This window comes from Enterococcus sp. DIV0840, assembly GCF_050527835.1.
In the GTDB taxonomy this organism is placed as follows: domain Bacteria; phylum Bacillota; class Bacilli; order Lactobacillales; family Enterococcaceae; genus Enterococcus_L; species Enterococcus_L ureasiticus.
The window spans coordinates 865,073-980,415 of sequence record NZ_CP172876.1 but is presented as its reverse complement, the minus strand read 5'-3'; the positions used below and the strand labels follow the sequence as shown (position 1 = coordinate 980,415).

Sequence of the window (115,343 nt, the reverse complement as noted above, 5' to 3'; positions counted from 1 at the left end):
TACAGAGTCTACTTCTACCGAATCTAGCTCTTCTGAAGAAGCTACACCATCTATTGAAGTAACGGATCAAACTGTTTATGTTGGGCAAACATTAACAGAAGATATCGTTTTAAGTTGGGCTACATTTAAAAATGCTGATGGCTTAACGGTAGGATTTGAAGTTGTTGGTGAGCCAATCCAAGTTACTGCTCTCGGAAATACGCTAGTAGAACCCGGAACTCACAAAATCAGATTTTATGTAAGTAAACCCGCTCAGCAACGTAGTTCAGAAACTGTTGTTGCTGAAAAAGTAATTACTTTAAACGTTCTTCCAGAAAGTGCTAACCCACTGAACCAAACTTTACCTGAGGAAGAAACTAATGAGAAAGAAACTAAAGCTCCTAATAAGGATCTTATTTCTCAAGTAGCATCTCCAATTTCTAATACAGCTAAAAAAACGATTGATTCAGCTAAAACAACAGCTAAGCAATTACCTTCAACAGGTGAAACAAACAATGGTATGATGATTGCATCTGCTGGCGTTGTATTAATCGCAGGTGCTTATATCTTTAGAAAAAAACAATTAGACAAATAATACTTCTTCGTTAACTATCGTTACTGAAGAAAATGCCAAGAATCAAAATTGCTTTATTTAACCTAGAGGGAACTCCTTCTAGGTTTTCCTATTTGTAATAAAAAAATACATGTAGCTATGATAACTGCTACATGCATTTTTTGTACCTTTTAAAATTATTACTGATCATTACGTAACGTATCATGATTCAATAATTTTAATTGGTTGATAATTTGGATTACAATAATAATCGTTAATGTGGTCAAAATAGCTGAGACAATCGCAATTCCATTAAGTTCAAACTCATTTATTGGTGAATTCCATAAGAAATGCAATACGATCGGAGAAATAAACCAAAGATATCCGTCTCGTCTGCTTATATTTTTATTTTTAGTTACTAGACAGATAATCCCTAATGAAAGGATTCCGGTATAAGACCAATGAGAACTGATTGAACCTGATATTCTGATGATCACTTGTGGAACAACCTCTTGGATCGATTCACTCGCCGCATTTACTACATATGAAATATCTTCCATGATCTGAAAACCTAGCCCCACACTTACACCTACTCCAAAAACTTCAGGCAATTTCTTGATTTTTAATAAATAGATGATCAACAACACACATAAAAATTTAGTTGATTCCTCCACGACAGGAGCAGTCAAGGAATCCATCCAGCTCCTGATAGACGTAGAATTTCCGAATAGGTTACTGATCAGACTTGCCCCAATCTCATTACCAAAAGCAGATAACCACCCAGGAATAAAAGCCCCACCAAAAATCGCAAGTACGATTATATAGCTCGGAATAGTAAAATAACTAGAAAATTTCTTTAATAACAAGGTACCCGGCACAATATACAAACATAATAGCAATAACGTTAAAAACAATACTAGGTAGGCACCATTATTTAAATTTGATAAACCAATACTATCTAATTCATAACTAATACCAATAGAAGCCAGCAAAATAAATACAAATAAACTAATTTTCTTTAACATTTTTTTCCTCCCCTTATTTATATAATCATTAGTTTCTTAAATCCCATTAAAAAAGAATGGACCCAAAAATATATCATTGAGTCCATCCTATTTTAAACACTATCTTCTATACTAAAATCCAGGCATGCCTTTAGCATATTTCCCCATTGTTGCTTCTGTTTCTTTTTCAACTTTAGTTAAGGCATCATTCACAGCCATAATCACTAAATCTTGTAGCATTTCTACATCTTCTGGATCCACAATATCTTCTTTGATCGAGATATCTTTCATTTTACGGTCACCAGTAAATGTAGCTGTCACTAAATCATTACTTGAAGCACCTACAAACTCTCTTACATTTAATTCTGCTTGTGCTTTTTCCATATCCTTTTGCATTTTTTGGACCTGTTTCATCATTCCTTGCATATTTCCCATGCCTCGCATCATAACTATCGTCTCCTCTTAATCGTTTATTACTTCAACAAGCGCCTCACCAAACATGGCAATCGCTTCGTCTACTACTTGATTGTTCACTTCTTCTGCTGGTTCATCCTCTGTTAGTAAATGGTTTTCTTCATTCATAACAGGTCGATCTTCATTCGTTTGATCTCCTGGTGTTTCTTTATTTTGGCTGATAAATGACTGACGCAGTTTCGGCCAACTTTCTTTGGTAATACAAATCATATCAGGTGCATAATTATTTATCAAACGGCTTAAATTATTATGAACAGCTAACTGCATTTCCTCATCTTCCATGGCTCGACCACAGACGATCTCATACTCAAAGGCAATCACTAAACCATTTGGACCAGCTGCAACTGGCTCACTGGCTTTCAGCATCGCTCTTTGCGTCACGGACATCATTTGCAATAAGTCATCCCAGACATTTTTGACGTTCAATAAATGATCTTTGGTCGCTTCATTCAGCACTTTATACACAAGCTCTGTTGGGATCCGCAACGTATTTTTGCTGCTCGTTGCCCGTGTTGCTTTAACAGGTTCAGCTTCTTTAGCTGTCACACCATTTTTCTTCAACTCAGTTAATTCTTTTTGTAGGTGTTCGATTTGTTGCTGTAACGTAGCAATCTCTTCTGTCGGAACCGGTTGAGTTTCATTCGAAATTTCTACTGATTTTCTAACAGATTTTGCAAGCTTAACCGTTGCAACCTCAAGATAAATATTCGCATTGTTGGTAAAACGGATATCATTTTGAGTATCGCTTAAAATTTGGATCATCTGATAAATTTTCTCAGCAGCAGTTTGTTCTGCTAGTTCTTTGAAATTCTGGGTCAGATTTCCAACTTTTTCAGCTAACAAATTAGGCGCTTGTTGAAACATCAGTAAGTCGCGGCAATATAATAAGAGATCTTCTAAAAAACGTCTTGCTTCTTTACCAGAACTAAGAATACTCTCTAATACTTCTAACGCTTGCTCAACATCACCTGTTACACAATTGGAGATGTATTGATCCATCATTTCATAGGTCAAACTACCTGTTACCTGCATCGCATCTGTCAGCGTAACTTTTTCATCACTAAATGAAATCGTCTGATCTAAAATACTCAAGGCATCTCGCATCCCACCTTCTGCTGCTCGGCCGATTACGTATAGAGCTTGTTCTTCAAAATCAACATCGATTTGTTTTAAAATGTAGCCTAGATGATCAACGATATCTTGTGTACCGATTCGTTTAAAATCAAAACGCTGCGTTCTTGAAATGATTGTTAACGGAATCTTATGAGGTTCTGTTGTCGCTAAAATAAAAATCACATTTTGCGGTGGTTCTTCTAAGGTTTTTAGTAATGCATTAAAAGCACCTGTAGACAACATATGTACTTCATCGATGATATACACTTTATATTCAGCTTGCGTTGGGGCGTATTTTGCTTTATCGCGGATATCACGAATCTCTTCTACCCCATTATTGCTCGCCGCATCAATTTCGATCACGTCGTTCAAACGACCTTCAGTAATCGCAATACAAGTTTCGCATTCATTACACGGTTCCCCGTCTATACTATGTTTACAGTTGATTGCTTTAGCAAAAATTTTCGCCGCACTTGTCTTCCCTGTTCCTCTTGGGCCGGTAAACAAATAGGCATGCGAGGTTTTCTTTTGTATGATCGCATTTTTTAATGTCTGCGTAATTGCTTTTTGACCAACAACGTCATCAAAACGCTGCGAACGCCAGACACGATACAAAGCTTGATAAGCCATAATTTACCCCTCCCTCGAAATTTCACTATCTTCTATTATACGTGATTTTTATGGATAAGGCATTAAAAAAAGCTAACTGATTAAAAAATCTTTCAAAAAAAAGCCCTGACTCTCGTCAAGACTCAAACTGTAGACGAAAAGGTATTGGCAAACACATCAGCATTTTTTTATCTATAGTCTAAAGTTGAAACCTTACTTTCTCATCCTTTTGATTCAGTATTTTTTAATTTTCACTTGATCTCTTCTACATCTAAACACTTAGTTTCACAATAATAGCCTTTGCCGCCAACATAAACTTTTTCTATTTCATTTTTACTATTGGTTGCTAATTTAACCAATATTTCGGAAGGTGAATCTAAAGAATAACCTTGCTCAAATACATAGATTTCTTTTTGCAATGAGTGCTTTTCATGAAGGTAGCACGCTAATGCGCCGTTCGAAGTTCCAGTCGCTGCTTCTTCATTGATGTCGTATAGTGGCGCAAAATTTCTACATATAATTCGATCGTCTTTAAACGCATATAGATGCATCCCAACAACAGTATAATACTTGCTAATTTCTTTGATTTTTTCAAAATTAGGTTGGAGTTCATCTAATCGTATTTCGTTTTTTATAGGAATTAGAATATCTTTCAGCCCTGTGGAGACTATTTGAATCGGGTATTGGTTGTTTATATCTTTAATATCAAAACAATCGCTGAACTCGTTGGAAGACAAAATATCATAGAATATCGGTTTCTTTTGTTCCATGAATATGATGTCATCTTTTATGGTAATAGTCAGAACACCGCTGTTTGTTTCAATCGTATAACGATTCCTGAATAGTTTCTTTAGATGCTTCAGTATCGTGAAAGAGCCAATTGTAGCATGACCACATAAATCCACTTCTTCTTTTGGTGTAAAATACTCAAATTTATAATCAGCGTTGTCAGATTCTGATATAAATGCGGTTTCCGCGTAGCCCAGTTGTTTGGCTATTGCCATTTTTTGAGTAGTGGTCAATGGATTTTCCATCAATACTACTCCTGCTTTATTTCCGCCTGTCTGACCCTTGCTAAATGCACTTGCTACATAAACTGATATTGTCATAAGACACCAACCTTTCTCACTTAATAGTAAATTGTATCATAAAAATCACTATGTATAAATGTCGTTGGAGACATGGGGCATAACGCAAAAGACAAACTATTTTTAGTATTTGATTTCTCAAAAAATAGTTTGTGTATAATAAAAGCCCTGACTCTCGTCAGGGCTTTTATTATTCATTATATGTGTGTATCTGTTTCTTCTTTTTTAGATGGTCCATCCATCGCACGAAACATTTGATTGTAGCGTTCTTCATCTTCTTGATTGTCTCTGATCACTTTTGAAAGTGTAAACGATGAAGAAATCAATCCAACTGAACCCATCAAATAGTACCCTTTAACCATCAACGGTTCTTTTAGTGTGTACAAACCAATCAACATCAATGCCACGAAAAAGGCAAATGATCCCCAACTTAGAAAGACAAATGCAGGTGTGTTTCTGTAAGCTTTCTTTTTCATAATTCTCTCCTTTAATAAATAATAATACTCTTTCAGTATATCATTACTATTTATTAAATGACACTTATTATTTTAATTTCAAAAAATAATTAGCTTAAAAGACCGAATAACATAACAATTCAGACATTTAAATAAGCAATATCTTTTGGTAAAACCAAGCGTCTTTTATCAATATATTTCCGTAAATCAGTGATATTTTTGAATGACGGAATATCTTCTACTATCATATTGATCTCCTCATCTATCGTTTCAACAGCGTAATTCGAAACATATAGGTCATAATTTAGATCAGCTTTACTCACCATTCGATCATAAAAATGATTCTCTTGAACAGAAAGACTAACTTTATTTCGGAAGTTTTCCTTTAAGACCGAACTAAGTAGTTGAGCATGTTCCTTCCCTAAATCACTTAAAACTAGAACCGACAATTGATGTCGCATTTCATCCGTAAGCCTGCTAAGATCTTGCCAGCGAATCGCCATTTCATGAAGAATACCATCTAAATACATCGATTTCCATGGGAACTTCATTTTAGCTTCCAACACCCCCAAAGCCTTATTGACTACCGCTGTAAATACAATAAAGTTTTGTTTGATTGCCCGGCTAGAATACAAGTAGCGATCATAGACCATAAATTTTTTATAGGGAAACATTTTGTGTTTGGCATAAATATATTCGATCAAGCGAACGATACTTATCTTACTTTGTTCTGAAATAGAAATAGACAGCGCATCTTTGATCGTATTCACCAAATTTTCTGCTTGTTTTATAACATTCACTTTTTCTTGTGCGTTATCCCAACCAAAATCCCACCAAAAAATAGAATAACAGAAGTCCTCATACCAATTATCAGGAAGAAGCACATTTAATGGTTCTGCGATTTCTTCCACTTCTGCTTGATATTTTCTAACATCGATCGTGGTTTTTACAAAACTATTGATTGGGTCTTTTCTATTTTGAATTAAAAAACCTTGTCGTTCTCTAATAATAGTCACTGCGATTGAATAGGCTAAGTGAACGATTTGACTATCATTCAATTCTAAATCAAATTTCTTATTGATCTTGTTCGACAAGCGAAAGACCTTTTCTTTCTCTAAATGAAATGGCCATTCACGAATACCGTAAACTTCAATAAAATAGCAAGTAAAAAAATAACGAATTTGCCGTTCATCTTTACCATGCACAAAATACGGCGAACGACTCATTTGAATATTACGATCTTTTAAAGCTGAACTGATCAAATTAGACAACCGATACAAACTAGAGTTACTTAAAAATAATTTCTTTTCCCAAAAGGCAGCTGGCTGCATAGGTTCAAAAAAAATAGATTCCAATAAAGAAAAGGCATTTGATTCTTGAATGATCTCAATATAAATTTCATGGATCGAGCGGTGCGGTGAAGCAATAAGCCGAATCCCATGTTTTCTGGATGTCTCTATCGTCAGATAATCTGACCACCGATCTTCTATGTACTGACAATCCAACATGATCGTTTTCTTTGAGCATTCAATACTCTCAGCGAGATAATCTGAGGTGACCCAGCTATTTGGCCCATTCAATAAGTTCAACAACAATACCCTTCGATGCATAGATGGTGATAACAATCTCTCCATTTTCTCTCCTCTTTTCACTTTTTTTATATTTTCTTCAAATTTTTCCTTTAGTTAAGATTTTTTTGAAGAAATCCCTATTTAACAGTAATTATAGCATCTTCTAACCCATTTTTGAATTAATCTAAAGCGCAACTCAATTGGTTTATTTAAAAACGGGTCTTATTATAAAAATATAAAAACGCGGATTTAAAATTTATCGATAAATGGAAAATCTCACCACTATTTTTGGAGGGATTCTACATGAAAAAAAACACAATTAAACACACTATTATTGTTGGTTTCATCAGTATTTTAGGTATTGCTTTATTTATTGGCGGATACATTTTTACCGACACAGTTAGTAGAGCAAATAGCTTGGCCAGCGAACCTAAAAAAGCAAAGATTACCTTAATAAAAAATGTTCCGACAGGTAAAGAGTTAGTAAATTTAGCAACTGCTCCTAAGAAAAAACAAAGCAAAGAAAAAATTGTTGCCGTAAATATTGCTAAAGATACGACTGCACCAACAATCAATGTACCTGAAGAAACTGTTGAACAAAATACTAAAGTCAATATCTATGAAGAAGTCACTGCTTCTGACAATAAAGATGGAGACATCACAGCAAAAGTAACTGCCGATGAAGCCTTAGACACATCTGTTGTAGGCACACAAACGATTCATTTTACTGCCACTGATACTAGCGGAAATACTGGTACTGCTGATAGAACATTTCACATTGTTCCAAAGAGTGAACCTGCAGCAACTCCTACAACAGAAACTGCACCCGTAGAACAAACACCTGTGGAACCAGCCCAAGCTGCACCTACAAGTGCACCTGAAGCCCCAGCTGAACCTTCATATGGAGCAATGACTATCACAATGAACGGACAAACGATTCCTTACCAAAATGGTGGACAAGGCAGTGGCCAAAGTATCATCGATTCCAATCCTAGTGGTGTTGCTTCTACATGGGGAGGCGCTGCAGTTCAATCAGGAGATGACGGCCAAAACACTCATTTTATTGGTCATAATCCTGGTGCCTTCTCAACTGTTTTCTCATTAAGTGCAGGTAGCCAAATTGTCGTAACCGATGCAAATGGGACTCCTATTACCTACACAGTACGCACATTACTTCAATTGGATGATTACGGAACTGAGGTAGGGACTGGAACAAACTATTGGGATCTTACAGTCGGCACAGGTGGCGGAGAACGGATTACGTTACAAAGCTGTGTTAATGATGACATCAACTTGTTTGCGATCGCTTATAAATAGTAAAAAAGAGCATCAACGTTGAATTACTTCGTTGATGCTCTTTCTATCAATTCGGTGGCGATCGTTATTTTTCTTGCCACAGGTGCTTGTTCATGAATAATTGAAAGAACTGTTTCAATCGCTAATTCTCCCATCCATTCTGTATGGACTTTTATTGTGGTTAAAGGTGGGCTGACATATTTTGCCACACTTATATCATTAAAACCAATCACTGAAATATCGTCAGGCACCTTAAGACCAACTTCTTGGATTGCTTTTAAAGCACCCACGGCCAAAGCATCACTAGAAGCAAAAAAAGCACTTGGAAAATGGTCTGGATGCTGACTTAAAAAGTCTTTCATCACTTCATAACCACTAGCAACAGTAAATGGTGCTTTCAAGATGAATGCTTCATTAAGCAACTTTTTTTGTGCTAAGATCTCTTTGAAAATAAGCAATCGTTTATCTTCAAGCAGGCGGCTACTTCCTCGAGTATATTCTTCCCCGGCGATGATTCCGATTTCTTGATGGTTATGTTTTATAAGGTAGGTCAAAACGCTAGACATACTTTGCTGAAAATCGATGACTAAGGAGTTATAGCCTAAATCCAACGCATCAAAGTCCACAAATAAAAGATTGGCGTTCACTTCAAATAAAGAATCAGCTTGCTCTTTGGCAAACTTCCCTAAAGCAAGAATGCCGTCTACCGACTCATGATCTAGCTCCTCTAATGAACGTTTGATCAGCTCAAGACCAAGCTCTTCAGCCTTCTTCTCGATTCCTAAACGAATAGAAAGATAATAAATATCTTCTAGCTCCTCTACTTCGTCATACCATTGAACCAACACGATTTTTGCCTTAGCTGTTTTTGTATTTTTTTTGTGTTTCGTGTAATTTAATTCTTCTGCTGCTTCAAATACTTTTTGCTTAGTCTCGATCCCAACTGAAAGATCTGGATCATAATTCAATACTCTTGAAACAGTCGCTGGCGAAACTCCTGCTAATTTTGCGATATCTTTGATCGTCGCCATCTGCTCACCTGCCTTCTTTTATAAACTATCAATAAATCGTTTAAAGGCTGCTTGTCCTTCTGGCGTTCGCTTATACACGCCAGCATCTGCTAAAACATGGGCAAAAATTTGTCCTACTTCTTTTTGAATAATTTCTTTTGCGTTTTTTTCATTAAAAGAATAGGTTTCTTTCATTTGATCCGCCCACTCTTTATGGTAACCTGCAAGCTGATTTTCCTTCTCTAAAACATAATTTTCCACTTCTTGCAGTTCATCATTTAAACGTGGCGGCAATACCGCTAAGCCCATCACTTCGATCAAGCCAATATTTTCCTTTTTGATATGCTGCACTTCTTTATGGGGATGAAAAATTCCATCTGGGTATTCAGCAGAAATATTGTTATCACGCAAAACTAAATCCAATTCAAACAGTTGACCTTTACGGCGAGCGATTGGCGTTATGGTGTGATGAGACGTCCCATCTGCTGAAAAAGCTCGAATTGAAACATTCTCAGCAGAATAATTACGCCATTTTTCTAAAATCAATGAGGCCGCTTCAACTAAATCTTCTGAATTTGGACTCTGCAATCGAATAACAGACATCGGCCATTTGACAATTCCCGCATTCATTAAAGGAAAATCACTCAACTCAAAATATTGTTCAATCTCTGCTTTCTCCATCGGAAAAACATGCCGGCCAGCTTGATAATGATCATGCGTTAAAATCGAACCGCCTACGATTGGTAAGTCCGCATTAGACCCCACAAAATAATGGGGCAACACTTCAATGATTCTAGTCAATCGGCGAAATGTTTCTTTTGAAATAACCATCGGACGGTGTTCTTCAGACAAAATAATCGAGTGCTCATTGTAGTATGCGTAGGGTGAATACTGAAAACCCCAGCTCTCTCCATCTAAGTTCATCCGAATGATTCGGTGATTCGTTCTAGCTGGATAATTAGTCCGGCCTTTGTAGCCTTCGTTTTCCATACATAGGACACATTTAGGATAATCCACTTGAGTTACTTGACGTTCAGCAGCAATTTGTTTGGGATCTTTCTCAGGTCTTGATAAATTGATCGTGATCTCAAGTTGACCGTATTCTGTTTCTACTGGAAAAACAACATTTTTAGCAATAGCTCGAGTTTTGATATAATCATTTTCTTGACTTAATTTAAAGAAGTAATCGGTTGCGCCAGCTGGATTTTTTTCATAATGTTGCGCAAAAAGAGCATTCACCACTGAAGGTGGCGGTGTGAGAAAATCCATTAATTGCGCTTCAAAAATTTCTAAATCCGCTGTTTTCTCTTTGACTGCATCGTTTTCTACAGCTCGAGTCACTAATTCATCCAACAATTCTAAGGATGTCTTAGTCACTACGGTTGGAGAAATGGACTCTAATGATTCTTCACCGATCATTGCAAGTACACGATTTTGTAAATAAAGACGATCCAGTTCCATCCAACCACCAGCTTGAATCGCTAATGTCACAAAATCGGTAATAGTTTGACTAATTGACACAATGTTTCCTCCTAATTTAAAAGCTGAGCAGGCTCGTTCAGTCTCGACAGAATTATTCATACCCTTTTGGATGACTCAGATGCCAATCCCATGCCGTTTTGATAATCTGATTGATATCTGTGACTTGAGGCTGCCAGCCTAAAATCGTTTTAGCTTTTTCACTTGATGCAACTAGTTTACTAGGATCACCTAACCGGCGCGGCAATACTTTAGCTGGAATTTCTCTGCCAGTAACTTCTCTAGCTGCTTCGAGCATTTCTTTGACCGAATAGCCAGTGTTGCTGCCTAGATTGAAAATATTACTTTCATTCCTTTTTTGTAAATAATCTAACGCCGCAATATGAGCCGCAATCAAATCTTCGATATAAACATAGTCACGAATACATGTACCATCCGGTGTATCATAATCGTCGCCATAAATGCCTAAATGTTCTCTTTGACCTAAAGCGGTTTGCAAAATAATTGGGATCAAATGCGTTTCTGGATCGTGATCTTCACCAATAGAAGCATCTGATTTAGCACCAGCAACATTGAAATAACGAAGGGCAACATAACGTATACCATAGGCTTTGTCACACCATTTCATCATTTTTTCCATCATTAATTTACTTTCACCATATGGGTTTTCCGGATTTGTTGGCATCGTTTCTACTATCGGCATTTCTTTAGGTTCCCCGTAAGTAGCAGCTGTAGAAGAAAATACGATGTGTTTAACGCCGAATTCTTCCATTACTTCTAATACTATTTGAGTTCCATGAACGTTGTTATTAAAGTATACTAATGGTTTTTCTACTGACTCACCGACAAGTGAACTTGCAGCAAAATGAATCACACCATCAATCGATTCTTTTTTGAACACATCTTGCATAAAACCTTTATCTCTAATATTCCCTAGATAAAATGTCGCTTTTTCATGAACTGATTGTTTGTGACCCGTTTGAAGATTATCAACAACGACCACCTCATACCCTTTGTTGATTAATTGATCAACAGCATGAGAACCAATGTAGCCCGCTCCGCCTAAAACTAAAATTGACATATCATTGCCTCCTTGTTAAATATATAAGAAATTAAAATCGTTTTTTTAACGTATTCTTTATTCTACAGCTTTCTAGCTCCATCATCAACTTTTGCAATATAAAAACCTGCCGGATAGCCGATTTTTTTTAGATAGGCTTGCCCAACTTGCTTAATAAAATGATCCATCTCTGTTTCTTTGACTAAAGCAATTGCACAGCCGCCAAAACCCGCTCCTGTCATTCGGGCGCCTAACACACCTGGGAATCGCTGAGCTTCCTCTACTAATGTATCTAGTTCAATACCAGTCACTTCGTAATCCTCTTTCAAAGAAGCATGGGACGCATTCAGCAACTGACCAAAACTGGTGAGATCATTTTCAGCGAGAAATTTTTTTGCTTTGATTGTTCGTTGATTTTCAGTTACAGCGTGCTTTGCTCGTTTAATCAAGCGTTCATCAGCAATCACTTTTTTATTTTGATCAAAACATTCTTCTGTTAACTCGCCCAAAGTTTCGATCGGTAGAACGGTTTGCAAACGACTTAAAGCCAGCTCGCATTCTGCCCGACGTTCATTATATTTTGAATCAGCCAGTTCTCTGCGTTTATTTGTATTCATAATCGCGATCGCATACTCGCCAAATTTTGCTGGCACCCATTCAAAATCAAGCGTATTTGTGTCCAATAAAATAGCATGTTCTCGCTTGCCCATTCCAATAGCAAACTGATCCATGATACCTGAATTTACCCCGATAAAATGATTTTCCACACGCTTACCTGTAATCACTAAATCTAACATTTTAATTTTCAAATCAAACTGATCCGTTAAAATGACCCCGGTTAGTAATTCAATCGACGCTGAGGAAGAAAGTCCAGCTCCATTTGGAATCGTGCCATAAAAGAGAATATCCATCCCTCGATCAATTGCATAGCCCTGTTCAATCAAATAATGAATCATGCCTTTAGGATAATTCGTCCAATCATCTTCTTTTTTATACGTTAAATCTGTTAAAGAAAGTTCAATAATTCCTAATTCTGAAAAATTTTCTGAATAAAAACGAATCGTTTGATCTTCGCGTTTTCTAGCAACACCATATGTTCCGATCGTAATAGCTGCTGGGAAAACATGACCGCCATTATAATCTGTGTGTTCACCAATCAAATTGATTCTTCCAGGAGCAAAATAAATTTCTTTTGATTCCATTCCAAATACAGAATGAAATAGTTCTTTTAACTCATTTTCCACAGCAGTCACCTCTTGATTTTATTTTAGTAAATTAATTATAAAACATTTACTAAACTTTTACAACTTTTATATAAAACGGTTACATTTATTTCGTAAAACAATATCCGCTAACTACTTAGAAAAAGATTAAATCTATTTTTTAATCATAACTGAACGAGATTAAGATGCTTTTACTAAAATCTATTGGCTTTTTTTCTTACTTTAGTTCATAATAGAGGTGTCTAAATAACCGAGAGGAGAATGTATATGAAAAAATTTATTTCAGGAATGCTTGTGGGAACAGCCGTAACTTGTGCAGCTGTTGTCGGTTTTGCAGCTACTATCAAAAAAACTGTTCTTGATCCAATCGAAGAAAAAGAAGATATGATCGAGGAAAATCGTAAAAAAGCAATGCGTAAACGCATTTCTCGATAAACAGAAAAGCGGAACACGTTCGCTCAGATCATGAGCGATATAAGAAAAATAATTTTAGCAGGGTGTTCTTCCCTGTGAATTGGTTTTCGTTATCGCCGAATGATCTAACGTGTGCAGTTAGATTACGAAAAGCAGAATGAGCTGTTTAGCTCTGACTAAAAAATAGGAAATCTTGTTCGTGACGTCTTTTGTCACGAACAAAATTTCTCTTTTTTTTTGCAAATTTCAAACTAAAAAAAGAAAACAACACTTATTATTAGTTGTTCTCTTTCAAATCTCTTTTTCCTTCAAATATATTTCTAGCAATCAAATCTGCTTCCCTCAGGTTCCATGGATCTGTTCCAGGTCGTGCCGTGGCCGCTGTCAGCCAATGAATTCCTTCAGTTGGAATACCATAACAAAATAATCCACTGACAACTTCGCCGTTTTTCGACTGTATTTGATTCGTTTCTCGCTCCACAAAAAGTGCCCCCGTCCGATAAATTTCGCCAGAAGCTAACTCCAATTGATGCAGACTCGCTATTTCATCTCTTAAAAGCTGTTGCACTAAGGGATTTAAACTAAACTGATTTGCTGTTTTCGGCAATCTTGCTTCAATTAAAAAATGGGTTTTATACTTTTGAATCGGCTCTTTTCGAGAAGAACCAATAAACCAACCTGCTTCTGTTGCTATCTCCATTTCCGGGCTAAGAAGCGTCACAATCCCAGCTTTGATCAACGCCTTCAACTCAGCAGTTCTTTCTAAAGGAGGTCCGATCGATAAAAAAGCATTCAACGGGGTAAACCAATCCCACAACCATTTTTTATACTCATCGCTGGTAAATAACTTATGATCCATCATAAAACGAACTTCATCTCGCAAGTCTTTCAAACTATCCAAAGCTGCTGCAAAAGGTCCTGAGATCGTACCTTTTTTTGCCTGTTCAAAATCCCAATGTAAATAAGTAAGGATGAACTCCTGAAAAGAATCTACTGCTCCCACGCTTTGATCTGGATGCTGAAGAGCTGACCAGTCCCAAAAATCTTTTTTATGGATACCATATTTTTCCAAAACCGATTCGGCACCTCTTGTTCGGATAAATTCTTCATTGAAACGACTCTGATTTACTTTAGGGTAATTAGCCTCCACCAATGCCGAATAATAGGCAAATTCCACTTCTTTTTTTAAAAGCTCAAAAAATTGCTCAGCAGAAAAGCTTCCTTTTCTTTTAAACTTATTCAAACTCTTTTCTTTTAGAAAACGTGGCTGATATTCTTCTCCATACCCTTTTTGATTAGTCCCTCTAGCATGATAAGGAATGCCCCGACCAGAACCAGCAATGATTTTAGGTTCTTTTCCAGAAGGCTGATAAATCAGTTCTCCATTTTGCTCTTTAAATACACCACCGCGTTCACTCGTCAGCAAGGCAAGATAATCGAAAAAGACCAATCCTAAACCTCTGATCAAAACTGGGGTATTTTCTGTGATTGCTTCAAGATAAGCATCTGCCGCATTTTTAGGTGAGGAATAAAATAAACGATGTTCGCTAGCATAAGCAGCTAGCTCTTTTTCGTTTCCAATTAGTTCATTTTCTTGATGTCCTAAAGCTAAAATAACCGTATCCACTGTTGTTTCTACAGCTTTGGTATATACTAGAAAATTATCCTCTTGCATTTTTACAGCACGAACAGTATCTTTAAAAAACTTTACCGAGGTTTGTTCTGTCATTCGTGTTTGCACATATTCATAAAACCATTTTTGATACAAACCATAAAAAACTCGGGAACAGTGATCATTCGGACCTAGACGTTCGCACTCTTCTAATAGTGTTGCTCTATTTTCAAAATTGTGTTTCTTGATAAAAGCTGTAGCTTCTCCTTGTGCCCACTCATATAGATTTGGTCCTTTTGCTACAGGACCTTTTGTACTTAATGTTTCATCTGTAAATAAAGTGACATGAGAGGCAACAGAATTCATCAACAAAGATAATGGCTGATCTTCACGCCAGACTTTACCTCCTGGACCGAAAGAATCAAACATTGTAATTTGTATCACCTGTTCTTCCCTTGACCATTCAACAATTCGCTCTAATACGGAAAGGCCTCGAGGTCCGCCACCAACAATCGCGATTTTCATTATTTTCCCCCTTTCAATTTATTTTCTCGGATTAATTCGACTTATTTTTATCTAAAACTTCTTTTAATACCACCGCATTATTATGCACTTCATCCTTTGCACTATAAATCAGTGTGATCACAGGATACTCTTTTATGATGTTCAAAAGTTCTTGAAATGCGGCATGTGTTTCACCCGATTTTATTTCAGTTAGGTATTTTTCTTTGAATACAGAAAATTTAACGGGTTCATGATTAAACCATTTTCTAAGTTCATTACTTGGCGCTATTTCTTTCAACCATAAATCTAAGTGTTCTTTTTCCTTTGACATTCCTCTAGGCCATAAACGATCGACTAATATTCGGTAACCATCATCAGATCGTGCTTCTTCGTATGCTCTTTTGATTTGAATCATGTTTGTCACCTCATCTTTATTTTATCCTAATTAATAAAAAAAGAAACGATTTACAATTTAGGTTAACAAGAAAAAGCACAGAGAAGTAAACGTTGTCCAATTTCGAACCGTCGTTTTTCTCTGTGCTTTATTGATTAAGCATTTTTCTTTTTCGTCTTGCCAGTCCAGCCTTCATAGCCACCTTTTAAAATATAAAGATCTTTATAGCCATTTTTACGCAATTGGTTTGCTGTACGAATACTTAATGATTTTTTTTGATCATAAATATAGACAGGTTGATCTTTACGAATTGAATTCAACGTTGTTTTGATCGTTGTATATGGCATGCTGCGCGCACCAAGAATATGACCTGCATCAAATGAGTCTTTTTCACGGACATCAATGATTTGAGCTTTTCTCATGCCTTCTTTAAATTCTTCTTCTGTGATCGTTTTGGCAGAACGTTTTGCCATGATTCTAAGATATAACTCATTGATCCCCATTGCTAATAAGATTGTTAATAAAACACCGTTGATAATCCATAAAACATTCATTCTAAAATCCCTTTCTTACTCTTTCTCCATAAAGTGTAATGCAAGTGAGGCTGCACCGATAACTCCGGCTTCATTACCTAACTCAGCAAGCTTAACTTGCGTACTGTTACGAACTTCTGGGAAAGTAAATTCTTCAAAATAAGTTTGAACACGACTACGTAAAAATTCACCAGCTGCAGAAACCCCGCCGCCAATGACCACACTAGATGGGTTCAAGGTATTTCCTACATTACCGATTGCAAGTCCTAAGAAATAACACACACGATCTACCACCATCAAAGCAAATGGATCCTCTGCTTTGGCATAATCAAAGACATCTTTACTTGAAACATCTTGACCATCATCGATCGCTTGTTTTAACTGAGAATCACCCGCATATTCTTCTGACATATGGCGAGCAACCCGAACGACACCCGTTGCACTAGAAACTGTTTCTAAACAACCGCGTTTACCACAAGTACATTCAAAACCGCCAGGATCAACAGTGAAATGACCAATTTCGCCAGCACAGCCGTTAATACCATGTAATAGATTGCCTTCAGCAATAATACCGCCGCCAACGCCTGTACCAAGTGTAATGAAAACAACATCTGGATTGTTTTCCCCAGCACCTTTCCAACGTTCACCTAAAGCCGCCACATTGGCATCGTTATCTAAAACAAAAGGAATGCCTGTTGCTTCTTCGATTTGTGCTTTTACATTTTGTTTTTTCGTCCAGTTAAGATTGTAAGCTCCAACTACTGTCCCTTTTTTAATATCAACACTACCTGGAGTACCCATACCGATCCCAATAAAATCTTCATGTTTCATCTCATAAAGAGAGATTCGGTGATTGATTGATTCGATGATATCCGGCACGATATGACGGCCTTCATCTAGAATATTGGTTTCAATACTCCATTTTTGCTGAACATCTCCATCCGTTGTTAAAATTGCAAACTTAATCGTTGTTCCGCCTAAATCAATCCCAATCAATTTCTTATCCATTTACTCGGTTCCTTTCTCAGTTGCTCTACTTTCTTCAATTTGATGTTCTCCTTGCAAAACACTTCTCGCATGGAGGTATGTGTCTCTATCAATCAAGTGACCTTCGTAAATATTTTTCAATTCAATCATCATCAACTCGATATCATAAATTCTAGCACCTACATAAATGTAAATACCGAACTGTTTAAATAACTGCTGCACATCATATAGCGTTTCCATTAAATGCACTTCCTTATTATACAAGTAAACCGAATTTTTTAAAACCCAAGACTAGACAAACACCTAATAAAAATACGAAAATGATACCAGATATGATTCGTTCATGGATATTGAACTCATCAGAACGATCTGGAACAGCTAAAGCAGAGGCTACTAAAAGTCCACCGATCAAGCCACCGATATGTCCCATGATATCCACAGAACTGCTAAATAAATTAAAAATCAAGTTGATTCCGATAAAGGTCGCATAACGCTGAACCATAAATGAGATTGCTGGATTATTTCTAAAATGACGGCCTAGAATAACAAAGGCACCAAATAATCCAAATAATGCTGTACTAGCACCCGCCGAAATACTGTTTGGCGAACCAAACGTAAAACTAATGATATTTCCAGACACGCCACTCAATAGATAAATAAGGAGATAACGCCAGTGACCATAAATACTCTCAACTTGTGAGCCGACATAATATAACGTCACCATATTTACCACAAAATGCAGCCAACCGATATGCAGAAACATTGGTGTGAATAAGCGCCAATATTGGTGTAAATAAAGAATCTCTCCTCGAGACATTGCGCCCCAATTAATCAAAACCTGACTATTCTCCGAGCCACCTGACAGTTCCATCCCTAGAAAAACGATCGTCGTGATCCCAAGTAAAAAATATGTCACTAGCGGCTGTTTTAATAGTCTTTTTATTTTCATTTGCGTTTGATAATCCATGCGTTCCTCCTAGCTGATAAATAATCGCTTTACAGGTAAATCAAAAGACTCCACCTGCCAATTTTCTTGAATCTGCTCACTAAATACCAAACTGCATGTCTCGCCTTGATAATGTTGAAGGAAACGATCGTAAAACCCTCCGCCAAAGCCAATTCGAAACCCCTCATGTGTAAACACGATTCCTGGTACAACCAATAAATCGATTTTTTCAGCAGATACAACAGGTGCCCCCACTGGTTCAGCCACACCAAATGCTGTTTTTTCGAATTTAGTTTCAGTCGTCACAGAGTGAAACGTCAATTTCCGCTCACTGCTAGCTATCGGCATCAACATTTGTTTCCCTTCCAGCCAGCCTTTTTCAAGCAAAATATGCGTATTAAATTCAAAGTCTAACGGTTTAGTGATTGCGACTGTTTTAGCCTGCTTCCAATAAGGATCATTGAATAATGCTTGGCTGATTTCTAGTTCTTTTTGCTCTTTTAATACTGGATGCTCGTGAAGCCATTTTAAGTTTGCCAAACCTAATTTTCTTAATCGCGCTTTTTCCACATGCATCCCTCCACACAATAAATCGCTTTGATTTTTAAGTTCTATACCTTTTTAACCATACATTGTAGTTTATAGAAAAAACGACTAAATAGCAAACAGATTCCTAGTCTTTTATATTAGAATCAAGTCTTTTTTGCAGCCAGTTGCTGATTGCTTTATAGACCTCATTTTTTTCATTTTCCAATAAAATTTCGTGGCGTAATTCCGCAAATAAAACAAGTGAGACATCTTTGATTCCAGCCTCATCCAATTCTTTTGCAACTTTTCTGGGACCTTTACCAAAATCTCCTACTGGATCTTGTTCCCCGCTGATCACTAAAATCGGTAAATCCTGATCGATATTCTGTGCCCATCCCTCACGATTCGCTCCGTCAACTAAACGGAATAACGTATAAAAACCATTATTCGTAAAAGTAAAACCAGTTAGTGGGTCATTTTCATATCGTTTCACATTATCTTGATTTTTACTCAACCAATTAAAACTTCCCGCCTCTGGAAATTGCTTACTAAAAGAACCGAATGCCATTTGATCCAGCCATTTATTTGGTTTTTCTGGAGCCGTTAAATTCAATCCTTTCGTTAAAGACAGAGCTAAAGGCAACATTGAAGCATTTTTACCGGTTCCCATAAAAATAGCTCCGCTTATTTCAGATTTATATAATTGTAAATAATTACGTAGCGCAAACGAGCCCATACTATGCCCCAGCATAAAATGCGGCAGATCTGGATAATTTTCTCCAATCCATTCTTTGATCTGATGAATATCTTCCAACACAAACGTTACAGGCTCTCCTTTTCCAAAGTATCCATGTTTTGGCTGATTAGTTGCAACAGACTCACCATGACCTAAATGATCATGACCGACTACAACAAAGCCCAAATTATTTAGATACTTAGCAAAATCATGGTAACGTTCGATATACTCCGCCATCCCATGAATAATTTGAATCGTTCCGATTGCCTCACGTTCAGGCTCCCAGCAGATAAAATGGCTCGTTGTTTTTTGATCGGCTGACAAAAAAGTATTGTGTTTCATCTTCTTACCTCTTCTCAATTGATACTATTTATTATAAAGTATTCTTAGTAAATGAAATAGTCAAATGTGCATTTTCTTTAATATTATTGTTTCTTTTGTGATTATTGAAAGGAGAAGAAAATGAAAATTCAACTTATTGGAGCTTCTGGTACAGGAAAAAGTACCCTGGGACATTATATCGCTGAAAAAGAACAAATTAAGTGGATCGATACTGACCGTTATATTTGGAAAGACGAGACCTTTTCAGAAAATTATCCAATCGATCAACGACTAAAAATGTACGAAAATGATCGTGAAAAATTCGATCAATTTATTGTATCTGGCTCTGTATTCGCATGGAATCCTACTGGTTTTGATGACCGGGATTTATTGGTTTTTCTCACAATAGATGACAAACAACGATTCCAACGCCTAATAAAAAGAGAAGTGGAGAGAGGTGGGGAATCTTCTTTATGGTTAGACGAACATGGAAATCAAACCAATGACTTTTTAGATTGGTGTAAAACTTATTATACCGCCAAAGTCCCTTCTGATATAGGGACCCTTGCTGAACATAATTATCAAATCACTCATTCTAAATGTCCTATTTTAAAACTAGACAGCAATCAGTCACTAGATGTTTTATATCAATTGATCATGCAGAACCTCAATAAATAATCAATATAAAAAGCCCTTTATGATCATCAAAAATAGATCATAAAGGGTTCTTTTACTCTTGTGGCTGCAATGTAATCACCGGATTCACCGATTGATCTACAGCAATTTCCTCTGTCCCATAACGTTCACCTAAAACATATTTAGCCATATGAATCGTTCGATCGCTCATTCGTTCTATGTTAGACGCAATATCAATAAACAAAACACCATCAGCCACGCGTCCTTTACCGCTATTCATGATCAAAATATATTTTTTCCGAAGCATTTTGACCATTTGATCGATTTGTTTCTCTCGACTTAACATATGAGCTGCCATCTCTTTGTCGTCATTTTCAAATACAATCAAAGAATCTCTGATATTTTTAAGAACTTTTTCAAACAAATTTACCACATCTTCATCATATAAAATCAATGTATCACGATCAGAAACTTTTCCGGCTTTTTTCTCTTTGGCTTTTTGTTTCTTTTCAAGATGAATCGCTTCATTAAGATTTTGAATAATATTTCGACAATGATCTCCAATACGTTCCAGATCCTTCGTTAACTCAAGCATCATTGTTTGTTCATGGCTTTCTGAAATCGTTAATTCAGTTGCTGAAAGCTGCACCAAGTATTCCGTCAGGCGATTATCCGTATCATTAATTGCCGTTTCATACTGACTTGCATTTTCCTTATCGATGCTGTCTTGTTTTTCATAATAAGATTTCGTTGCTTCAAAGGCACCTAAGACATACTCGCCCATTTGCAACAACTCGATTTTTGCCTGATTCAAAGCCAAAGTGGCTGAGTTTTGGATAATCGATTCATTTAAGTTAGATGGTTTAAATTCAATACTTTTATCTTTGCCTGGGATGATTTTCCGTACAAGCAACTCAATTTTATCGATAAACCAAAACTGGATCAGCAAATTTGAGACATTAAACAAACCATGAGCTACAGCAATCTGCATTGCTGGTTTTAAGTTCAGGACATCAGAAATACGTACAACAACAGCTGTAAAAGGTGTCAGTAGTGTTGTAAAAATAATGGCACCAACTAGATTAAAAATCACATGTGAAGCTGCAGTCCTCTTAGCAGCTACACTGACCCCTAATGCCGCAATCACAGCTGTAATCGTCGTTCCTATATTATCCCCAAACAAAATTGGCAATACCGATTCGATTGCCAGACTCCCTTGACTATACAACTGTTGTAAAATTCCGATCGTTGCACTGGAACTTTGTAAAACCATCGTGAGTAAGGTTCCAATTCCCACTCCGAGAACAGGATGATGTGATACATCTACCATCAATTCAGCAAACTGCGGTAGCTTACTCAATGGCGCCATTCCTTCACCCATTAATTTTAGACCATAAAACAAGCAACCGAAACCAAATAAAATTTGCCCAATATTATTGATTCGCTCTCTTTTAAAGAAGAAAAGCAAAATCGACCCGACACCAATGATGGGCAACGAATACGAGCTTAAGTTAAATCCGATTATAAAAGCGGTTACCGTCGTTCCAACATTTGCCCCCATGATCACGCCGATCGCCTGTCGTAGAGACATAAAACCCACACTGACCAAACCGACAGTCAGTACTGTGGTACCAGAACTACTTTGAATGATTGCTGTAACGATCAATCCCGCTAAGACAGATCTCAATGGTGTAGATGTAAAGGTATTCAAAATCTCTCGTAACGAATCCCCTGCTGATTTTTGCAGACCATCCCCCATATACTTCATACCGAATAGAAAAATACCTAATCCTCCGAGAAAAGGAAATAATATTTCCTGATAAGACACACTTGCTCCTCCTTTATTAAAAGGTGAACAGGCTCGTTCAACTCCGACTGAAAAATTGGAAAATCTGAGGGTGGCGCTCTTCGCCACAATCACATTTTATCTTTTTTCCAAGGAGTTAGCCTGTGAAGCTAAACATCATAAATAATAACTCTCTTTCAAGAGTACAGAAAAAAAATCCTCTTGTAAATAAAATATTGGATTTTTTTATGCTAAACTTACTTCAAAATAAATTATCGACTCTTTTTTATGAAAAAAAAGAGTCGAAAGATCTCCGTCTTTCAACTCTTAACCCGTCCATAAAAAATCAAACCATCCTCATATACACACCAGAAGCTACTACCGCACCGATTACAGGTCCAACAATAGGAACCCATGAATAGCTCCAATCAGAATCACCTTTAGTTGAAATCGGCAATAATTGATGTGCTAAACGAGGCCCAAAATCACGTGCTGGATTGATCGCATAACCTGTAGGTCCGCCTAAAGACAAGCCAATCGATAAGATCAATGCCCCCACAACTAATGGATTCAATCCATCTGTAAAGTTATGTTGTGAAAATGAAAGTAAACCTAAAACTAAAACAAATGTTCCAATAACTTCTGTAATCATATTCGCTGGATAATTACGAATCGCAGGACCTGTAGCAAACGTCCCTAAAATCGCGCCCTGATCTTCTGTTACTTGCCAATGAGGCAAATAGGCTAGCCAAACTAAAACCGCTCCTACAATCGCTCCTAGCACTTGCGCTACGATAAACGGTATAACCAAACTCCATTCAAAACTTCCAGTCATCGCCATCGCGATCGTTACCGCTGGATTTAAATGAGCAGGGCCCATATATCCTGCAACATAGACCGCAATGGTAACAGCCATTGCCCAACCAAATGCAATCACGATCCAACCCGATGCCGCAGACTTACTTTTCTTTAAATTAACTCCTGCACATACGCCGTCTCCTAAAAGAATCAAAATCATTGTCCCTAAAAACTCACTGAAAATCTGTGTCATATTTGAAGTATCCATTTTACTTCTTCCCTTCTTTCAATATACTCAAGTCAGATTCTGCGATCAATTGATTTAGCTCGTTTGTATAACGTTCTACTTGGTTTTCAGACCAATTATAATAATGACTCATTTCAGAAATCACACCTTGTTTCACTTCATCTAGTGTATCTCTCATGAAAAGTAAGTGGTTTGTTCTACGTACAAGATAGTCGGCTGGTGTTAGGACCATCTCATTATCTAAAGCATAGTGAAGTGCCAATGTTTCAGCCAAACTTAACCCCATTACCGGTTCAGTTGTAGCGATTTTTTCAAAAAGTTCTGTTACATTTGAACCATATAAATGAGCTAGATATTCTGCCTCTTCTTGGGGCAGCCCTTTTTCCACACCACGTTTTGCAAGAGCATTTAGTCCTTCTTCAACTTCCGCTGCATTGAGATCCCCCCCTGATACAGGATAAGTTTTAGAGTCGATCAATTGAAACTCGCAACTAAATTCTTCTTTCAAAATACGCTGAATCTCTTTCAAGGCACCTTCCGCCATTTTACGATAATCTGTGATTTTACCACCTGATAATGTCAATAAGCCATCATCTGAACGTTCCAACAGACTGCCACGAGAAACAGCAGATGGATTCTCCTTACTTTCAGCCAGTGAATCTTCTAAATGATTCAAGACATTTTCTACATCAAAACGTGTTGCTTTTTGGTTCCGGTATTGATCAACGATATCGATTACTTGATCGAAACTTTCATCGGATACTTTGCCATTATTACCACCATTATAATCAGAACCGCCATTTTCTGAAATCAACGGTCTAAGACCAGCCCAACTTGCTTCGATGTCATCAATCGTCACATTTGCTTTAGGGTAATGACTATTCACGATTTCTAACAGATAATCGACATCTTCTTGTGTAACAGTCGGATGTTCATAATCGCCAGTATAATCCGTATCTGTCGTTCCAAAATACGTTTTTTTCTCTCTTGGAACCACGAATACCATCCGTCCATCATGTTTTCCTGTATCAAAATAAGTAGGTTGCGGTACATATAATTTACTGCTGTCCACAACTAAATGGACCCCTTTTGTCGGACGCATTTGCGGCACTAAATTTTCTTTTGAATCTAACCCTCGAACCTTATCTGACCAAGGCCCAGTCGTGTTGATGACGATTTTAGCTTGGATGTCAAACTGTTCACCCGTCAATAAATCTTCTGCTTTTACACCAATGATTTTACCTTGATCATTTTGAATAAAACCAACCGCTTTGACCTTGCTGACCATCAGACCACCGTCAGATGCGGCACGCTTGATATTTTCAATTACGAGGCGAGCATCATTATTTCTAAAATCTAGATAAACGCCACCCCCTTGTAATCCTTCACTTTTTAATTGTGGTTCTCTTTCCAATACTTCCTCTTTTGTCAATGTATAATTTTCGTATTTTGTACCGATCACATTCGCCAAACGATCATACAAATCCATCGCTATTTTGACCGAAAACATATTAAACGTTGCTTTTGGTTCATCATAAATCGGTAAAAGCATTGGGTCTGGTTTGGGAATGTGAGGCGCAATTGCTTGAACAACGGCGCGCTCTTGAACTGTATCGGCAACCACTTCTACATCAAAATTTTTCAAATAACGAATCCCGCCATGAACTAACTTGGTCGAACGAGAAGACGTGCCTTCTGCAAAATCCTGCATTTCAATCAGACCGGTTTTCATACCAGATGCACTTGCTTGTAAGGCAACACCTGCGCCTGTAATTCCGCCACCAATGATCAATAAATCTAATTCTTCAGCCTTCATCTTTTCAATAGATGCTTGTCTGGTTTTAATTGAAAATGTCATACCACTCACTTCTTCCTTTATTTTGATTTATGTTTGAACATTTGTGTAGCAGCGACCGCTTGTTGCCAGCCTTCATATAAATCGTCTCGTTCTTCAGCAGACATTTTCGCATCAAACATTTGTCCCTCTTCATAGAATTCTTTTAACTCATCCAAATCTTTCCAAAAACCAACTGCTAATCCTGCTAAAAAGGCTGCGCCTAAAGCTGTGGTTTCTAAATTTTGCGCTTTTTGAACAGAAGTATTTAAAATATCTGCTTGGAATTGCATCAATAAATCATTATTCGCGGCTCCTCCATCTACTATTAAGATAGGAATATCAATACCAGTATCTTTTTGCATTGTATCGATAATGTCTCGCACTTGATAAGCAACTGATTGCAATGTAGCTTTTACAAAATCCTCTCTCGTGGTTCCTCTCGTTAAACCAAAAACAGCTCCTCTTGCATCAGAATCCCAATACGGTGCACCAAGTCCTGTAAAAGCTGGCACAACATAGACTTCATTTTTATTATGTGATTCATTGGCTACAGCTTCAGATTCTGCAGCGGTTTGAATCATCTTCAATCCATCACGCAACCATTGAATGGCTGAACCTGCTACAAAAATACTTCCCTCTAATGCATAATAAACTTTACCATTGATTCCATAACCGATTGTTGTTAGTAAATTATTATCAGAAAGCTGCGGTTTTTCACCTGTGTTCATCACAATAAATGAACCTGTTCCATACGTATTTTTAACCATTCCTCGTTCAAAAGCCATTTGTCCAAACAACGCTGCTTGTTGGTCACCCGCCATACCAGAGATCGGAATTTCGCTGCCATAGAAATGATAGTTCTTCGTCAACCCATAAACTTCTGAATTTGATGTTGCTTTCGGCAGCATTACGCGTGGGATATTTAAAATATCTAAAATATCTTGATCCCAGTCTAAATCATGAATATTAAAGAGCATCGTACGACTTGCATTGGAATAATCCGTTACATGGGTTTCTCCACCAGTTAATTTCCAAACTAGCCAAGAATCGATCGTTCCAAATAATAACTCTCCTTTTTCAGCTCGCTCTTGTGCTCCTTCAACATGATCTAAAATCCAACGAATCTTTGTTGCTGAAAAATAAGCATCTACGATCAATCCTGTTTTTTCATGAATCATCTCGCCATGCCCATCTTCTTTTAATCGATCGGCGATTGGTGAAGATTGACGAGATTGCCAAACAATCGCATTATAGATTGGCAATCCTGTTTGCTTGTCCCAAACAACTGTTGTTTCACGTTGGTTGGTGATACCGATCCCAGCAATATCTGAAGGTTTCACACTTGACTCGATCAAAGCACCTGCGATGACAGATTGAACAGAGTTCCAAATTTCATTCGCATTATGCTCTACCCAACCTGCCTTAGGAAAAATTTGTGTAAACTCTTTTTGTGAACTACCGATGTTATTGCCTTTTTTATCAAAAATAATTGCTCTTGAACTGGTTGTTCCTTGGTCGATCGCCATGATGTATTTTTGTTCTGTCATTAGAATTTACTCCCTTTCTTGAAAACGCTTTATATTTGATGGATTTATCATAATCGGAAACTGTTTTATAAAAACGTCAACTTTTTTTTAATTTCAAAAATAAATGAAAGTTTTTCAACAAAGCCTTGTCCTATCAATAAAAAAGACCAAAAAAAAAATAGCAAATCATTTTACCTTTGGCCTTTTTATTCAATTCATCTTTTCGTATGCAGCGCTCGGATTTTCATCCTGATTTGATTGATATCATAAGTTGATCCAAGTTCCGATAATACATAAACCTCTTTTGCAGAACGATAGGTATTCGGCTTCATAACGTTTGTGATCAGCAAATCATACGTTCTTTTTGAATCAAATGGTTCGATCGTTAACCCATTCAAATTTTTTAAGCTCAAGACTAAAACCTGAGTCATTACTTCCTTATACAAATGATCCATCTTTAAATCAATCCCAATCCGAGTCTCACCAACGATTTCAAAATCAATGATCGCCAGCACACTAAGATATTTCACCAATGACCATTCATACAAACTATTGCCTGTCTCATAACTTTTCCCAAAGCATTCTAAACTTTTATCTAAAAGAATCCGAGAAAAATCAGCCAGCTGATGACTGGAAAGAGTCTGTTCTTTTTGCCAAATATTCTCCCGATCAAACAATTCCAGCTCTCCTTTAAAAAAATACAGCCGATTATGAATCTGAGAAAAATAATAAAAGATCTTTTTTTCTAATTCTGGGAAAAATTTTTGCGGACGATAATATAAAATCACATGCTCTAAAACAAACGTGTCTGCAAGTGATGTTGGCGTCCTTCTACCACGAATCAAACTATACTCAGCAAAATCTGATTCCGCTAAAACAGACATACTCGTTAGAAAAATAAAATGTAGCAGACTCTCTTCTTCATCGATTTCAAGTGGATATCGACTAAAAAAACGTAAAACAAAGGAACGTAATGTTTTAAAAAAAGGATCTTGTTCATACACCAGACTTTTACTGTATAATTCTTTAAACATTTTTGGTTGAACCACGATTCTTTTCTTACTGATCGTCAGCCATAAACTGATTTTCAACCTGCTATGTTCCTCAAATGAAAGGGACAGTGCTTTTTCCAAAGCCTCAATGATCCTAGAATTTTGAACCGTTAATGTTTTTTCTTGATGTTTCTCATACGGAGTTAAAAACCAATAAATTTGAAAATAAAAATAACGAATTTGGAGCTCTTCACCTTTTAATTGACCGTTGCCAATTTTAAGATCAAACTCTTTTAATAACAGATTTAGCTCTTTGATTTTCCGAAACAAAGACGACTCACTGATCATAAATTTAGTGGTCAGCTGAGCAATGCTAAATTCTCGATACTGAAATAAGTAATCTATCAACTGAAACTTGATTGACCCTCGAACATACTCTTCCAAAACTTTACTGATCGAAAACTGGTCTGACATATGAATTGCCACCCATTGTCCATCATAAAATAACGTACAATCTTTTTCATAAGGCTTCAAGTAATACCCTAATTCCTTTAAATCACTTTCAAAAGAAGCCTTTGAAACGCCTAAATAATCAAGTAACTCTTGGTCTGCGATACGACCACCTGCCAAAATCACCTTCTTTAAAATACCAATCTCTCTCGCTTCTTTTTTATCCAATAATTCTTCAATTTTCATCCGCTTCACTCCACAAACCTTCAAAACCTAGCTGGTTCGTGATATCAATCACGTTTGAATAATAAGGATGATACAAAAAATCTTTTTGGTAAAGCTCTTCAAGTGTTTGACCCATTTGAATCCCAAGCGCTAGTGTATTGATTTTCTCTAGGATATCTGCTTTTGAAACTAATTGTGCACCTAAAATCTTATGACTATCTTTTTCGAAAATAATTTTTCCACAAATTTTTTCACATCCTGAAAATAAGGAACTCTTCTGTTGAACGTGGGAAACCGCAATCGGCTGCCCATGAAATAATCCTTCTGCTTCTGTCAGTCCAGTACTGGCTACATAATAATCGACAAGTTTAGTCCCAATCGTGCGAATCGAGCCGACAAATGGTGTGGTTGCTTCTACAAGATTTTGAGCCACAACTAACCCCGTTCTAACCGCATTATTCACTAATGGGATATAAAATAATTCCTGAGACAAGCTATAAGGCACTTGAATGCAGTCACCAATCGCAAAAACGTCCGCTTGAGATGTTTGCAAATACTCATTCACAAATACGGTCTGATCCGTATGAGTCCGGATATGTTCATCCAAATAACCAAGATCTGGACGGACATTCATCCCAAAAATAGCACTATCACATACTAATTCGGATTTCTTCGTTTCGATCAGTAGGCCTTCATCTGTATCGGTTACTTTTTCAACGGTTTCATCGAAATGAAACACAGCACCTCGAGACACCATTTCAGCTTGCACTGGACGAATCATCTCTTCATCGAAATACTTGAATAACAAATAATCCATACGTTCAAAGAGGTGTACTTCTTTGCCTTTTTTTAACAACGTATCTGCTGCTTCTCCGCCGATTTGACCGCCGCCGATCACTGCTACTTTATCACTATTTTCCAAACGCTCAATAGCTTTTAGAACTCCGGGCAAAAATTTATATTTTAAAACCTTTTCCGAATCACTACCAAGAATTTTGTTGGACCATTGACTAGAGCCAGTTGCTAAAATCAATTTATCAAATGACATAAAAAACTCAGTTGCTTGCTTTTCATATTTGATGATATGCTGTGTTGAATCCATACTGACTACTCTTGCATTTAACAACAAAGAGATATCGTTATCTATTAATTGTTCTTCTGAAATAAACTGAGCGGTTTCGATAGGATCGATCGTTTTATTAAAATACAGATTGATTCCGCCAGGCAAATAACCAATCGTTTGTTGCTTCTCGATTAAATGAATTTCAGCTTTGGGATGTTTTTTTCTGATAGCCAAAGCAGCTGATACTCCAGCAAAAGAAGCGCCAATAATCACAACTTTCAAAATAAACCCTTCCTTCTAAATAAAAAAAACGCTTTCTTAAAGAATAGCATATGCTTGCTCCTAACGCATAGAAATACGCTAGTTTGTTTTCATTTTTCACTAAAAAATCCGTTTACTCTCATATAAGAGAGTAAACGGATAAATGACGTTATTCCTTATCTTTCATAAAATTCTGAATCGCTTCAGCATTCTTTTGTTCATCAAGTTCGATCACACTTCCAGATTCGGTATAATCATTAAAGTTCCATGTGCCTTCCACTGGAACAGACAGTGATTTTAAAGGCTTCACTTTTCCAGTAAGAAAATCTTTTGCTAAATCGATCAATAAACTCGTAGGCACATTTGTATCGATTTTTCCGACCATTTTTCCTGCAACTTGTGGTAATTCCCAAATTGGAATCAAATCTTTAGACTGCTCTACTAAAGCATCCATCACTTGCTGCTGACGTCTGATCCGTCCAAAATCGCCTTCTTCATCCATTCTAAAGCGGGCATACTGCAATAAACTATTCCCATGCAATGTTTGCTTACCTTTGAGGATATCCACACCGTCTAAATTAATATCTTTTTCAGCATCGATCGTAACTCCTTTTGGATAAAGTTCATCAATAATGTCACTAAATTCTTTAAAATCCATAACAACATAATAATTGATTGGTAAATCAAAATTCGTTTTCAACACATCTTTTGTCATTTGTGCGCCGCCATATGCATATGCTGCATTTATTTTATCTTGGCCGCCATCAGGAAATGTTACGTAGCTATCCCGCATGATCGAAATCAATTTAGGCTGTTTCGTTTTCCCATCATAATGAGCCACCATAAGCGTATCTGAACGCCCTTGATCCTCATCGTCGTCTCTGGAGTCATTTCCAACAACCATGACCGTTAATTCCTTGTCACTTGTTTGTTCATCACCAGTAAAATTTTGGTTTTTATTAGAAAGTTTTGATTCGCTCTTTTCCTTTGCCGTTTGGAATGAAACCGCCGCATAGCAGCCTACACTCACGACTACAAGGAGAATCGATAACAAGGTAATCGTCACTATTTTTACAGATTTTTTCATTGTTTATTCCTTTCTAAACATAAAAGTTAAATGAGTTTGTTTAGCCTTAAAGCAAACCATAGTGTAGCACATGAAACCTGATAGCTCTAATTTTTGCTCGACTAAAAGAAAAATCCCTCACCAAGAATACTCAGCGAAGGGATTAGATTATAGGGGTTTAAATGTATGACACTCGCCATTTATTTACAACTTACCTTACTCTTCTCTTCGTTGAGTTTTAGCACTATATAACGTAAAAAGCATTGCTTTTAGCTACTTTGAAAAACGCCTTAATTCGACGAAATTTGTCCTACCCGTACCTGTCTTTCGACATTTCTGAGCAGCAGCTTGTGTTTATATAGGAGCCTCACCTAACAAGTATTTAATTCATTTTAAACTATAAGCGTATCGAATCACAAAGTCAAATTAAATTTTATCTAAACTGTTCAACCCCAGAACTATCTTACTAAAATAAACCGACTCTTCACTTGTTCTTACAATAAAAGTCCTCTTATAGTAACAAACTATTCCAATAAAAAAATCTTTATATTTTCTTAAAAAATTGCTATTCCACATAAAAAAAAAACTTTAGATAGACATTCCTTCTTTTATCTGTTTCAATGTTTAAAAGACAGAACACTTGGAGGATATGAATGGAACACTTTTTAGAAAAACAACAAGAGTACTTTTTCAATTTTTTAACTGATAGCATCGATAACTTTTTATTAGATCACTCTGATGAAACATTTTACGCCTTTGCTTTAGACTGCAATATTCATGAAGAAGGTGAAATCAACCTGTGCTTTAATACAGTAGAACTATGGCAGGAAACAACAAGTTATTATGCGAATAAAGGCTACACTAAAACACAATTAGACGAGATGAAATACACTTCTCGTGATTGGGATGAAAATCAGCAAGTTGCCTCTATCCATTTATTTGATGATTGGGTGGAAGATGAACAAGATATTGAGATGGTTCTAGAATGGCTTTGCCAACAAATGATCCTCTTAACTGACAGTGAAACATTCGAACGAATTCCAAAAACAGAAGATTTCAAGCTATTGGTTTACGATCATGACGAAAGTCCTTCTGATTCACAAGAAAGATTTGAAAAAATAGGAATGTCAGAAATTTTTCAAATAGAATAACATAACAATGAGGCCGAGACAAAAGTGTTTAGCTCCGAGAAATAAGAGGGAATTCACGGAAATTGCTCTTCAAATTTTTGTGAATTTCAGCTTTTTTCTCAGAGCTGCTTTTTTCTCGCCGCTTATTCAGTTTTAGAGCGCACATCAAAACTGATTTTTAGTTTTGTCCCACCCTCATTTTTTATATAATCGACTATAAACTAAATGCTAATTCTTCCACTTTAAAAAGAGTGACTAAGATCTGATTGACAGTTTCCACTAATTTTTTCTCATCCATCATTTGATCCCTTGTTTCAATTTTTGCAGTCTCAGTTGAATAAGTCAGAAAATCATATTCTTCTTTAAGCGTAACTTGATGATCATCTTTTTTATATAAAGTAAAATCATCAATAACATCCATCTGATATTCTCGTTTATATCCATTTTTTAAAGCAATCGCTGTGACCAAAGAATTGACTGTCAAATTTTCTAAAGGAATAACTTGTTCGTCTATCATCAATGTATAGTTTTCATCTTCAATAATTCCGCAAGCATTACAGCCTCCATCTAATAAATTCACCGTTTTACTAATTATCGCTTTTTTCATTATTACAGATCCTTTCTTACGCTTTAATCTATTTCTTCACATATTATATCAAAAACGAAGACCCAATGAAGGAACTAATTTATTTCCAACATTATGAGAAATCACTCATATATATTTACTTTATATTTCTTTTAGATAATAATATAGACATCTACTATTCATAAAATAGTAGTAAAAAAGAGGAGGTATTTTTTATGAAATTTTTTAAAGGTATGATGGTTGCAGGATTAGCAATCAGTTTCTGTTCTACTAGTTTGGCAGTGGTATCAAACTCAGCAGATGCAGCAACAGTGGTGGAGTCAAATTACAATAAGACAGTCACTTTATTCAATAAAGCGGATATCTTAGCGTACACAGGTCTATCATTAACAAGTTCAACTGTATCATCTGTTTACAACGAACTAGTTAAAGCAAGCACATGGGAAGTTGCTGGTTATTCTTCATCAGAAGCCGCTGTGATTGCAAGAGATTTCAGCAAAAATTATTACAAATCAGTAAGTTTGTTACAAAAAATGACGTACCAAAATGATTTACATCTTAAAGTTATCTTGATTACTAAAGGGTATGTAAAAGCAGAATTTGGCTTACAATCTTACTATGTTTCAGAAACACCTGTTAATCCAGAAAAACCGCAAGAGCCTGAAACAACTGTTGCTCCTGAGACACCTGAAGTTCCAGAAACACCAGAAACACCCGTTGCCCCTGAACAATCTGATTTAAAAAAATTAGAAGTTCAAGTGACTTACACTACTGGGCAACAAATTCAGTTGCAATACCAAGTAAATACTAATGGCACAATCAAAGCACAATACCAAGATAAATCTAATAAAGTTCAATTACAAGGCAGTGCAGCTGAAGAAAAAATCGAAGGCATCATTGCTGGCTTGGACCTTAAAAATGCCAGTGAAACAAAAATCACTTCACACATTTTGACTAAACTTGGTAAGGGTACAAGCTACAAACAATTCCAATATCAAGGTCAATTTAATGATAATACACAAGTTAAATTTAAACTAAAATAAGCAATCTTAAAAAAATCTCCACTTTCTACTCATGTAGAAAGCGGAGATTTTTATTTATTCAACTCTTTTTTTCCTTCGCCACAAAATATACGTCTGAATCAACACCAATAAAACCAACAAAATAAGCACTAAAATCAACCACATCGGAACTTTAGTTACAACCTTCGTTTCTTTATTTTCTTCATTGATTACCTTCGCTTGTTCCCTAGTAATCTCAAACTCATTCTCAAATTCCCATTTCTTCCCCTCTTGATTGATCAATGTTTTACTGATATATTTCCCAGGCAGCAATTGTCTTTTGATCGGCACGGGAAAATCCATCACAGAATCTGGGGCCATTTCAAGCGCTTCTTTTTCCAACTTGATCAAAGGAGTCTCTTCCCCTTTTTTTCGAATCGCAAACTTTAGATCCATTTTCTTTGAAATTGCTGCATTTTTATTGCGAATCGAATGAATCACAGACATTTTTTTCCCTTGTTTAGATTTCGCTACTTTTACAGCTTCCATTTCATAATCAGGTAGAACCGATGCATCCGTCTCATTCAAGACAACACCTACCACATAATGAAATCGCTGCTGTATGGTCACATCTTTACTTTTGGTTTCACTTTCAGGTGAATTTTTAGTAAAACGCAGTCCACCAACAATAACACCGCCATATCTTTCCTTTGGCATCTTCAAATGAAAACGAGCAATTTTAGTTTCATATGGTTGCAAGGAAATAGTCGTTTCTAGAACCTTGATCAGAGATTCAAAAGGATAAGCCAATGCTTTGTCTTTGATACCTTTTACTGTATAGTCAATCATTCCCTCTTCCGTTGTCGTTGCATTTATCGCATTGACTGAAAAGGAAATAGGTGCGTCTTCTGGATTCACTAATTTAACTTGTAATTCTTGCTCCTCTTCCGGCAGCATTTTTAAATCAAAATAGGATTTATTGATATCGACTTGATTCTGCGGGATAACTGCTTGTACATAAAAACTATTTGTTTCTTTACTTTTTTCTTGCGCCAAAACAGCTTTTGTATTCAATAAACTAACTAAAAAAATAAGTCCGATAGAAAATAATATATGAATCATTTTTGACCTAGAACAACCGCTCATCTAAATCACTCCTTTAATTTAATCAGAAAAAAAGAGTGGAATAAAATGATGCTCATCCCACTCTTTTAGATCACACTTTGATTCTATGGTGCATCTGCCAAGGTCCAGTCGATCGTAGAGGTATGTTTACCCAACGTTGCCATTGCAGCTGGCACATCAAGTGTCACGCCCGTGTTTTCAGCATCTGGCCAAGTGAATGTCCATGTTCCAGCACCGGCTCCTGCTGCGGCCGTTGCAAATGGTGTCGCAGTTGCAGCTCCGCTCGTTAATTTGACTGTATTAACAGGTGTTGGTGCCTCTGCATCACTATTTGTTCCCGCTTGTGTGTTTTTAAAATTCAAGCTGGCATTCGTTCCTCTTGCATCTGAAACAACAACATTGATCGCGCTAGGATTGGTTGGAATGTATGAAGCATCATTCACTGAAATCGTTTGTGACGCATAGCTGATCGTAGAAACAGCTTCTAATGTTAAAGAGCCTGGTGTAAAAGTGACATCCAAATCAGTCGCCTTATTAATATCAGCAGCTGAAGCAGATTGCCCTAAAAATAATGTACCAAAAACAACCGATAATAATAAAACTTTGGAACTAGTAATAAATAACGTTGAACTCTTCATTTTATACACCCTTTCTTTTTTGGTAATACTTATATTTATTTGGCACCGACAGAAACAATGATTCTACCGCTTGCGGCTGTTTCAGTACCAAGTGTTGCCGCTGTATTAAAGGTAATCGACGTACCTGCTGCTAATTGACGACCAGAAATATCTAGTGAAAATGTGCCATCTGCATTAACTGCTGCTTCTTCATAAACATTTCCTGGGAACCTCACTCTAACTTTAAATTGAGTTCCTTCTGGAGGATTCGTGATTTTAACCGATCCTTTGATCATTGTATCGCCAACAAAAATTGGTGCTACAACTGGTGTAGGAACAACATAACCTTCTAAAGACGGGATCTTACCCACTGCGAAAACCACACTGTCACTTTCTTTTCCTCTCAACGATTGAGCATGTTCAGCAATGGTTACTAATCTTAGTGGATTGCCTTCTTTTAAGTTTTTATCAGCTATAGGAATCAAAAAAGTGCCATCATTTTCAATCGCTACTTTTCTAACAGAACCATCAGAAAATTGAACTTGCATAAATAATTTAGTTCCTACTGGAACATTCGTTAACGCAATTGAACCTGTAATAACCTTGCTTCCTTCATTTACAGTTTTGAACTGAGGTTTTGGAACTTGATAGTTTTTTAATGGATCAACAATCACTTGTTTGACTTCAGGTTCACTGGCATTTGTTCTCGTACCATCACTCGCTTCAACGATTACGTTCAATAAATCATTGCCTTGAGGTTGATACTTACCAAATGGAATCGTAAAGCTGCCATCTTCATTGATTGAAGCCGTTAAATAAGTACCATCAGGTAAAGCCACTTTAGCTTTAAAACTCACACCTTCTGGAATAGGCTGAGTTAGCTCAACACTACCACTAAGGCTAGCTGCACCTTCTAAAACATCATTAATCACTGGTTTTGTAACTACATAGTGTAAAAAGGGATCGGCTATCACTTGTTTTATTTGCGGTTCGCTGACTTTGGTCTGTTTTCCATTACTTGCTTCTATCACGACTTTTAATTGATCATTACTTTGTGGTTGATAATTACTAAATGGTATCGTAAAATGACCTTTTTCATCAACAGAACCTATCAGACTTGTTCCATCAGGCAACTCAACTTTTGCTTTAAATGTTACGCTGTCTGGTACTGGCTGAACGATTGCTACATTTCCAGTAAGTCTAGTTGCACCTTCGATGATATCCTCAACAACTGGTTTTGCAATTGGATATTGAACAAAGGGATCGGCTATTACTTGTTTGATTGTTGCCTCACTAACTTTCGTGTACTTATCTACATTGGCTTCGATCACTATTTTTAACTGGTCATTGCCTTGAGGCTTGTACTCACCAAATGGAATTGCAAACGTTCCGTCTTCATTGACCGTTTCAGATAACATTGTTCCATTAGGCAATTCGACTTTCGCTTTAAATGTCACACCTTCTGGCACTGGCTGTGTAATCACTACGCTTCCATCAAGATGCGTCACACCTTCTAAAATATCCTCAACAACAGGTTTTGCAACTGAATAATTCACTAGAGGATCTTCTTCTACTTTATCGAAATATAGATTGATTGCATCCCCGTTTGCATGAATCGTATTCAGTAATTCTAAATCAATGACCGGTTTATTGACCGCCATTGCAGTCACTTTTGCTTTTTCGGCGGTTATATCAGAAACCTTCGTCGAAAAATTAAAATCAACATCGCCAAGTACATTAGCCTGCAATGCTTGAGTTAACACATCAGATGTTCCATTAGCAATTTTCCCTACAAGATCCAGCAAACCATTAACAGCTGGTTTTAATAGATCAAGAACAGGATTCAATATAGCCAGAAGCCCCGTAAATTTTAGTCCCGCAACTGCTTCTTTTAGTGGATTAAACAATTTTGCATAAGTTGTGCGAACGTATTGTCCTAATCCATCCGTGAAATCGACCATCACATACTTACCGTCTGGTGATAATTTCCCTTCAACAGTGGCTTGATAACTGCCTAAATCTTGAAGAGAATTAAGCCCTTCAAAAGCCTTTTCCAGCGAATCAAGTTGTAATCCTAATGGTTTCGCTAATCCAAGTAGTCTTGTTACAAGCCCGCCTACTTTTAAAACCAAATCCTTGACCACCGGAACATCTCCCGGCACGATTGGAAGTAATTTAGCACTGGCATTGATCAAAATAGGTCCATCAATTTTCCCACGTAATTCTTCAGGAATCGCAAAAACAATAACCTTTGGTGATACTAAACCGACATCTGCAACGGCGGTTCCTTTAAATGAAAGATCTAAATCATATGTAGAATCTGCATTTTTTTCCAACTTAACGCCATCATTGATGACGGTTCCATTGTTGGAAGACAACTGTGTCCCTTTTAAAATACTGACATCTGCTAAATCCGCAGCATTTGCCGACTCAGCAGCATTCACTTCATACTGACTATTGTCCCCAAACAGTACCAGCGAACTTGGGATGACAGCAGCTGATAATAACACTGTAGTCCCCACTAACGTAATGATAGAACGATAACTCTTTTTCATGATTGCCTCCTTTTGTTTCTAGATCCACCTGCATAGCTAAATACATAATGCATGATTTCATTGTCAAGAATAATATCTATATAATTTTATTTCAAATAATTAGATTGTAATTCATGTTTAAAAATATATGTAAATGGTTAAAATTACACGACGTTTTCATACGCCGAAAATATTATGAAAAACGTTTGTTTTTTATTCCAAAATTTCAGTATCATACTACTGATTTTTATTTGGAAATCCCTGTATTTTTTTCAGATAGACAAACTATATACAACTATTTCAACTTTATTTATAGGCTAGAAACGTAACTTTTCAAACGAATAAAATAACAATGATTTTCTATATAAAAATTTCATTATTTTAGATTATTTATAGAAAAGATATCTCCAGCTTAGCTTGTCTATCCTATGTTAAAATAGAAATAAGATAAATTACTTAAAAACTGGAGGTCACACTATGGACTATCAAGAAATACTTACGTTTTGGTTTAAGGAATGCCAACCTAGCCAGTGGTTCAAAAAGGATCTTGCCTTTGATGCTCTTATTAAAGAAAGATTCTCAACGATCCATGCCCAAGTAGCTCAAGGTGAAAAATCCATTTGGCGGAAAAACCTTGAAGGTCGTTTAGCTGAAATTATTGTATTGGATCAATTTTCTCGGAACTTATTTAGAGACGATGCGCAATCTTTGTCATATGACGGCATGGCATTGGTACTAACACAAGAAGCGATGGCTACTGGGGATTTGGACCAATTGACCACTCAACAAAGGGCATTTTTATTTATGCCATTGATGCATTCTGAGTCTTTAATTATTCATGAAGATGCATTAAAATGTTTTGCTGAAAAAGGGATGGAGCACAATCTTGAGTTTGAACTTAAACACTATGATATTTTAGTTCGATTTGGTCGTTATCCACATCGTAACAAGCTATTAGGTAGACGCTCAACAGCTGAAGAAATAGCCTTTTTAAAAGAGCCAGGTTCTTCATTTTAAGAATCAAAAAAAGGTCTGAGACATAACTCTTCGAGTTATATCTCAGACCTTTAAAATCCAAATAGACATTTTTCCAAACTTCATTTTTAATAGCTTTATTTAACCAATTCTTTCTCAAAAAACTCTGCCACAACATCCATCATTGCACCTTTGACTAAGTGCCCTTCACTCTCGCCTGTCATAAACATGCTATTCTCAGCATACGGTTTCCCCTCGATCATTTGATAAAAATTCGCCATATCTTCATAAGGAATTTTAGGATCTTGTGTCCCATGCCAAAATAAAACCGGACGCTGGGCCAACTTTTCAGGCACTTTCGAGAGATCATAATTGGCTACCCAGCTAAGTAATAAGGGTAAATCATTCGGGACAAAAAAGTCCATTTCAGATGATCGTTCCATCACTCGTTCAATATATCGCTGTGGTGCTGGTGTTCCCATCATGCAAGCTGCCGTTTGGATTTCTGGGTGTTGAGTCAGTAATGCACATGTCGTGATGCCTCCCATTGAAACACCGCCAACCCCAATTTTTCCATCTTCAATCAACTCTTGCTTCTCAAAATGACGCACCAACTGAGCAAATTCAATGATATTATATTGAATACTCGACCAAAATGTCACTGAAGGAATCGGTGATATCGGTCCCGTTTTCCGTTCCCCATGGTTCATTGCATCAGGCAAAATCACCCGTATTCCTTTTTCCGCTAATTTCCTAGCTTGCGTCAGTGATAATTCCTTTGCTGACTGCCAGCCATGATAATAAATAACTAAGGGCAGCGTGCTATTTTTAGCTTCTTCTGAAACAACTTCCAGAACTGGAATTTTTTTTATATACCGATGTCTAATACTGATCTTCATGTTATTCACTCCTAAAAAGCAGTTCTTCTTTATTTAAGTATACACCTTAAACTCAAATCCACTGCGGTTTTAGCTTTAGCCATTAGAATTGATTAAAAAAACAAAATGTGTGGTTATCTATTTCTTTTCAACCTTCTTCTCCTTTTTCGTCTTTTTAAAAGAACTCTTAGACGTAGTAAGGTTAGCAGTATTACGATTACACCTAAAATTCGTATAAAAATAATTAAAAGTACTCCTAAAAGATTCTTCTCATTTTTGACCACTTTATAGCTTTCTTCAATTGCCTTCAAATCGTCTGGTTTAATAGGATAAATTGTGCTCCCTTGTTTTACAATATCAGTTGCATCTGCATAATTTCCTAATCCATCACTTGCTCTAAGGTACATTTTTCCTTCGGTACCGTCTCGATTTAAATCAATACTAAATGAACCTTTTTTATCCGCAGAAACTTCTTGATAATGGTACTCATTATTATCAATATAGAAAAGCTCGATTTGAAAAGTGTTTTTTGATGCGGGCATTTTTATTTCACCAGATATCGTTTTATTTTCTTTATTAAAATTCACCTCTGAAAAGAACGTCGTTGGCTTATCACTACTAACCAAATATGGAACATCTTTATAATGATAGATGACTCCTTCTTCAGAAGTAAAACATAAATCCGTTGAATAGATGCCTATTTTATCTGTTTTGACTGGATTCTTTTCATAGTACATATCTTTTATCTTGATCTTGTCACGGTAAAAAATTGTTTCTATAAATCCACCATACTCATTCGTTGGGCCATTCAACACAAAATTTGCAAACCTTATGTAAGGTCTATTTTTAAAAGGAATCGCCAAATAGACCCCTTCTTTTTTCTTTTCTGTTCTAGTTGTTTTCCCATTTAAAATTTGCTTACGAGCATATTGATACGACAATTCATTTGAAGCATCAAAACTTGACTCAACAGTAGATTCCCCAAGATCTTCTCCATAGCAAATAATAGGTAAAAATAAAAACAACAAGCTAACCACCAACATCACTTTTTTCATAAAAAAACTCCTTCAACAACCTTGTAACGTAATCATACCCAAAAGATATCTTATAGACATCATTTTTTAATTTTTCTTAACCATTAGCTATTAAATAACCATAGTCATCTTTTATAAAGTATAAAGAAAGTTTGCTAGAAAGAAAAGTTTATTTTTCATTTTTATATCAATTTTACTATAAAGTAACAAAAAAAACTCTGAATCCATGTAAGACATAGGGCTCAGAGTTTCGAATTAAAACATTATTTTGTTTCGCGGTGTAAAGTAACTTTTCTTTCACGTGGGCAATATTTTTGCTTTTCCAAACGATCAGGATTGTTACGTTTATTTTTGCTTGTTAGGTAGTTACGTTCTTTACAAGAAGTACATTCTAAAGTAATGTTTACGCGCATGTGTTTTCCCTCCTATATCTAATTTCGAATTTCTAAGATATTTCTTAGCCTCAAATATCATACCATGTTTGTCCATGAATTTCTACCCTTTTTATGAAATTTGTAAAGGAAAACTACTTTACAAATCTTATTGAGCTTTGTATTCAGCATAGGCATTAACGATTGCTGTAACCATTGATTGGTTTGGTCTAGTACTTTCACTGGTTAAGTGAGGCAACACAACACTCACCGCGATCTCAGGGTCATTATAAGGTGCATAAGCTACTACGTTACTGTTGACCGTAACATGCTCCCCTACATTAGTTTCGGCTGTACCCGTTTTAGCGGCAATCTCAAGTGCTGCGCCTTGCATATATTTTCCTGTCGTAAAGACGCCATTTCCGTGTACAACATCATAAAACCCATTTTGAATGATTTGCATTTGTTCTGTACTGATATCCACTTTATTCAATTCTTTCGGTTTTAATTCCTCTTTTAAATCACCAAGTGAACCATCTGACTTGTTATCATAAATTCCTTCAACCACATGTGGCGCAAAACGAGTACCACCATTTGCTACAGTTGAAGCATATTGTGCCAGCTGCATTGCTGTATAGGTATCATACTGACCGAAAGATAAATCGAGTAAATGTCCTGGCATTGGCGCTTCATCTGAGTCAAAAGCTTTATTTGAAAGTCCAGTTTCCTCACCAGGTAAATCGATTCCTGTTGAAACACCCATACCATACTCACCAAATGTTTTACGTAAAACATTAAACAAGGTTGGATCTCCCGTTTCGTATGGCAACTGCATATTGTATTGATAGTCAGTCTTCATCATTTTTAATACTAACTTCATCATGTAGGCATTGGACGAATACTCTAATGCTTGTTCAGCACTAAGCGGAATTTGATTTCCTGCAATCGTATTATTAAAGACGGAAGCTTTCTGCTTACTTCCAAAAATTTGGATTGGCTCATCAATCAACACATCGTTCCCCGTAATCACGCCTTGTTCATACCCTGCTGATATCGTGGCTCCTTTTACTACCGAACCAGGTTCAAAAGCTTTATTGATTGTAGCCAATGGATTAGATGTCAACTCATTTGTAGCTGGATCACGATCTAACGCAACCATTGCCATCACCGCACCTGTTTTAGGATTCATGACAACAACGTAGGCACCATCTGAATAAGCAGCATTTCCTGTTGCCAATAATTGTTGGTACTGTGCTCGAACAACTTCTTCGATTTTCGCTTGAAAAGCCATATCGATCGTTAATTTTAGATTCTCACCTTTTTTACCTTCTGATACAGGTGTTTGGGTGACGATTTTTCCTTTGCTGTCTAACGTTACTTCTGAGATTGCTTTATGTCCTTGAAGAATGTCTTCGTATTGTTTCTCTAAGTAACTAGTCCCAACACGATCATTTAGTTCATAGCCTTTAGCGATATATTCATCGGCTTCTTCTGCTGGTAAACCAGCTTTTTGAGAAGATACCTTTCCTAAGAGACTCTTAAGATCTGTATCATTTGGATAATCTCGATCCCAATCCATCCCTGTTGAAACCCCAGCGATTTCTGAAGTATTCTCACCGATTATTGCGATTTCATCCTGAGTAACGCCTTCATTTTTAATAAAGGCTGTGTTAAGCTCGCCCACAGAGTTCATTCGTTTAAAAATTGTAGCAGCTTGTAGCGTATGCTCATCAAAATTGATTTCTTCTGGTGTTACTTTTTCTACGGTTTTAACATACAGCGTTCCTTCATCTGTGATCTTATTGCCTTTTTCGTCAACTTTGTCTGCATCAGTCAAACGTTTTTGAGCAGCTTTTAGATTTTCAGGGGTAGCTAACCAAAAATCTTTTTTATCTCGCTCTGTCAATTCATCTGCCGGTACATGGATCAAGTCATTGACTTTGTTTGCGATCGGTACAAGGTCTTTTGTCTGAACCTTTTTACCACGTGTATAAGTAATGGCTAGATTAGCTTTGTTTCCAGCAAGTAAATTGCCTTTTGCATCATAAATCTGTCCCCTTGGTGCACTGCTTTTGATTTTTAAAGTTGAGTTCTCTTCAGCTTTTTTTGCAAATTGCTGTCCTTCAGCGATTTGTAAATAACCTAAGCGAACAATCAATGCAACAAACAAACCAAAAATCACAAAAAACAATAAGTTCAATCGGAACGGAATATGTGATTTTTTACTTTTTTGTGTCATTGGTTCTTCATTCTCTTTTTTTAATTTATCTAAAAAGCTCATTTTTTTCATTTATCGTTAATCCTCCATTGAGAAAAGTCTCGCTTCTCTATTGTAACGAAAAAATGCAAAAAAAAATAGAGGGAATCCTCTTACTAAGAAAATATTTAATTTTTACTGAATAAAAATGGACAAAGCATGATCGCCTTGTCCATTTTTTTTAATTATCTTCTACTATAATTCGCTACATCAGCGACCATACTGTCGACAAAGATATTTAAATCGATGACTTCTGTTTCTTTGCTACCATAACGGCGGATATTAACAGTTGCATCATCCATCTCTTTATCCCCAACCACGATTTGATAAGGAATTTTTTGTGTTTGAGAGGCACGGATCTTGTAGCCCATTTTCTCATTGCGGTCGTCTACTTCAATACGTAAACCTTGTTCTTGCAGACGTTTTTTCACTTCATATGCATAATCTGAATGAGCTTCAACAGATACTGGAATAATTGTCGCTTGGATCGGTGCCAACCAAGTTGGGAAAGCGCCTTTGTACACTTCAGTTAAGTATGCAACAAAGCGTTCCATAGTCGAAACGATTCCTCTGTGGATAACCAATGGACGGTGTGTATTTTCACCATCTTCACCAACATAAGTCAAATCAAAACGTTCTGGTAATAGTGCATCGATTTGAATTGTAGAGAGTGTTTCTTCCATTCCTAAAGCTGTTTTTACTTGGACATCAAGCTTAGGACCGTAAAAGGCTGCTTCACCTTCTGCTTCAAAATAATCAATACCTGCTTCATCTGCTGCTTCTTTGATCATTGTTTGAGATCTTTCCCACATTGCATCATCATCAAAGTATTTTTCTTTATTGTTAGGATCTCTTAAGCTTAAACGGAAACGATAATCTGTCACATCAAAATCAGCGTAAACTTCAACCATTAATTTCAAAGTACGTAAGAATTCTTCTTTGATTTGATCAGGACGGACGAATGTATGCCCATCGTTCAATGTCATTTCACGCACGCGTTGTAAACCAGATAGCGCACCTGATTTTTCATACCGGTGCATCATACCAAGTTCTGCAATTCTGATCGGTAATTCACGATAGCTGTGGATATCATTTTTATAAACCATCATATGATGTGGACAGTTCATTGGACGAAGAACTAACATTTCACCATCTCCCATATCCATTGGTGGGAACATGTCTTCATGATAGTGATCCCAGTGTCCAGATCTCTTATAAAACTCAACGTTGGCCATGATTGGTGTATACACATGTTGATACCCTAAGCTGATTTCTTTATCTGTGATATAACGTTCGATCGTACGGCGAATTGTCGCACCTTTAGGTAGCCAGAATGGTAATCCTGAGCCAACATCTGGATTAAGCATAAATAAATCAAGCTCTTTCCCTAATTTACGATGGTCTCGTTCTTTCGCTTCTTCACGCATTTTGATGAACTCTTTTAAATCCTTTTTATCGAAAAAGGCTGTTCCGTAAATACGTTGCATCATTTGATTATTGGAATTGCCTCTCCAATACGCACCCGCTACTGATAATAATTGGAATACTTGAATACGACCAGTTGAAGGAACATGGACACCACGACATAAATCAACGAAATCGCCTTGATCATACACGGTGATAACTTCATCTTCTGGAAGTTCTGAAATTAATTCCACTTTGTAAGGATCATCTGCAAATAATTCTAGTGCTTCACTCTTAGAAACAACTTTACGAACGATTGGATTATTTTCTTTTACGATCTTCATCATTTCAGCTTCAATGGCTGGTAAATCTTCTGCTGTTATTGGATTTTCACCATTATCAGTATCGTAGTAAAAACCAGAGTCAATTGCTGGACCTACACCGAATTTGATTTTTGGAAATAAACGACGTAATGCATTAGCCATTAAGTGAGCGGATGAATGACGTAAAATACCTAGTGCATCCTCATGATCTGGTGTCACAATCTCGATATTTCCATCTTCTTCGATTGGACGATCTAAATCTATTAACGTGCCATTGAATTTCCCTGCTAATGCTTTTTTAGCTAAACTGTTACTGATACTTTTAGCGATGTCTAATGTTGACGAACCAGCCTCAAATTCTTTGACTGCGCCATCTGGAAAAGTAATATTGATTGACATTTTTTGTTTCCTCCTTTAGTAAATTATGATTGAAAAAAACTTCTACTTGCTTGTAGGTGGTGATTCACTAGTATGGTAACTTCTCTCCCGTTGCACGCCTTGTATTGTTCATCATCTACTCTGGCGAATCCAGTCGTAGTCCTTCAATTCTTAGAGTTTGATGCGATCGAAGCGTAGCATAGTGATTCACAACAAAAAGTCCTAGTATCCGATATTAAATCAGATACTAGGACGAAAAGTTCGTGGTTCCACCTATTTTTAAACACAGCAAACAGCTATGTTCCTCAAGCGTGTTAACGGTACGGCCGCCTTTGTTTCAACAAAGGTTGGAAAAAGTGGTCATTCCTTGTGCAGGTCTGGAAAATTTTCAGCCAAGATTTTCCTCTCTAAAAGACTGCTTGCAAGTTCAGTTGTCTTTCTCATCAATCATTTATGAGTTAATTTAAACACTTCTTCAAATAAAAAGCAAGCATTTCTTATAAATAATTACTTTTTCCATTGACCGCCTTGTGCATAACGATCTTTTTTCATCTCATTTACGATAACATGGATATTCTCTTGAGGAGCTCCTGTATTCCTAGATACAACTTCTGTGATTTCTTTGACCATGTTTGTCAGTTGCTCTTCACTTCGTCCTTCAATTAATTCAACATGAATAAATGGCATACTTTTTTCTCCCTTCATTTTTTGTTTTTTTATACTTCAATGATACCACTTTTTAAACAATCTATTTATTTTTCAGCATTCAAAATAAACATAGATGCATCTTGATTCATAAATATATTCTGACCGTGATAAAAAGTTCGGCTAGAGACCGATTTAAATCCGATTTTTTCAAGTTGTGTTTTTAACTCAAGCTGAGAAAAACCATTATGAACTTTCCCATGATTGATGTTTTCATTTTTATCAAAATCGACAACTAAAATATGTCCTTTTGGATTTAATGCTTGATATAATGACTTCAAAATATCCAGTGTATCAGGAACATGTAAGAGAACTAAAGAGACAATGATCAGGTCAACTTTTATATTTAGTGTATCTTCGTTAGAAAAACTCCCCACTACCGTTTTTACATTTATTCGATTCATTTGCGCGATTTTTTGGTCAACTACGTGGATCATTTCTTTAGATGGATCGACAAATAGCATTTCCTCAAATTCGTCTGAAATTTGTAAACCAATCAATCCTGTACCACAGCCATAATCTAGTGCAGTTTTACCTGTTGTATCTCCTAATTTTGTCTGGATTTCTTTTGTGATAATACTTGCTAGCTCTAATTGTTTTGGTGAATCGTAGCGTTGTGCGAGTTGATCAAAAACATTCATCATTTGTTTCCTCCTTGTAGCATTGTTTCATTCTGATTATTGATTTTTCATTATTAAAAAAGAAGCCCAATTGGACTTCTTTTAATTATTCTTAAGCTGGTTCACCATAATCAACTGGTTTATCGAATTCTCCTGGTGCATCATCATAGATATGTCCATAGACAATTACCGGCATTCCTGCATAAGCTCCATTGAAGATTTGAGCAACTGCTGCTCCTGGTGTATTGATACAACCATTACTACCAAAGTTTGTTTTGTAGGCTTCTTTGTTTCCGAAATATTCTGCTTTATAATCTGCATCATGAATTCCAATTTGTGTCACTACACCGCCGAAGCTTTTCAATGGCATCCAATATTTTACTGGTACGCTGTATTTTGATCCATCAAGCATTTCACCTTCTAATTTTGTATCTGTATCTTTATACAAAATGGTGTGGAAGCCAGGAACTGTTGCAGTTCCTTTATTATAGCGGCCAGTGATTACATCTGTTTCAACGACCTTTACGCCACCTTTAAAGAAATACATTTTTTGATCGTTTAGATCGATTTCTACATAATCCTTATCAACTGTCGATGATTGATTTACATCCCCATCAATTGGCACTGTAATAGCTTCAGTATCTTTGTCGCTATTGATTGCTTGAACGATCAAATCTCTTGTTTGCGGCATGTTGATATCCCAACCGTAACTGCCATTATTTTTATATTTTGTTGTTACACCATGAACATTTTTAAAAATGATTGGTTTGAAAATAGAACCATATTTTTGATTTGTTTGTTCTACCCAAGCGTAGACTTTATTTGGATCAACATTTCCACTTTCATCCATAAATGATTGGATTTCTTCCTTAGTAAGAGGTAACTTTTCGCCATTGATGTCAAGCGTGATCGCTTTATTTTCTTTTTTTGATAATACCGTTAGTTTTTCTTGCAGACCTTTGTCATCTTTGGTAACTGCTGGTTTTTGGTAAAACTCTTTTACATCATATACATAGTTGCCCTTATTCGCATCAACATCTTTTAATACTTGATTCATCAAAGCTTCTTTATCGACAGCCGTCCCAACTTGTTCTGGTACGATTTGATAATTACCATCAACTATTTCGATTCGAGCATCTTGACTTGGTGTTCCTTGTTCAAAAGTGAGCTCGTTTAATTTATTTTTCAATTCTGTTTTGTAATCTTCATTGATTGGTAATTTGATTGAACGATCCCCAATATTTTGTTTTAAATACTCTTCTGTGATTTCATATTTTTCAGGTAATTCAATTTTTTCTTCTTTGTCATTCACTTTGATCACAACAGATTCTGCTTTATTCAGTTCTTCTAGTTTCTTTTTGGCATCTTTTGCGTTCAATAAACTGATATCAACACCATTTGCTTTCGCAGTGATAAAGAAGTGTGATTGGAAATAGGTGAGCCCGCCAGTAAATACTAATGCTAAACAAATCAACAAACCGACTACTGGGACTAACCATTTCTTCTTTTTATTATTTGAGTGATTATTATTTTGGGGTGCCCTTGTGTTTTTTTCTGAGCGGCTAACTGCTTCTTCGTTTTCCATTGAGCTATCTTCCTTTTTTTATGATTTATATGCTTACTTTGATTCAATGCTTTTCCTGTTTCAGAAATAAAATAAAAGGAAGTACATCTCCCTCTGATTGTTTTAAAATTTTTCTATTCATTCTTATTGATAATTTTATTTTAAAGCTAGTTTAGTTAACTTTCCCTCAATCTTCAATTAATTTGCTTACATATGAGAAAAAATTCATGTTTTTTATGTATAAATGCTAAATTCTACTTTTTTCTGATAAACAGGAAATAACACCCATCAAAATTCGATACAGTGCACTTATCATTCTACCACACATAAGGGAGAGGAAAAAAGACTATTTGACAATATCTTTGCTGAAATTCTAATTTATTTACAATAAACTTAAAATTCTAACCCAATCCTCGCTTGTTTTATCTAAAAGATCTACTCAAATTAATGACCATCATTAAAATCCATCGTATACTTCATGACTTTTTCAGCCGTTTTTCGATCATAAACCAAACCATTTTTTTGTGAAAAGTTCCAAGCATAATCATCAAACTGCTTTTGTAATGCGATTAATGCGGACCAAGCCAAAGAAATACTAGACACATCCATCGTTTTTAAGACAGCTTCATATTGTTCATTTGTCAAATAATCTGGCAAGTATTTGTAATTTTTCCCTACACTGAAATGGTAGTCGTGATCTGCTCCAACTTGCCAAGAAAGTAAGCGTAAAAGTTCTTTTCGACAGTTTTCATTTAAATGATCTGCCGCATAAAACAGTTCATTCCGACATAATCCTTTGACAACATACGTGCTGACCCACCAAAATTCATTACAACAATCCAAGAATTCTGACTGACTAGGACGTTTCACCCAATAATCTTGATCTGTAGCTTCCGTTAATTTAGGTAACAATTGCTCTTTATCCAATAAAATCTCAGCTAAACGATCCCCTTCATTCCAAGTATTCGCCTGCTCTTTTGGGCAAAGAGTCAAATCGATTCGATTGCCATCTTCAAATAACATTAAATAAGTAAATCTTCCGTTTCTTGTTGGCGGAAACAACACCATATCTTCTGGTGTCTGCATAATTAAACGCGGTCCAAATCGATTGATCCACGACTGGTCTTTGACAAATGCGTCTACAGATTCCACAATATAGACAATATCATAATCCTGAAACGAATCTTTTGGTACTTGTTTATTTGTCCGTGAACCGTTCATCCCGACAGCTAGCACCGTAGGATCATTTTTGGCAGTATCTAAAATCAAGCGAAACATCTCTTCTTCGGTCCTCATAGTTATACCTCCACTTTTTCATCTTATCTAGAGTATAAGACAAGTTCGTCTGCTATGTTATACTTTCTCTTAAAAACGTTAAAAAAACTTTAAAAAAGAAACCACAAGTACTATTCAATTTGTTTATCTACTACACTAGATAAGAAAGGTTGTGGTGTTATGAAATGGGTGAAACGAATTATGCTGATTATTATAGGGGTAGGAATTATTTATGCAGGTCTCGTTCTTTTTCTAATCTTAAGCGGAACAAAAGATCAGCCAACAGCAACACCTGATACTGTACTAATTTTAGGGGCACAAGTAAAAGGCACTTCAAAAGATAATGCCTATCCAAGCACAGTTTTAAAAGAAAGACTAGATGCAGCAATTCCATATTTAAAAGAGCATCCAACTGCAACAGCAATCGTTTGCGGGGGAAAAGGATCTGATGAACCTGATAGCGAAGCCAATGTGATGGCGGAATATTTAAGAGTTAATGGAATTTCACAAAAGCAAATCTTGACTGAAGACACCTCTACCCGCACCAAAGAAAATATTCAAAATGCCAAAGAAAAACAAGCGCTAGGAAATACGGTGATTGTTACAAGCGACTTTCATATGTACCGTTCAAAATTATTGGCAAAACGGCTGGGGATTTCTGAAATCAGCGGACTTCCAGCAGTTTCTAAGTCTTCTGCTAGATTTAAAACATATGTTAGAGAGATCGTTGCTCTAGGGTATGGTTTGCTTTTTGATCATTGAGTTTAAATAAGTTTTTTGTTCAAATTTGTTGCCCCCTAGATAAATCTTCCTTATTCAGGTTTATCTAGGGTCTTTTTTAGATCTTCATATTTTTTCTGCTCTTTTTTCATTTTTTGGTTAAAATAATAAGTGATCCCTAAAATTACTACTAGAATCACTGCTCCTATCCCAACAACAATCGTCCACGGAAATTGATTTTTCTGATCAGGAGGTAAATTGGTAGCAGTCGCATTGTATTTTTTTGCCTCTTTTTCTTTTATTTCGAATTTTCTTTCCCAAGTCCAATCTTTATACCCATCATTGGCTTTGATCTTAACGGTGTAATTTCCCGCAACAAATGGTTGGTTATTTAAGTCGATTTTGTAATTAAAATTCGTGTTTGGCTCCATCGTTAAGGATTCTTGATGGTTTTCATAACGAGGTTTTGTCTCATCTTCATAGTAAAGTTTAGCATCCACTTGTAGTTTTTTGATCATTGCAGCTTTTTTATCTTGAATATTCATTATAACTGCATTATTACCATTTAATTGTGTCGCTTTGACTTCATTTAACACTAATTCCGGCTTGACTTCCTTGTCTGTCTCGCTTAGCAAAACTCCCACAACATAAGAAAAACGATTACCAACTGCCAAAGCCCCTTCACTTTTTGATTCTTTCGCTTCTTTTTGCTCAAAATAAAGACCTCCTAAAACATAGCCATCAAAAGAATCTTTTGGAAGATTTATAACACATTCAACGATTTTATTTGATTTTTTTGGCAGAATGATCTCTTTAGGGATCGAGGCAATTTCACTAAATGTAAATGTTGCTGACGAATCCTTTTTTGTATCATTATAAGAATAATCAACAACACCGTTATCATTTGTGATCGCGGCATTTGCTGAAGCATAAACGGTAATATCCTCATCTGTATCATTTGTTAGCTCTACGTTAATTGTCTGAGTCTCACCTGGCACAACTCTTAAATCAAAATAACTGATTTCCTTACTACGCTGGTTCTCTGGTAAAATTGCTTTAACACTAAAATCGATTTCACTAGCATGGCCGACTGATCCGATAGTGAATGAGAACAATAAAAAAATAATAGCTAATAAAAACATCGATAACTTCTTATTCATAGTTGAAGCTCCTTTATAACAACTTATAATATACTGAAAAGAACACTATTCATAAAAACAGGTTCTTTTCAGTATATTAACTATATGATCACGTTATGCTAAATCCTAAAATCAGATAACTTATCTATTACAGTGGACTATCATTCAATGTCCACGTCAGGGTCGTCTTATATTGATCATTTGCAACTTTTGTTGTTGCATTAGGCACGGTCAATTTGACCCCTTGTGCTGCTCCGGCTCCTGATCCAAATGCTAGTGTCCAAGTTCCAATTCCTGTAGAAAGTGCTGCCGTAGCCACGGGAGAAGAAGCTGCACCGGTAGGATCTAGTGCTACAGGAACCGTTATCGGTGCTAGTGCGATCAATTCAGTAGAGTTTGGAGTTGCAGCCACTAAACTCATTTGAGCATTCGTTAACACAGCAGGTGTGCTATCAGCTGTTTGAAATTGACCATTTTGCTTAACAGTAAGTTTCCAGCCAAGATTTAAGCCGCGTTTATCCGTTACTTGAACATAGTTAGGAACACTGATCAAAGTAGAAAGTGAATTTTGAACTTGATCCGGCTGAGCATAATACGTTGCATCTGCGGTTTGAATCACTTTAGTACCAAAATGAAAATTAGATACATAATCCAAACTCAATGGTCCACCAGTTCCTGGTTGATGAGGGTCCCCTGGGTTAGGAGTAACGGGCGAAGTAGGATCTGTTGGATTGACGGGTGGTGTTATAGTTGTATCTTGAGAGAAACTAATATCTGCATTTGACGTTAAAGCCCCCACATTAACTGCTTCTCCAACTGCTCCTCCAAAATAACCAAACGAAATAAGTACAGCAACTGCAGACAAAGAACCAATGATCTTTTTCATGTTTACTTCCTTCTTTCCATTTTTATTTTAACTTCTTATTTTTTTTAAGAAGCAAAACCCAGATTATAAAGGAGCGTCTGATAATATCCATTGTAGTTGTGCGGTATACGATTCATTTACATTAATATTTACACTAGGAGTAAGATTTAAAAACACACCATTTTGCTGATTCCAAGAAATAACGACATTATTATTATTGGGAGAAGTGTACGCATACACTTCTGAAGCAATGGCCGTTATTGGCTTATCTTGACCATTTTTTCGATAAACAAACGCTTGATGGATTGTTTTGTTTGTTGTTGTGGATTTCATTGGCAAATTTTCTCTAACAAGCAAGTGCCATTGACTTTTTGCTACTCGACCGTCAGCTACAATCAAAGAAGTATCTACTATAATTGGACTATACGTCGTTATTTTGGTCGGTACAGGTATACTTTTAAACGAAATTTGTTGGGGTGATTGAACAAAGCGTAACGTGCCGTCTCCTACTGAGATCGAATTTGCATTATTTTGCGGTGGAATTGCTGTGTTGCCACCATCTGCTCCGCCAACACTTGAAAAAGGCAACGATTGTCCAGTCATATTTTGAGCGACCACTCCTGTATACTGCAGTTTAAAACTCGTATTTGGTTGCGTAAAATTATTTATAGGAAGAGTATTTTGATAATACCAATATTGCATATTTAAATTAGAGTCTGTTAAAAGCTGCGTTCCTAAGACTGGTGTCTGTACACCTGTATTTGAGGTTCTAGTCAACGTTACTGGACTTAGTTGTGTTATTCCATTTGGAACATACGCTTTTAGCAGCTGCTGACTCCAAGTTGAGGGCTGATTAGTCAACGTTGTTGTTAGCGTATAACGAATTGTTTGTCCTGTAACAACAGAAGAAGCTGCTTCCCAATTACCTTGTGCATTCAGTCTTTCAATCGTCTGTACAATTGAAATTGCTGGCGATAAATAGGGAATCGTTTGATTGTAACTTGTGCTCGTCACTAAAACCAAACCAGTTCGGTTACTTAACCCTTGAACCGATAAACTGACCGTTTCTCCACCACTAAACATCGGCAAATTGGAAAATTGAAAACTGCCATTTGCATTTAGTGGCGTAGTATATATCGTTCCTGCATTTATTTGTAGGGCTACTTGGTAAGTTCCTGCAATTGTTTGTACGGCAGTCCCCGAAAGTTGAGTAGATCCAGGCGTTGCTAGGCTAGATGTTACTGGTTGGATTGGCCAACTCACAGTTTGTGTGGCAAAAGCTGGGCTTTGGATATAATTACTTGTTGTCTTTGATTGCGCAATAATAAGTCCTGAAACACTATCCCCATATTGCAAAGGTGAAGCTAAAACTGTGCTGAAATTTCCAGATGCATCCACCGGTATACTACTAATTATTATCGGAGCAGATGTTCCATCAGAACGCGTAATAGTCAATTGAACAGTATAAGTATAAGCACTATTTTGAGTTTGTAGGATTTTACCGCTCACAGTCGATTGTAAATTTAGCAGTGGGCTATTTAAAATAGGCGCTGTGACATTAGGAACACCTGTCCCTATCGACATTGAGGGCAATGCAATAACACCTGACTGTGAAACATTTCCTAAAACTAAATTTATAATATTCAAGCCATCCGTTGATGAACCAAAAACCCCTTTGATAGGGTAGTTTACACCATTGCTTGCAGGGGGAATCGTGATACCGTTTTGATACAAAGCTGCTACGTCAAAACTAAAACTAACTGCCCAGCGGCTAAGACCTAATAGACTTACAGCGTTAGTAGGAAATGTGACATATACTGAATTATAAGTACTACTATACGCCAAAGAAAATCCATGTGTAGTATCGTGAATATCATAAGATCTACTTCCAACGAGTGCAGCAGGAAGCGTAGCTGTTCCTGTAAGTATTGATAAAAAAACTCTGTTGCTTTGCTGTATTGCCATTGATCTGATTCGCTATTTCAGCGGGTAACTGAAGCATGATTATAGGTTGTCCACCTAAGGATAGATCTAGTGTAGGTGTATAAGTATACGTCATTGTGATAATTGATTGTCCAGTACTGCCAGTTGCGTAAGTTCCACTAAGGGCCCCTGACCCCACAGTAACCAAACGTTCTTGGATATCCCTTATCATCTCAGGTTGCTCATCATCCATCACAACTTGTTCATTCACTATTTCATCTTCTGCAAAAACGTGATACCCATCGATCTGTAACACGCACAACATCAATCCTACTAAAAATAGAAATAACCATTTACGTTTCACACTGACGCCCCCCCCCCATTGACTAGCTAATATTTAGTAGATTCAGCATTCGATACTATCAAATAATAAAAAAATATAATTTCAAAATTATTTTTGTGTAAAAAAAGGAACAACAATTCTTTCGTTACATTGATTCTATACTGCGGCTATAATAAAGTAAAATATTTACGATTGTTGTTTTATAGTGATTCGTTTAAAACTAGTGAACAATAAAACATAAATCACTTATCTGTTGAAAGTTTAATATAAAATTGATTTATTTTCTTGTTGATAACTAAATTCTCAAAAATTTCGTTATAATTCGAAATATTTGAGAATTTAAAACAAAAATGCTATTATATTATTGTTCTTAGTTTTTTCATATTGTGTTTCCCTTCATATAGTGTGTGTATGAAGGGTTTTTTGTATTCATAGATAAGAAGAAGAGCAAGTTCTAACTCAAAAAAGTTAGAACTTGCTCTTCAAAATAAGGGTCAAGCGATTCATTCCTATTTTTTATAAAAAGATGCTAAATGTTCAGGTATTATTTTAGAAACCTTCAACGATTTTAATTATCTCTTTTGAATGATTTGTAATATCAATTGGGCTGTTTATTTCAAAAATGGACCTACTTGAATTATTTAGCTCAATTTTCATTCCTGAACCAGACGTAAAGAATCTTAATACCCATTTTCTAATATTGTCGTCAATTAATACATTAAAATAACTTTTATTGTCCCTATAAAAAATTCTATCTAAAACTACTGTATCTTTGAGGATAAGCTTAACTATAGTATAAGCCTCCAACTCCTCTGGTGTAGTAACTATATCATCGGAAACATCTTCCTGAATTACCTCTTCTTCTTTAACCAAAACAGAAGTATTAAGAGCTGCACTCAATTTATCATTAACTTTCTCATTAATAAATTGATTTAACCCTTTTTTTATTAGAGGTTTAAACTTATCTAGAGTTGCCTTTGTTTTTACTCCGCCATAAATTTCACCAACAAAGTATTTTACAAATTCTTCAGAAGGTTCATTTAATTGAGCATTTAAAAATGACTTCAATTTATTTAAATATTTTAATTCAGAGGCACTATTAGTTATTTTATCAATATCAAAATTGTCTTTATGAAATTTAGCAATTTCAGGTATCTGACTATCTTTTAAATTCGTAATATCAATTGTCAAAAATGGTGAAGAATCCATCTTATTTGGTTCTTCTAAATCAGTAAAGAACTTATATATTTCTCCATTTGTGAGTATACCAAATTTGGATGTTGTTGTTCCAAAATATCTAAATAATTGTGAGTCATGTTTCGTTAGTGGTTCAGTGATAGATTTAGCTTCAATCAACATAGTCGGCACACTATCTATTACAATCGCATAGTCAACCTTCTCACCTTTTTTTATGCCTACATCAGCTGTAAATTCTGGTACAAATTCAATTGGATTGAAAATATCATAACCTAAGATTTGAAAAAAAGGCATTATAAGTGAAGTCTTTGTAGCTTCTTCAGTTCCTATATTATCCTTTAACTTTACAACTCTTTTGCCGATAGCTTTTAGGTCATCTTTGAATTTTTCTAATTCCACTTCTCATTACCCCACTTCTTGATATAGTATTTTTACAATAATATTATATCATATCGGTATCTCCTAATCTATGAAACTTTCATTTGAAATGGTTACACTCGTTTTTTGAAAATCAAAAAAGAACCCTTAATAAAATAAGGATTCTCTCTTTCTTATTCTCCTAAATCAACGTTATGATAAACCTTTTGAACATCATCAAGGTCTTCTAAAACATCGATCATTCGTTCGAATTGTTCTAAATCTTCTCCAGTTAATTCTACATCATTTTGTGCAATCATTTCTAGTTCTGCTACTGAAAATTCTTCGATACCTTTTTCTTTTAGCACTTCTTGCACTGCATGTAAATCTTCTGGCTCTGTATAGACAATGATTTGCCCTTCTTCTTCTGTAACATCACGAACATCGATGTCTTTTTCCATCAAATATTCAAGAATTTCATCAGCATCATCACCTGCAAATCCAATCACACCTGTATGATCGAACATATAAGCTACAGCTCCGCTGACACCCATATTTCCACCATTTTTACCAAATGCCGCACGAACATCTGAAGCTGTACGGTTTACGTTATTTGTCAAAGCATCAACGATGACCATTGAACCATTTGGCCCAAATCCTTCATAACGTAATTCAGAATACTGCTCATCGCCAGATCCTTTAGCTTTTTCGATTGCTCGATCGATGATATGTTTTGGAACATTATATGTTTTTGCGCGCTCGATAACAAACCGTAATTTCTGATTTGCTTGAGGGTCAGGATCACCCGATTTCGCTGCTACGTAAATCTCAATTCCGAATTTTGCATAAACTCGGCTGTTATTTGCGTCTTTGGCAGCTTTTTTCTCTTTAATATTTGCCCACTTACGACCCATATTCTCACTTCGCTTTCATTCATTATTATTTTCGATTGTAGTGCCTTTCTTATTATACTTGGCAAACGGACTTTTGTTAAGTGTTTTTTGCTTTTAAGAGATACGAATTGGAAAACGACCGAAACTTTGTTCTGAAACACGGTGATTACCTAATTGATAAAGCTGATTGCTACGGATATCTAATGCTAATTGAGACTTTAAACTCTTGGACATTTTTGTAACAAGAGGCAATGCTAGATTCTTCTTTTCTTCTTGCAAAAAACGTTGCCCTTGCTCTGTGAAACCGAGAACTTGTAAATGGCTTTGATTCCAAGCGTTTTCTATTTCCTGTTGTTTCACATTATTTAAAATGTAAGTCGCCAGTCGTTGCAAGCGCGTCCAGGTATAGCGTTTTGTTTTTGCCTGTTCCATAAAAACTTGAAAAGAATCAGAAGTCTTAGCCGCTTCTTGTAGGCGATATTCGATGCCTTCTTTCATTTGGTAAATTCCTTTTAATTCAGTGATCGAGCTGCTGATCAACTTATATTTTAATAAAGGCCAATAATCTTCCCAAGAAACAGTAGCTGAATTCGCCAAATCGATTGCTACTTGCGCTGGCAGTACTTGTTTGATTTGATCTAATTGCTCTGAAAATACAGCTTTCCTAATTGCAGTAGCGCTAGCAAACTCTTGATATATGTTGGTATCATGATAGCCTGCTTGTTCTCGTTTCAAAGGATACAACCTCATCGGCTTTTCATAAGCGGCATTTTCTTTTGCATAACTTAACCCTAAAATATGATTAGGCGAAGAAAAATCTAACCCGCTATTTGGATAAAGCTTACGAAAAACTTCTGTCATCTGCTGTGGATAACTCATACCATTATTTTTGATTTGTTGATACGATTGATCGATTTCTGTTTGGTTCTTATTCACAAAATCCCCAAACAGTTCATAATCCATCTCAGTCTGATTATCGGTACCAAAGGATAGTGCGTCACATTGTAAAGCCTGAAGCAGCTTGATTCCACCTGCCGCAAAATAATCTGCTGATTGCACAGCATAAGCAAACGGTAATTCAATAACTAGATCGACACCGTTATTCAATGCTTCTTTGGCTCGTGTCCATTTATCGATAATCGCAGGTTCCCCTCGTTGCAAGAAATTCCCACTCATCACAGCAATCACAACCTCTGCACCACTCATTTTTCGTGCCATCTTTGCATGGTACAGATGTCCATTATGAAAAGGATTGTATTCCACAATAATACCGCAACTTTTCATCTTTATTCTCCTTCATCCAGATCATTTCTATTAGAACTCCATCATACCATGTTTATTTTATTACTGAAACAAAAGAAAAATGAGCAGGCAAAACTTTAAAAAGTTCTGCTCCGCTCATTTTTCAAACTATTTTTTACAAACAAAAAACCAGCGTTTGCTTTCTTCTGTTGGTGCGTCATCCGTAAAATCTGCATAGACGGAAACATCTATAAAACCAGCACTTTCTAGCATCATCAAATAGTTTTCCATTGTGTAAGTACGTTCTTGATGTAGTTCATCTTGACGGATAAATACTTCGTCACTTTCATGCTCTTTTACAAAGAACGTTAGAAAATGTTCAATACTATGCTCTTTTTCACCAGGATAACTATCCCATAAAAAGGCAAATTCTTCTGTTTGGTAATGGTAACTGTATTCAGGAAACACTTTGTCTACTTGATAAACAGAATGGACGTCAAAAATAAAGACGCCTTCTTCTTCTAATGCTTGATAGACATCATCAAATACTTGTTGGACTTCCTGACGATTGGCCATATAGCACAGCGAATCGGAAAAACAAGTAATCGCATGATATTGCCCCATTTCAGATAAATCCATCATGTTACCCTGGACAAATTGAACATGAACCTCTTCTTCTGCCGCACGTTTACTAGCCATCATCAACATTTCCTCTGACAAATCTAAGGCGGTAACAGTGAAGCCAGCTTTAGCAAAATTCACAGCTAAAGCGCCAGTACCGCAAGCCATTTCTAAAACATCCATTTTACCTTCTGGTAGGTGACGCTTAGAAAACTCTAGCCACTGATCGTAAAGACTATCATCCATTACTTCATCGTAAACAAAAGCAAATGTTTCATATGCCATATTACTCGACCCAAGCGTGAAGATCGACCATTGGTGCATCTGACCAAAGTTTTTCTAAATTATAAAAGCCGCGTTCTGCTGATTGGAATACATGAACAATAATATCACCTAAATCGATTAACACCCATTTACCGCCATCTTTTCCTTCGATACGTTTTACTTCTACATCTGCTTCTTCCTCTTTTTCAATAATTTCTTCCACAATGGCATTGATTTGACGTTCACTTGTAGCTTGGCAAATCATAAAGTAATCTGCTAAAAGTGATATCTCATGCACATCTAAAGCAACAATTTCCTCTGCTCGTTTTGAATCTGCTGCTTTTACAGCGATTTCTAAAATCTGTTGACTATCTATGATGGTTTCCTCCCATAATTTAATTAAAATTTTTAATTTTTTCTAACTTAGAGCTAAACGCTTTGTTCAGCTTTTCCTTGATCCAGCCTCTCAAAGCAGCTCTTGAGGAAATTAGACAATCTTCACATGGAACAATAAACGTTCCACATTCAGATTCCTAAATTTCTAAAGAGCTACACGCTTTGTTCAGCTTTTCCCACAACCCAATAATTATATGTCTCAATTGTTTTGGGATAAATTTTTTGTTCTTGTTCGATAAGATGCAGTAATGTATGCTTTGTTTCATATGCAACAGCTTCATCCAAATCAACCAAAGCTACTTTCCGTGCTTCTTTTACGCCAGGAAAATTGCGCCCTGGTTCAATATAATCTGCAACATAAATGATTTTATCAAGCAGACTCATTTTAGCAGCACCTGTCGTATGCAAACGAATCGCTTCTAAAATCTCTTCATCCTCTATGCCTAGTTCCCTTTGAACCATACTGGCACCAACAAGACCATGCCAAATTGCATTGCCATAATTTAGTAAATCCTGATCATAGCCGTCTCGTTTGATAATCAATTCAAACTCTTCATCAGGACGTTCTTTGGCGTAATCATGAGTCAATGCTGCAATACTTGCCTTTTCTTTGGAAGCACCGTATTTAGCGGCTAAAGCTACAGCCATTTCTTCCACACCTAAAACATGTTGAAAGCGCCGTTCACTCATATGCATCTGGACTTCCTGCATCAATTCTTCGCGTTTAAACGCCGTATATTTTCCGCTAAAATCCATCTACATACAGCCCCTTCTCTTCTATATAGTGTATCACACTATTAGGCAATAAGTAGCGCGTAGAACAACCATTTTTGATTTTTTCCCGAATCATCGTTGAACTAATATCCATTTGGGGAACATCTACCCAAATAATCGGATAGGGTGAAACAGTTCCATAATGTGGACGACGGATACCTACAAAATTAGTCAATGTCATCAATTCATCGATTTTATGCCACTTTGGTAAATATTCTACCATGTCTCCGCCAATGATAAAATAGTAATCTGTATCTGGATTGTTTTGTGTTAAAGCTTTCATCGTGTCATAGGTATAACTTTTTCCCTTACGAAACAACTCGATGGGTTCAACAGCTAAATTAGGATTATCAGCAATTGCAAGTTCCAACATTGCTAAACGGTGTTTACTATCGATCGTCTTTTTTTCATCTACATGAGGCGGTAAATAAGTAGGCATCAAATAGACTTTGTCCAACCCAAGCTGTTGTTGCACTTGGTCAGCCATCACTAAATGAGCCAAATGAACTGGATTAAAATTTCCGCCTAAAATTCCTACCTGTTTACGCTTTTGAAAAAGCTCTGCTTCTTCCACAATTACTTCTGCTTTTAATGCTGCATTCGTATTTGTCCCCATTTTTCTTACCTCCAAGTTTTAAATTATTTTAACTTCTTTAGAGATTTTTTGATATTTTTCATTAGATGATGGTTTAAATAAAACTAATACACGGCCAATGATTTGAACGATATCGCAATGAATATCTGCCTTTAATGCTTCTGCTACATCTTCAGCAATCTCATCGGTATTTTGTAGTAATGTGACTTTGATCAATTCACGTTTTTCCAACGCTTCATTAATTTGTACCACCATCGCAGAATTCAAGCCGCCTTTACCAATTTGAAAAATCGGTTGTAAATGGTGCGCTTGACTACGTAAAAAACGCTTTTGCTTTCCTCTTAAATCCACTAATTTTCCTTCTCTCTGTTCTCACTTATGATTAAATCAACGCTTTTCTTCTTAAAACATCTACGCCTTTAGGTGCAAAGCCAGCAACTACACACGGTTCTGTTACCGTGATCCACCCAAGTCCGGCAAATACGATATCTGTTTTTTCTTTGATCGAAAATTCAAAACGAACCAAATCAGGAAAATCTGCGACTTCATCTAGACGTGGCGGTTGTAATAATCCACCAACATGTTTTTCATAAAAAGCATCTGCTGTCGCTGATTTAGTACGATGAATCGATAAATCATTTGATACATAGGCAATAAATGAACTACGTTCCCCTTGAACAAAATCAAAACGAGCTAAGCCACCTAAAAATAGCGTTTGTTCAGCATTCAACTGATATACTTTTGGTTTGATTTCTTTTTGTGGCGCAATGATTGTTAAATCTTTTTTACCTAGGTAATGCGCCATTTGATGACGATGAATGATCCCTGGTGTGTCGATCAAAAAATGTCCATCATCCAAAGGAATTTCAATTTTATCTAATGTCGTTCCTGGAAATTGCGACGTTGTGATAACATCTTGAACGCCAGCAGTCTGCTTAATGATTTGATTGATCAACGTTGATTTCCCAACATTTGTCACACCAACCACATAAACATCCTTACCGTCACGATATTTTTCGATCGTTTCAAGTAAGTTTTCCATTTCATGAGGTTTCTTGGCACTAGTCAGTAAAACATCAACGGGACGTAAGCCTTCTTCATGTGCTCGCTCTCTCATCCATTGAATCATTTTAGGTTTCTTTAATGATTTTGGGAGAATATCGACTTTGTTTCCTACCATCAATACTGGATTATCCCCAATAAAACGATGTAGTCCCGGAATCAATGAACCGTTAAAATCAAAAATATCGACAACGTTCACGATCAAAGCGTCTTCTTTACCCAGCTCATTTAATAAACGTAAAAAATCATCATCTGTCAAATGAACATCTTGAATGTCGTTGTAATGTCTTAAACGAAAACAGCGTTGGCAATAAACTTCCCCTGTCTCCATCCCCTTCTCAAAAGCAGCCTTTGGCGTATAGCCTAGTTCATCTGGCTGAGCTGTTTGAATGATTGCACCACAACCGATGCAATGGATTGCTTCTTGCTCGCTCATTCTAGTCCGCCTTTCCATATCATATCTGGATGTTTCTTCGCTAAATGTTTCATGATTTTTCGTTCAAAGAATCGATTGATTCTAGTATTCCATCCATCCGTGTCAACTATAGGACGAACTAAAATATTCCTGATTCCGGCAGCATTAGCTCCTCGAATATCAGTCATGATCTGGTCACCGACCATTACTAACTCTTCTGGTTTCATATTTAATTTTTTCTCTGCTTCTCTGAATCCTCTTGTCGAGGGTTTCAACGCTCTAGATACATATTCTAGATCAAATTTCTCAACTGCGCGTTTTATGCGGCTGGATTTATTATTTGAAACGACCACAACTGGAATTCCGGCATTTTTCATTTCCAGAATCCATGTCAGTAATTCTTCGGTCCCGTCTGGATTATCCCAAGCAATCAAGGTATTGTCCAAATCGGTCAATACGGCTTTGACCCCTAATTTTTTTAATTGGTTCGGTGTGATTTTATAAATCGCATCAACCATCCAAGTTGGTTTGAATTTTGAAAACATAGTAACTCCTCTCATCTTCACGATGAACTTTTTCATAGTGAAAGGAGTACTAAGCTAGCACTCCTCCAATTTGTATTATACTGCATTTCCCTAAAAATTTCTATAAATGCTTATCATAAGTTTTCATAAGATTCAATGACGAGCAAATGACAGAGCAAACATGATTTTGTCTCTTTAACAAATTTTGTGATAAACTTTTTCAAACCAATGAAAAGAGGAAACCTAATGACCGTTAAAATAGAAAAAGCTTCCCTCAATCTTTTTGTACCTGACACAGAAAAAGCAATGACACTTTATGAAAAAATATTCGATGCAAAGAAAATAGAATTAACTACTACAGACACAATGAAATCCGGTCGTTTCAGTATTGGAGAAAGCCTCTTCGCTTTAGCCGATGAACAACCAGAAAATGGTGGTAAATCACCTTTGACCTTAAAAGATACGCCCGTTTGTATCCAATTGATTTGTAATAATGTAGAAGAACTTGTTGAAAAAACATTAGCTGCAGGCTGTATTTTAGAAATGCCTATTACTGTCGTACCAAATAAATTTAAAGTGGCAAATATCAAAGATCCTTTTGGTTTTGTTTGGTCAATTTCAGAAGTTTATACTAATTGATAATAATACAAGAAAATGGAGCAAGCCCCAATAAGCTTGCTCCATTTTCTATCGTTGTTTAATATTTACGAAAACGCTGATAACGATTTTCCAACAGCACATCTGTTTCTAATTGAGATAGTTCAGAAAACTTACTAATAAGTGCTTTTTGAATCATTCGATTGATTTTCGGTTGTTCCAATACTTCACCGTTCATTTCTTCTGGAATCACTCGATCAATAATCGTTAATTCTTTTAATTCTGTCGCAGTGATTTTCATTAATTCTGCTGCTTCTTTAGCCCGACTACCGTCTTTCCATAAAATCGAAGCAAAACCTTCTGGTGAAAGTACTGCATAAATCGTATGTTCCAACATCCAAACTTCATCAGCTAATGCAAGAGCTAATGCACCGCCGCTTCCGCCCTCGCCAATAATAATGGCAATGATCGGCACGCTTAAATCAGACATCTCTATCAAATTTCTAGCAATTGCCTCACCTTCACCACGTTCTTCTGCCTCAATACCGCAATATGCTCCTGCTGTATTGATAAACGTAACAACTGGACGGCTAAATTTTTCTGCCTGCTTCATCAAACGTAACGCTTTACGATAACCTTCTGGATGAGGTGCCCCAAAATTTCGTTCGATATTTTCAGGTAAGTTACGTCCTTTTTGAATCCCGACTACCGTCACAGGTTTGTCTTCCAACGTTGCAACACCACCAACTACGGCTAAATCTTCTCCAAAGTAACGATCCCCATGAAATTCCATAAAATCATCAAAAATTGCAGCAATATATTCTAACGTCGTATAACGATCCTGTGCACGAGCTAAGGTGACAATATCATTAGCAGTTTTTTCCATCGCTATTTCCACCCTTTCATCGTATGAATCTTTATTAATTTACTCAATGATTCCCGCAATTGATTTCTTGGAACAATCTTATCGACAAATCCGTGATCCAGTAGAAATTCTGCTTTTTGAAAATCATCCGGTAACTCTTGACGGATCGTCTGCTCAATCACTCGACGGCCAGCAAACCCAATCAAACTTTGCGGCTCGGCTATTATAACATCACCATCCATCGCAAAGCTAGCTGTAACGCCACCTGTTGTGGGATCAGTTAGCACTGTGATATAAAGCAATCCTGCATTGCTATGACGTTTAAGCGCACCAGAAATTTTAGCCATTTGCATTAGAGAAAAAATCCCTTCCTGCATTCTTGCTCCACCTGAGGCAGTAAAAATAATCACCGGTAAATGTTGTTCCGTTGCTCGTTCAAACAGACGAGTAATTTTCTCACCCACAACGGTTCCCATGCTTCCCATAATAAAATTAGCATCCATCACACCGATACCGATCTCTTGATCATCTATCTTAGCTTTCCCAGTTAAAACGGCTTCATGTAATTCTGTTTTTTCTTGCATCTTGGCAATTTTATCCAAATAGTCTGGAAAATCTAAGGGATCTTTCGTAACTAAATCTGTATCCCACTCTTCAAAACTCTTCTCATCTACCGTCAATGCAAGTCGTTCCCATGCACCAATTCTAAAGCTATAACCGCAATAAGGGCAGACTTTTTCTGCCCCCATATCTTTTGTATATAGCGTACGTTTGCAACAAGGACATTTAGCCCACATGTTATCTGGAACTGCAGGTTTTTTTACAGAAGATTGGTCGCCCGCGCGATTCGGATTGATTCGAATGTAGTTTTTCTTTTTAAATAAAGCCATACACCTGCTCCTTTTTAATTATCGCTTTCTGGTTTCCAATTTGGTAAAAATGTTTCTTGTAAAAAACTCGTATCATAATCGCCAGCTAACACATTTTTATGAGTAATCAAATCTAGCTGAAATTCTGAATTTGTGATAATACCATCTGTTACGATTTCGTTTAGCGCCCGCTGCATTTTCATCAACGCATCCATTCGATCATTGCCATGGACAATCACTTTAGCGATCATCGAATCATAAAAAGGTGGAATCGTATATCCTGAATACATGGCACTATCTACCCTTAATCCCATTCCTCCGCTTGGAAGCAACAAGTTTTTGATTTTCCCAGGAGAAGGAGCAAAATTAAAAGCAGGATTTTCAGCATTGATTCGGCATTCGATTGCATGGCCTGTGATCGTAATATCTTCTTGTGTGTATGGTAATTCTTCACCAGAAGCCACTTTCAACTGTGCTTTAACAAGATCGATTCCCGTAACCATTTCTGTAACAGGATGCTCAACTTGGATCCGAGTATTCATTTCCATAAAATAAAATTCACCCGATTTATCCATCAAAAATTCAATCGTTCCAGCATTTTCATAATGAACGGCTTCAGCTGCACGTACGGCCGTTTCACCTATTAACTGACGTTTCTCAGGAGAAATCGCGATTGATGGCGATTCTTCAAGAACTTTTTGATTATTTCTTTGTAAAGAACAATCACGTTCCCCTAAATGAATCACATGCCCATATTGATCACCTAAAATTTGAACTTCAATATGACGGGCTGGATAAATAATTTTTTCTAAGTACATATCATCATTGCCAAAAGCCGCTTTTGCTTCTTGCTGTGCTGAGGTAAAATGTTGGGGTAGTTCTTCTTTGCTCATTACTTTTCGGATCCCTTTACCACCACCACCAGCTGCTGCTTTCAACATAACTGGGTAACCGATATTATCGGCGATCGTTAAAGCTTCTTCAACAGAACTGATCACACCAGTACTTCCGGGAATAACTGGAACGTTGGCTTTTTGCATCAATTCACGTGCATTGATTTTATTCCCCATCGCATCAATTGTTGCTGCTTTTGGGCCAATAAATGTAATATTGCATTCTTCACACATTGCCGCAAATTGACTGTTTTCAGATAAAAATCCAAAACCAGGATGGATTGCTTCAGCATTGGTCACGATCGCTGCACTTAGTACACTCTGTACATTTAAATATGAATCGGCCGCTTTCGCTGGCCCAATACAAATAGCCTCATCTGCAAGCTGTGTGTGTAATGCTTCTTTATCTGCTTCGGAGTATACCGCAACGGTCTGCACACCTAATTCACGACATGCTCGAATGATCCGAACTGCGATTTCTCCTCTATTTGCAATTAAAACTTTTGAAAACATAGCTCACCTATCCAATCATAAAGGTCAATTCTGCTTCCGCTACTTTTTTCCCGTTCACAGTCGCAGTTCCTTTGCCGATGCCGGCTATTGATTTTACTTTCATAATTTCTACTTCTAACATCAACGTATCACCTGGAACAACTTTTTGTCTAAATTTGGCTTTATCGATACCGCCAAAATAGGCTGTCTTGCCTTTAAAATCAGGCATAGACAATAATGCTACAGCTCCTGCTTGAGCAAGCGCTTCAAGAATCAAAACACCTGGCATAACAGGTTCTCCAGGAAAATGGCCTTGAAAAAAAGGTTCATTGATCGTAACATTTTTCTTTGCGATAACTTTTTCACCCACAACGATTTCTTCAACTGTATCTAACAGTAGGAAAGGATAACGATGGGGGATAATTTCTTTGATCTCTTCAATATTCATCATTACACTCCCTTAGATACGCGGAAAAGTGGTTGATTAAATTCAACAACATCTTCATTTTGTATCAAGACTTCTGTAATCACACCATCAACTGTTGCCGTAATCTCATTCATAAGTTTCATCGCTTCAACTATACAAACGACATCCCCTTTTTTCACCGAATCCCCAACTTGTTTAAAGTTTTCTTTATCAGGTGCCGGTTTCAAATACACAATACCCACGATTGGCGAGATGATTTCTTCTGTGTTTTCTGGTTTTGTCTCTGCTTTTACAGTTTCATCAACTGTTTCTTTTACTTCGATCGTTTGACTCGTGATCTCTGTTGCGCCTTGGTTCGTATTTCTCTCAGCTACTTCTTTTACTTCACCCGAAGATGCTTTTTGTGACACTTTATTTTTATTCATGTAAAGACCAAACGAACCTTCTTTAAGATCAAATTCAGTTAATGTCGATTCGTCAAATTGCGTTAATAATTCTTTTACTTCATTGATATTCATCTTAATCCTCCCAACGTTTTAAACAAAGTACTGCATTATGACCACCAAAGCCGAAAGAATTTGTTAGTGCATAATCAAATTCATGTTTTTGACTTTCATTTGTGACAATATTAATTTCGATGGCCTCATCAAGTTGATCAATATTGATGGTTGGTGGAATAAATTGGTGCTGTAATGCATTCAATGTTGCAATTGCTTCAATACCACCAGTTGCACCTAACGCATGACCAGTCATACTTTTCGTACTGCTGACACGAACATTTTTAGATGCTTCTCCTAATGCGGTTTGAATTGCTTTAGTCTCTGCAACATCATTTGATGGTGTACTTGTTCCATGAGCATTGATATAACCAACTTTGGCAGAATCAATAGCAGCTTCTTCGATCGCTAATTTTATCGCTTTGGCTGCACCACTTCCGTCTGGTCTTGGAGAAGTCATATGATACGCATCACAGTTTGATCCATACCCAACGATTTCACCTAAAATTTTAGCTCCTCTTTTTTGAGCATGTTCCAAAGTTTCTAGAACTAAAATCCCAGCTCCCTCACCCATTACAAATCCACTGCGGTCTTTGTCAAAAGGAATCGATCCTCTATTTGGATTTTCCTCGGAAGTAACAGCTGTTAATGAAGCAAAACCTGCAATCCCGATTTCTGTAATTGAGGCCTCAGTTCCTCCCGCTAGTATCACATCTGAATATCCATGTTTGATATTTCTAAAAGCTTCACCAATCGAATTATTCGCCGTAGCACAAGCAGTGACTGTTGCCGTACAAGTTCCTCTTGCTCCAACACGCAAAGCAATATTACCTGCCGCCATATTGCCAATTGCCATTGGTATAAATAAAGGCGCTACCCTTTTAGGACCTTTTTCACGCATTCGAGTCACTTGATCTTGAATCGTTTGAAGTCCGCCGATACCAGAACCTACCATAACACCAAAACGGTCAACATCTATTTCTTCGATATCTAGTTTACTCATTTCCATCGCTTCTAAAGACGCATAGATACCAAATAAGGAAAATAAATCCATCCGTTTAGCATCTTTTTTTGCAAAGTACTTATCAAAAGGAAAATCTTTTACTTCTGCAGCTAATGTAATACCCGTTTCGCTTGCATCAAATTTAGTAATCGGACCAATCCCGTTTCTTCCTGTTTGTAAACTTTCTAAAAAGGTTTCTGCATCGTTCCCGATAGGGGATGCTACACCATAACCTGTAATAACTACGCGATTCATTCAACCGCTCCTTTCAAACTTTTAATTAGCCATGCATGACTAAACCACCATCTACATTCAAGACCTGCCCTGTAACATATGGACTTTTTGCCAAAAAGATAGCAGCATTTGCAATATCTTCTACTTGACCAAATTTTTGTAAGGGAATTTGCTGATTCATTTGTTCTTTGACTTTATCAGATAAAACATCTGTCATCTCAGTTTCGATAAAACCTGGTGCAATGGCATTACATGTGATTCCACGTGCAGCAACTTCTCTTGCCACTGACTTTGTAAAACCAATGACTCCCGCTTTACTTGCAGCATAGTTGGCTTGACCAATATTACCAATCAATCCGGAAACACTAGACATGTTGATGATTCTTCCACTGCGTTGTTTCATCATTCGTTTGATTGCTTGTTGTGTCATATTGAATGTTCCAGTTAAATTGATTTGAATGCAACTGGTAAAATCTTCTTCTGACATTCTCAATAATAATTTATCATTCGTGATTCCTGCATTGTTGATTAGGATATCGATCGAACCTAAACCATCTATTGTGGCTTGGATCATTTCTCCTGCTGATTCAAAACTGCCGATATCTCCAGAAATACCTATGCATTTAACACCAAAAGATTCTATTTCCGCGATTAATTCAGAGCTGATTTCTCCACGCCCATTAAGTACAACGTTTGCCCCTTCTTTAGCAAAAGCTAAAGCAACAGCTTTACCAATTCCTCGTGTGCTTCCTGTAACAAATACGTTTTTTCCTTTAAGTTCCATTCGTTACCTCCCGTTTAAAAGAGCTTCAGTTTCAGATAGTGTTTTTTCATCTTCAACACGAGCTGTTTTCATTTCTTTATCAATCTTCTTAATAAAACCAGTCAATGTTTTACCTGGTCCAACTTCTATAATTACATCAACATTCATTTTTTTGATTGTTTCGATACTATCAGCAAAACGAACAGCAGACATTACTTGTTTTTCCAATAATCTTTTTATTTCTGTTTGCTCCATTACTTGTGCTGTAGTATTACTGATCACAGGAATCGTCATTTCTGCAAAATTTATTTTTTCTAGTTCAATCGCTAGTTTTTCAGAAGCTGGCTTTAATAATGCGGTATGAAAAGGACCACTTACTTTTAAAGGAATCATCCGCTTCACACCTGCTTCTGTTAATAATTCCACCGCTTTATCAACTGCAGGCGTTTCTCCGCCAATCACGATTTGCTGAGGTGTATTATAATTTGCAGGAGAAACGATACCTAGGCTACTTGCCTCTTGGCAGCATTTTTCAATCAATGAACGTTCAGCATTCATCACTGCAACCATTTTACCAGTACCAGTTGGTGCAGCTTCAGCCATGAACTTGCCTCTTTTAGCAACTAATTGAACGGCTTCTTTAAATGAAATCGCACCACTAGCCACTAGCGCACTATACTCTCCTAAACTTAGCCCTGCCACAATATCTGGCTGATAGCCCTTAGATTGTAAAAGACGATAAAAAGCAATACTGACGGTCAATATGGCTGGCTGCGTATACATCGTTTCATTTAGTTGGTCATTTTCAGTAAAACAAAGTTCTGCCATATCGTACCCTAGAACATCACTCGCTTCTTGAAATGTTTCTTGAACAATACTCTCTTGCTCAAACAATTCCTTGCCCATGCCAATATACTGAGCACCTTGCCCACTAAACACAAATGCTGTTTTCATTACTTTACTCCTTACGTTAAAAGCTAAATGAGCTGTTTAGTCTCGACGGAAAAATAGGAACACATGAATGAGGTGCTCTTCACCTCATTCATGTTTTATATTTTTTCTGAGAGACTAGCTCATGAAGCTAGATAGTTTTAAAAGCGCAGCAAGCTCGTTCAGCCTTGACAGAAAAATAGCAAAACATGATTGAGGTGTGTTTTACCTCATTCAAGTTTTATCTTTTTTCCGAAAGGCTAGCCTGCGAAGCTAAATATATTTAAAATTCATCATCAAAAGACACTCTATTACAACCAGCGACTACATTCAGCTGCCATAACTTCTTTTGTCTCATTAATATATGATTCAATAATTTCTTTTGCTGTTTCTTCTTTTTTTACAAGTCCTGCAATTTGTCCAGCCATGATCGATCCATGATCCACATCACCTTCTACAACTGCCTTACGCAAAGCACCCTGCCCTAATTCATCAAATTGAACAAGATTTGGCTCCTTCTTTTTCAGTTCGATTTTTTCTAATCGATCATATTCATTGGTCAACTTATTTTTGATTGCCCGCACTGCATGTCCAAAATGTTGACACGTAACTGTTGTATCTACGTCTCTTGCTTTGATGATTCTAGCTTTATAATTTTCATGTACCGTACATTCTTTTGCGACTAAAAAACGTGTGCCAACTTGAACAGCATCTGCTCCTAACATCAATACAGCTGCCATTCCACGACCATCGCCAATACCACCTGCAGCAATTACTGGAATTGTCAATGCGTCTACAACTTGCGGTACAATACTCATTGTTGTTAATTTGCCAATATGTCCCCCAGCTTCCATTCCTTCAACAACGACTGCATCTGCTCCTATTTTTTCCATTCGGGCACCTAATGCAACTGAAGGAATCACTGGAATTACTTTAATATTATGTTCTTTAAAACGAGCCATATATTTGCTAGGATTACCCGCGCCTGTTGTAACTACTGGTACGTTTTCTTCACAAACTAAATCCACGATGTCCTGCGCAAATGGTGAAAGTAACATAATATTGACTCCAAACGGTTTATCTGTGATTTCTTTGATTTTTTTGATTTCAGCTTGAACGACTTCTTTAGGCGCATTACCACCTGCGATGATTCCAAGCCCACCAGCTTCAGAAACAGCTCCTGCCAAAGAAGCATCTGCAATCCAAGCCATGCCGCCTTGAAAAATTGGATATTCAATTCCGATCAGTTCACATATCTTTGATTGCATAAATTACATCCTTCAAACTATAGAATAATTAATCAAAAAAGGACTGGAACAAAACTCTGTAAGTTTAGTACCAGCCTTTCTAATTCCAACGAGCAGTGTTAAAAAGCCAGGCTCTTCAGCAATTGTTGAGAATCGCACAGAGCCTGGCTCATCCAACTTTTTATTTTACCTAATCGCTATGATTATTATGCTTTTTGTTTTTCTACATATGTTACTAAATCTTGAACTGTTGTAATACCATCTTCAGATTCGATTTTTATATCAAAAGCATCTTCAATTTCATTGATGATTTGGAATAGGTCTAAGCTATCCGCATCTAATTCTTCTTGAATGTTTGTTGTTAATTTTACTTCCTCAGGTTCTTTACCTAATTCTTCTACAATAATTGCTTGAATTTTTTCGAATACCATGTGTATATTCCTCCAATAATTTTCTTTTTTTAGTTTATATAGTTACAGTTTTACAGCGTTAAGAGGATCGAACCCCACGTTAAACCGCCGCCGTAGCCTGTTAACACAATTTTTTGTTTGGAGCCTAATTGAAGCACTCCTTTTTCTACTGATTCATCCAGTAATAACGGGATGCTTGCAGCAGAGGTGTTGCCGTTATGTTCCATATTTGTGAGAAATTTTTCTCTTGGAACTTTAAGTTTTTTCGATATTTTTTCGATGATACGTTTATTTGCTTGGTGTAACAATAGATAGTCTACATCATCTTCTACAATTTCCCGAATATTGTTCGTTACATCATTCAATGAAAAATCGTAGATATCTCTACCTGCCATTTGTAGATAACCAGAGCTTTCAGATGTTCCAGTATAAAAAGGACTCTTGTTTTCTAAATAACCAGAAGTTAATGATTTAGCTCTTTGTCCATCAGCTTGCAGTTTTTCGTTTAAAAAATGCTCTTCATCACTTGCTTCTAATAATACACCAGCTGCTCCATCACCAAATAATACAGCCGTACTACGGTCATCCCAATCAAGGACTTTAGATAATGTTTCACCGCCGATGACCATACCAAATCTCTTTCCAGTACGAATCAATTTCTCACCCATACTTAATGCATAGACAAAACCAGTACAAGCTGCGCTGATATCAAAAGCAAGCGCCTGAGTAGCCGAGATACTACCTTGAACAAGGCATGCTACTGAAGGGGTGCCGTAATCTGGTGTCATAGTTGCCACGAGGATAAAATCCAAATCTTCAGCATTCTTCCCCGATTTTTTTAATAGCTTTTCAGCTACCTTAATACATAAGTCCGAAGTATTTTCGTTAGTAACAATATTTCTTGAACGTATACCTGTTCGACTAGAAATCCATTCATCAGAAGTATCCATCATTGTCGAAAGTTGATCATTGGATACTGCATTTTCAGGAACATAACGGCTCGTACAAGTTATTTTTGCATGTTGATTCATCTTGGTCCTCACTTTTATTTATATTCCTTTAAGAAATCATGAAGATTCTTCAATGCTTTTAATAAAGCTTGTTCTTCTGCTTTATCCATTCCGCTTAAAATTGTCTTGACCATTTCTCTATGGAAATGCTGATGAACACGAAAAAGTAATTTTCCTTTTTTGGTTAGCCCTAACTTAACTACTCGGCGATCATCTTCACTTCGTATGCGTTCAACATAACCTTTTTTCACAAGATTATTGATTGCTACGGTCAATGTTCCAACAGTGATCGATAACTCTTTGGCAACTTCCGAAGAAGTCTTTTTCCTATACATTCCAATTGCTTCGATTGTGTGCATTTCAGTAATGGATAAGTCATTGAATTGTGATTTCTTCAATTCAGATTCTTCAATCGTCAAAATATCGTTAAAGACACTGACAAGATAATCATTGACTGTTTCTAAATTAGGTTCCATTTGTGTGCACCATCCATATACTTTGATTATCAAATCATTTGATGTTCAAACTATATCGCATATAAAAAAAGATTGCAAGTAAAATATTTAGTTTTTAAATTTTTCTTAATCAAAAAATGAATCGAATTAGTTAGTTTTCCTTGATAAAAAGGGAAATTCCGACTTAATATTTTCTTTTTACTTTTGAAAAATGTTTAACCATTTACATTGAATTTAGTATCATTTATTTTGCTTTGAACATCAAACTATTTTTTATTTCCAATAAAAAAGATTATGAGCAGGATTTTGTCACCCCCCTCCTTCACTTATGTATTGTGAGCAAACAAGAATTCCCAACAGCCATACAACCTATCAAGACAATCTTTCTTGAATTAAAAACTGCATAAATAAAAAAATCCTGTGGCGTACAAATTTGTACGCCACAGGATTTTTGATTATTTTTATTAATTTTGTTAAATACTTACTGAAATTTACTTGATTATTGAATTAAATCATAAATTTCCATCGCAACAATATCAATATTATCAAATTGATAGCTTTGTTGAGAATCAGTTTCCGTTAATTCAAATGTTTCAGTTGATTTATCATACGTTACGATACATTTTTCTGCACCTTCGCGTTCAAAACGACGAACTTGAATTTCATTGTCTGTTGCTTCAATCATCGCTTCAAGTCGCTTGATAATCGCCACAAGTTGTGAATGTTTCATAAATGGGCCTCCCTTTAAAAACTAGTTCTGTACCATTGTATCAAAACATTGTCTTTCTTGCATGATTTTTCGTCATTTTTTTTAATTTTTTTGCTGTTCTTTAATCTTTCGGAGTCGGTTGCTTTCCATCTGCCCACCATAGTTTGATAAGAGCTTGTGTTCCATCGTTTTCAAATCCTTTATTCGCAAGCTTTTCATAGAGTTCAGTTGCTAATTTAGTCGATGGTAACTCGAGATCCATTTTCTCAGCTTCATCTAAGGCGATCTTTAAATCTTTTATAAAATGCTTTACAAAAAAGCCTGGTGAATAATTTTCTTTTAAGATTCTTGGACTATAGTTACTTAATGACCAATTAGCCGCGCTTCCTCCAGATAACGTTTCAATGACCTTATCCAAATCTAATCCGGCTTTATTAGCATAGACCATCATCTCAGTCATCCCTGTCATAGTTCCTGCGATCATGATTTGGTTAGCCATTTTAGTATGTTGTCCTTTTCCTGATGTACCATGTAACGTAAAAGTTTTTCCGAAAGTTTTAAAAATCGGCAGTACTTGCTCATAAGCTACTTGATCCCCACCAACCATGATCGTTAATGTGCCATTTTTAGCCCCTAGATCCCCTCCTGATACAGGAGCATCTAAAGCAGCACCACCTAATTCATTTGCCTTTATTGCTATTTTTTTAGCCAATGTTGGGGTACTTGTAGTTAAATCAACGATTATCTTATCCGTAATATCTTGTGAAAAAATACCATTCTCATCAAAATAGATTGCCTCAACATCTTTTGGAAATCCAACCATCGTAAAAATAATATCACTCGTTGCAGTAATAGCCGCAGGAGTATCTTGCCAAACAGCGCCTTCTCGTACTAATTCATCGGTTTTACTCTTTGTTCGATTATAGACATTCACTTTCAAGCCCTGTTTCATCATATTTCTGACGATTGCAGCTCCCATAACTCCTGTTCCAATGAATCCAATTTGTGGCATAGTCATAATCCCCCTACTATTTTTAATAAAAAAACTTCTATTCTTAGTATAAACCAAGAATAGAAGTTTTAACATTTATTTTCTTAAAGATGTAAATTTGACTTTGATTCGTTCGATAGATGCTGCAGTTTCTTTCTCTAAAGTAAGTTGATCATAATATTTGATCATATCCTCATAAAATTCAAGCATTACATTCCCAAAATGAGTTGCTGATATTTCATAAAGCTTTTCCTTTAAAATCGCTTCATTTGATTTGATTCCTGATTCGACATACTCAATAAAAGCAGGCGCAAAGTCCGCATCAGTTTTAAAGGTCCGGCCCAAACTTTCATGATCAAACAAATTATTTAAATAAGCATTCCCCTCAACTACGCAAGGAACTCCAGAAGCCATCGCTTCAGTGTAGGTCAGCCCTTGTGTCTCTGAAGTTGAAGCACTGACGAAGTAATCAGCTGCCTTATAATAAATAGCTACCTGCTCATTCGGTACTTCTCCAATAAATTGAATTTTATCACTTATCCCTAACTCTTCACCCAAGCAACGAAGTTTATCAACGTAAGGACCATCCCCAACAATAACAAAACGAGCACTAGGGAAACGTTCAAAAACGGTTCGCAAACCACTGACAATGGCTTGAATATTTTTTTCATATGAAATGCGGCTCAATGATAGTAACATGATATTATCATCATTTAACCCTAACTCACTACGAAGAGCTTTTTTCATTTCGAGTGTAATATCAGGTCTTTCGAATTTTTTAATGTCGATCCCTGTCGGAATGATTCTCATCGGTGACGTTACACCATATTCTTTTAATTTATCTATCACTCTTTCACTCGGACAAACCACACCTGTTGTATGATTTGCAAAGAAACGAGAAAAATACTTCACATGTGTTGGACGTACAACTTTTCCTTTGGCGATATAATGTAAGTAATCCTCATACATGGTGTGATACGTGTGAATAACGGGTATTTTAAGCTTTTTTCCCACCATTTTGCCTAATAATCCTGCACCAAATTCTGTGTGAGTATGAATCAAATCTAAGTCTAACTCTTTAGCAATTAAATAAGCATACCACATACCGCGTACCACAATTCGTCGATCCTTGAATGACACAAAAGGAACACTAGGCATCCGAATAACATCTTCTTCAAACTCTTTTGCATTTGGATCTGTAGTTGTAAAAATATAGACTTGATGTCCTTTTTGTTCCAATTCTTCTTTAAGTGTCTTAATAGACGTTGCAACCCCACTAACTTGGGGAAAATATGTATCTGTAAAGAAACCAAATTTCACTTTGTTCCCCTCCATTAATTTTAATTTTCCTACTGTACCTGTTCATTTTGCTCTATAGATTTGTTACCTAGAACTTTTTCATAAACGTCTTTTAATTCATGTCCAATGCGCTCAATACTCTTTTCCTTGGCAACCTCATAACCTGCTTGACATGTATTTGGTATCTTATCCTCAACGAGTGCTTCGATTAAATAAGCAAATTCTTCATTTGTCTTTCCCATATAACAATTTACTTTATTATCAAGCCAGCCTTTATATACTGGAATATCTCTCACCAAAACTTGCTGCTCACTGGCTAAAGCTTCTAATATGACAATCCCCTCAGTTTCCTCATAAGAAGGAAAGAAAAAGAGATTAGCAGCTGAATATGCCCCTTCGATGATATCACCTTTAATATAACCTGGAAATTCCACATTTGTCGGATGTTCTTCTTTAACAATTGTTCTAATCGCTCTTGGAATCGAGTACATAGGCGTATGGCCAAACCAGATAAAACGATATTCTGGAAATTTTCTAGCTAGTTCAACAAAATCAACAATTCCTTTTCTTTCAAAATATAAACCTACACAAATAATTACTTTTTGATTTTCTTGTATTTTAAAATACTCTCTAAATTTTTCTTCTTTTTCTTCAGATCGTTCAAATCGATTTAAGTCGATTCCATTTGAAATTGAAGCAATTGGAACTGTTATTCCATATCCTTCTAATAATTCTTTTGAATACGGTGTAGGTGTAATTAAATAATCTGCTTTAGAATATAAGCTAACTAAATATTTTTTAACTAGAGGAGATATCTGATTTGATCCAATAAATGAATTTCTAAAATCTTCCTCTGTTGAATGTGCATGATAAATAACTTTTTTTCCCAGTTTTCTTGCTTTATTTACCATACTATGGCTATTGATTCCATAAGTATTAATATGTAATATGTCATAATCCGTGCAATCAGCATCTAATGTATACTCTATCCCAACTTCAGAGAGCGCCCGCTTCTGATGGTCTAACGCTCGTCCTATTCCAGACTTCGCTAATATTTTTTCACCTTCAAAATATAATAAAACCTTCACGTTGCCCCTCCTAGCTTCTTTAAATTATTATAACATAGGTTAAAGAGTCCTCACTCAATCTAAAGTCTTAGTTCGATCACACTTACAAATATTATATCAAAAAATAGCCCAAGAAAGGCATTTTTGCACAAAATAGACCCTTTACATGACAAAACTGTTAGATAGAGATAATCAATTTTACCTATTACTATCATTATTTCATCTTTTGCTTATTCTATCAAATAATAAAATTTATTTTACTATAAAATAAAAAAAGAACGAAAACTTATTAAGTCTTCGTTCTTTAACTCCGGCAGTAGGACTCGAACCTACGACATCATGATTAACAGTCATGCGCTACTACCAACTGAGCTATGCCGGAATAACAACTAGCGTGGCGACGTCCTACTCTCACAAAGGGAAACCCTTCACTACAATCGGCGCTAAGAAGCTTAACTTCTGTGTTCGGCATGGGAACAGGTGTATCCTTCTCGCTATCGCCACCACACTGGGTGTTGTTACTATTAAGTTGAGTGATTATTCACTCAAAACTGGATTGAAGTACGTAATCAAAACGTGGTTAAACACTTTTTTATTCGTTTCTTAGGTTAAGTCCTCGACCGATTAGTATTGGTCCGCTCCGTACATCACTGCACTTCCACTTCCAACCTATCTACCTGATCATCTCTCAGGGGTCTTACTTTCTTAAAGAAATGGGAAATCTCATCTTGAGGTGGGCTTCACACTTAGATGCTTTCAGCGTTTATCCCTTCCCTACATAGCTACCCAGCAATGCCCTTGGCAGAACAACTGGTACACCAGCGGTAAGTCCATCCCGGTCCTCTCGTACTAAGGACAGCTCCTCTCAAATTTCCAACGCCCGCGACGGATAGGGACCGAACTGTCTCACGACGTTCTGAACCCAGCTCGCGTGCCGCTTTAATGGGCGAACAGCCCAACCCTTGGGACCGACTACAGCCCCAGGATGCGACGAGCCGACATCGAGGTGCCAAACCTCCCCGTCGATGTGGACTCTTGGGGGAGATAAGCCTGTTATCCCCAGGGTAGCTTTTATCCGTTGAGCGATGGCCCTTCCATGCGGAACCACCGGATCACTAAGCCCGACTTTCGTCCCTGCTCGACTTGTAAGTCTCGCAGTCAAGCTCCCTTCTGCCTTTACACTCTACGAATGATTTCCAACCATTCTGAGGGAACCTTTGGGCGCCTCCGTTACTCTTTAGGAGGCGACCGCCCCAGTCAAACTGCCCACCTGACACTGTCTCCCACCACGATAAGTGGTGCGGGTTAGAGGGTTCATAACACAAGGGTAGTATCCCACCAGCGCCTCCACCGAAACTAGCGTTCCGGGTTCATCGGCTCCTACCTATCCTGTACATGTGGTACAAACACTCAATATCAAGCTACAGTAAAGCTCCATGGGGTCTTTCCGTCCTGTCGCGGGTAACCTGCATCTTCACAGGTACTAAAATTTCACCGAGTCTCTCGTTGAGACAGTGCCCAAATCGTTACGCCTTTCGTGCGGGTCGGAACTTACCCGACAAGGAATTTCGCTACCTTAGGACCGTTATAGTTACGGCCGCCGTTTACTGGGGCTTCAATTCTGAGCTTCGCCGAAGCTAACCCATCCTCTTAACCTTCCAGCACCGGGCAGGCGTCAGCCCCTATACTTCATCTTTCGATTTTGCAGAGACCTGTGTTTTTGATAAACAGTCGCTTGGGCCTATTCACTGCGGCTGACCGAAGTCAGCACCCCTTCTCCCGAAGTTACGGGGTCATTTTGCCGAGTTCCTTAACGAGAGTTCACTCGCACACCTTAGGATACTCTCCTCGACTACCTGTGTCGGTTTACGGTACGGGCAGTTGTTTTCTCACTAGAAGCTTTTCTTGACAGTGTGACATCAGAAACTTCGGTACTATTATTTCCCTCCCCATCACAGCTTGTCCGTATAGAGTAAAGCATTTGACTCTACTCAAGACTTACTGCTTGGACATGCACTTCCAGTCGCATGCATTTCTTAGCCTCCTGCGTCCCTCCATTGCTCAAACAAAAACAACTGGTACAGGAATATCAACCTGTTGTCCATCGCCTACGCCTTTCGGCCTCGGCTTAGGTCCCGACTAACCCTGGGCGGACGAGCCTTCCCCAGGAAACCTTAGTCATACGGTGGACGGGATTCTCACCCGTCTTTCGCTACTCATACCGGCATTCTCACTTCTAAGCGCTCCAGCCGTCCTCACGATCGACCTTCAACGCCCTTAGAACGCTCTCCTACCATTACACCAGAGGTGTAATCCACAGCTTCGGTAATATGTTTAGCCCCGGTACATTTTCGGCGCAGGGTCACTCGACTAGTGAGCTATTACGCACTCTTTAAATGGTGGCTGCTTCTGAGCCAACATCCTAGTTGTCTGTGCAACCCCACATCCTTTTCCACTTAACATATATTTTGGGACCTTAGCTGGTGGTCTGGGCTGTTTCCCTTTCGACTACGGATCTTATCACTCGCAGTCTGACTCCCGGATATAAATGAATGGCATTCGGAGTTTATCTGAATTCGGTAACCCGAGATGGGCCCCTAGTCCAAACAGTGCTCTACCTCCATCATTCTTAATTCCGAGGCTAGCCCTAAAGCTATTTCGGAGAGAACCAGCTATCTCCAAGTTCGTTTGGAATTTCTCCGCTACCCACAGCTCATCCCCGCACTTTTCAACGTACGTGGGTTCGGTCCTCCAGTGCGTTTTACCACACCTTCAACCTGGCCATGGGTAGATCACATGGTTTCGGGTCTACGACTACATACTCATTCGCCCTATTCAGACTCGCTTTCGCTGCGGCTCCGGCTCTTCACCTTAACCTCGCATGCAATCGTAACTCGCCGGTTCATTCTACAAAAGGCACGCCATCACCCATTAACGGGCTTTGACTTGTTGTAGGCACACGGTTTCAGGATCTATTTCACTCCCCTTCCGGGGTGCTTTTCACCTTTCCCTCACGGTACTGGTTCACTATCGGTCATTAGGGAGTATTTAGCCTTGCGGGATGGTCCCCGCGGATTCCGACGGAATTTCTCGTGTTCCGCCGTACTCAGGATACTCCTAGGTGTTGCCAACATTTCGTCTACGGGGCTATTACCCACTTTGGCGAACCTTTCCAGGTTCTTCGACTATCTTGACAGACTACCACATCGGAGTCCTACAACCCCAACAAGCAAGCTTGTTGGTTTGGGCTCTTCCCGTTTCGCTCGCCGCTACTCAGGGAATCGAATTTTCTTTCTCTTCCTGCAGGTACTTAGATGTTTCAGTTCTCTGCGTCTACCTCTAACCAGCTATGTATTCACTGGAAAGTAACATCCTATAAAAGATGTTGGGTTTCCCCATTCGGAAATCTCTGGATCATAGCTCACTTACAGCTCCCCAAAGCATATCGGTGTTAGTCCCGTCCTTCATCGGCTCCTAATGCCAAGGCATCCACCGTGCGCCCTTATTCACTTAACCTTATGACCTTACGGTCAATTGTTTGGTTCGTTTCTCTAGCGATAGAGGCGTTACCAATAAAATAAGCTTCGAACAATAAATAAATTTACTATCCAACGCGGTGTTCTCGGTTTGTTTTGATTACTTTTTTACTTCAATATCCAGTTTTCAATGAACAATATTAGATTAGTAACCAAAAGGTTACTATGGAGCCTAGCGGGATCGAACCGCTTACCTCCTGCGTGCAAAGCAGGCGCTCTCCCAGGTGAGCTAAGGCCCCTTGGTACTATTAACTTGAGAGTAAACCTCTCAAAACTGAACAAAGTATCGACGAATGTGTAAGTTTCCGTAATATTCCTTAGAAAGGAGGTGATCCAGCCGCACCTTCCGATACGGCTACCTTGTTACGACTTCACCCCAATCATCTATCCCACCTTAGGCGGCTGGCTCCACAAGGGTTACCTCACCGACTTCGGGTGTTACAAACTTTCGTGGTGTGACGGGCGGTGTGTACAAGGCCCGGGAACGTATTCACCGCGGCGTGCTGATCCGCGATTACTAGCGATTCCGGCTTCATGTAGGCGAGTTGCAGCCTACAATCCGAACTGAGAGAAGCTTTAAGAGATTTGCATGACCTCGCGGCCTAGCGACTCGTTGTACTTCCCATTGTAGCACGTGTGTAGCCCAGGTCATAAGGGGCATGATGATTTGACGTCATCCCCACCTTCCTCCGGTTTGTCACCGGCAGTCTCGCTAGAGTGCCCAACTAAATGATGGCAACTAACAATAGGGGTTGCGCTCGTTGCGGGACTTAACCCAACATCTCACGACACGAGCTGACGACAACCATGCACCACCTGTCACTTTGTCCCCGAAGGGAAAGCTCGATCTCTCGAGTGGTCAAAGGATGTCAAGACCTGGTAAGGTTCTTCGCGTTGCTTCGAATTAAACCACATGCTCCACCGCTTGTGCGGGCCCCCGTCAATTCCTTTGAGTTTCAACCTTGCGGTCGTACTCCCCAGGCGGAGTGCTTAATGCGTTAGCTGCAGCACTGAAGGGCGGAAACCCTCCAACACTTAGCACTCATCGTTTACGGCGTGGACTACCAGGGTATCTAATCCTGTTTGCTCCCCACGCTTTCGAGCCTCAGCGTCAGTTACAGACCAGAGAGTCGCCTTCGCCACTGGTGTTCCTCCATATATCTACGCATTTCACCGCTACACATGGAATTCCACTCTCCTCTTCTGCACTCAAGTCTCCCAGTTTCCAATGACCCTCCCCGGTTGAGCCGGGGGCTTTCACATCAGACTTAAGAAACCGCCTGCGCTCGCTTTACGCCCAATAAATCCGGACAACGCTTGCCACCTACGTATTACCGCGGCTGCTGGCACGTAGTTAGCCGTGGCTTTCTGGTTAGATACCGTCAAGGTAAGAGCAGTTACTCTCCTACTTGTTCTTCTCTAACAACAGAGTTTTACGATCCGAAAACCTTCTTCACTCACGCGGCGTTGCTCGGTCAGACTTTCGTCCATTGCCGAAGATTCCCTACTGCTGCCTCCCGTAGGAGTCTGGGCCGTGTCTCAGTCCCAGTGTGGCCGATCACCCTCTCAGGTCGGCTATGCATCATGGCCTTGGTGAGCCGTTACCTCACCAACTAGCTAATGCACCGCGGGTCCATCCATCAGTGACACCCGAAAGCGTCTTTCAAATCAACACCATGCGGTGTCTACTATTATGCGGTATTAGCACCTGTTTCCAAGTGTTATCCCCCTCTGATGGGTAGGTTACCCACGTGTTACTCACCCGTCCGCCACTCCTCTTTTCAATTGAGTGCAAGCACTCGGTAGAAAAGAAGCGTTCGACTTGCATGTATTAGGCACGCCGCCAGCGTTCGTCCTGAGCCAGGATCAAACTCTCATAATAAAAGTTGAACACAATCCGAAGATTGTTAAGCTCATTTGGTTGCTAGCATATTGCTTCGCTTTTGTTAAAAATTGTTGTTTGTTTTTACCGTTGTAAAAACAACCTACACATTTGGTTCGTCTTACTTTGTTCAGTTTTCAAAGGTCTACTGTGTTACCTCGCAGCAACTTTTATATCATATCAAATCTTCGATTTGATGTCAACACTTTTTTAGAAAAGTTTCAAAGTTTTTTTCTGCTTGATGTTATCGAATGTTTCGCGACAACTTCATTATTTTATCAGGTTACTCGCTGTTTGTCAACAACTTTCTTACTGATTTTTTCAAGTTTTTTTAAACCTGAATTGTTATTCTATTTTAGTTAATCGTCATTGTTTCCGATGACAACTTCACTAGTTTATCAGGACTGTTGTTATTTGTCAACAACTATTTCGCTGATTGTCAAAGTTTTTTTCAAACTTAGACTGTTATATTATTCTTGTCGTTCAGCGTGTTACCTCAGTGCCTTGCGACAAGATATAATATAACAAGTTTTTCTTTATTGGTCAACCATTTTCTCGAAAGAAATTAAAAAGTTTTTTATCTAATTTTATTATTATACATCGTACTTTCGTCTTTATGAGACAAAACTGATTTAGTCCTATTTTTTTTAGCGAAATGCCAATTAATCACGATTGTTTTTTATAATCCATATGAAAATAGTTCGAATTTAATTCCATTCAAATCTTTTGAACTACCAATGTTAATGAAGCTATTTCCTCGATAGAACTGTATTAACTTCTGATTACTAGCTAAACAATCTAGACGTAACTCCGATACTTCATCTCTAAACTTTCGTTTTAGCGAACTCAACAATTCTTGCCCATAAGCTTTCCCTCTGTATGCTGGGCGAACAATTATGCGATGAAGGTAACATGCGGACTGATTGAATCCAATATTTTCCCAAAGTAGTTTATCCCACTCAGTCGGCGTTTTCCAAGCAGCTGCCATTCCTACCAATTGATTCTTACTATTATAGAAGAAATAGACTTCTCCTTTGGCAACAGCATCCGCTAATCCATGTCGATCTTCTCCTTGTAAAACATCTGACCATTGATTACTACCTGTTTCTTTCAGCCATTCAGCACTTTCTTTCAATAAGGACATGGCTAGTTGAGTTTCTTCTATTGTCGCTTGTTTTAATTTCATAGTCGTTATCTCCTATCATATTTTATTTAAAAATAGACGGGACAAAACTAGTATATAGTTTTGTCCCGTCTATTTAATCTGGAATAAAAGGTATAGTGTTGCAGTGTCCTCTTATTCTTATGTATCTATTTAATTTTAAAACATCGGGACTCCTTCAATGTCGTAAGAAGCTAATAAAGTTTTTAATTCAGATGGTTTTTCCCATACATATTTATTATCAATAGAAGGAACTACATGATCTTCATTCATTTCAAATACAAATAAAGGCATATTTTCAGCATCTGTATGCGCATTTGTTAACTCGACTAAATTAATTGAAGTAACATCTAGTTGAATTTCTTCTTTGAAAACCTGCAACATACTCGCTAATCCCGTCATATCTTCAGAAACTTTTGCTGTAACAAACGCCATTGACTCACCAACTGGATGAACAAGAAACTTCTTCGAACCATCATTCAGGTTCAGCATAATAGTACCAGCGACTTTTTTGTTAGACAAAACATCCACCTCAATTAATTTTTGTTTTCAGAAACTAGGAAAATTGTACCATATTTTCTGAAAAAAAACAGAATTATTTCTCGAGTAGTGCATCCATTGCTTCATCAGTCCAGATAGGAAGCTCTTTTTCCAAAGTTTCAAAGCCAATTTTTTTATTTTTATTCGTGAAATATCTTTTGCGTCGATGGTTTGGCTGCTGTATTTGACTCTCTAATGTTCTTAAAGACAAACTGATTTTTTTTGAATACTCATCTATATCGATTACTTGGACTTTGACTTTTTGCCCGACTGTTAATAAACTATGAATATTTTTGGTGTAGCCCGCTTGTACCTCTGAGACGTGTATCAATCCTTGGACCGTATCACTTAGTGAAACAAAAGCCCCATAAGGTTGTAGACCTGTAATTGTTCCATCAAGGATCATCCCTATTTTGTATTCCATACTATTATCCTCTTTTCATTATTCCCATCAAAATGATTTTCTCATGTAAAATGATATCATGTTCCTTTAAAAAGTGCATGAATTTATTTCTACTATTATATTATTAATTCTTTTTGTTCATATTTTATTGAAACTCCATTATACTATAGTTACGCCTTGTTTAACGAAAAACATTTTCATATAGGAAGGAAGATTTGAATGGTAGAATTTGATACAGTCTATGACCGCCGTAATACAAATTGTTCTAAATGGGATTCTATTACAGATACGTATGGAGAAGATGGCTTGTTGCCCTTGTGGATAGCCGATATGGATTTCAAAGCGAACAAACCTGTCCTAAATGCCTTAAAGAAAACAGCGGAACAAGGTATTTTGGGTTACTCTCCAGCTCCCGATTCATTATATGAAGCCATTCAAAGTTGGCAAAAACGACATCACGATTATTCAATCAGTAAAGAAGCGATTCTTTTTAATAGTGGTGTTGTGCCAAGTCTCTCTTTAGCTATTCAAGCATACTCTGAACCTGGCGATGCTATTTTGATCCACGATCCAGTTTATCCGCCGTTTGCTAAAGTTGTTGAACAAAATAATCGTAAACTAATTCGTAGCCAGTTATTAACAGAGCAAGGGCACTTTGTTATGAATCTCGAAGAAATGGAAAAACAAATCGTTGCTGAAAATGTTCGCCTGTTTATTCTTTGTAACCCTCACAATCCAGGCGGACGTGTTTGGACAAAGAGTGAGCTTGAAGCGTTTGGTAAATTATGTGCAAAATATGATGTACTCGTTATCAGTGATGAGATCCATCAAGATTTGATTTTTGCTCCTCATGTATTTACAACATTTGCGAATGTTCATTCGACATTCAAAGATTTCTCTATTACATTGACAGCTGCAACCAAGACCTTCAACTTAGCCGGTATTAAAAACTCAATGATTTTCATTGAAAATCCTATTTTGCGCAAGCAGTTCGTTGAAGCACAGGAACGTAATTTTCAGAATGAAATCAATATTTTCGGCTATGTAGGAACAGAGGCTGCTTATCAGAATGGTGATAATTGGTTAAAGGAATTACTCGTTTATCTAACAGAAAACATCGATACGGTTAGTGAGTTCTTAAAAACAGAACTTCCTGAAGTCAAAATGATGCGGCCAGAAGGTACTTACTTGATCTGGTTAGACTTTTCTGCTTTTGGTTTAACTGATGCAAAACTACAAAACCAACTAGTTCATAAAGGAAAAGTTGTACTGAATCCCGGCATCACTTTCGGTCCCAACGGCACACAACATATGCGCTTAAATGTTGCTTGTCCAAAAGAAACACTCTTAGAGGGTTTGCGTAGAATCAAGCATTCTTTTGAATAAGATAAAAAAGTGAAGCCTAAACTGATAATCGTTTAAGCTTCACTTTTTTAATTGATCAATATACTTTTATTCGCTGATTTCTACTTTATCGATGACTACATCAAATGTTGGTCGATCTTGAGCGTCTTTTTGCACTCCGCCAATTTCATCTACAACATCCATGCCTTCTACCACATGACCAAAAACTGTATGACGGAAATCCAACCATGGTGTTCCGCCTTTTTTATAGGCTTCGATCACTTCTGCTGGGAAACCGGCACCTTCTAGCTGTCCTAACATATTTGCTGGAACATTTTGGTTGTTAACGATAAAAAATTGGCTACCGTTAGTGTTTGGTCCAGCATTTGCCATTGATAGCGCACCACGCAAATTGAAAACATCTTTAGAAAATTCATCTTCAAATTTTTCACCATAGATACTTTCGCCACCCATACCTGTTCCAGTAGGATCGCCACCTTGAATCATGAAATCAGGGATGACACGGTGGAAAATCACACCATCGTAATAGCCTTTTTTTGATAGTTGAACAAAATTTTCAACTGTTTTTGGTGCCTGTTCTGGGAAAAGTTGAACCGTAATATCTCCGCGGTTGGTTTTTATCACAGCTTTAGGGCCTTTTACATTTGCTAAATCTAATTGTGGAAATTCTGACATAGTTATTTCCTCCTCGTTAATTTTTACTTCCTTATAATATCATAAACAACTTCACTTGAAAATTCCATTATCTTTGATACTTTTTAAAGAGAAACTTTTTTTCACAAACTCCCACTTGCTTTTTTCTGTTACAAGTGATATTTTGTGAAAAACGATATACTGCATTTTTGGTTTCATTTTATATAGATGAAAACTTTTTTATTATAGAAACTGGAGGAAATTTTGATGTCTGATTCAAAAAACATTTATGATCTAACCATTGTTGGCGCAGGCCCTGTCGGTCTTTTCGCTGCTTTTTATGCAGGGATTCGTAAAGCGAAAACTAAAATTATTGATAGTTTGCCTCAGCTTGGCGGACAGCTGTCTACGCTTTATCCTGAAAAATATATTTATGATGTTCCCGGTTTTCCCGCAATTAAAGCCAGTGAGCTGATTGAAAATCTAGAGAAACAAATCGCGCCATTTGCTCATGAAACTTGTTTAGAAGAAGAAGTGAGAAATTTAGTTCAAGAAGATGGTTACTTGCGTATTGAAACCTCAAAAGGTGTTCACTATTCTAAAGCGGTCATCTTCGCTATCGGAAATGGTTCGTTCCAACCTCGACGTCTAACGATTGATGGCGCAGCGGAACTTGAAGGAGATCATGTTCATTATTACGTTACAGATATGAATAAATTTTCTGGAAAAAAGGTTGCTATAGCTGGTGGCGGTGATTCTGCAATTGATTGGGCTTTGATGTTAGAACCTATTGCAGAGGAAGTGTCGATCATCCATCGCCGTCCTGAGTTTCGTGGACATGAACACAGTGTAGATAATTTGAAAAATTCAGAGGTATCCATTTATACCCCTTATGTTATTGACCAACTGTTAGTAGAAAATAACTCTTTCAAAGGCATTCAATTGAAGGAAACAAAAGCCGATAATTTTGAACAACTTGATTTAGATTCTTTGATCATCAATTACGGCTTTACTTCATCGTTAGGTCATTTAAAAGACTGGGGCTTAGATGTTAGTCGAAACGCAATCGAAGTCAACTCAGATATGTCGACAAATATTCCTGGTGTTTACGCCGTTGGTGATATCTGTAATTATGATGGCAAAGTAAAACTGATTGCAACAGGTTTTGGTGAAGCACCGACTGCTGTCAACAATGCCCTTCACTATATTAAACCAGATACAAGGACTCAGCCAATGCATAGTACTAGTTTATTTGAAGGAAAAGAAGCAAAAATGCTTTAAAAAAATAGAACGTGCCTTTTAACGGCACGTTCTATTTTTTTACCCCATATCTTCCTGCCATAATAGAATGGCTTTTTTTATATTTTCAACCAGCTCTTCTGGTGTGGTACCAGTAATTCGTTCTCCTTCAAACAAAACAAAAAATGTTTGTGCGCAAAGGACACATTCATTCATACAGGAATAAGAGATCACATCACCGTTTTCTTCGATAAATGGGTCATTCAACAACAGCTCTGCACCTTTAGCTAAATTTTGTTCACAACATTCTATTAGTGGGTTCATTGATCTTCTCCTTGCATTTTTCTCTTTAGATAGTATACCATTGATGTATTCTAAGTTTAAAAATGACGCATTGGAGGTTTTTATTTTGGTAATAAAAGGGGAAACATTAGAGCAAAAAGCACGTCAATTATTAAAAGAACGTGGTGTTGAGATGGAAGATTTGGCAGAATTGGTTTTATTTTTACAAAAGCCCTATATTGAAGATCTTGATTTAGCGACTTGTATCGAACATATTGATAGTGTTTTATCAAAACGGGAAGTGCATAATACAATTATTACGGGGATTCAGTTAGATATTTTAGCTGAAGAAAAAAAATTACTTCATCCCTTACAAGAAATTTTAGAAGAAGATGAAGGTCTTTACGGTATTGATGAAATTTTAGCTCTTTCAATCGTTAACGTTTATGGTTCGATTGGTTTTACAAATTACGGCTATATCGATAAAGTAAAACCTGGTATTTTAGCCAAGTTGAACTCTCATGAAGGACCACAAGTTCATACTTTTTTAGATGATATCGTTGGTGCCATCGCAGCGGCGGCGGCTAGTCGTTTAGCTCATTCTCAGCCCGATAAAAGTAGTATTACACAATAAATAAAAAAAGAGCAGAACCTAATCATACCAAGATTATTTGGTAGTTAAACAAAGGGTTCTGTTCCTTTTTATATTTTTAACGGCGTTTCAATTGCGTCTGACGTAATTCTTCTATTATAATAAGTTTAAAGTATATGACATATTCCTATACTTATGTTTAAAGCTACCACTATAGGCAAAAAAGAGTTTCTTCTGATTTTAAATGAGCACATTTTTTCAGTCGTTGATTTTCTTCCCCAATAGATAAATCAAATGCCTATAGTGGTAAACTTTATTCAATATACCCCAAATCGTTAATTCATACTTACCTCCACTATATATGTACGATCAACAAGGATATTTAAAACAAGAGATAGAAGTGAAAAATAAAAAACGGTATCAGAATTCCTTCCAATACCGTTGTATCGTTCAATAAGTAAACGCTGGCATGTTCATTATCTCGTGTACTTTTAGGGGTAGATATTTTCCTAAAAATTGAGTACAATGAATCATGTCAGTGCTTTTGCATTGACGAGGGCAACTTGATCGGTCAGTGTCTGCTGACTTTTCAGGGCTTCATAGTTTGGCGGCCACCAAACTGTGAAGTGCCTTTTTTTATTTTATTATTTCACTTCTATCATGTACTCATTGTACAAGATGAGTGAATGTTTCGTCAATGCTGATTCTGCTTTATTTTTTCCTTGAAAATCAATCTTTCTTTAAACAAATAATAGGCGCAAGGCTTTCCTCATTATTTTTTGATTAGTAGAAATTCTTATTAACCGAATTATACTTCGTTTGCTTTTGTTAGAAAATAATTATTATGATCATTGATTTGTCGATACAGTCATTTTGAGTGCTTGCAGGGCATCGAAGTGTTGAATCGTGTAGACTGTCGTCCCTTTTTGCCAAACAACTGAATTATTTTGGTAGCTATCGCTTATACTAGCTGTTAAAGAAATTTGCCCCACGCTTTGAGGAGCTGGAAGCATTGCTGTTTCTAAATAAGCAACGGCTTCTTTAGCTAACGGTTCAGCAACTTCCCCACCAATATTTGATGCTCTAACGACCATACTCCAATTTCCTTCTTGCCATGATAAGAAACTAGAACCTGCGGCACCTTGTTGATAACCTGTAATTCCATACCCTAAATCGATCTGTCTTCCACCATTATCAATAATTTGATTCACAGCACCAGCAGCTTCATCATTGGAACCATAGGATTTTTTCTCGAATGAAGCAATGGGTTGTAAGTCATTGACTGCAAGATCATTGACTGCAATTCCGTGATCTTCAGCGTAATATAAGATTCTAAAACTCCCTTGATCAGCAGCACTTGTCGTTGCTGCTGTCAAATACTCAGCTGTTTGGCTTGTTAATATCGCTTGTGGTAATTGGTTGTTTGGAAAATCTTTATTTAACTGATTTAAGACAGCTTCTGCTTGTTTTGCAGGTGTATTATTATCTGATTTCACAGCAGATTGGCTTTCACTTGGCTTTGTTTCTGATGAAGACGGTTTTGTTGAGCTTTGGCTGGTACTAGATTTTGTAGTAGTTTTACTGGTTGTAGTTGTGGTTTGGCTGGTTTTTTCAGTACTTTTAGCTGTAGTTGAACTTTCAACAGTCTTCCCTTTTCCTCCACAAGCAGCTAGCGTTAATCCTGCTAGTAATATAAATGAATAGATACATTTCTTTTTCATTCTTTTCCCCTCCTAGACGTTTCTTTTATTTAGTTTATCATTAAATAACGGAATACTCACTTCATATGATTACTACGAAGAACAATTCATAATAAATAAAAAAAGAGAATGCATATTCCATCTTCTAAACGTCCGAAGACGCCGACAGAATACCATTCTCGTGGGTTTGGCACCCAATGGGTCGTAAGGGGCTCGAACCCATGACCCGCTGATTAAGAGTCAGCTGCTCTACCAACTGAGCTAACGACCCAAATAATTAGTACTTAAATATTGTAGCACTTGAAAGTTGTTTATTCAAGAGGAAACATCAGACACAACAAAATAAATTACGTTCGTTTTATCTCGTTGTATCTGACCTTTTTTACTTCCCTTGTTCTTTTTTTACAGGGCAAGTCGTATGACAATCATCACAGCTCTTCCCTTTTTTGATTCGAGAATAAACAACATATCCAGCTGCGCCAAAAATCAATACCGCCAAAATAAACGTCGCCATATTCTTACCCTCTTTCTAAAGTTGCCAATGTGATAACTGCTTCTTCTTTTACTTTTGGTTTTCTAACTAAATAATAGCCCATGATGATCAATAACAGTGTGGCAATCATTATCCCCACACCAACTTGACCGTTCTCAAAAATAACGTGCCCAAATTGATAGATAATGAAACTAACAACATACGCTAAACCGCACTGATACCCGATCGCACCCCAGGTCCATTTCCAGTCGCCCATCTCTCTTCGAATTGCGCCAATTGCTGCAAAACATGGTGCACACAGCAAATTAAAGACTAAAAATGAATAGGCCGCAACTGGTGTAAATGCACCTTGTAACGCAGACCAAACTTCCACTCCATCCTCAGATACTTCACCTACATGTCCGAACAAAATACCAAATGTGCCAATCACATTTTCTTTTGCAACTAAACCAGTAATTGTAGCAACCGCGCCTTGCCACGTTCCCCAACCAAGTGGTGCGAACAGTGGTGCAATGACTTTACCTAAATTTGCCAAAATACTTTGATCTTCGGCTGCTTCTTGTAATGTAAATGTATACGTAGATGTAAACCAAATAATGATACTCATCACGAAAATAATCGTTCCCGCTTTTTTAACAAATGATTTACTACGATCATACGCATGACGGAGAACACCACGCAATTGCGGCATATGATAGGATGGTAATTCCATAATAAACGGAGCTGGATCTCCTGAAAACGAACGTGTCTTCTTCAATGCGATTCCCGATAATACAATTGCTGCAATCCCAATAAAATAGGCGGATGGTGAAACCCAACTACTTTTCGGGAAAAAGGCTCCAGCAATCAAGGCGATAATCGGCAATTTTGCTGAACATGGCATAAAGGTTGTAACCATGATCGTCATCTTACGGTCTTTTTCGTTTTCGATCGTACGGCTAGCCATGACACCTGGTACCCCACAACCTGTCGCAATCAACATTGGAATAAACGATTTACCTGACAGTCCAAATTTTCTAAACAAACGGTCCATGACAAAGGCGATTCTTGACATATACCCGCAATCTTCCAAGAAACCTAAACATAAGAATAAAACAGCTAACTGTGGCAAAAAACCAAGTACAGCTCCAACGCCAGCAATGATTCCATCTAAAATCAAACTTTGCATCCAAGGCGCTACTTGCCAATTAGCTAATAGATTTTCAACGGTATTTGGTACAAGACTTCCAAACAACTCGTCATTGATCCAGTCTGTACCCATTGTTCCGACTGTTTGAATCGCTAAGTAATAAACAAACCACATAATTACAGCAAAAATAGGTAAAGCTAGCCAGCGATTCGTCACGACTCGATCGATTTTATCACTTGCACTAAATGTAATTTCATTTTTCTCGATTGAACAAAGAGCCGTTAAACGAGTAATAAATTCATATCGTTCATTAATGACGATCGATTCACTATCATCACCAAAGATTTGTTCTGTGATCTTAATAATTTCTTCTATTTCATTTTGCTGTAGTGTACTCAATACTAGCTCTTTGCGGACTCTAGCATCTCTTTCAAACAATTTGATACTGTACCAACGAGTTTGTTTCTCCAAAACACTATTCCCTAAAACATCCATGATTTCATTTAATGCTGCTTCTAAACGATTATCATAAGTCGGATAGTTAAATTCTGGCGGGAAGACTTCTGCTGCTTTAACTGCTTTTTTTACTAAATCATCAAGTCCACGATTTTTTAAAGCACTGACACCTAATACATCTACACCTAAACCATAAGACAGTTTTTCAATATTGATTTTTTTTCCAGTTTTATCTAAAATATCCATCATATTCAACCCGACCACAACAGGAATCCCAGTCTCCATCAATTGAGTCGTCAAATACAAGTTCCGTTCTAGATTTGTAGCATCAACGATGTTTACAATGACATCTGGACTACCACTAAGTAAATGGTCTCTGGCCACCACCTCTTCTGGTGTATACGGAGAAAGAGAATAAATACCTGGCAAATCCTGAATCGTTATCTGCTTATTTTTTTTCAGTTTACCTTCTTTTCGTTCAACCGTAACGCCCGGCCAATTCCCTACATATTGATTGGCACCTGTCAGTGCATTAAACGCCGTTGTCTTCCCACTATTCGGATTTCCTGTCAGAGCAATATGCTGTTCTTTCATTCCTTATCCTTCTTTCTGTACCAAGACTAGTTCTGCTTCGTTTTTTCTTAGTGTCAGTTCGTACCCACGAAGATTGATTTCAATTGGGTCTCCTAAAGGTGCCATTTTCCTAACAAGAAGATCCACACCTTTTGTCAGCCCCATATCCATCAATCGTCTTTTAACAGCTCCTTGCCCATGAATCCCAATGACACGAGCTTTTTCACCTACTGTTAACTTATCTAGAGATAGCCAATTTTCTTCATCCATACTTTTTTCTACTATTGTAATCTGTTTCAGCACAGATAGATTAATTGCAATTCGGCTATTATGCAGCAAAACAATTCCATTCTCACTAGAATAATTCACCAAGACAACTTTCCCACCTGGGACAAGACCAAGATTATTCAAATGTTTCTTTGCAAAACCTTCTGCCTGAATCTCTTCGATTGTATAAACCTTATTCAACTTTGCTTGTGCCAATGTCAACATTTGGTGGTCCTCCCTATTTTAAAAGTGCTCGCTCATGTATACTTAAACTTTTTCTTCAGCATGTGAAAAAGTTTCATCTAAATTACCATTGATATTGATAATCGTTCTCATTAAGTATACTCGTTTGTGATACTTAAATCAATCTCCTTTCTACCTATAGTAAGAAAATATTTTCCAGCCAAACTCAGTCCTATTCTTTTAGTGTGTCTTACATCGACTTACCACTATATCTTGTGCCTTACCAATTAAAATTTCCAATTCAAAATTTAACAAATTTCTTTTTTAAACACGAAAATGACCATAAAAGTCGCTCAAATCTAGAGAATACGTGTTTTCATATTTCTTTCAAAAACACAAAACATGGTATTGCATCAAAAAACAACCACAATATGTAGTGCCTAAGTGTTGACTTTTTCCCTGAGAGATTTATACTAGTGAAGTAAACTAATTGAGGGGGAATTAAAAATGAACGTAAAAATCTTTTCTAAAAATAATTGTATCCAATGTAAAATGGCAAAACGCTTTTTGAGCGAGAATAATATAGCATTTGAAGAAGTAAATATCGATATCCAACCAGATGCAATCGATTGGTTAAAAGAACAAGGATTCCAAAGTGTTCCGGTTATCACTTCTGATGCTACAACTGTTGTAGGATTCCGTCCTGATCAATTAAAACAATTGGCTAGCTAAAATGAAAATTGTTTATTTTTCAGTCACCGGACAAACCAGACGCTTCATTAAAAAATTGGATTTAGCAGCTTGCGAAATTGAGCCTGCGGATCCTTTTTTTGAGATAAATGAGCCTTTTGTCCTAGTTGTTCCTACTTATGACCAAGAAATCACTGAAGTAGTGAACGATTTTCTTGATTACAAAAGCAATCGAGAATACTTGCAAGGCGTTGCTGGAGGCGGAAACCTCAATTTCGCAGAATTATATGTATATACAGCCAAAGACATAGCACGTTATTACAACGTTCCAATGCTTTTTGCTTTTGAATTTAGCGGCACGAACGAAGACGTGGAATCCTTTAAGAAAGTAGTGAATGAACTTGAGTCTAAAAGAAATTAAAGATGTTAGCTATTTTAAGCTGAATAATGAGATCAACCGTCCTGTTGACGGACAAATTCCTTTACATAAGGATAAAGAAGCATTGGAAGCTTTCTTCAAAGAAAATGTCCTTCCTAATACAAGAACCTTCAATACTATAGAAGAAAAAATCAAATACTTAATCGACAACGATTATTTAGAAACAGCATTTATCGAAAAATATTCTATGGCTTTTATTGAACAATTATATACATTTCTTGATGAGCAAAATTTCGAGTTCAAATCATTTATGGCAGCTTACAAGTTTTATTCACAATATGCACTTAAAAACAATGAAGGTACAGAATACTTAGAAAGCTATGAAGATCGCGTGGCTTTCAATGCATTGTATTTTGCTGATGGCAACGAAGAATTGGCTTTAGTTTTAGCTGATGAAATGATCCACCAACGTTACCAACCTGCGACACCTTCTTTCTTAAATGCTGGACGTAAACGTCGTGGTGAGCTTGTTTCTTGTTTCTTGATCCAAGTGACAGATGATATGAACAGCATCGGCCGTTCGATCAACTCTGCTTTACAATTATCACGTATTGGCGGCGGTGTGGGTATCACATTAGCAAACTTACGTGAAGCTGGAGCACCGATCAAAGGCTACGAAGGCGCTGCTAGTGGCGTGGTTCCAGTTATGAAATTGTTCGAAGATAGCTTTAGCTATTCTAATCAATTAGGTCAACGTCAAGGTGCTGGAGTTGTTTACCTAAACGTTTTCCATCCGGATATCGAAATGTTCCTTTCAACGAAAAAAGAAAATGCGGATGAAAAAGTTCGTGTGAAGACTTTATCTTTAGGTGTCGTTGTTCCTGATAAGTTTTATGAGTTAGCTCGTAATAATGAAGATATGTACTTATTCAGCCCTTATAGTGTAGAACGTGAGTATGGCGTGCCTTTCTCTTACGTTGATATTACCAAAGAATACGATAATCTAGTGGCTAATCCTAAAATTCGTAAACGTAAAATCAAAGCACGTGATCTAGAAAATGAAATTTCTAAATTACAACAAGAATCTGGCTACCCATATATCATCAATATCGATACAGCCAACAGAAGCAATCCTGCATATGGCAAAATCATTATGAGTAACTTATGTTCAGAAATCCTACAAGTTCAAACACCTTCTATTTTAAATGGCAAACAAGAATATGAAACACTTGGTACAGATATCAGCTGTAACTTAGGTTCAACAAATATCGTCAACTTGATGGACAGTCCTGATTTTGGTAAATCTGTTCGTGCAATGACACGTGCGTTAACTTTTGTTACTGATGCCTCTGATATCGATGTCGTTCCTTCTATTCAAAACGGAAATAGATTAAGTCATACAATTGGACTTGGCGCGATGGGGCTGCATACATTCTTTGCTAAAAACCATATGGAATATGGCTCTAAAGACTCACTTGATTTTACCAATGTTTACTTTACTTTATTAAACTACTGGACTTTAGTAGAAAGTAATAACATTGCAAAACAATACAACGAAACATTCCATAATTTTGAAAAATCTGATTATGCTAATGGTTCATATTTCGATAAATATATTGAAGGAGACTTCACTCCTCAATCAGATAAAGTCAAAGAAATCTTTAAAGATATTTTTGTTCCAACTTCTGAAGACTGGGCAAACTTACGGGATGCAGTGAAAAAAGACGGCTTGTACCACCAAAATCGTTTAGCTGTAGCACCTAATGGTTCTATTTCTTATATCAATGATACAAGCGCTAGTATCCACCCGATCACTCGTATGATCGAAGAGCGCCAAGAAAAGAAAATCGGTAAAATTTACTACCCTGCTCCTTATCTAGCAAATGATACGATTCCTTATTACACATCTGCTTATGACATGGATATGCGTAAAGTAATCGATGTCTATGCGACAGCACAACAACATGTGGATCAAGGAATGAGTTTGACATTGTTTATGCGTTCTGAAATTCCAGAAGGTTTATACGAATGGAAAGATTCACCAAAACAAACAACACGTGATCTGAATATTCTACGCCACTATGCTTTCCATAAAGGCGTTAAATCGATTTATTACGTACGAACGTTTACAGATGATGCTGAAGAGATTGGTAGTAACCAATGTGAAAGCTGTGTGATCTAGAAAAGCGGAACAGGCTCACCCAGCTCTTGAGCAAGCTAGGAAATTCTTTCAAAGAGGCTCTTCGTCTTTGAAAGAAATTTATCTACTTGTCGATAGAGCTAGCCTGTGAAGCTGGATCAACAGAATGAGGCGCCCTCTGGTCGCCTTATTCTATGATTTACTGTATTTTATTGTAAAGGTAATGAGGAGGAAAATACATGGCAAGATATTATGAAGCAATCAACTGGAACGCCATCGAAGACGTGATAGATAAATCAACTTGGGAAAAACTAACAGAACAATTTTGGTTAGATACTCGTATCCCTTTATCAAATGATCTAGATGACTGGAGAACTCTTTCAGACCTCGAAAAAACAACGGTAGGCTACGTTTTTGGCGGTTTGACACTGTTGGATACTGTTCAGTCTGAAAGTGGTATGGAGCAGTTAAGAAATGATGTCCGCACACCACATGAAGAAGCAGTTTTAAACAATATCCAATTTATGGAATCCGTTCACGCTAAAAGCTACTCATCGATCTTCAGTACATTAAACACTAAAAAAGAAATCGATGATATCTTTGAATGGACAAATACAAATGTTTATTTGCAAACAAAAGCAGAAAAAATCAATGAAATTTATAAAAACGGTACACCCTTAGAAAAGAAAGTGGCGAGCGTATTTTTAGAAACGTTCTTATTCTATTCTGGTTTTTATACGCCTCTTTATTATTTAGGAAATAACAAACTAGCAAACGTTGCTGAAATCATCAAATTGATCATTCGTGATGAGTCTGTTCATGGGACTTACATTGGATACAAATTCCAATTAGGATTCAATGAATTATCTGAAACAGAACAAAATGAAATGAAAGATTGGATGTACAACCTTCTTTATGAGTTGTATGAAAATGAAGAACGTTATACTGAAGAATTATATGACGGTTTAGGCTGGACTGAAGAAGTGAAAACCTTCTTACGTTACAACGCTAACAAAGCCTTGATGAACCTTGGCATGGATCCATTATTCGCTGATACAGCAAATGATGTTAACCCGATTGTTATGAATGGTATTTCTACTGGAACAAGCAATCACGACTTCTTCTCTCAAGTCGGTAATGGTTACCTATTAGGAACTGTTGAAGCGATGAAAGATGACGATTATTTGATTGGTATGGAATAACTCTTTCTAAAAAAATAAAATAAGTCTAGGATAAAACTGCTTGAGTTTTTATCTTAGACTTATTTTTTTCCTAAACAGTTTGAATTCCTAGCTCTAATGTCAATGAGCTTTCCATGATATACTTAATCTATTCACAACGCTTTTACTAAAGCAATTATTTTATGAGGTGTACCATGACTATTTTATTTTACAAATTACTTTTAGGCTTTATTGTAGGAAGCATAATCGGTCTGTTTTCTTATATCGCTCGTCTACTTACAACATCTGGCGTACTAGCGTTGATCTTTGTTGCTACTGTTGTTTGTGGTTTTGGATCATGGCCAACTTGGGGATTACTTATTTTATTTTTTGCAAGTTCAGGATGTATTCATTTGTCAAAAAAAAGGATAAACGTGACTAAAACTAAATCACTTGTTCAAAAAGATCATACAAGAGATGCTTGGCAAGTACTTGCTAATAGTCTTCCAGCAATTATTTCTTTAATTCTTTTCTATTACACAGAAAACCAATTATTCTTGATTGGTTATGTCAGCGGAATTGCTGGAGCAACTGCTGATACATGGGGTTCTGAGATTGGAATTTTAAGTAAGAAGGCTCCGCGCTCTATTCTATCATTTAAACAGATTGAACCAGGTTTGTCCGGTGGTGTATCTATGCTCGGAAGTATCGCATCGTTCTTTGGCAGCCTATTGATTTCATTTTCTTTCTGGCTAGTTTATAATTGGCATCCTATTTTTCAGCTTCCAAGTAGCTTATTCGTTATCGTTCCTCTTATTTGTGGTGTCTTTGATTCTCTTGTGGATAGTTTATTAGGCGCAACACTTCAAACAAAATACCGTTGTCCTATCTGTGGACAAATAACAGAACAAACACAGCATCATCTACAACAAACGAAACAAATCAGCGGAATATCATGGATGACAAATGATTGGGTCAATTTTTTTAGTAGCTGTTTGACCGTCTTATTAAGCTGGATTATTCTTTTTTATCTGCAATACTCATTACACTAAAAAGAGGATAGCCTCAAGAAAATTTTGAGGCTACCTTCTTTTGTTGTACTCATAAAAATAGTTTAAATACTTACCAAACGCAATTTTGTTATGTTTTTATAAATCGATAAATCTTCTATAACTTCAGCATAGGTCATTCCTTTTGGCAAATCAATCGTATAAATATTCGTATAAATTTGCGTATCTTCAACTAATATCACATTAAAATTTACATCTTCGATTTCGATTTTATGTTCTTCAAAATACTGATTGATAAATTCTTTCGTTTCCTGTTTGTGTATATAGCGAATCTCTAATTTTTTTGTTGTCGGTACGTGGATTACTTTTCTCACTAATGTCAAAGCGATGAATACACCGATAAAACTAGTGATGGCAATTGCATAGTAACCCATCCCAATCGCAATTCCTAATCCTGCAACAGCCCATAATGAAGCCGCCGTGGTCAAACCTGTTACTGACTGTTTCGTCACAATGATCGTTCCTGCACCTAAAAACCCGATTCCACTAACTACTTGAGCAATCAAACGGGCCTGATCTGATCGAATCACACCAGATAATTCTGGGTGATTTATCGCATCTTGCAAAGCATTTGCAGCAATTTCAACTTGAATCAGTGCGATAATCGTGGCACCCATACAAACTAGAATATGTGTCCGCATACCAGCTGGTCGATTTTTATATTGTCTTTCAAATCCAATCACTCCGCCAATTAGCATTGCTAAACATAGTCGTATAATAATTTCAGGAACTGTTAAATTTATATTCGTCATATTCATTCCTCCTATTACTCTTCTATTTCATTATAGCACTAATTGGGATCCAGGGAATGACGTTCATTTTTATAAAAAAATAGCGTGATCAAAGTAATTAACTTTGATCACGACCTCTTACTCTTATAGCTTACTTGCTGCTGCCTCATCAATGATGACAACAACATCTGAATGATTTTGTAAAGCACTTGCTGGTAAATCAACAGAAACAGGTCCATCGATCATTCCTTTGATTGCATCGGCTTTCGCTTCACCATATGCCATCAAAATCATTTTTTTACCTTTCATGATTGAACCGATTCCCATTGAAACAGCTCTTGTTGGTACGTCTTCTACTTTTTCAAAATTACGTTTGTTCGCATTGATTGTAGATTCTGTTAATTCAACTACATGAGTTAGACTATCTAAAGGAGTTCCTGGTTCGTTGAAACCAATATGTCCATTTTGACCAATACCTAAGATTTGGATATCGATTGGATTGCCATCGATAATACTTTCGTAATGCTTACATTCAGCAGCTAAATCTTCAGCTTTTCCGTTTGGTACGTATGTGTTTTTGAACGGTTTTTTATTGAATAATTGATCATTCATGAAGTAACGGTAACTTTGATCATCGTCTCCACCTAACCCAACATATTCATCCAAATTTACAGAAGTCATATCTGTAAAATCTAAATCACTTGCAGTCATTTCTTTATATAAGGTCTCAGGTGTACTTCCTGTCGCAAGTCCTAAAACTTTTGCACCATTGTTCATACCTTCTTTAATGAGTTCAAATGCTTTCTTTCCGCCTTCTTCTGCGTTCGCTACTTTGATAATTTCCATTGAATATTGCTCCCTTATGTTCATATTTGGTATAGTCCAATTATAACACCCTATAAAAAAGATTTCTAGTCTAAAGTGGATATAAAATAAAAAAAACTTCTATTCTCTTTCGAGAATAGAAGTTTACCTATTAATAACCACCTGAATATTGTCCTTCATCTGCCACATTTTGGTCTGTATAAGAATTCGGATCAACATTTGCTGCATCTTGAACGTAGTCATAATTATTAGCAGTACCTGAACTTCCATAAGAGCCAGACTCATTACCGCCAACATAATTATTATAGTTGCTATTATCTTTTGCTTGCATATCTTTATTTTCAGGCAAACCTAATTGAGCCCGTAAGTTTGTTTGAACATCATATAATTTGGTTGGATCTAAAATTTGGTAATAGATGCCGCCAATCTCTTGCCCTTCACCTTCTAATTGTAAAGAATCAATATCTTTGAAAGCAGGCATATATTTCTTCTGAATATCTACCATGTTATCCCAAGTTAAATCTGTCTTCACGTTCTCTTTAACTGCATCTAAAATCTTTCTGTATTTAGAAACACCATCTAAACTGATGACTTTATTAACAATTTTTTCAACGACTTCTCTTTGACGGCGTTGACGTCCAATATCGCCTTCTGGGTCTTCTTCACGCATCCGCGCATAGGCTAAACCAGTCTCGCTGTCAAGCTTGTTATGACCTTTAGGAACCGTAATACCATCTAACGTAAATTCAAATGGATTATCCACTTCAATACCGCCTACAGCATCAATTAAATCCTTCATACCTTTCATATTGATCGATACGTAATTGTCGATTGGTATATCTAATAAATTCTCGACTGTATCAATCGCCATTTTTGCACCACCAAAAGCATAGGCATGATTCAACTTATCTTCTGTGCCATATCCAACGATATTAGTTAAAATATCCCGATCCAAACTAATCATTGTAGATTTTTTTTCTTTAGGATTAATCGTAACCACCATTGTCGTATCAGAACGACCTTGTTCTGTCCGTCCCAAATCGCCAGTATCAATTCCCATCAGTAATACTGAAAAAGGTTCTTGTGCATCAATATTCACAGCCGTATCTCTTCTTTTAGAAGTCCGGTCGATTGATTCATACACACCTTTTACTGTACCAGATGCATCAGAATACATTTTAATCCCATATGCGCAGAAACCTGCAACTGAAACAAGAACTAATCCTAAAGCGGTTAATATTACTTTTTTCCATAACTTCATAAGACACTTCCTCATTTTTGCAAGAATAATTCATGAAACCTATTTTCTCACAATTTGAACCAAGCCGCAACTTTTTTGGGGAATTGGCATGATATCTTAATGTATTTGTAAAATAATGGTAGTTGAATTCTATTAGTTTATCCTAAAAAAAAACCACCACCTGCTTATAAGCAGATCTAATCAACACCTAAATCTTTTTTTATTTGTGTAGTTGAAATTTCTGGGGTCCTAGAGACATAATTAACTTTAGCTCCTGCCTTTTTAGTAATATAATCAAACTTTCCAGCCCAGTCATCGCCCATTACAAAAGTATCAATCTGATACTTCTCAATATCCGTAATTTTTTGTTCCCAATTTTCTTCTGGAATCACCAAATCTACATACCTTATTGCTTCCAATAACTGTTTTCTTTTTTCATAAGAAAAATAACATTTTTTTTGTTTTTCATTCCAATTAAATTCATCGGTTGATAACGCAACTACCAAATAATCTCCTTGTTCTTTTGCCCTTTTTAAAAGATTGATATGCCCATAATGCAACAAATCAAATGTTCCATATGTTATTACTCTTTTCATAATAGCTCCTCTTTACGTTTCCATTGGCATCTCTCTAGATTCTATTTTTTCACCTAAAAAAATTATAACATTTTTTATTCTTTAATCGACAATAAAAAATGAGAACTTCTTACTTCGCTTTTTTTGATACCAGTTTGATATACTTCAGCGATTCGGTAAATATTTTACTTACGATTTTTCTATTCATTACAAGTAAAACTACTACGAGTATAAACTCTAAAACTAGTAAAGACCACATATCAAAAATAAACATTATTATTATCTGGCAAATCAAAATCAAATTATTCCCTACAAAATTAGTCCAATCTATCTTAGTTACAATGTATTTTTTTGTATCGTAAAGTCTTATAATCCACATAACAAAAAAACTAATTGTTGAAGCAATTCCTGCACCCATTAACCCAAATAAAGGTATTAGTATCAAATTCAGACTAACTGAACACACTGCTCCGATAACTGATGAGATAAACACACCCCTAGTTTTTTTAGCTGCAATATAATTTGTACCTAAAAAGCTTGAAAAACTTGAATACAAAACAGCAAGAACCAATATGGGAGCTATTTGCCAACTACTATAATAAGAATCTTGTAAAACTTTTCCTAATACAGGCTTTAGCACACTAAAAACTAACGAAGCACTTATAAACAATACTTGATAATAAAATGAAAATGTATTTGAATAAAAAGTAGACTTATCTTCAGCATCAAATTCTTCTATAGCTGAAAGTTGCCAAGCTTGAGCAAATATCGTTGTCACAGTTGAAATTAGAGCCGGTATCTTATTAGCAACAGCGTATATTCCATTTGCTGAAGCTCCAATATAATAAAGAATAAAATATCTAGTGGAGCTATTTATTAACCACCACATGATCATATTTGGAACCAGCGGCGCAGAGTATACTAACATCTTTTTGATCAAGGGAATATTAAAATCGTTAATACTGAGAAATTTTTTTAACTTACCTACTATCAATAAATAAAATATCGAAGTAAGGTTAGCAATTATTAACGATAACATATACCCATCTATTCCTAATTTAAAATAAATGAGTAATAAAACATTTGATAATACCGTTGTAAAAGTCATAAGTATACCGTTAAAAGCATATATTTTTATCTTACCTACACCACGTATAAATTGAGAGAATACAGATTGGTATGCTTGTAGTATCAATAGAATGATAAAATAGAATAATAATTTATCTAACTTTGTAATTATACCTACCATCAAAATACATAGTGAAATCATCGAGATGACTATGACCGAACTACTTAATATAGCTTTTTCATTACTATTCTTATCCATAATGAATCGAAGAACTGCTTCGTACAGACTTAACGTTATTATAGGTAAAAACAAGCTAACAGTCGTTGTAAGCAAATCTATTTGTCCATACTCCTGAGTGGTTAATGCATAAGTATAAATGGGAACAAATATTATACTTATTATTTTACTCCCAAAATTACCTATTGCAAAAATCGCAGAATTACCTAATAATTTTTTATATTTATTATTTTCCATGTCATTCCATCATACTTTCATGTTGATCAACGAACATAAATTGATTATTAGAAGCGTAACGTATTTCGTCTATTTTCTCTTGCGGAATAATAGAAAAGTTCGCTTCAATATCTGTGAATGGTAGTTGAGTAAAATTTTTAATATCATAATAAGATTGGTCACTATATAATTCTTTGATTACAACTTCCGTCTTTTCACTATAAGATATTACGAATGTAGGTATTCTGTATAACCAACCCAAAATCATCCCATGGAAGCGAGTTGTTATAATTTTTTTTGCATTTTTTATAATATTTAGCGAGTCCTCTATTTTCTTATGCTGAAATATTTTTATCTTATTTGAAGCTTTTTCCTCTTCTGGTAGTTTGTTTAATATTCTAACAATTGCTAAATTATCTTCTTCAAAATCACAAAATGATATTAATAACACATCTTTCCCGATATTGATGTATTCTCTTACTACTTCTGCTATCTTATGTTCATAATCATCTGCTAACATGTTCAACTCATCAGAACGACTTGCTTTTTTTGTTTTCAAATCTATTACGGATATTAGTACGTAATCCGTTGTACTTTCTTGATATGTATTTGATTCATGTGTATCCAAAGATAAAATAGCATCGGGTGAAACATTTATTGTATCAATATCCAAAAAGAACTTTCTAGATTTATGATCACGAAAAGAAACCTTATTTGTTGAATTGAATAATTTAAAATAAGATTTTAAATACTTTTCAGAATTAAATGGACCAAAATTACTACCAATAATATAATAATCTTTTACATGCTTGCTGATAAATTTTCTACGTTGAAATTTTTGTTCCCAGTTATCATTCTGCATAAATATGGAGCCACCAATTTCTATATATTGATCAAAATAAAGAGCAGTATATAGATCAGAAATCAAAGGGAACTTAAAAAAAGTCAGCAACTTATTTATTACTTTTAATACAACACTACTATTTGAAATAAGTTTCAAGTTTTTCATATCAGAAAAAGATGATATATATTCTTTATCTACATATGTATAAAAAGTACTTTTCGGGAATCTCTCACATAATACTTTTAAAAATAAATCATCACCTAAATTATTTTTCCAATATCCAGAAACCATATACTTTTCCATCTCTATCTCCTATAATAAGTTAATTAAACTCCAAAGAATTCTTTTTTTACAAAATACATACTTTAATTTATTTTTTAATGTACCCAGATTTTTATACTCTATTACATGAATTAATTCATATATATATTGGTTTGTTAAATATTCCCGTAGCAATTTTTTTTTATCTGTAGATTCATTCGAATTACTCAAAGATAGTACTTCCGAAAAAATAATATTTATATACAGTATATCTGAATTCAGTTTCGGCAAGCCCCATTTTTTCAGTAGCGTTTGGCGTAACTCCATGGCACTGATTTTATCTTTTATTTTTTGTTCTCCCTGAAATGCTGACATCGCTGACCCATCTCTTTGAATAACATAATTGTATAGAACTTCATCTAAAAAAAGAACTTTGTCAATAGTTTCATATATTTCATAATTAAAAAAAGCATCTTCTCCTATTTTTTTATCAGAAAACCATAGTTCATTTTTAGATAAAAAATCTCTTCTATATAACTTATTCCATAATGAATTCATATCAATCGTTTCATTATGTTCACCAAAAAACTCTGCAAAATCTTGATTTGTCCTAGCAAAATGTTTATCTTTAATCGTTCTTGTTTTAAACACTTTTTCATTTTTTATCATTTTATACCCAAACACAATTAAATTGATTTCACGATTATCAGTTGCATCAATCACTTTTTCTAAAAGATCTTTTTCTAAATAATCATCAGCATCAGCAAAATAGATATATTCCCCTTTAGCCACAGATAACCCTGTATTCCTAGCCCCACCGACACCTTGATTACTCTGATCGATAACTTTAATCCTTGAATCCATTTCAGCCATATTTGCCAAAATAACTGGACTATCATCAGTAGAACCATCATTAACAGCAATTAATTCAAAATCAATAAATGTTTGATCTAATGCAGATTGAATTGACTTTTTCAAATGATCTTCAACGTTATAGATCGGAATTATAATCGATACTTTAGCCATAAAAATCTCCCCACTAATGATTAGTTTAAAATAGACTTATAAGGAAAGGTCTCTCCAATGTTACTTATAATAAATAAACGATAAAATAATAATGAATAGACTAACACTAATACTAGTAAAAATCCCCATTTGAAAACCCTGCTATTCAAAAGTTTATAGAAATAAGGCACCGATAAGATTTGCGCTATCATAAACATATACATAAGTCTTTCGTAGTTAGGGACTACGTCAGAAATCAGTGTTATAGCAAAAGCTATAAATTGGAGTAGTATGTATACATTCGTTCTATCAGAATTTACTTTTTTTCTATTTATCATTAGATAAAGAAAAAGTATTACTCCATTCGCTATCATAAATACCCAACCAACTTGACGACTATCCAGCACTGTTCCAAATTGGTTGTCATAAAAATTGAATCTAGTAGATATCATTAACATAATTGATCGGAATACCTCTTTGAATATAATTAATCCAATCGAAAAAATAGCAATTTTTTTCCACTGTAATTTCGTATTTCTAAGCACCAATAACATAAAATATAATATCGAGGTTTTGTGGAAAAGCATTGCAATGATTATACATAAAATATACTTCTTATTCTCTCTTTTGAGTAAATAATGTATAGAAAACAAAAAAATAGCTATTGCTATTGACTGCCGCATAATATTCATTGAATAGTTAAAAAAGCCTGTTCCAAAAAGAACTATAATACTCAACCAGTAATTTTTGGAATCTCTTAAGATAGACATTAAAATGAACAAAAAAATAATTACATGGGTCAAAACAAAAATCCATTGATAGTTTCCTAACATATTTCCTAAGTGGATAACTCCCTTATACAGGTACTCAACTGAATTAGGAATTCCTTGCAGTACCTCGGGAATTTGTTTATTTGAATACACAATATAATCTGTACCAACCTTATCTCTTAAAGCTGGCGCAATAATTAAAGCGGCGTATAAAATAATACTTAAAAAAACAACAACAAAAAAACTTTTTTTTATCCTAAGATTACTGTCTGTATCTTTATGAAAGTAATTTTCACTATGATAGTTCTCCATAACGATAGATATTAGCAAAGATAATAAAAATACTATTGTATACAAGTTTGCACCTCCTAAAAGAAATTATTTCACCTCTAAGTTAATCAGATATTTATAAAAAGTAGATTCTTTTTGTAAATCTAATTCAGAAAATTTATAGCTTAATTTATGAATAGAGGTCATTCCTTTAATATCCTCAAATCGATCTGAATCGTACTCAGTAAAAAATTCAAGTAAAAGTACATGAGGTATCGAATTACAGTACTTAGGCACTTTATTAAACTCTTCTTGGTATTTCTCACAAGATAAAGTAAAAAAAATGTGAAAAAGATAATAATCGACAAGATAGTTTTTCTTTTCCCAATAACTAAACAATAACTCCCTTGTTTTAAAAATAATCAAGCTTTTTTTGTTTACCGTTAAAAACCAAGATGACATACTTACCCTACTACCGTCACGTCCTGGTTTCAATTTTTGAAAAAAGAATAGGTCTGCTTCAAAAAATACTTTTGAAATATTATTACTGCTAAAATAGACTGTCGAATCTATCCAAGTTCCTCCATGATTATATAATAATTCTGCTCTTAATAAATCTGAAAAATGTGTATTAGTAATAATTCCCATTTTCCATTTGGTTATGATAAACTCTGGAAAATTTGTATATTCTTCATAATTTTCAGCTGTAATAACTACAATTTTTTTATTTGGAAATAGATTAACCAACTGTATATAACACTTTTTTACTAATTCAGGTGCATTTTCTACTCCCTGCAACCAACAGAACCAGATAGTATTTGTTCCATCTAGTACTTCAGAATCTAAAGGTTCCGTATAATTCAATATTTTTTTATACTTTGATTTCATTTTTTTACAAGACTTGTTTTGAATTCCTAAACGACTATACTCAACAGAACTTTTATCAAATCCATTCAATAATAACGAAGTAATCGAATAAGCTAATGTACCAGAAAAAAAATAGCTTTTTGCCAATTCCAATAAATTATGTTTTTCAGTAACCTTTTTTATTCCTTCATATTTTTTCGCTACGCTCATTCTTCATCTCCTGATAATAATTCGTAATGATTTTTGCTTTCGATTTCATGTTCAGATGGTATTTTCATATAATCTCCATAGAGTCTTTTCAAATATTCATCATAATTTATAGGACCATTCAACTGTATTTCTTCAAATAAATAATTATTTCCTTCTTGAAAAATCTCTTTTGGCATAACTTCTTTTTCTCTGTATGCTCCCATTATATTTGATATATAGGTACTATTTTCGAAACTATTTTTTTTCAATAAACGATCAATTTTTTCTTTTTCTTTATATGGCTTGATAAGTTTAGAAAATTTTACTTTCTCTCCAAATTTTATGAGAATTTTTTCAAAAAAGTTCCGTTTTCTTTTTTTATCAACAGTATCAATATAGCTTAAAGATATTAACATTTTGTGGAATAGAATTTTATAAACAAAAAATTGCCTTACAAAACGATTGTTCGGCATTCCATCTAATGGAAATATATCTATAGCTATATAAGTATAGTCCTGAATATTTTTATTCCGTAACTCAATAACTTTTGTTCTAGTATCTAAGACTCTTGTTATGTAGTAGCGATATTCAGGGTTTGTTTTATAGTTTTCTATTATTAGATAGCTTGGTAACTCTTTATAATATTCTTTACAAAATTTTTCATAGTCTTCACGTGGTAAGCCAATATCGATATCATCATCCCACGGAATAAACCCTTTATGTCTAATTGCTCCAAGAAAAGTCCCGCCCAACATATAATATCGAAGGTTATGTTTCTCAAATACTTCTAGTAAGGTATTCAAATTATCTAAATCAATTTCTTGAATTTTCTTCACATTAGTCATTAACTTTTCTCCATAAATAAAGTCTCATATTTTCCTATAATCAAACTCCAGCTGAATCGATTTGAAATATTTTTTTCTGACTCCTCCTTTAATTTCATACGCTGAATAGAAGTCAATTGATCTACTTTTTGGATTAATTTGGTAAGACTCTCTTTTTCTTTGATCCAATAAAAACTTGTGTCTAGTGCGACTTCTTCATTAAATCCTACAGCTAAAAGCATGTTGATTTTTGTATAGGCCAGAGCCTCTAAAAGCGAAGGATTTGTCCCACCCACTTCATGACCATGTAAATTAGCAAAAGCATGTTCTCTTATATATTTCAATAATTCTTGATTGTAAACTGTTCCAACAAATTTTATCCTAGAATCTTGGTCGAATCTTGTTTCTTTTTTTAATTGATTATAAAACTTATTTTCCTCAACATTCGTTATTAAAACAAAATCTTTTGTTGTCTTCGATTTCATAAATTCCTTAATCATACTTTCGTAATTATTTTCGGGAACAAATCGTCCAACAACCAAATAATATTCTTCTGGTATAACTTTTTTTTCCTCAAACCAATTTCTGACCGATTCATCATTATCGGTCAAATAGGATTTCTCCAGTTCTGTCCCATATGCAATATAGATTGTTTTTGGATCATATTTATGATAATCATTTTTTATATATTCTTCTATATTCAAACTATCGCATATTAATAAGTCCGCATATTTCACCATCAATCGTTCAGAATACTTCCAATATTTCCGAACAGGGTAACTCCATTTAGCTCTAAGCCACTCATGACCATCTGGATTAACGTATAATTTTCCACCTATTTTTTGAATTTTTTTCTTATAATGATTTATAAATGGACCGATTCGACAAGCTAAGATATAAAAAATAGGCGCAGTATTATTGTCCTTTTTCGCTAACTCTATTGAATAATCTAACGCTCTCATATCATAATAAATTGCTTTTGCTGGACCAATATTAGGCACATCAATATTAAAACAATCTGATTGATTATATTCAAAATGCTTTTGTCCATTACCATATAAATTATCCCCAGTATTCATACATGCAACATGGTATTGGATCTTGTCACTTTTTTTATACTGAGTCAGCTTTTCAACAAAAGTTTCAAATCCTCCATATTTTGCTGGAATTCCTTTAGAACCGATAATATAAACATGTTGCTTAGAATCACTCATCAATAGGCTCCTCTAGATAAAAACATTACCTTCAACGTTTGCAAGATGATCTTAAAATCATTCCAAATTGACTGATGTTCAATATACTCTAAATCAAAATCAACCATATCATCAAAATGAACGTCGTTTCTGCCTCTAACCTGCCACAAACCTGTACATCCTGGTTTGACACTTAATCGTTGCATATCGCGTTGACTGTACGCAACTACTTCTCTTTGCAACGGTGGTCTGGGACCCACTAATGACATTTCTCCTTTTAAAACATTCAATAGTTGAGGCAATTCATCGATACTTGTTTTCCGAATTTTTTTTCCAATTTTTGTTACTCTAGGATCTTCTTTTATTTTGAACATGGCTCCTTCGATCTCGTTTAATTCAATTAAATCGTGTAGCTGTTCTTCTGCATCTATGCACATGGAGCGAAATTTGTACATGGTAAATAAACGCCCCTGTTTGCCAACTCTTTTCTGAGAAAAGACAACTGGGCCGTTCGGATCTTCTTTTCGTATCAAAAAAGCCACAACTAGAAACACTGGGCTTAATAAAATTAGGCCAAGTACGCTACCAATAACATCCACAATTCTTTTGAACAATCTGAGAAATAAAGATTGTTGTCCAAAATCATTTTTTTGCTGAACACGTCTACCAACATCCACAAACTTTCCCTCCAAATTTTCCACTCCTTTTAACACAAAAACTGCTTACCAACAACTTTTTTTCCATATTATGTTCAATGAAATAATTACTATGTAACCGCACATACCAACAACTGTGTAGCTACTTTTTTAAAACAAACCAAATCTTTTCATTTTGATTTCCTTAAATTCTGGTCTTTGTACATCATCCCCATTTAAAATATCTCTAGCCATTTGCTGCATTGCTTTGACATGTTCAACACCCAGATCTTTTGCAATCGCGTCATAGGCTTGTTTCATAAAAAAACCACGTTTGTTAATATTATGTGCATCAGAAGCCATCATATAGACCATATTATGAGCAACCATCTGTTTTGCGGTTCGTTCGATTTGTTTTCCAAAAATACCAATATAACTTGGAGCCGTCAGTTGGGTCAATACTCCCATCTCTAAAAACGGCAACAGTCGGTTGGGATCTTGAATAAATTTGCTATTTCTTTCTGGATGAACAATTACTGGCGTATGACCTACTTTTAACAATTCAAAAAATAAATGTTCCGTATATGCAGGAATATCGTTAGTAGGAAATTCAATTAAAATATAACGATTATTAAGGTCTGTAAATAAAATATCACCTGTTTGGATTTGCTCCACTAAATCCCCACCAACCCTAACCTCTTGTCCTTCAAACAAAACAAGGGGAATACTTCTAATATCCAATTCTTTTTGCAAAGCTGCTACATGAGTAATTACCTGCCCAGCAGGATTATCATATTTACCATTGTTATGATGAGGTGTACAAAGAATATGGGTAATCCCTTGTTTAACGGCCATTCTAGCCATATCAAGTGAGTCATCAATTGTTTGCGCCCCATCATCAATCCCTGGTAATATATGGCAATGTAAATCAATCATCGGTTTGTTTCCTTCCCGCCTGTTATTTACGAGCCGTAGTAATAACCTTGATCTGCTATATTCTTGGATCCGTTGTATACAACACCGAGAATATTCGCGTCTACCAACTCTAACAAACTTTTAGCTTTCAATAACGAATCTCTTTTTGAAACATTCTCACGGACAACTAAAATCGTTCCATCTGATTTTGAAGATACAATTTGTGCATCGGTCACAGCTACAACTGGTGGCAGATCAAAGATTACTAAATCGTACTGTTGTTTTAATTCCACCATTAACTCTTTCATACGTCTAGAATCCAGTAACTCTGAAGGATTTGGTGGTTTAGGACCACTTGTCATCAAAAATAAATTATCGACACCCGATGATTGAACAACTTGATGTAACACTGTTTCACGACTGCCTAACAACGTACTTAAACCACGGACATTATCTAACGAAAATGTTTTTGCTACTGTAGGTTTACGCATATCTGCATCTACCAACAATACACGTTTGCCTGAATTAGCAAATAAAATGGCTAAATTTGCAGACGTAGTGGATTTTCCTTCACTTGGACCTGAGGACGTAATCACTAATGTTTTTAGATCTCTATCGACCATAGCATATTGTATATTCGTGCGAATTGTTCGATATTGTTCTGAAATCGGTGAAGATTTATCGGCTAAAGTAATTAAACTTACGGCTTTCGTTTTCTGTTTTTTTTGAGGTCTTATTTTATTTGTCATTCTATACTCCTTTAAACTCGTGGCCGACTTCTGCGTACTGGTGCAGAATTATTTGGTTTATCATTCTCTTTTGGCATTGCTCTTGGTATATCTTTATTAGGATTTCGTGGCTCAACTGAAGGCATTATCAAATTGGAAGGCGTACGAATTGCTTTCGCACTAAGTTCCTTTGCAGTCATATTAGGAACAACACCTAATATCGTAAAGCCTAGCTCATCTTCAACGAAACCATCATCTTTGATTGTTTTATCGAATAACTCTAAAATAAAGGCCACAGCTATTCCAAACACAATACCTAAAGCTAGACCAATGATCAAGTTGATTTTATTATTTGGCGAGACGGGTTTCACATTTGCAGTCGCTGCAGATATAATCGTAATTTTATCGACATTCACCATATCTTTCGCTTGCTCCTGAAAAACTAAAGCAGTCTGATTGGCTATATTTTGGGCTACGATTGGATCAGTTACTTTAGAAACGATAGAAAACATTTGTGAGTTTTGTGATTGATTTACTGAAATGCTTGCGCCTAATGCTTCAACAGATAAATCATTTTGATGCTCCGTTTTCATTCTTTGCTGTACTTCTGTCATTACAGTATCACTTTTGATCAAATCTTTATACGTGTTGATCATTTGTAGATTTCCATTGATGTCATTGACATTCGTTGTTTCATTTTGTGGTAATCGAACGATTAATTGTGCCTGAGAACTGTATTTAGGGGTAATCACAAAATAAGTCAATATTCCAGCAACGCCTAATCCTAAAAACATACTGACGATGATTAAACCAATACGTTTCTTTAATACTCCCAATAATTCTTGTAAACTGATTGTCTCTTCCATTTTTTCCTCCAATTAATTCCATTACAAATAATTATAAATTCTAGCTGATTCAAGTACAAGGTTATTTGCAAAGAATGCACTATCAATTATTTAAACAATTGTTTAAATAATTGATAGCTTACATTTTCTCATTCTAAAAACACTTTACTTCCTCAGTTATTCACTTGATAGCGCTTCTTCTTGTCCACTTGCTAAATCCCCTATTTCTTGCTTTTCTAGCTTCTTATCAATTATATCCAACTTATCAAATAAGTCTTTTTTCAATGCTTCATTTTTAATCTGAGGTAGCTGATTAAAAATAAGAATGATGTTTTCAATCGTTGCATCACTCGTTAATCCACCATCTTGTTCCATTATATCAATCGATTGTTTTATATCCTTATATTGTTTAACCTGTGTATCCATCTCATCTAAAAAAGTGGTGATGGCTGTGCTCCACTGAGTTTCAGTTTTAGAAATGTTATTACGGATCTTTGAAATTTTTTCCGCGGTTGCACTTTCCTTTATAACAATCTCTCCATTACCAGCTGTCCAATCAGTTGGTGCTTGAACAAGTAATTCAGTCACTTGATTTTGAATATCTCTTTTATTTTTGATATCTTCCATTTTAACCATTAATTCTTTTTTCCCTTGCGTTACTTCGGAAGTATTTGCAGAAAAATCTTTGCTTTCTATACCAAAATCAACTGCTTCGGTCTTCAAAGTGATGATGCTTCTTTCAACACCCCTTAATTCTTCTTTTTCTATTGGCTCTGCTAGAAATTCTTCCTGATCGTTTTGATAAAATTGACTGATTTTTTTATTCAGCCGTTTGACTCTTGCAGCTTCATCTTTTATCGTTGATTTTGCATGCTCAACTTTTCGTAGCTGTTCCTGATTAGTATTTGATCTAATTCCTAAAAAACAAATACAAATTGAAACGAGGATAACCATTATGTAAATACCTTTAACAACCCAATTACTTTTTACCACTATTACACTCCTCTTAAAGATACCTTTCTATTAAATAACCAGCTTTTTCATTATGATATTCTAGGCATACCAACCCTGAATATCTGCTGTTCATTTATTTTATAGATTCTAAAAATCCTATATAATCTGCTTGTTCAGCTGTTTCTTTAATCATAGCTTTTTCAAAGTGACCTTCTGTGAAATCTATTAAAGCTCCAGATATTAGATGGGTAACTGTTGCATTCCCAATCAGTTCCATCCAATAGCCATCTGAATCTGCCTCATGTACCACCGTTTTTACCATACCACCCGTATTTTTGACAGCAATCGTTTCATTAAACTCTCCCTCATGCAATAATACATACATTAAGCTGCTTGCACACATCGCAGTTCCACAAGCACTTGTAAAGCCAACTCCACGTTCGAAAGTTCGCACAAACAATTCGTTATTTCCTAATATTTCCACAAAACTCACATTGACACCATCAGGAAAAATCGGATTGTCTCCATTTGCATAGGTCGCAATTCGTTCAAACTCTTTTCCCATAAGTGTTTGATGATCAACAAAGGTAATCAAATGGGGATTAGGAACAGCTACGACTGAAAATCTCAAATCA

At 36.3% G+C, this 115,343-nt stretch carries 111 protein-coding genes, 3 tRNA genes, 3 rRNA genes and 1 riboswitch (2 of these 118 running past the window's edge); of the genes, 17 read left to right on the top strand and 100 right to left on the bottom strand.

Annotation, left to right across the window (positions count from 1 at the left end; translation table 11 throughout):
• Positions 1 to 574: the final stretch of an LPXTG cell wall anchor domain-containing protein gene (locus tag IGL98_RS04620; protein WP_206911624.1), read on the top strand. The gene continues 578 nt to the left of window position 1, outside the view; the window shows 574 of its 1,152 coding nt (coding positions 579–1,152); its start codon lies beyond the left edge, outside the window; its stop codon occupies positions 572 to 574.
• Positions 575 to 732: 158 nt separating this feature from the next.
• Here IGL98_RS04620 and IGL98_RS04615 read toward each other — a convergent pair whose 3' ends face one another.
• The 6 genes from IGL98_RS04615 to IGL98_RS04590 form a co-directional block, all read right to left on the bottom strand.
• Positions 733 to 1,557: a PrsW family glutamic-type intramembrane protease gene (locus IGL98_RS04615; protein ID WP_206844975.1), complete on the bottom strand. Its 825-nt coding sequence runs from the start codon at positions 1,555 to 1,557 to the stop codon at positions 733 to 735.
• Between the two features lie 111 nt (positions 1,558 to 1,668).
• The gene (locus IGL98_RS04610) at positions 1,669 to 1,983 is read right to left on the bottom strand and encodes a YbaB/EbfC family nucleoid-associated protein (RefSeq protein ID WP_206844964.1); all 315 of its coding nucleotides are present in this window, start codon (positions 1,981 to 1,983) and stop codon (positions 1,669 to 1,671) included.
• Positions 1,984 to 1,998: 15 nt separating this feature from the next.
• Positions 1,999 to 3,753 carry a DNA polymerase III subunit gamma/tau gene (dnaX, locus tag IGL98_RS04605; protein WP_206844960.1) on the bottom strand — a complete coding sequence of 585 codons (1,755 nt, stop codon included), beginning with the start codon at positions 3,751 to 3,753 and terminating at the stop codon, positions 1,999 to 2,001.
• A gap of 230 nt (positions 3,754 to 3,983) precedes the next feature.
• Positions 3,984 to 4,841: a PhzF family phenazine biosynthesis protein gene (locus IGL98_RS04600; RefSeq protein WP_206911625.1), complete on the bottom strand. Its 858-nt coding sequence runs from the start codon at positions 4,839 to 4,841 to the stop codon at positions 3,984 to 3,986.
• Positions 4,842 to 5,017: 176 nt separating this feature from the next.
• Positions 5,018 to 5,296, bottom strand: a complete 279-nt coding sequence (locus tag IGL98_RS04595) for a YiaA/YiaB family inner membrane protein (RefSeq protein ID WP_069645454.1) — start codon at positions 5,294 to 5,296, stop codon at positions 5,018 to 5,020.
• Positions 5,297 to 5,415: 119 nt separating this feature from the next.
• Complete coding sequence (locus IGL98_RS04590) at positions 5,416 to 6,909, bottom strand: helix-turn-helix domain-containing protein (protein ID WP_206844956.1); 1,494 nt, start codon at positions 6,907 to 6,909, stop codon at positions 5,416 to 5,418.
• Positions 6,910 to 7,149: 240 nt separating this feature from the next.
• On the opposite strand from IGL98_RS04590, the gene IGL98_RS04585 reads away from it, so the two are divergent.
• The gene (locus tag IGL98_RS04585) at positions 7,150 to 8,163 is read left to right on the top strand and encodes an immunoglobulin-like domain-containing protein (protein ID WP_206844935.1); all 1,014 of its coding nucleotides are present in this window, start codon (positions 7,150 to 7,152) and stop codon (positions 8,161 to 8,163) included.
• Positions 8,164 to 8,186: 23 nt separating this feature from the next.
• Here IGL98_RS04585 and IGL98_RS04580 read toward each other — a convergent pair whose 3' ends face one another.
• From IGL98_RS04580 to IGL98_RS04565, 4 genes are all read right to left on the bottom strand, one after another.
• A complete protein-coding gene (locus IGL98_RS04580) occupies positions 8,187 to 9,173 on the bottom strand; it encodes a LacI family DNA-binding transcriptional regulator (protein ID WP_206911626.1) in 987 nt (328 codons plus the stop codon).
• An 18-nt stretch (positions 9,174 to 9,191) separates the two neighbouring features.
• Complete coding sequence (gene galT / locus IGL98_RS04575; RefSeq protein ID WP_206844928.1) at positions 9,192 to 10,673, bottom strand: UDP-glucose--hexose-1-phosphate uridylyltransferase; 1,482 nt, start codon at positions 10,671 to 10,673, stop codon at positions 9,192 to 9,194.
• A gap of 52 nt (positions 10,674 to 10,725) precedes the next feature.
• A complete protein-coding gene (gene galE / locus IGL98_RS04570) occupies positions 10,726 to 11,712 on the bottom strand; it encodes a UDP-glucose 4-epimerase GalE (protein ID WP_206844925.1) in 987 nt (328 codons plus the stop codon).
• Positions 11,713 to 11,774: 62 nt separating this feature from the next.
• The gene (locus IGL98_RS04565) at positions 11,775 to 12,935 is read right to left on the bottom strand and encodes a galactokinase (RefSeq protein WP_206911627.1); all 1,161 of its coding nucleotides are present in this window, start codon (positions 12,933 to 12,935) and stop codon (positions 11,775 to 11,777) included.
• 246 nt (positions 12,936 to 13,181) lie between these two features.
• Between IGL98_RS04565 and IGL98_RS04560 the strand changes: the two genes are divergently transcribed.
• A complete protein-coding gene (locus IGL98_RS04560; RefSeq protein ID WP_010760505.1) occupies positions 13,182 to 13,349 on the top strand; it encodes a DUF3042 family protein in 168 nt (55 codons plus the stop codon).
• 256 nt (positions 13,350 to 13,605) lie between these two features.
• Here the strand turns inward: IGL98_RS04560 and IGL98_RS04555 are convergent, their stop codons facing one another.
• The 8 genes from IGL98_RS04555 to IGL98_RS04520 form a co-directional block, all read right to left on the bottom strand.
• Positions 13,606 to 15,465, bottom strand: a complete 1,860-nt coding sequence (locus IGL98_RS04555; protein ID WP_206844922.1) for an FAD/NAD(P)-binding protein — start codon at positions 15,463 to 15,465, stop codon at positions 13,606 to 13,608.
• 31 nt (positions 15,466 to 15,496) lie between these two features.
• Complete coding sequence (locus IGL98_RS04550; protein ID WP_206844920.1) at positions 15,497 to 15,859, bottom strand: DUF488 domain-containing protein; 363 nt, start codon at positions 15,857 to 15,859, stop codon at positions 15,497 to 15,499.
• A 134-nt stretch (positions 15,860 to 15,993) separates the two neighbouring features.
• Positions 15,994 to 16,392, bottom strand: a complete 399-nt coding sequence (locus IGL98_RS04545; RefSeq protein WP_010760502.1) for a rhodanese-like domain-containing protein — start codon at positions 16,390 to 16,392, stop codon at positions 15,994 to 15,996.
• 15 nt (positions 16,393 to 16,407) lie between these two features.
• Complete coding sequence (locus IGL98_RS04540; protein WP_206844918.1) at positions 16,408 to 17,379, bottom strand: ROK family glucokinase; 972 nt, start codon at positions 17,377 to 17,379, stop codon at positions 16,408 to 16,410.
• Positions 17,380 to 17,598, bottom strand: coding sequence for a YqgQ family protein (locus IGL98_RS04535; protein ID WP_206844905.1), 219 nt, complete (start codon positions 17,596 to 17,598; stop codon positions 17,380 to 17,382). It lies immediately after the preceding gene.
• Between the two features lie 16 nt (positions 17,599 to 17,614).
• Positions 17,615 to 18,325: a rhomboid family intramembrane serine protease gene (locus tag IGL98_RS04530; protein ID WP_206844900.1), complete on the bottom strand. Its 711-nt coding sequence runs from the start codon at positions 18,323 to 18,325 to the stop codon at positions 17,615 to 17,617.
• A 9-nt stretch (positions 18,326 to 18,334) separates the two neighbouring features.
• Entirely contained in the window at positions 18,335 to 18,880 is a 546-nt protein-coding gene (locus tag IGL98_RS04525; RefSeq protein ID WP_242596409.1) for a 5-formyltetrahydrofolate cyclo-ligase, read from the bottom strand.
• A 97-nt stretch (positions 18,881 to 18,977) separates the two neighbouring features.
• Entirely contained in the window at positions 18,978 to 19,910 is a 933-nt protein-coding gene (locus IGL98_RS04520) for an alpha/beta fold hydrolase (RefSeq protein WP_206844893.1), read from the bottom strand.
• Positions 19,911 to 20,030: 120 nt separating this feature from the next.
• Between IGL98_RS04520 and IGL98_RS04515 the strand changes: the two genes are divergently transcribed.
• Positions 20,031 to 20,567 (top strand): shikimate kinase, encoded by a 537-nt coding sequence (locus IGL98_RS04515; RefSeq protein WP_206844891.1) that lies wholly within the window; start codon positions 20,031 to 20,033, stop codon positions 20,565 to 20,567.
• A 52-nt stretch (positions 20,568 to 20,619) separates the two neighbouring features.
• On the opposite strand, the gene IGL98_RS04510 is transcribed toward IGL98_RS04515, so the two are convergent.
• The 7 genes from IGL98_RS04510 to IGL98_RS04480 form a co-directional block, all read right to left on the bottom strand.
• A complete protein-coding gene (locus tag IGL98_RS04510; protein WP_206844888.1) occupies positions 20,620 to 22,353 on the bottom strand; it encodes a Na/Pi symporter in 1,734 nt (577 codons plus the stop codon).
• Between the two features lie 304 nt (positions 22,354 to 22,657).
• Positions 22,658 to 23,377: an MIP/aquaporin family protein gene (locus IGL98_RS04505; protein ID WP_206844885.1), complete on the bottom strand. Its 720-nt coding sequence runs from the start codon at positions 23,375 to 23,377 to the stop codon at positions 22,658 to 22,660.
• Position 23,378: 1 nt separating this feature from the next.
• Positions 23,379 to 25,214 (bottom strand): type 1 glycerol-3-phosphate oxidase, encoded by a 1,836-nt coding sequence (glpO, locus tag IGL98_RS04500; protein ID WP_206844881.1) that lies wholly within the window; start codon positions 25,212 to 25,214, stop codon positions 23,379 to 23,381.
• 17 nt (positions 25,215 to 25,231) lie between these two features.
• Positions 25,232 to 26,740: a glycerol kinase GlpK gene (gene glpK / locus IGL98_RS04495; protein WP_206844878.1), complete on the bottom strand. Its 1,509-nt coding sequence runs from the start codon at positions 26,738 to 26,740 to the stop codon at positions 25,232 to 25,234.
• Positions 26,741 to 26,934: 194 nt separating this feature from the next.
• Positions 26,935 to 28,407 carry a helix-turn-helix domain-containing protein gene (locus tag IGL98_RS04490; RefSeq protein WP_206844866.1) on the bottom strand — a complete coding sequence of 491 codons (1,473 nt, stop codon included), beginning with the start codon at positions 28,405 to 28,407 and terminating at the stop codon, positions 26,935 to 26,937.
• Positions 28,397 to 29,722, bottom strand: a complete 1,326-nt coding sequence (locus tag IGL98_RS04485; RefSeq protein WP_339099631.1) for an FAD-dependent oxidoreductase — start codon at positions 29,720 to 29,722, stop codon at positions 28,397 to 28,399. Before IGL98_RS04485 ends, IGL98_RS04490 begins: the two co-directional genes overlap by 11 nt.
• A 157-nt stretch (positions 29,723 to 29,879) precedes the next feature.
• Entirely contained in the window at positions 29,880 to 30,797 is a 918-nt protein-coding gene (locus IGL98_RS04480; protein WP_206844856.1) for an LCP family protein, read from the bottom strand.
• Between the two features lie 196 nt (positions 30,798 to 30,993).
• Positions 30,994 to 31,162, bottom strand: a riboswitch (M-box (ykoK) riboswitch).
• A 267-nt stretch (positions 31,163 to 31,429) separates the two neighbouring features.
• Here IGL98_RS04480 and IGL98_RS04475 point away from each other — a divergent pair.
• Entirely contained in the window at positions 31,430 to 31,927 is a 498-nt protein-coding gene (locus IGL98_RS04475; RefSeq protein WP_206844853.1) for a DUF4303 domain-containing protein, read from the top strand.
• Positions 31,928 to 32,120: 193 nt separating this feature from the next.
• On the opposite strand, the gene IGL98_RS04470 is transcribed toward IGL98_RS04475, so the two are convergent.
• Positions 32,121 to 32,513, bottom strand: coding sequence for a DUF4809 family protein (locus IGL98_RS04470; RefSeq protein WP_206844852.1), 393 nt, complete (start codon positions 32,511 to 32,513; stop codon positions 32,121 to 32,123).
• Positions 32,514 to 32,707: 194 nt separating this feature from the next.
• Between IGL98_RS04470 and IGL98_RS04465 the strand changes: the two genes are divergently transcribed.
• Positions 32,708 to 33,535 (top strand): YusW family protein, encoded by an 828-nt coding sequence (locus tag IGL98_RS04465; protein WP_206844850.1) that lies wholly within the window; start codon positions 32,708 to 32,710, stop codon positions 33,533 to 33,535.
• Between the two features lie 54 nt (positions 33,536 to 33,589).
• On the opposite strand, the gene IGL98_RS04460 is transcribed toward IGL98_RS04465, so the two are convergent.
• The 3 genes from IGL98_RS04460 to IGL98_RS04450 form a co-directional block, all read right to left on the bottom strand.
• Positions 33,590 to 34,639, bottom strand: coding sequence for a DUF916 and DUF3324 domain-containing protein (locus IGL98_RS04460; RefSeq protein WP_206844848.1), 1,050 nt, complete (start codon positions 34,637 to 34,639; stop codon positions 33,590 to 33,592).
• An 83-nt stretch (positions 34,640 to 34,722) separates the two neighbouring features.
• On the bottom strand, positions 34,723 to 35,256 hold the full coding sequence (locus tag IGL98_RS04455) for a WxL domain-containing protein (RefSeq protein WP_206844846.1): 534 nt from the start codon (positions 35,254 to 35,256) through the stop codon (positions 34,723 to 34,725).
• Positions 35,257 to 35,291: 35 nt separating this feature from the next.
• Positions 35,292 to 37,790, bottom strand: a complete 2,499-nt coding sequence (locus IGL98_RS04450; RefSeq protein ID WP_206844834.1) for an adhesive domain-containing protein — start codon at positions 37,788 to 37,790, stop codon at positions 35,292 to 35,294.
• A 456-nt stretch (positions 37,791 to 38,246) separates the two neighbouring features.
• Between IGL98_RS04450 and IGL98_RS04445 the strand changes: the two genes are divergently transcribed.
• A complete protein-coding gene (locus IGL98_RS04445; RefSeq protein ID WP_206844831.1) occupies positions 38,247 to 38,786 on the top strand; it encodes a DUF924 family protein in 540 nt (179 codons plus the stop codon).
• Positions 38,787 to 38,881: 95 nt separating this feature from the next.
• On the opposite strand, the gene IGL98_RS04440 is transcribed toward IGL98_RS04445, so the two are convergent.
• From IGL98_RS04440 to IGL98_RS04400, 9 genes are all read right to left on the bottom strand, one after another.
• Complete coding sequence (locus IGL98_RS04440; RefSeq protein ID WP_206844829.1) at positions 38,882 to 39,643, bottom strand: alpha/beta fold hydrolase; 762 nt, start codon at positions 39,641 to 39,643, stop codon at positions 38,882 to 38,884.
• A gap of 113 nt (positions 39,644 to 39,756) precedes the next feature.
• Positions 39,757 to 40,677, bottom strand: a complete 921-nt coding sequence (locus tag IGL98_RS04435; protein WP_206844823.1) for a hypothetical protein — start codon at positions 40,675 to 40,677, stop codon at positions 39,757 to 39,759.
• Between the two features lie 242 nt (positions 40,678 to 40,919).
• Positions 40,920 to 41,069 (bottom strand): 50S ribosomal protein L33, encoded by a 150-nt coding sequence (gene rpmG / locus IGL98_RS04430; protein WP_002296119.1) that lies wholly within the window; start codon positions 41,067 to 41,069, stop codon positions 40,920 to 40,922.
• Positions 41,070 to 41,196: 127 nt separating this feature from the next.
• Positions 41,197 to 43,317, bottom strand: coding sequence for a penicillin-binding transpeptidase domain-containing protein (locus tag IGL98_RS04425; protein ID WP_206846875.1), 2,121 nt, complete (start codon positions 43,315 to 43,317; stop codon positions 41,197 to 41,199).
• 152 nt (positions 43,318 to 43,469) lie between these two features.
• Positions 43,470 to 45,410, bottom strand: a complete 1,941-nt coding sequence (gene thrS, locus IGL98_RS04420) for a threonine--tRNA ligase (protein WP_206846874.1) — start codon at positions 45,408 to 45,410, stop codon at positions 43,470 to 43,472.
• Positions 45,411 to 45,896: 486 nt separating this feature from the next.
• Positions 45,897 to 46,076: a 2-hydroxymuconate tautomerase gene (locus IGL98_RS04415; protein WP_010760473.1), complete on the bottom strand. Its 180-nt coding sequence runs from the start codon at positions 46,074 to 46,076 to the stop codon at positions 45,897 to 45,899.
• A 65-nt stretch (positions 46,077 to 46,141) separates the two neighbouring features.
• Positions 46,142 to 46,738, bottom strand: a complete 597-nt coding sequence (locus tag IGL98_RS04410) for a class I SAM-dependent methyltransferase (RefSeq protein WP_242590084.1) — start codon at positions 46,736 to 46,738, stop codon at positions 46,142 to 46,144.
• Between the two features lie 88 nt (positions 46,739 to 46,826).
• Entirely contained in the window at positions 46,827 to 48,299 is a 1,473-nt protein-coding gene (locus IGL98_RS04405; RefSeq protein ID WP_206846873.1) for a L,D-transpeptidase family protein, read from the bottom strand.
• Between the two features lie 423 nt (positions 48,300 to 48,722).
• The gene (locus IGL98_RS04400; protein ID WP_206846872.1) at positions 48,723 to 49,574 is read right to left on the bottom strand and encodes an aminoglycoside 6-adenylyltransferase; all 852 of its coding nucleotides are present in this window, start codon (positions 49,572 to 49,574) and stop codon (positions 48,723 to 48,725) included.
• A 159-nt stretch (positions 49,575 to 49,733) separates the two neighbouring features.
• Here IGL98_RS04400 and IGL98_RS04395 point away from each other — a divergent pair, with 159 nt between their 5' ends.
• Positions 49,734 to 50,315 carry a YdcF family protein gene (locus IGL98_RS04395; protein WP_206846871.1) on the top strand — a complete coding sequence of 194 codons (582 nt, stop codon included), beginning with the start codon at positions 49,734 to 49,736 and terminating at the stop codon, positions 50,313 to 50,315.
• Positions 50,316 to 50,365: 50 nt separating this feature from the next.
• On the opposite strand, the gene IGL98_RS04390 is transcribed toward IGL98_RS04395, so the two are convergent.
• The 14 genes from IGL98_RS04390 to IGL98_RS04325 all read right to left on the bottom strand — a co-directional run bounded on the left by IGL98_RS04390 (position 50,366) and on the right by IGL98_RS04325 (position 62,904).
• Positions 50,366 to 51,433 carry a DUF916 and DUF3324 domain-containing protein gene (locus IGL98_RS04390; protein WP_206911629.1) on the bottom strand — a complete coding sequence of 356 codons (1,068 nt, stop codon included), beginning with the start codon at positions 51,431 to 51,433 and terminating at the stop codon, positions 50,366 to 50,368.
• A gap of 127 nt (positions 51,434 to 51,560) precedes the next feature.
• Positions 51,561 to 52,298, bottom strand: coding sequence for a WxL domain-containing protein (locus IGL98_RS04385; protein ID WP_206911630.1), 738 nt, complete (start codon positions 52,296 to 52,298; stop codon positions 51,561 to 51,563).
• A gap of 63 nt (positions 52,299 to 52,361) precedes the next feature.
• The gene (locus IGL98_RS04380) at positions 52,362 to 54,242 is read right to left on the bottom strand and encodes a hypothetical protein (protein ID WP_242590085.1); all 1,881 of its coding nucleotides are present in this window, start codon (positions 54,240 to 54,242) and stop codon (positions 52,362 to 52,364) included.
• A complete protein-coding gene (locus IGL98_RS04375; protein WP_242590086.1) occupies positions 54,160 to 54,564 on the bottom strand; it encodes a hypothetical protein in 405 nt (134 codons plus the stop codon). Before IGL98_RS04375 ends, IGL98_RS04380 begins: the two co-directional genes overlap by 83 nt.
• A 528-nt stretch (positions 54,565 to 55,092) precedes the next feature.
• Positions 55,093 to 56,139, bottom strand: a complete 1,047-nt coding sequence (locus tag IGL98_RS04370; protein WP_206846866.1) for a type I restriction endonuclease — start codon at positions 56,137 to 56,139, stop codon at positions 55,093 to 55,095.
• Positions 56,140 to 56,291: 152 nt separating this feature from the next.
• Positions 56,292 to 57,011 carry a YebC/PmpR family DNA-binding transcriptional regulator gene (locus tag IGL98_RS04365; RefSeq protein ID WP_010760465.1) on the bottom strand — a complete coding sequence of 240 codons (720 nt, stop codon included), beginning with the start codon at positions 57,009 to 57,011 and terminating at the stop codon, positions 56,292 to 56,294.
• Between the two features lie 93 nt (positions 57,012 to 57,104).
• Positions 57,105 to 58,274 carry a nucleotidyltransferase gene (locus tag IGL98_RS04360; RefSeq protein ID WP_206911631.1) on the bottom strand — a complete coding sequence of 390 codons (1,170 nt, stop codon included), beginning with the start codon at positions 58,272 to 58,274 and terminating at the stop codon, positions 57,105 to 57,107.
• A gap of 126 nt (positions 58,275 to 58,400) precedes the next feature.
• Positions 58,401 to 59,138 (bottom strand): class I SAM-dependent DNA methyltransferase, encoded by a 738-nt coding sequence (locus IGL98_RS04355; RefSeq protein WP_069645496.1) that lies wholly within the window; start codon positions 59,136 to 59,138, stop codon positions 58,401 to 58,403.
• 1 nt (position 59,139) lies between these two features.
• The gene (gene rsfS / locus IGL98_RS04350) at positions 59,140 to 59,478 is read right to left on the bottom strand and encodes a ribosome silencing factor (RefSeq protein ID WP_034682970.1); all 339 of its coding nucleotides are present in this window, start codon (positions 59,476 to 59,478) and stop codon (positions 59,140 to 59,142) included.
• 188 nt (positions 59,479 to 59,666) lie between these two features.
• A complete protein-coding gene (gene yqeK / locus IGL98_RS04345; protein ID WP_206911632.1) occupies positions 59,667 to 60,269 on the bottom strand; it encodes a bis(5'-nucleosyl)-tetraphosphatase (symmetrical) YqeK in 603 nt (200 codons plus the stop codon).
• Positions 60,259 to 60,903, bottom strand: a complete 645-nt coding sequence (locus tag IGL98_RS04340; RefSeq protein WP_206846863.1) for a nicotinate-nucleotide adenylyltransferase — start codon at positions 60,901 to 60,903, stop codon at positions 60,259 to 60,261. The genes yqeK and IGL98_RS04340 overlap by 11 nt, the downstream gene beginning before the upstream one ends.
• Before the next feature lie 18 nt (positions 60,904 to 60,921).
• The gene (gene yhbY, locus IGL98_RS04335) at positions 60,922 to 61,233 is read right to left on the bottom strand and encodes a ribosome assembly RNA-binding protein YhbY (protein ID WP_206911633.1); all 312 of its coding nucleotides are present in this window, start codon (positions 61,231 to 61,233) and stop codon (positions 60,922 to 60,924) included.
• A 31-nt stretch (positions 61,234 to 61,264) separates the two neighbouring features.
• Complete coding sequence (gene yqeH / locus IGL98_RS04330) at positions 61,265 to 62,380, bottom strand: ribosome biogenesis GTPase YqeH (protein ID WP_206846862.1); 1,116 nt, start codon at positions 62,378 to 62,380, stop codon at positions 61,265 to 61,267.
• On the bottom strand, positions 62,377 to 62,904 hold the full coding sequence (locus IGL98_RS04325; RefSeq protein WP_069645502.1) for a YqeG family HAD IIIA-type phosphatase: 528 nt from the start codon (positions 62,902 to 62,904) through the stop codon (positions 62,377 to 62,379). The genes yqeH and IGL98_RS04325 overlap by 4 nt, the downstream gene beginning before the upstream one ends.
• A 225-nt stretch (positions 62,905 to 63,129) precedes the next feature.
• Here IGL98_RS04325 and IGL98_RS04320 point away from each other — a divergent pair, with 225 nt between their 5' ends.
• Positions 63,130 to 63,522: a VOC family protein gene (locus IGL98_RS04320; RefSeq protein WP_206846861.1), complete on the top strand. Its 393-nt coding sequence runs from the start codon at positions 63,130 to 63,132 to the stop codon at positions 63,520 to 63,522.
• A gap of 58 nt (positions 63,523 to 63,580) precedes the next feature.
• Here the strand turns inward: IGL98_RS04320 and IGL98_RS04315 are convergent, their stop codons facing one another.
• The 24 genes from IGL98_RS04315 to IGL98_RS04200 all read right to left on the bottom strand — a co-directional run bounded on the left by IGL98_RS04315 (position 63,581) and on the right by IGL98_RS04200 (position 85,185).
• Positions 63,581 to 64,366, bottom strand: a complete 786-nt coding sequence (locus tag IGL98_RS04315) for an acetyl-CoA carboxylase carboxyl transferase subunit alpha (protein ID WP_206846860.1) — start codon at positions 64,364 to 64,366, stop codon at positions 63,581 to 63,583.
• 2 nt (positions 64,367 to 64,368) lie between these two features.
• Complete coding sequence (gene accD / locus IGL98_RS04310; protein WP_206846858.1) at positions 64,369 to 65,235, bottom strand: acetyl-CoA carboxylase, carboxyltransferase subunit beta; 867 nt, start codon at positions 65,233 to 65,235, stop codon at positions 64,369 to 64,371.
• 14 nt (positions 65,236 to 65,249) lie between these two features.
• Positions 65,250 to 66,620: an acetyl-CoA carboxylase biotin carboxylase subunit gene (locus IGL98_RS04305; protein WP_206846855.1), complete on the bottom strand. Its 1,371-nt coding sequence runs from the start codon at positions 66,618 to 66,620 to the stop codon at positions 65,250 to 65,252.
• 7 nt (positions 66,621 to 66,627) lie between these two features.
• The gene (gene fabZ / locus IGL98_RS04300) at positions 66,628 to 67,047 is read right to left on the bottom strand and encodes a 3-hydroxyacyl-ACP dehydratase FabZ (protein ID WP_010765898.1); all 420 of its coding nucleotides are present in this window, start codon (positions 67,045 to 67,047) and stop codon (positions 66,628 to 66,630) included.
• A 2-nt stretch (positions 67,048 to 67,049) separates the two neighbouring features.
• Positions 67,050 to 67,544, bottom strand: coding sequence for an acetyl-CoA carboxylase biotin carboxyl carrier protein (gene accB, locus IGL98_RS04295; protein ID WP_206846853.1), 495 nt, complete (start codon positions 67,542 to 67,544; stop codon positions 67,050 to 67,052).
• A 1-nt stretch (position 67,545) separates the two neighbouring features.
• Positions 67,546 to 68,781: a beta-ketoacyl-ACP synthase II gene (fabF, locus tag IGL98_RS04290; protein ID WP_206846852.1), complete on the bottom strand. Its 1,236-nt coding sequence runs from the start codon at positions 68,779 to 68,781 to the stop codon at positions 67,546 to 67,548.
• 25 nt (positions 68,782 to 68,806) lie between these two features.
• Positions 68,807 to 69,544, bottom strand: a complete 738-nt coding sequence (gene fabG, locus IGL98_RS04285) for a 3-oxoacyl-[acyl-carrier-protein] reductase (RefSeq protein WP_206846851.1) — start codon at positions 69,542 to 69,544, stop codon at positions 68,807 to 68,809.
• Between the two features lie 3 nt (positions 69,545 to 69,547).
• Positions 69,548 to 70,477, bottom strand: a complete 930-nt coding sequence (gene fabD / locus IGL98_RS04280; RefSeq protein ID WP_206846850.1) for an ACP S-malonyltransferase — start codon at positions 70,475 to 70,477, stop codon at positions 69,548 to 69,550.
• 287 nt (positions 70,478 to 70,764) lie between these two features.
• Positions 70,765 to 71,721: an enoyl-[acyl-carrier-protein] reductase FabK gene (gene fabK, locus IGL98_RS04275; RefSeq protein ID WP_206911634.1), complete on the bottom strand. Its 957-nt coding sequence runs from the start codon at positions 71,719 to 71,721 to the stop codon at positions 70,765 to 70,767.
• A gap of 185 nt (positions 71,722 to 71,906) precedes the next feature.
• Positions 71,907 to 72,131, bottom strand: coding sequence for an acyl carrier protein (locus IGL98_RS04270; RefSeq protein ID WP_010760445.1), 225 nt, complete (start codon positions 72,129 to 72,131; stop codon positions 71,907 to 71,909).
• Positions 72,132 to 72,181: 50 nt separating this feature from the next.
• On the bottom strand, positions 72,182 to 73,141 hold the full coding sequence (locus IGL98_RS04265; protein ID WP_206846848.1) for a beta-ketoacyl-ACP synthase III: 960 nt from the start codon (positions 73,139 to 73,141) through the stop codon (positions 72,182 to 72,184).
• Between the two features lie 14 nt (positions 73,142 to 73,155).
• Positions 73,156 to 73,596, bottom strand: a complete 441-nt coding sequence (gene fabT, locus IGL98_RS04260; RefSeq protein ID WP_206911635.1) for a fatty acid biosynthesis transcriptional regulator FabT — start codon at positions 73,594 to 73,596, stop codon at positions 73,156 to 73,158.
• A 478-nt stretch (positions 73,597 to 74,074) separates the two neighbouring features.
• Positions 74,075 to 74,305 (bottom strand): YkuJ family protein, encoded by a 231-nt coding sequence (locus IGL98_RS04255; protein WP_069645514.1) that lies wholly within the window; start codon positions 74,303 to 74,305, stop codon positions 74,075 to 74,077.
• A gap of 100 nt (positions 74,306 to 74,405) precedes the next feature.
• Positions 74,406 to 75,296: an NAD(P)-dependent oxidoreductase gene (locus IGL98_RS04250; protein ID WP_206846845.1), complete on the bottom strand. Its 891-nt coding sequence runs from the start codon at positions 75,294 to 75,296 to the stop codon at positions 74,406 to 74,408.
• Positions 75,297 to 75,371: 75 nt separating this feature from the next.
• A complete protein-coding gene (locus IGL98_RS04245) occupies positions 75,372 to 76,595 on the bottom strand; it encodes a glycosyltransferase (protein WP_206846844.1) in 1,224 nt (407 codons plus the stop codon).
• Positions 76,596 to 76,624: 29 nt separating this feature from the next.
• The gene (gene bgsA, locus IGL98_RS04240) at positions 76,625 to 77,662 is read right to left on the bottom strand and encodes a glycosyltransferase (protein WP_206846843.1); all 1,038 of its coding nucleotides are present in this window, start codon (positions 77,660 to 77,662) and stop codon (positions 76,625 to 76,627) included.
• Positions 77,663 to 77,949: 287 nt separating this feature from the next.
• Positions 77,950 to 78,023: transfer RNA gene (locus tag IGL98_RS04235), tRNA-Asn, on the bottom strand.
• A gap of 10 nt (positions 78,024 to 78,033) precedes the next feature.
• Positions 78,034 to 78,149: ribosomal RNA gene (gene rrf, locus IGL98_RS04230) — 5S ribosomal RNA — on the bottom strand.
• Between the two features lie 96 nt (positions 78,150 to 78,245).
• Positions 78,246 to 81,157, bottom strand: a 23S ribosomal RNA gene (locus IGL98_RS04225).
• 186 nt (positions 81,158 to 81,343) lie between these two features.
• A tRNA-Ala gene (locus IGL98_RS04220) sits at positions 81,344 to 81,416 on the bottom strand.
• Positions 81,417 to 81,498: 82 nt separating this feature from the next.
• Positions 81,499 to 83,059: ribosomal RNA gene (locus tag IGL98_RS04215) — 16S ribosomal RNA — on the bottom strand.
• Together the 16S, 23S and 5S rRNA genes with 2 tRNA genes alongside form the textbook arrangement of a ribosomal RNA operon.
• Positions 83,060 to 83,738: 679 nt before the next feature.
• Entirely contained in the window at positions 83,739 to 84,245 is a 507-nt protein-coding gene (locus tag IGL98_RS04210; RefSeq protein WP_206842776.1) for a GNAT family N-acetyltransferase, read from the bottom strand.
• 135 nt (positions 84,246 to 84,380) lie between these two features.
• Entirely contained in the window at positions 84,381 to 84,752 is a 372-nt protein-coding gene (locus IGL98_RS04205; protein ID WP_206842774.1) for a hypothetical protein, read from the bottom strand.
• Positions 84,753 to 84,816: 64 nt separating this feature from the next.
• Positions 84,817 to 85,185 (bottom strand): CvfD/Ygs/GSP13 family RNA-binding post-transcriptional regulator, encoded by a 369-nt coding sequence (locus IGL98_RS04200; protein WP_206842772.1) that lies wholly within the window; start codon positions 85,183 to 85,185, stop codon positions 84,817 to 84,819.
• Between the two features lie 198 nt (positions 85,186 to 85,383).
• On the opposite strand from IGL98_RS04200, the gene IGL98_RS04195 reads away from it, so the two are divergent.
• Positions 85,384 to 86,550 (top strand): MalY/PatB family protein, encoded by a 1,167-nt coding sequence (locus tag IGL98_RS04195; RefSeq protein WP_206911760.1) that lies wholly within the window; start codon positions 85,384 to 85,386, stop codon positions 86,548 to 86,550.
• 66 nt (positions 86,551 to 86,616) lie between these two features.
• On the opposite strand, the gene IGL98_RS04190 is transcribed toward IGL98_RS04195, so the two are convergent.
• On the bottom strand, positions 86,617 to 87,204 hold the full coding sequence (locus IGL98_RS04190; RefSeq protein WP_206842770.1) for a peptidylprolyl isomerase: 588 nt from the start codon (positions 87,202 to 87,204) through the stop codon (positions 86,617 to 86,619).
• A gap of 225 nt (positions 87,205 to 87,429) precedes the next feature.
• Between IGL98_RS04190 and IGL98_RS04185 the strand changes: the two genes are divergently transcribed.
• Entirely contained in the window at positions 87,430 to 88,443 is a 1,014-nt protein-coding gene (locus tag IGL98_RS04185; RefSeq protein ID WP_206842769.1) for an NAD(P)/FAD-dependent oxidoreductase, read from the top strand.
• A 39-nt stretch (positions 88,444 to 88,482) separates the two neighbouring features.
• Here the strand turns inward: IGL98_RS04185 and IGL98_RS04180 are convergent, their stop codons facing one another.
• Positions 88,483 to 88,725: a DUF1450 domain-containing protein gene (locus IGL98_RS04180; protein ID WP_069645602.1), complete on the bottom strand. Its 243-nt coding sequence runs from the start codon at positions 88,723 to 88,725 to the stop codon at positions 88,483 to 88,485.
• Between the two features lie 85 nt (positions 88,726 to 88,810).
• On the opposite strand from IGL98_RS04180, the gene IGL98_RS04175 reads away from it, so the two are divergent.
• Positions 88,811 to 89,317 (top strand): phosphatidylglycerophosphatase A family protein, encoded by a 507-nt coding sequence (locus IGL98_RS04175; RefSeq protein ID WP_069645603.1) that lies wholly within the window; start codon positions 88,811 to 88,813, stop codon positions 89,315 to 89,317.
• 806 nt (positions 89,318 to 90,123) lie between these two features.
• On the opposite strand, the gene IGL98_RS04170 is transcribed toward IGL98_RS04175, so the two are convergent.
• The 5 genes from IGL98_RS04170 to IGL98_RS04150 form a co-directional block, all read right to left on the bottom strand.
• A complete protein-coding gene (locus tag IGL98_RS04170) occupies positions 90,124 to 90,996 on the bottom strand; it encodes a hypothetical protein (RefSeq protein ID WP_206842768.1) in 873 nt (290 codons plus the stop codon).
• Positions 90,997 to 91,173: 177 nt separating this feature from the next.
• Positions 91,174 to 91,246: transfer RNA gene (locus IGL98_RS04165), tRNA-Lys, on the bottom strand.
• Between the two features lie 111 nt (positions 91,247 to 91,357).
• Entirely contained in the window at positions 91,358 to 91,489 is a 132-nt protein-coding gene (locus IGL98_RS04160; RefSeq protein ID WP_084013245.1) for a FeoB-associated Cys-rich membrane protein, read from the bottom strand.
• Positions 91,490 to 91,493: 4 nt separating this feature from the next.
• Positions 91,494 to 93,647 carry a ferrous iron transport protein B gene (gene feoB, locus IGL98_RS04155; RefSeq protein ID WP_206911759.1) on the bottom strand — a complete coding sequence of 718 codons (2,154 nt, stop codon included), beginning with the start codon at positions 93,645 to 93,647 and terminating at the stop codon, positions 91,494 to 91,496.
• Between the two features lie 3 nt (positions 93,648 to 93,650).
• Positions 93,651 to 94,118, bottom strand: coding sequence for a FeoA family protein (locus IGL98_RS04150; RefSeq protein ID WP_069645606.1), 468 nt, complete (start codon positions 94,116 to 94,118; stop codon positions 93,651 to 93,653).
• Between the two features lie 465 nt (positions 94,119 to 94,583).
• Here IGL98_RS04150 and nrdH point away from each other — a divergent pair, with 465 nt between their 5' ends.
• The 5 genes from nrdH (at position 94,584) to IGL98_RS04125 (ending at position 99,497) form a co-directional block, all read left to right on the top strand.
• The gene (nrdH, locus tag IGL98_RS04145) at positions 94,584 to 94,808 is read left to right on the top strand and encodes a glutaredoxin-like protein NrdH (protein WP_010760423.1); all 225 of its coding nucleotides are present in this window, start codon (positions 94,584 to 94,586) and stop codon (positions 94,806 to 94,808) included.
• A 1-nt stretch (position 94,809) separates the two neighbouring features.
• A complete protein-coding gene (nrdI, locus tag IGL98_RS04140; RefSeq protein WP_206842766.1) occupies positions 94,810 to 95,187 on the top strand; it encodes a class Ib ribonucleoside-diphosphate reductase assembly flavoprotein NrdI in 378 nt (125 codons plus the stop codon).
• Entirely contained in the window at positions 95,168 to 97,327 is a 2,160-nt protein-coding gene (gene nrdE / locus IGL98_RS04135) for a class 1b ribonucleoside-diphosphate reductase subunit alpha (protein ID WP_206842765.1), read from the top strand. Before nrdI ends, nrdE begins: the two co-directional genes overlap by 20 nt.
• Positions 97,328 to 97,524: 197 nt before the next feature.
• Positions 97,525 to 98,487, top strand: coding sequence for a class 1b ribonucleoside-diphosphate reductase subunit beta (gene nrdF, locus IGL98_RS04130; protein ID WP_071879348.1), 963 nt, complete (start codon positions 97,525 to 97,527; stop codon positions 98,485 to 98,487).
• Between the two features lie 173 nt (positions 98,488 to 98,660).
• Positions 98,661 to 99,497, top strand: a complete 837-nt coding sequence (locus tag IGL98_RS04125; RefSeq protein ID WP_206911758.1) for a DUF92 domain-containing protein — start codon at positions 98,661 to 98,663, stop codon at positions 99,495 to 99,497.
• Positions 99,498 to 99,559: 62 nt separating this feature from the next.
• Here the strand turns inward: IGL98_RS04125 and IGL98_RS04120 are convergent, their stop codons facing one another.
• The 17 genes from IGL98_RS04120 to dapF all read right to left on the bottom strand — a co-directional run.
• Complete coding sequence (locus tag IGL98_RS04120) at positions 99,560 to 100,267, bottom strand: MgtC/SapB family protein (protein WP_206842762.1); 708 nt, start codon at positions 100,265 to 100,267, stop codon at positions 99,560 to 99,562.
• A gap of 123 nt (positions 100,268 to 100,390) precedes the next feature.
• Complete coding sequence (gene nagB, locus IGL98_RS04115) at positions 100,391 to 101,092, bottom strand: glucosamine-6-phosphate deaminase (RefSeq protein WP_206911757.1); 702 nt, start codon at positions 101,090 to 101,092, stop codon at positions 100,391 to 100,393.
• A gap of 130 nt (positions 101,093 to 101,222) precedes the next feature.
• A complete protein-coding gene (locus IGL98_RS04110) occupies positions 101,223 to 102,332 on the bottom strand; it encodes an LCP family protein (protein WP_206911756.1) in 1,110 nt (369 codons plus the stop codon).
• A 176-nt stretch (positions 102,333 to 102,508) separates the two neighbouring features.
• The gene (gene tagD, locus IGL98_RS04105; protein ID WP_206842758.1) at positions 102,509 to 102,907 is read right to left on the bottom strand and encodes a glycerol-3-phosphate cytidylyltransferase; all 399 of its coding nucleotides are present in this window, start codon (positions 102,905 to 102,907) and stop codon (positions 102,509 to 102,511) included.
• Between the two features lie 109 nt (positions 102,908 to 103,016).
• On the bottom strand, positions 103,017 to 104,429 hold the full coding sequence (locus IGL98_RS04100; protein WP_206842757.1) for a lipopolysaccharide biosynthesis protein: 1,413 nt from the start codon (positions 104,427 to 104,429) through the stop codon (positions 103,017 to 103,019).
• A gap of 1 nt (position 104,430) precedes the next feature.
• Entirely contained in the window at positions 104,431 to 105,555 is a 1,125-nt protein-coding gene (locus tag IGL98_RS04095) for a polysaccharide pyruvyl transferase family protein (protein WP_206842756.1), read from the bottom strand.
• A gap of 9 nt (positions 105,556 to 105,564) precedes the next feature.
• Complete coding sequence (locus IGL98_RS04090) at positions 105,565 to 106,539, bottom strand: glycosyltransferase family 2 protein (RefSeq protein ID WP_206911755.1); 975 nt, start codon at positions 106,537 to 106,539, stop codon at positions 105,565 to 105,567.
• Between the two features lie 20 nt (positions 106,540 to 106,559).
• Entirely contained in the window at positions 106,560 to 107,645 is a 1,086-nt protein-coding gene (locus IGL98_RS04085; protein WP_206842754.1) for an EpsG family protein, read from the bottom strand.
• A 21-nt stretch (positions 107,646 to 107,666) separates the two neighbouring features.
• Positions 107,667 to 108,635: a capsular polysaccharide synthesis protein gene (locus IGL98_RS04080; RefSeq protein ID WP_206842753.1), complete on the bottom strand. Its 969-nt coding sequence runs from the start codon at positions 108,633 to 108,635 to the stop codon at positions 107,667 to 107,669.
• Positions 108,632 to 109,459: a LicD family protein gene (locus IGL98_RS04075; RefSeq protein ID WP_206842752.1), complete on the bottom strand. Its 828-nt coding sequence runs from the start codon at positions 109,457 to 109,459 to the stop codon at positions 108,632 to 108,634. The genes IGL98_RS04080 and IGL98_RS04075 overlap by 4 nt, the downstream gene beginning before the upstream one ends.
• Positions 109,459 to 110,652, bottom strand: coding sequence for a beta 1-4 rhamnosyltransferase Cps2T (cps2T, locus tag IGL98_RS04070; RefSeq protein WP_206842750.1), 1,194 nt, complete (start codon positions 110,650 to 110,652; stop codon positions 109,459 to 109,461). Before cps2T ends, IGL98_RS04075 begins: the two co-directional genes overlap by 1 nt.
• On the bottom strand, positions 110,652 to 111,323 hold the full coding sequence (locus tag IGL98_RS04065; RefSeq protein WP_206842749.1) for a sugar transferase: 672 nt from the start codon (positions 111,321 to 111,323) through the stop codon (positions 110,652 to 110,654). Before IGL98_RS04065 ends, cps2T begins: the two co-directional genes overlap by 1 nt.
• Before the next feature lie 114 nt (positions 111,324 to 111,437).
• Complete coding sequence (locus tag IGL98_RS04060) at positions 111,438 to 112,202, bottom strand: tyrosine-protein phosphatase (protein ID WP_206842747.1); 765 nt, start codon at positions 112,200 to 112,202, stop codon at positions 111,438 to 111,440.
• Positions 112,203 to 112,228: 26 nt separating this feature from the next.
• Positions 112,229 to 112,930: a CpsD/CapB family tyrosine-protein kinase gene (locus IGL98_RS04055; RefSeq protein WP_206842744.1), complete on the bottom strand. Its 702-nt coding sequence runs from the start codon at positions 112,928 to 112,930 to the stop codon at positions 112,229 to 112,231.
• 11 nt (positions 112,931 to 112,941) lie between these two features.
• Positions 112,942 to 113,775: a YveK family protein gene (locus IGL98_RS04050; protein ID WP_206842743.1), complete on the bottom strand. Its 834-nt coding sequence runs from the start codon at positions 113,773 to 113,775 to the stop codon at positions 112,942 to 112,944.
• Positions 113,776 to 113,931: 156 nt separating this feature from the next.
• Entirely contained in the window at positions 113,932 to 114,747 is an 816-nt protein-coding gene (locus IGL98_RS04045; protein WP_206842741.1) for a hypothetical protein, read from the bottom strand.
• Between the two features lie 94 nt (positions 114,748 to 114,841).
• Positions 114,842 to 115,343, bottom strand: the 3' portion of a protein-coding gene (gene dapF, locus IGL98_RS04040) for a diaminopimelate epimerase (protein ID WP_206842740.1). 473 nt of this gene lie beyond the right edge of the window; the window shows 502 of its 975 coding nt (coding positions 474–975); its start codon lies off the right edge, out of view; its stop codon occupies positions 114,842 to 114,844.

Excerpts from the sequence above, each read along its gene's own strand:
- IGL98_RS04615 (WP_206844975.1), bottom strand. The coding sequence starts at position 1,557 with ATGTTAAAGAAAATTAGTTTATTTGTATTTATTTTGCTGGCTTCTATT.
- IGL98_RS04610 (WP_206844964.1), bottom strand. The coding sequence starts at position 1,983 with ATGATGCGAGGCATGGGAAATATGCAAGGAATGATGAAACAGGTCCAA.
- dnaX (WP_206844960.1), bottom strand. The coding sequence starts at position 3,753 with ATGGCTTATCAAGCTTTGTATCGTGTCTGGCGTTCGCAGCGTTTTGAT.
- IGL98_RS04600 (WP_206911625.1), bottom strand. The coding sequence starts at position 4,841 with ATGACAATATCAGTTTATGTAGCAAGTGCATTTAGCAAGGGTCAGACA.
- IGL98_RS04595 (WP_069645454.1), bottom strand. The coding sequence starts at position 5,296 with ATGAAAAAGAAAGCTTACAGAAACACACCTGCATTTGTCTTTCTAAGT.
- IGL98_RS04590 (WP_206844956.1), bottom strand. The coding sequence starts at position 6,909 with ATGGAGAGATTGTTATCACCATCTATGCATCGAAGGGTATTGTTGTTG.
- IGL98_RS04585 (WP_206844935.1), top strand. The coding sequence starts at position 7,150 with ATGAAAAAAAACACAATTAAACACACTATTATTGTTGGTTTCATCAGT.
- IGL98_RS04580 (WP_206911626.1), bottom strand. The coding sequence starts at position 9,173 with ATGGCGACGATCAAAGATATCGCAAAATTAGCAGGAGTTTCGCCAGCG.
- galE (WP_206844925.1), bottom strand. The coding sequence starts at position 11,712 with ATGTCAATTTTAGTTTTAGGCGGAGCGGGCTACATTGGTTCTCATGCT.
- IGL98_RS04560 (WP_010760505.1), top strand. The coding sequence starts at position 13,182 with ATGAAAAAATTTATTTCAGGAATGCTTGTGGGAACAGCCGTAACTTGT.
- IGL98_RS04555 (WP_206844922.1), bottom strand. The coding sequence starts at position 15,465 with ATGAAAATCGCGATTGTTGGTGGCGGACCTCGAGGCCTTTCCGTATTA.
- IGL98_RS04550 (WP_206844920.1), bottom strand. The coding sequence starts at position 15,859 with ATGATTCAAATCAAAAGAGCATACGAAGAAGCACGATCTGATGATGGT.
- IGL98_RS04545 (WP_010760502.1), bottom strand. The coding sequence starts at position 16,392 with ATGAATGTTTTATGGATTATCAACGGTGTTTTATTAACAATCTTATTA.
- IGL98_RS04540 (WP_206844918.1), bottom strand. The coding sequence starts at position 17,379 with ATGGATAAGAAATTGATTGGGATTGATTTAGGCGGAACAACGATTAAG.
- IGL98_RS04535 (WP_206844905.1), bottom strand. The coding sequence starts at position 17,598 with ATGGAAACGCTATATGATGTGCAGCAGTTATTTAAACAGTTCGGTATT.
- IGL98_RS04530 (WP_206844900.1), bottom strand. The coding sequence starts at position 18,325 with ATGGATTATCAAACGCAAATGAAAATAAAAAGACTATTAAAACAGCCG.
- IGL98_RS04525 (WP_242596409.1), bottom strand. The coding sequence starts at position 18,880 with ATGCATGTGGAAAAAGCGCGATTAAGAAAATTAGGTTTGGCAAACTTA.
- IGL98_RS04520 (WP_206844893.1), bottom strand. The coding sequence starts at position 19,910 with ATGAAACACAATACTTTTTTGTCAGCCGATCAAAAAACAACGAGCCAT.
- IGL98_RS04515 (WP_206844891.1), top strand. The coding sequence starts at position 20,031 with ATGAAAATTCAACTTATTGGAGCTTCTGGTACAGGAAAAAGTACCCTG.
- IGL98_RS04505 (WP_206844885.1), bottom strand. The coding sequence starts at position 23,377 with ATGGATACTTCAAATATGACACAGATTTTCAGTGAGTTTTTAGGGACA.
- glpO (WP_206844881.1), bottom strand. The coding sequence starts at position 25,214 with ATGACATTTTCAATTAAAACCAGACAAGCATCTATTGAAAAGATGAAG.
- glpK (WP_206844878.1), bottom strand. The coding sequence starts at position 26,740 with ATGACAGAACAAAAATACATCATGGCGATCGACCAAGGAACAACCAGT.
- IGL98_RS04490 (WP_206844866.1), bottom strand. The coding sequence starts at position 28,407 with ATGAAAATTGAAGAATTATTGGATAAAAAAGAAGCGAGAGAGATTGGT.
- IGL98_RS04480 (WP_206844856.1), bottom strand. The coding sequence starts at position 30,797 with ATGAAAAAATCTGTAAAAATAGTGACGATTACCTTGTTATCGATTCTC.
- IGL98_RS04475 (WP_206844853.1), top strand. The coding sequence starts at position 31,430 with ATGGAACACTTTTTAGAAAAACAACAAGAGTACTTTTTCAATTTTTTA.
- IGL98_RS04470 (WP_206844852.1), bottom strand. The coding sequence starts at position 32,513 with ATGAAAAAAGCGATAATTAGTAAAACGGTGAATTTATTAGATGGAGGC.
- IGL98_RS04465 (WP_206844850.1), top strand. The coding sequence starts at position 32,708 with ATGAAATTTTTTAAAGGTATGATGGTTGCAGGATTAGCAATCAGTTTC.
- IGL98_RS04460 (WP_206844848.1), bottom strand. The coding sequence starts at position 34,639 with ATGAGCGGTTGTTCTAGGTCAAAAATGATTCATATATTATTTTCTATC.
- IGL98_RS04455 (WP_206844846.1), bottom strand. The coding sequence starts at position 35,256 with ATGAAGAGTTCAACGTTATTTATTACTAGTTCCAAAGTTTTATTATTA.
- IGL98_RS04450 (WP_206844834.1), bottom strand. The coding sequence starts at position 37,790 with ATGAAAAAGAGTTATCGTTCTATCATTACGTTAGTGGGGACTACAGTG.
- IGL98_RS04445 (WP_206844831.1), top strand. The coding sequence starts at position 38,247 with ATGGACTATCAAGAAATACTTACGTTTTGGTTTAAGGAATGCCAACCT.
- IGL98_RS04440 (WP_206844829.1), bottom strand. The coding sequence starts at position 39,643 with ATGAAGATCAGTATTAGACATCGGTATATAAAAAAAATTCCAGTTCTG.
- IGL98_RS04435 (WP_206844823.1), bottom strand. The coding sequence starts at position 40,677 with ATGAAAAAAGTGATGTTGGTGGTTAGCTTGTTGTTTTTATTTTTACCT.
- rpmG (WP_002296119.1), bottom strand. The coding sequence starts at position 41,069 with ATGCGCGTAAACATTACTTTAGAATGTACTTCTTGTAAAGAACGTAAC.
- IGL98_RS04425 (WP_206846875.1), bottom strand. The coding sequence starts at position 43,317 with ATGAAAAAAATGAGCTTTTTAGATAAATTAAAAAAAGAGAATGAAGAA.
- thrS (WP_206846874.1), bottom strand. The coding sequence starts at position 45,410 with ATGTCAATCAATATTACTTTTCCAGATGGCGCAGTCAAAGAATTTGAG.
- IGL98_RS04415 (WP_010760473.1), bottom strand. The coding sequence starts at position 46,076 with ATGCCATTTATTCATGTTGAATTAATTGAAGGACGAAGTGAAGAGCAA.
- IGL98_RS04410 (WP_242590084.1), bottom strand. The coding sequence starts at position 46,738 with ATGATGAATGTTTTTGATCAACTCGCACAACGCTACGATTCACCAAAA.
- IGL98_RS04405 (WP_206846873.1), bottom strand. The coding sequence starts at position 48,299 with ATGGAAAACGAAGAAGCAGTTAGCCGCTCAGAAAAAAACACAAGGGCA.
- IGL98_RS04400 (WP_206846872.1), bottom strand. The coding sequence starts at position 49,574 with ATGAGGACCGAAGAAGAGATGTTTCGCTTGATTTTAGATACTGCCAAA.
- IGL98_RS04395 (WP_206846871.1), top strand. The coding sequence starts at position 49,734 with ATGAAATGGGTGAAACGAATTATGCTGATTATTATAGGGGTAGGAATT.
- IGL98_RS04390 (WP_206911629.1), bottom strand. The coding sequence starts at position 51,433 with ATGAATAAGAAGTTATCGATGTTTTTATTAGCTATTATTTTTTTATTG.
- IGL98_RS04385 (WP_206911630.1), bottom strand. The coding sequence starts at position 52,298 with ATGAAAAAGATCATTGGTTCTTTGTCTGCAGTTGCTGTACTTATTTCG.
- IGL98_RS04380 (WP_242590085.1), bottom strand. The coding sequence starts at position 54,242 with ATGGCAATACAGCAAAGCAACAGAGTTTTTTTATCAATACTTACAGGA.
- IGL98_RS04365 (WP_010760465.1), bottom strand. The coding sequence starts at position 57,011 with ATGGGTCGTAAGTGGGCAAATATTAAAGAGAAAAAAGCTGCCAAAGAC.
- IGL98_RS04360 (WP_206911631.1), bottom strand. The coding sequence starts at position 58,274 with ATGAAAAGTTGCGGTATTATTGTGGAATACAATCCTTTTCATAATGGA.
- IGL98_RS04355 (WP_069645496.1), bottom strand. The coding sequence starts at position 59,138 with ATGGCATATGAAACATTTGCTTTTGTTTACGATGAAGTAATGGATGAT.
- yqeK (WP_206911632.1), bottom strand. The coding sequence starts at position 60,269 with ATGGATTTTAGCGGAAAATATACGGCGTTTAAACGCGAAGAATTGATG.
- IGL98_RS04340 (WP_206846863.1), bottom strand. The coding sequence starts at position 60,903 with ATGGGGACAAATACGAATGCAGCATTAAAAGCAGAAGTAATTGTGGAA.
- yqeH (WP_206846862.1), bottom strand. The coding sequence starts at position 62,380 with ATGAGCGAGCAAGAAGCAATCCATTGCATCGGTTGTGGTGCAATCATT.
- IGL98_RS04325 (WP_069645502.1), bottom strand. The coding sequence starts at position 62,904 with ATGTTTTCAAAATTCAAACCAACTTGGATGGTTGATGCGATTTATAAA.
- IGL98_RS04320 (WP_206846861.1), top strand. The coding sequence starts at position 63,130 with ATGACCGTTAAAATAGAAAAAGCTTCCCTCAATCTTTTTGTACCTGAC.
- IGL98_RS04315 (WP_206846860.1), bottom strand. The coding sequence starts at position 64,366 with ATGGAAAAAACTGCTAATGATATTGTCACCTTAGCTCGTGCACAGGAT.
- accD (WP_206846858.1), bottom strand. The coding sequence starts at position 65,235 with ATGGCTTTATTTAAAAAGAAAAACTACATTCGAATCAATCCGAATCGC.
- IGL98_RS04305 (WP_206846855.1), bottom strand. The coding sequence starts at position 66,620 with ATGTTTTCAAAAGTTTTAATTGCAAATAGAGGAGAAATCGCAGTTCGG.
- fabZ (WP_010765898.1), bottom strand. The coding sequence starts at position 67,047 with ATGAATATTGAAGAGATCAAAGAAATTATCCCCCATCGTTATCCTTTC.
- accB (WP_206846853.1), bottom strand. The coding sequence starts at position 67,544 with ATGAATATCAATGAAGTAAAAGAATTATTAACGCAATTTGACGAATCG.
- fabF (WP_206846852.1), bottom strand. The coding sequence starts at position 68,781 with ATGAATCGCGTAGTTATTACAGGTTATGGTGTAGCATCCCCTATCGGG.
- fabG (WP_206846851.1), bottom strand. The coding sequence starts at position 69,544 with ATGGAACTTAAAGGAAAAAACGTATTTGTTACAGGAAGCACACGAGGA.
- fabD (WP_206846850.1), bottom strand. The coding sequence starts at position 70,477 with ATGAAAACAGCATTTGTGTTTAGTGGGCAAGGTGCTCAGTATATTGGC.
- fabK (WP_206911634.1), bottom strand. The coding sequence starts at position 71,721 with ATGCAATCAAAGATATGTGAACTGATCGGAATTGAATATCCAATTTTT.
- IGL98_RS04270 (WP_010760445.1), bottom strand. The coding sequence starts at position 72,131 with ATGGTATTCGAAAAAATTCAAGCAATTATTGTAGAAGAATTAGGTAAA.
- IGL98_RS04265 (WP_206846848.1), bottom strand. The coding sequence starts at position 73,141 with ATGAATCAACATGCAAAAATAACTTGTACGAGCCGTTATGTTCCTGAA.
- fabT (WP_206911635.1), bottom strand. The coding sequence starts at position 73,596 with ATGGAACCTAATTTAGAAACAGTCAATGATTATCTTGTCAGTGTCTTT.
- IGL98_RS04255 (WP_069645514.1), bottom strand. The coding sequence starts at position 74,305 with ATGAAACATTCACAACTTGTGGCGATTATCAAGCGACTTGAAGCGATG.
- IGL98_RS04250 (WP_206846845.1), bottom strand. The coding sequence starts at position 75,296 with ATGCCACAAATTGGATTCATTGGAACAGGAGTTATGGGAGCTGCAATC.
- IGL98_RS04210 (WP_206842776.1), bottom strand. The coding sequence starts at position 84,245 with ATGAAATTAAAACAAGCGACAATAGAAGAAACTCAACTAGCCATGTCC.
- IGL98_RS04200 (WP_206842772.1), bottom strand. The coding sequence starts at position 85,185 with ATGGAATACAAAATAGGGATGATCCTTGATGGAACAATTACAGGTCTA.
- IGL98_RS04195 (WP_206911760.1), top strand. The coding sequence starts at position 85,384 with ATGGTAGAATTTGATACAGTCTATGACCGCCGTAATACAAATTGTTCT.
- IGL98_RS04190 (WP_206842770.1), bottom strand. The coding sequence starts at position 87,204 with ATGTCAGAATTTCCACAATTAGATTTAGCAAATGTAAAAGGCCCTAAA.
- IGL98_RS04185 (WP_206842769.1), top strand. The coding sequence starts at position 87,430 with ATGTCTGATTCAAAAAACATTTATGATCTAACCATTGTTGGCGCAGGC.
- IGL98_RS04180 (WP_069645602.1), bottom strand. The coding sequence starts at position 88,725 with ATGAACCCACTAATAGAATGTTGTGAACAAAATTTAGCTAAAGGTGCA.
- IGL98_RS04170 (WP_206842768.1), bottom strand. The coding sequence starts at position 90,996 with ATGAAAAAGAAATGTATCTATTCATTTATATTACTAGCAGGATTAACG.
- IGL98_RS04160 (WP_084013245.1), bottom strand. The coding sequence starts at position 91,489 with ATGGCGACGTTTATTTTGGCGGTATTGATTTTTGGCGCAGCTGGATAT.
- feoB (WP_206911759.1), bottom strand. The coding sequence starts at position 93,647 with ATGAAAGAACAGCATATTGCTCTGACAGGAAATCCGAATAGTGGGAAG.
- IGL98_RS04150 (WP_069645606.1), bottom strand. The coding sequence starts at position 94,118 with ATGTTGACATTGGCACAAGCAAAGTTGAATAAGGTTTATACAATCGAA.
- nrdH (WP_010760423.1), top strand. The coding sequence starts at position 94,584 with ATGAACGTAAAAATCTTTTCTAAAAATAATTGTATCCAATGTAAAATG.
- nrdI (WP_206842766.1), top strand. The coding sequence starts at position 94,810 with ATGAAAATTGTTTATTTTTCAGTCACCGGACAAACCAGACGCTTCATT.
- nrdF (WP_071879348.1), top strand. The coding sequence starts at position 97,525 with ATGGCAAGATATTATGAAGCAATCAACTGGAACGCCATCGAAGACGTG.
- IGL98_RS04125 (WP_206911758.1), top strand. The coding sequence starts at position 98,661 with ATGACTATTTTATTTTACAAATTACTTTTAGGCTTTATTGTAGGAAGC.
- IGL98_RS04120 (WP_206842762.1), bottom strand. The coding sequence starts at position 100,267 with ATGACGAATATAAATTTAACAGTTCCTGAAATTATTATACGACTATGT.
- nagB (WP_206911757.1), bottom strand. The coding sequence starts at position 101,092 with ATGGAAATTATCAAAGTAGCGAACGCAGAAGAAGGCGGAAAGAAAGCA.
- IGL98_RS04110 (WP_206911756.1), bottom strand. The coding sequence starts at position 102,332 with ATGAAGTTATGGAAAAAAGTAATATTAACCGCTTTAGGATTAGTTCTT.
- tagD (WP_206842758.1), bottom strand. The coding sequence starts at position 102,907 with ATGAAAAGAGTAATAACATATGGAACATTTGATTTGTTGCATTATGGG.
- IGL98_RS04100 (WP_206842757.1), bottom strand. The coding sequence starts at position 104,429 with ATGGAAAATAATAAATATAAAAAATTATTAGGTAATTCTGCGATTTTT.
- IGL98_RS04095 (WP_206842756.1), bottom strand. The coding sequence starts at position 105,555 with ATGGAAAAGTATATGGTTTCTGGATATTGGAAAAATAATTTAGGTGAT.
- IGL98_RS04090 (WP_206911755.1), bottom strand. The coding sequence starts at position 106,539 with ATGGCTAAAGTATCGATTATAATTCCGATCTATAACGTTGAAGATCAT.
- IGL98_RS04080 (WP_206842753.1), bottom strand. The coding sequence starts at position 108,635 with ATGAGCGTAGCGAAAAAATATGAAGGAATAAAAAAGGTTACTGAAAAA.
- IGL98_RS04075 (WP_206842752.1), bottom strand. The coding sequence starts at position 109,459 with ATGACTAATGTGAAGAAAATTCAAGAAATTGATTTAGATAATTTGAAT.
- cps2T (WP_206842750.1), bottom strand. The coding sequence starts at position 110,652 with ATGAGTGATTCTAAGCAACATGTTTATATTATCGGTTCTAAAGGAATT.
- IGL98_RS04060 (WP_206842747.1), bottom strand. The coding sequence starts at position 112,202 with ATGATTGATTTACATTGCCATATATTACCAGGGATTGATGATGGGGCG.
- IGL98_RS04055 (WP_206842744.1), bottom strand. The coding sequence starts at position 112,930 with ATGACAAATAAAATAAGACCTCAAAAAAAACAGAAAACGAAAGCCGTA.
- IGL98_RS04050 (WP_206842743.1), bottom strand. The coding sequence starts at position 113,775 with ATGGAAGAGACAATCAGTTTACAAGAATTATTGGGAGTATTAAAGAAA.